The organism is Candidatus Zixiibacteriota bacterium (assembly GCA_019038695.1).
Classification (GTDB): Bacteria; Zixibacteria; MSB-5A5; order GN15; family FEB-12; genus B120-G9.
Genome location: JAHOYZ010000007.1, coordinates 1 through 115,343, shown reverse-complemented (window position 1 = coordinate 115,343; position 115,343 = coordinate 1). Strand labels below are relative to the sequence as shown.

General features: G+C 50.9%; 101 protein-coding genes and 1 tRNA gene (1 of these 102 running past the window's edge). 59 read left to right on the top strand and 43 right to left on the bottom strand.

Going from position 1 to position 115,343, the window contains the following annotated elements; all coding sequences use genetic code 11:
• Positions 1 to 600 carry the 5' portion of a hypothetical protein gene (locus KOO62_02500; GenBank protein MBU8932855.1) on the bottom strand. The gene continues 369 nt to the left of window position 1, outside the view, so only the first 600 of its 969 coding nucleotides appear in the window; the start codon lies at positions 598 to 600; its stop codon lies beyond the left edge, outside the window.
• A gap of 153 nt (positions 601 to 753) precedes the next feature.
• On the bottom strand, positions 754 to 1,692 hold the full coding sequence (locus KOO62_02495; protein ID MBU8932854.1) for a hypothetical protein: 939 nt from the start codon (positions 1,690 to 1,692) through the stop codon (positions 754 to 756).
• Between the two features lie 134 nt (positions 1,693 to 1,826).
• On the opposite strand from KOO62_02495, the gene KOO62_02490 reads away from it, so the two are divergent.
• Genes KOO62_02490 through KOO62_02440 form a run of 11 tightly spaced genes read left to right on the top strand, consistent with a single transcriptional unit; the run spans position 1,827 to position 12,325 of the window.
• Positions 1,827 to 2,492, top strand: coding sequence for an ATP-binding cassette domain-containing protein (locus tag KOO62_02490; GenBank protein MBU8932853.1), 666 nt, complete (start codon positions 1,827 to 1,829; stop codon positions 2,490 to 2,492).
• Positions 2,489 to 3,346: a permease-like cell division protein FtsX gene (locus tag KOO62_02485; protein MBU8932852.1), complete on the top strand. Its 858-nt coding sequence runs from the start codon at positions 2,489 to 2,491 to the stop codon at positions 3,344 to 3,346. The genes KOO62_02490 and KOO62_02485 overlap by 4 nt, the downstream gene beginning before the upstream one ends.
• Positions 3,347 to 3,348: 2 nt before the next feature.
• A complete protein-coding gene (locus KOO62_02480) occupies positions 3,349 to 4,521 on the top strand; it encodes a peptidoglycan DD-metalloendopeptidase family protein (GenBank protein ID MBU8932851.1) in 1,173 nt (390 codons plus the stop codon).
• A complete protein-coding gene (locus KOO62_02475; protein MBU8932850.1) occupies positions 4,511 to 5,638 on the top strand; it encodes a hypothetical protein in 1,128 nt (375 codons plus the stop codon). Before KOO62_02480 ends, KOO62_02475 begins: the two co-directional genes overlap by 11 nt.
• A 35-nt stretch (positions 5,639 to 5,673) precedes the next feature.
• Positions 5,674 to 6,597 (top strand): hypothetical protein, encoded by a 924-nt coding sequence (locus tag KOO62_02470; GenBank protein MBU8932849.1) that lies wholly within the window; start codon positions 5,674 to 5,676, stop codon positions 6,595 to 6,597.
• A 17-nt stretch (positions 6,598 to 6,614) separates the two neighbouring features.
• On the top strand, positions 6,615 to 8,531 hold the full coding sequence (gene metG, locus KOO62_02465) for a methionine--tRNA ligase (GenBank protein MBU8932848.1): 1,917 nt from the start codon (positions 6,615 to 6,617) through the stop codon (positions 8,529 to 8,531).
• Complete coding sequence (locus tag KOO62_02460; GenBank protein MBU8932847.1) at positions 8,531 to 9,307, top strand: TatD family hydrolase; 777 nt, start codon at positions 8,531 to 8,533, stop codon at positions 9,305 to 9,307. Before metG ends, KOO62_02460 begins: the two co-directional genes overlap by 1 nt.
• A gap of 3 nt (positions 9,308 to 9,310) precedes the next feature.
• Positions 9,311 to 10,114, top strand: a complete 804-nt coding sequence (gene rsmA, locus KOO62_02455) for a 16S rRNA (adenine(1518)-N(6)/adenine(1519)-N(6))-dimethyltransferase RsmA (protein ID MBU8932846.1) — start codon at positions 9,311 to 9,313, stop codon at positions 10,112 to 10,114.
• Between the two features lie 56 nt (positions 10,115 to 10,170).
• Positions 10,171 to 10,902, top strand: a complete 732-nt coding sequence (locus KOO62_02450; GenBank protein ID MBU8932845.1) for a pyridoxine 5'-phosphate synthase — start codon at positions 10,171 to 10,173, stop codon at positions 10,900 to 10,902.
• A gap of 8 nt (positions 10,903 to 10,910) precedes the next feature.
• Positions 10,911 to 11,912 carry an RluA family pseudouridine synthase gene (locus KOO62_02445; protein ID MBU8932844.1) on the top strand — a complete coding sequence of 334 codons (1,002 nt, stop codon included), beginning with the start codon at positions 10,911 to 10,913 and terminating at the stop codon, positions 11,910 to 11,912.
• Positions 11,913 to 11,941: 29 nt separating this feature from the next.
• Positions 11,942 to 12,325 (top strand): hypothetical protein, encoded by a 384-nt coding sequence (locus tag KOO62_02440; protein ID MBU8932843.1) that lies wholly within the window; start codon positions 11,942 to 11,944, stop codon positions 12,323 to 12,325.
• A 48-nt stretch (positions 12,326 to 12,373) separates the two neighbouring features.
• On the opposite strand, the gene KOO62_02435 is transcribed toward KOO62_02440, so the two are convergent.
• From KOO62_02435 to KOO62_02400, 8 genes are all read right to left on the bottom strand, one after another.
• Entirely contained in the window at positions 12,374 to 13,519 is a 1,146-nt protein-coding gene (locus KOO62_02435) for a hypothetical protein (GenBank protein ID MBU8932842.1), read from the bottom strand.
• 89 nt (positions 13,520 to 13,608) lie between these two features.
• Complete coding sequence (locus KOO62_02430) at positions 13,609 to 14,343, bottom strand: creatininase family protein (protein ID MBU8932841.1); 735 nt, start codon at positions 14,341 to 14,343, stop codon at positions 13,609 to 13,611.
• A gap of 9 nt (positions 14,344 to 14,352) precedes the next feature.
• Entirely contained in the window at positions 14,353 to 15,099 is a 747-nt protein-coding gene (locus KOO62_02425) for a DUF2064 domain-containing protein (GenBank protein MBU8932840.1), read from the bottom strand.
• 112 nt (positions 15,100 to 15,211) lie between these two features.
• Positions 15,212 to 17,110 (bottom strand): thioredoxin family protein, encoded by a 1,899-nt coding sequence (locus KOO62_02420; GenBank protein ID MBU8932839.1) that lies wholly within the window; start codon positions 17,108 to 17,110, stop codon positions 15,212 to 15,214.
• A 277-nt stretch (positions 17,111 to 17,387) separates the two neighbouring features.
• Positions 17,388 to 18,596 (bottom strand): hypothetical protein, encoded by a 1,209-nt coding sequence (locus KOO62_02415; protein ID MBU8932838.1) that lies wholly within the window; start codon positions 18,594 to 18,596, stop codon positions 17,388 to 17,390.
• Positions 18,597 to 18,601: 5 nt separating this feature from the next.
• On the bottom strand, positions 18,602 to 19,429 hold the full coding sequence (locus KOO62_02410) for a rhomboid family intramembrane serine protease (GenBank protein ID MBU8932837.1): 828 nt from the start codon (positions 19,427 to 19,429) through the stop codon (positions 18,602 to 18,604).
• A 285-nt stretch (positions 19,430 to 19,714) separates the two neighbouring features.
• Positions 19,715 to 20,041 (bottom strand): thioredoxin, encoded by a 327-nt coding sequence (trxA, locus tag KOO62_02405; GenBank protein MBU8932836.1) that lies wholly within the window; start codon positions 20,039 to 20,041, stop codon positions 19,715 to 19,717.
• 212 nt (positions 20,042 to 20,253) lie between these two features.
• Positions 20,254 to 24,459, bottom strand: a complete 4,206-nt coding sequence (locus tag KOO62_02400) for a CoA activase (protein MBU8932835.1) — start codon at positions 24,457 to 24,459, stop codon at positions 20,254 to 20,256.
• A 118-nt stretch (positions 24,460 to 24,577) separates the two neighbouring features.
• On the opposite strand from KOO62_02400, the gene dtd reads away from it, so the two are divergent.
• Genes dtd through KOO62_02360 form a run of 8 tightly spaced genes read left to right on the top strand, consistent with a single transcriptional unit; the run spans position 24,578 to position 32,788 of the window.
• Positions 24,578 to 25,018 (top strand): D-tyrosyl-tRNA(Tyr) deacylase, encoded by a 441-nt coding sequence (dtd, locus tag KOO62_02395; protein ID MBU8932834.1) that lies wholly within the window; start codon positions 24,578 to 24,580, stop codon positions 25,016 to 25,018.
• Entirely contained in the window at positions 25,011 to 25,616 is a 606-nt protein-coding gene (locus KOO62_02390) for a Maf family protein (GenBank protein MBU8932833.1), read from the top strand. Before dtd ends, KOO62_02390 begins: the two co-directional genes overlap by 8 nt.
• Before the next feature lie 21 nt (positions 25,617 to 25,637).
• Positions 25,638 to 26,720, top strand: a complete 1,083-nt coding sequence (locus KOO62_02385) for a DUF4115 domain-containing protein (GenBank protein ID MBU8932832.1) — start codon at positions 25,638 to 25,640, stop codon at positions 26,718 to 26,720.
• Positions 26,710 to 27,279, top strand: a complete 570-nt coding sequence (locus KOO62_02380; GenBank protein ID MBU8932831.1) for a hypothetical protein — start codon at positions 26,710 to 26,712, stop codon at positions 27,277 to 27,279. The genes KOO62_02385 and KOO62_02380 overlap by 11 nt, the downstream gene beginning before the upstream one ends.
• Positions 27,280 to 27,294: 15 nt before the next feature.
• Positions 27,295 to 30,999, top strand: a complete 3,705-nt coding sequence (gene smc / locus KOO62_02375) for a chromosome segregation protein SMC (protein ID MBU8932830.1) — start codon at positions 27,295 to 27,297, stop codon at positions 30,997 to 30,999.
• A 17-nt stretch (positions 31,000 to 31,016) separates the two neighbouring features.
• Entirely contained in the window at positions 31,017 to 31,937 is a 921-nt protein-coding gene (gene ftsY, locus KOO62_02370) for a signal recognition particle-docking protein FtsY (protein ID MBU8932829.1), read from the top strand.
• Positions 31,927 to 32,328, top strand: a complete 402-nt coding sequence (locus tag KOO62_02365; GenBank protein MBU8932828.1) for a secondary thiamine-phosphate synthase enzyme YjbQ — start codon at positions 31,927 to 31,929, stop codon at positions 32,326 to 32,328. The genes ftsY and KOO62_02365 overlap by 11 nt, the downstream gene beginning before the upstream one ends.
• A gap of 1 nt (position 32,329) precedes the next feature.
• On the top strand, positions 32,330 to 32,788 hold the full coding sequence (locus KOO62_02360) for a 23S rRNA (pseudouridine(1915)-N(3))-methyltransferase RlmH (GenBank protein ID MBU8932827.1): 459 nt from the start codon (positions 32,330 to 32,332) through the stop codon (positions 32,786 to 32,788).
• A gap of 111 nt (positions 32,789 to 32,899) precedes the next feature.
• On the opposite strand, the gene KOO62_02355 is transcribed toward KOO62_02360, so the two are convergent.
• The 4 genes from KOO62_02355 to KOO62_02340 all read right to left on the bottom strand — a co-directional run bounded on the left by KOO62_02355 (position 32,900) and on the right by KOO62_02340 (position 37,104).
• Complete coding sequence (locus KOO62_02355) at positions 32,900 to 33,211, bottom strand: ParB N-terminal domain-containing protein (protein MBU8932826.1); 312 nt, start codon at positions 33,209 to 33,211, stop codon at positions 32,900 to 32,902.
• Between the two features lie 140 nt (positions 33,212 to 33,351).
• The gene (tatC, locus tag KOO62_02350; protein ID MBU8932825.1) at positions 33,352 to 34,122 is read right to left on the bottom strand and encodes a twin-arginine translocase subunit TatC; all 771 of its coding nucleotides are present in this window, start codon (positions 34,120 to 34,122) and stop codon (positions 33,352 to 33,354) included.
• A gap of 130 nt (positions 34,123 to 34,252) precedes the next feature.
• Complete coding sequence (locus tag KOO62_02345) at positions 34,253 to 36,493, bottom strand: carbohydrate binding family 9 domain-containing protein (protein MBU8932824.1); 2,241 nt, start codon at positions 36,491 to 36,493, stop codon at positions 34,253 to 34,255.
• Between the two features lie 272 nt (positions 36,494 to 36,765).
• Positions 36,766 to 37,104, bottom strand: a complete 339-nt coding sequence (locus KOO62_02340) for an STAS domain-containing protein (GenBank protein ID MBU8932823.1) — start codon at positions 37,102 to 37,104, stop codon at positions 36,766 to 36,768.
• Positions 37,105 to 37,421: 317 nt separating this feature from the next.
• Between KOO62_02340 and KOO62_02335 the strand changes: the two genes are divergently transcribed.
• Positions 37,422 to 38,705, top strand: a complete 1,284-nt coding sequence (locus KOO62_02335) for a hypothetical protein (GenBank protein MBU8932822.1) — start codon at positions 37,422 to 37,424, stop codon at positions 38,703 to 38,705.
• 125 nt (positions 38,706 to 38,830) lie between these two features.
• Complete coding sequence (locus KOO62_02330) at positions 38,831 to 39,730, top strand: homocysteine S-methyltransferase family protein (GenBank protein ID MBU8932821.1); 900 nt, start codon at positions 38,831 to 38,833, stop codon at positions 39,728 to 39,730.
• Between the two features lie 45 nt (positions 39,731 to 39,775).
• Here KOO62_02330 and KOO62_02325 read toward each other — a convergent pair whose 3' ends face one another.
• The 3 genes from KOO62_02325 to KOO62_02315 all read right to left on the bottom strand — a co-directional run bounded on the left by KOO62_02325 (position 39,776) and on the right by KOO62_02315 (position 43,344).
• Positions 39,776 to 40,720 (bottom strand): HDOD domain-containing protein, encoded by a 945-nt coding sequence (locus tag KOO62_02325; protein ID MBU8932820.1) that lies wholly within the window; start codon positions 40,718 to 40,720, stop codon positions 39,776 to 39,778.
• Positions 40,721 to 41,019: 299 nt separating this feature from the next.
• The gene (locus KOO62_02320) at positions 41,020 to 42,435 is read right to left on the bottom strand and encodes a tyrosine phenol-lyase (GenBank protein ID MBU8932819.1); all 1,416 of its coding nucleotides are present in this window, start codon (positions 42,433 to 42,435) and stop codon (positions 41,020 to 41,022) included.
• A gap of 318 nt (positions 42,436 to 42,753) precedes the next feature.
• Complete coding sequence (locus KOO62_02315; protein MBU8932818.1) at positions 42,754 to 43,344, bottom strand: hypothetical protein; 591 nt, start codon at positions 43,342 to 43,344, stop codon at positions 42,754 to 42,756.
• 163 nt (positions 43,345 to 43,507) lie between these two features.
• On the opposite strand from KOO62_02315, the gene KOO62_02310 reads away from it, so the two are divergent.
• From KOO62_02310 to KOO62_02300, 3 genes are read left to right on the top strand one after another with little or no spacing between them, the layout of a single operon-like run.
• Positions 43,508 to 44,488 carry an ornithine cyclodeaminase family protein gene (locus KOO62_02310; protein ID MBU8932817.1) on the top strand — a complete coding sequence of 327 codons (981 nt, stop codon included), beginning with the start codon at positions 43,508 to 43,510 and terminating at the stop codon, positions 44,486 to 44,488.
• Between the two features lie 60 nt (positions 44,489 to 44,548).
• Positions 44,549 to 45,991 (top strand): TldD/PmbA family protein, encoded by a 1,443-nt coding sequence (locus tag KOO62_02305; GenBank protein ID MBU8932816.1) that lies wholly within the window; start codon positions 44,549 to 44,551, stop codon positions 45,989 to 45,991.
• Positions 45,988 to 47,340, top strand: a complete 1,353-nt coding sequence (locus tag KOO62_02300) for a TldD/PmbA family protein (GenBank protein ID MBU8932815.1) — start codon at positions 45,988 to 45,990, stop codon at positions 47,338 to 47,340. Before KOO62_02305 ends, KOO62_02300 begins: the two co-directional genes overlap by 4 nt.
• Before the next feature lie 148 nt (positions 47,341 to 47,488).
• On the opposite strand, the gene KOO62_02295 is transcribed toward KOO62_02300, so the two are convergent.
• The 11 genes from KOO62_02295 to KOO62_02245 form a co-directional block, all read right to left on the bottom strand.
• Entirely contained in the window at positions 47,489 to 48,730 is a 1,242-nt protein-coding gene (locus KOO62_02295) for a mechanosensitive ion channel family protein (GenBank protein MBU8932814.1), read from the bottom strand.
• Positions 48,731 to 48,972: 242 nt separating this feature from the next.
• Entirely contained in the window at positions 48,973 to 49,464 is a 492-nt protein-coding gene (locus KOO62_02290) for a GNAT family N-acetyltransferase (protein ID MBU8932813.1), read from the bottom strand.
• A gap of 4 nt (positions 49,465 to 49,468) precedes the next feature.
• Complete coding sequence (locus KOO62_02285; protein MBU8932812.1) at positions 49,469 to 50,329, bottom strand: class I SAM-dependent methyltransferase; 861 nt, start codon at positions 50,327 to 50,329, stop codon at positions 49,469 to 49,471.
• Positions 50,295 to 50,804, bottom strand: a complete 510-nt coding sequence (locus tag KOO62_02280; GenBank protein ID MBU8932811.1) for a hypothetical protein — start codon at positions 50,802 to 50,804, stop codon at positions 50,295 to 50,297. Before KOO62_02280 ends, KOO62_02285 begins: the two co-directional genes overlap by 35 nt.
• A gap of 6 nt (positions 50,805 to 50,810) precedes the next feature.
• Positions 50,811 to 52,058: a transcription termination factor Rho gene (gene rho, locus KOO62_02275; protein MBU8932810.1), complete on the bottom strand. Its 1,248-nt coding sequence runs from the start codon at positions 52,056 to 52,058 to the stop codon at positions 50,811 to 50,813.
• 50 nt (positions 52,059 to 52,108) lie between these two features.
• The gene (gene rsfS / locus KOO62_02270; protein ID MBU8932809.1) at positions 52,109 to 52,465 is read right to left on the bottom strand and encodes a ribosome silencing factor; all 357 of its coding nucleotides are present in this window, start codon (positions 52,463 to 52,465) and stop codon (positions 52,109 to 52,111) included.
• 8 nt (positions 52,466 to 52,473) lie between these two features.
• On the bottom strand, positions 52,474 to 52,935 hold the full coding sequence (locus KOO62_02265) for a hypothetical protein (GenBank protein ID MBU8932808.1): 462 nt from the start codon (positions 52,933 to 52,935) through the stop codon (positions 52,474 to 52,476).
• A 141-nt stretch (positions 52,936 to 53,076) separates the two neighbouring features.
• A complete protein-coding gene (locus KOO62_02260; GenBank protein ID MBU8932807.1) occupies positions 53,077 to 53,511 on the bottom strand; it encodes a hypothetical protein in 435 nt (144 codons plus the stop codon).
• A gap of 156 nt (positions 53,512 to 53,667) precedes the next feature.
• Positions 53,668 to 54,408, bottom strand: a complete 741-nt coding sequence (locus tag KOO62_02255) for an NTP transferase domain-containing protein (protein MBU8932806.1) — start codon at positions 54,406 to 54,408, stop codon at positions 53,668 to 53,670.
• Positions 54,409 to 54,452: 44 nt separating this feature from the next.
• Positions 54,453 to 54,806, bottom strand: coding sequence for an aspartate 1-decarboxylase (locus tag KOO62_02250; protein ID MBU8932805.1), 354 nt, complete (start codon positions 54,804 to 54,806; stop codon positions 54,453 to 54,455).
• 185 nt (positions 54,807 to 54,991) lie between these two features.
• Positions 54,992 to 55,468, bottom strand: coding sequence for an NUDIX domain-containing protein (locus KOO62_02245; GenBank protein MBU8932804.1), 477 nt, complete (start codon positions 55,466 to 55,468; stop codon positions 54,992 to 54,994).
• Between the two features lie 365 nt (positions 55,469 to 55,833).
• On the opposite strand from KOO62_02245, the gene KOO62_02240 reads away from it, so the two are divergent.
• The 9 genes from KOO62_02240 to KOO62_02200 all read left to right on the top strand — a co-directional run bounded on the left by KOO62_02240 (position 55,834) and on the right by KOO62_02200 (position 69,497).
• Positions 55,834 to 56,595: a hypothetical protein gene (locus tag KOO62_02240; protein MBU8932803.1), complete on the top strand. Its 762-nt coding sequence runs from the start codon at positions 55,834 to 55,836 to the stop codon at positions 56,593 to 56,595.
• A gap of 608 nt (positions 56,596 to 57,203) precedes the next feature.
• On the top strand, positions 57,204 to 60,614 hold the full coding sequence (locus KOO62_02235) for a KAP family NTPase (protein ID MBU8932802.1): 3,411 nt from the start codon (positions 57,204 to 57,206) through the stop codon (positions 60,612 to 60,614).
• Positions 60,615 to 61,012: 398 nt separating this feature from the next.
• Positions 61,013 to 63,154 (top strand): RNA-binding transcriptional accessory protein, encoded by a 2,142-nt coding sequence (locus tag KOO62_02230; protein ID MBU8932801.1) that lies wholly within the window; start codon positions 61,013 to 61,015, stop codon positions 63,152 to 63,154.
• A 137-nt stretch (positions 63,155 to 63,291) separates the two neighbouring features.
• Positions 63,292 to 64,818, top strand: a complete 1,527-nt coding sequence (locus tag KOO62_02225; protein ID MBU8932800.1) for a peptidoglycan DD-metalloendopeptidase family protein — start codon at positions 63,292 to 63,294, stop codon at positions 64,816 to 64,818.
• 50 nt (positions 64,819 to 64,868) lie between these two features.
• Positions 64,869 to 65,975, top strand: a complete 1,107-nt coding sequence (locus tag KOO62_02220; GenBank protein ID MBU8932799.1) for a DUF3524 domain-containing protein — start codon at positions 64,869 to 64,871, stop codon at positions 65,973 to 65,975.
• A gap of 78 nt (positions 65,976 to 66,053) precedes the next feature.
• On the top strand, positions 66,054 to 66,734 hold the full coding sequence (locus KOO62_02215; protein ID MBU8932798.1) for a class I SAM-dependent methyltransferase: 681 nt from the start codon (positions 66,054 to 66,056) through the stop codon (positions 66,732 to 66,734).
• A gap of 25 nt (positions 66,735 to 66,759) precedes the next feature.
• Positions 66,760 to 67,788, top strand: a complete 1,029-nt coding sequence (locus tag KOO62_02210) for a GNAT family N-acetyltransferase (protein MBU8932797.1) — start codon at positions 66,760 to 66,762, stop codon at positions 67,786 to 67,788.
• 41 nt (positions 67,789 to 67,829) lie between these two features.
• Positions 67,830 to 68,816 carry a phosphotransferase gene (locus KOO62_02205; protein MBU8932796.1) on the top strand — a complete coding sequence of 329 codons (987 nt, stop codon included), beginning with the start codon at positions 67,830 to 67,832 and terminating at the stop codon, positions 68,814 to 68,816.
• A gap of 78 nt (positions 68,817 to 68,894) precedes the next feature.
• A complete protein-coding gene (locus KOO62_02200; GenBank protein ID MBU8932795.1) occupies positions 68,895 to 69,497 on the top strand; it encodes a methyltransferase domain-containing protein in 603 nt (200 codons plus the stop codon).
• A 74-nt stretch (positions 69,498 to 69,571) separates the two neighbouring features.
• Here the strand turns inward: KOO62_02200 and KOO62_02195 are convergent, their stop codons facing one another.
• The 7 genes from KOO62_02195 to KOO62_02165 all read right to left on the bottom strand — a co-directional run bounded on the left by KOO62_02195 (position 69,572) and on the right by KOO62_02165 (position 81,566).
• Entirely contained in the window at positions 69,572 to 70,060 is a 489-nt protein-coding gene (locus KOO62_02195; GenBank protein MBU8932794.1) for a chemotaxis protein CheW, read from the bottom strand.
• Between the two features lie 99 nt (positions 70,061 to 70,159).
• Entirely contained in the window at positions 70,160 to 73,087 is a 2,928-nt protein-coding gene (locus tag KOO62_02190; protein ID MBU8932793.1) for a HAMP domain-containing protein, read from the bottom strand.
• Positions 73,088 to 73,118: 31 nt separating this feature from the next.
• Entirely contained in the window at positions 73,119 to 74,567 is a 1,449-nt protein-coding gene (locus KOO62_02185) for a porin (GenBank protein MBU8932792.1), read from the bottom strand.
• A gap of 222 nt (positions 74,568 to 74,789) precedes the next feature.
• Complete coding sequence (locus KOO62_02180) at positions 74,790 to 76,547, bottom strand: PAS domain S-box protein (GenBank protein MBU8932791.1); 1,758 nt, start codon at positions 76,545 to 76,547, stop codon at positions 74,790 to 74,792.
• A 294-nt stretch (positions 76,548 to 76,841) separates the two neighbouring features.
• Positions 76,842 to 78,950 carry a methyl-accepting chemotaxis protein gene (locus KOO62_02175; protein MBU8932790.1) on the bottom strand — a complete coding sequence of 703 codons (2,109 nt, stop codon included), beginning with the start codon at positions 78,948 to 78,950 and terminating at the stop codon, positions 76,842 to 76,844.
• A gap of 120 nt (positions 78,951 to 79,070) precedes the next feature.
• Entirely contained in the window at positions 79,071 to 80,345 is a 1,275-nt protein-coding gene (locus KOO62_02170) for a substrate-binding protein (protein MBU8932789.1), read from the bottom strand.
• 48 nt (positions 80,346 to 80,393) lie between these two features.
• Positions 80,394 to 81,566: a hypothetical protein gene (locus tag KOO62_02165; protein ID MBU8932788.1), complete on the bottom strand. Its 1,173-nt coding sequence runs from the start codon at positions 81,564 to 81,566 to the stop codon at positions 80,394 to 80,396.
• 354 nt (positions 81,567 to 81,920) lie between these two features.
• Here KOO62_02165 and pth point away from each other — a divergent pair, with 354 nt between their 5' ends.
• The 10 genes from pth to KOO62_02115 all read left to right on the top strand — a co-directional run bounded on the left by pth (position 81,921) and on the right by KOO62_02115 (position 88,887).
• A complete protein-coding gene (gene pth, locus KOO62_02160) occupies positions 81,921 to 82,505 on the top strand; it encodes an aminoacyl-tRNA hydrolase (GenBank protein MBU8932787.1) in 585 nt (194 codons plus the stop codon).
• 63 nt (positions 82,506 to 82,568) lie between these two features.
• Complete coding sequence (gene rpsF / locus KOO62_02155) at positions 82,569 to 83,390, top strand: 30S ribosomal protein S6 (GenBank protein ID MBU8932786.1); 822 nt, start codon at positions 82,569 to 82,571, stop codon at positions 83,388 to 83,390.
• A gap of 116 nt (positions 83,391 to 83,506) precedes the next feature.
• Positions 83,507 to 83,725: a 30S ribosomal protein S18 gene (gene rpsR / locus KOO62_02150; protein ID MBU8932785.1), complete on the top strand. Its 219-nt coding sequence runs from the start codon at positions 83,507 to 83,509 to the stop codon at positions 83,723 to 83,725.
• On the top strand, positions 83,709 to 84,734 hold the full coding sequence (locus tag KOO62_02145; GenBank protein MBU8932784.1) for a YybS family protein: 1,026 nt from the start codon (positions 83,709 to 83,711) through the stop codon (positions 84,732 to 84,734). Before rpsR ends, KOO62_02145 begins: the two co-directional genes overlap by 17 nt.
• Positions 84,735 to 84,769: 35 nt before the next feature.
• The gene (rplI, locus tag KOO62_02140; GenBank protein MBU8932783.1) at positions 84,770 to 85,216 is read left to right on the top strand and encodes a 50S ribosomal protein L9; all 447 of its coding nucleotides are present in this window, start codon (positions 84,770 to 84,772) and stop codon (positions 85,214 to 85,216) included.
• 1 nt (position 85,217) lies between these two features.
• A complete protein-coding gene (locus tag KOO62_02135; protein MBU8932782.1) occupies positions 85,218 to 85,712 on the top strand; it encodes a bifunctional nuclease family protein in 495 nt (164 codons plus the stop codon).
• 32 nt (positions 85,713 to 85,744) lie between these two features.
• The gene (locus KOO62_02130) at positions 85,745 to 87,544 is read left to right on the top strand and encodes a penicillin-binding protein activator (protein MBU8932781.1); all 1,800 of its coding nucleotides are present in this window, start codon (positions 85,745 to 85,747) and stop codon (positions 87,542 to 87,544) included.
• Between the two features lie 153 nt (positions 87,545 to 87,697).
• Positions 87,698 to 87,904, top strand: a complete 207-nt coding sequence (locus KOO62_02125) for a hypothetical protein (protein MBU8932780.1) — start codon at positions 87,698 to 87,700, stop codon at positions 87,902 to 87,904.
• Between the two features lie 9 nt (positions 87,905 to 87,913).
• Positions 87,914 to 88,420, top strand: a complete 507-nt coding sequence (locus KOO62_02120) for a hypothetical protein (protein ID MBU8932779.1) — start codon at positions 87,914 to 87,916, stop codon at positions 88,418 to 88,420.
• Positions 88,417 to 88,887 carry a hypothetical protein gene (locus tag KOO62_02115; GenBank protein ID MBU8932778.1) on the top strand — a complete coding sequence of 157 codons (471 nt, stop codon included), beginning with the start codon at positions 88,417 to 88,419 and terminating at the stop codon, positions 88,885 to 88,887. The genes KOO62_02120 and KOO62_02115 overlap by 4 nt, the downstream gene beginning before the upstream one ends.
• A gap of 272 nt (positions 88,888 to 89,159) precedes the next feature.
• Here the strand turns inward: KOO62_02115 and KOO62_02110 are convergent, their stop codons facing one another.
• Entirely contained in the window at positions 89,160 to 90,083 is a 924-nt protein-coding gene (locus KOO62_02110; protein MBU8932777.1) for an NHL repeat-containing protein, read from the bottom strand.
• Between the two features lie 196 nt (positions 90,084 to 90,279).
• Complete coding sequence (locus KOO62_02105) at positions 90,280 to 93,168, bottom strand: hypothetical protein (GenBank protein ID MBU8932776.1); 2,889 nt, start codon at positions 93,166 to 93,168, stop codon at positions 90,280 to 90,282.
• A gap of 221 nt (positions 93,169 to 93,389) precedes the next feature.
• Here KOO62_02105 and KOO62_02100 point away from each other — a divergent pair, with 221 nt between their 5' ends.
• From KOO62_02100 to KOO62_02075, 6 genes are all read left to right on the top strand, one after another.
• The gene (locus tag KOO62_02100; protein ID MBU8932775.1) at positions 93,390 to 94,385 is read left to right on the top strand and encodes a 50S ribosome-binding GTPase; all 996 of its coding nucleotides are present in this window, start codon (positions 93,390 to 93,392) and stop codon (positions 94,383 to 94,385) included.
• 72 nt (positions 94,386 to 94,457) lie between these two features.
• Entirely contained in the window at positions 94,458 to 95,222 is a 765-nt protein-coding gene (gene surE, locus KOO62_02095) for a 5'/3'-nucleotidase SurE (GenBank protein MBU8932774.1), read from the top strand.
• An 86-nt stretch (positions 95,223 to 95,308) separates the two neighbouring features.
• Positions 95,309 to 95,382 (top strand) — tRNA-Pro (locus tag KOO62_02090).
• Positions 95,383 to 95,457: 75 nt separating this feature from the next.
• Positions 95,458 to 95,931 carry a TIGR00725 family protein gene (locus KOO62_02085; protein MBU8932773.1) on the top strand — a complete coding sequence of 158 codons (474 nt, stop codon included), beginning with the start codon at positions 95,458 to 95,460 and terminating at the stop codon, positions 95,929 to 95,931.
• Complete coding sequence (locus KOO62_02080; protein MBU8932772.1) at positions 95,928 to 96,206, top strand: acylphosphatase; 279 nt, start codon at positions 95,928 to 95,930, stop codon at positions 96,204 to 96,206. The genes KOO62_02085 and KOO62_02080 overlap by 4 nt, the downstream gene beginning before the upstream one ends.
• Positions 96,207 to 96,222: 16 nt before the next feature.
• On the top strand, positions 96,223 to 96,747 hold the full coding sequence (locus KOO62_02075) for an adenine phosphoribosyltransferase (protein ID MBU8932771.1): 525 nt from the start codon (positions 96,223 to 96,225) through the stop codon (positions 96,745 to 96,747).
• 71 nt (positions 96,748 to 96,818) lie between these two features.
• Here the strand turns inward: KOO62_02075 and KOO62_02070 are convergent, their stop codons facing one another.
• The 3 genes from KOO62_02070 to KOO62_02060 are packed head-to-tail and all read right to left on the bottom strand — an operon-like array spanning position 96,819 to position 101,024.
• Positions 96,819 to 98,135, bottom strand: a complete 1,317-nt coding sequence (locus tag KOO62_02070) for a sigma-54 dependent transcriptional regulator (GenBank protein ID MBU8932770.1) — start codon at positions 98,133 to 98,135, stop codon at positions 96,819 to 96,821.
• Complete coding sequence (locus KOO62_02065) at positions 98,110 to 99,768, bottom strand: HAMP domain-containing protein (protein MBU8932769.1); 1,659 nt, start codon at positions 99,766 to 99,768, stop codon at positions 98,110 to 98,112. The genes KOO62_02070 and KOO62_02065 overlap by 26 nt, the downstream gene beginning before the upstream one ends.
• Entirely contained in the window at positions 99,765 to 101,024 is a 1,260-nt protein-coding gene (locus KOO62_02060) for a hypothetical protein (GenBank protein MBU8932768.1), read from the bottom strand. Before KOO62_02060 ends, KOO62_02065 begins: the two co-directional genes overlap by 4 nt.
• Positions 101,025 to 101,303: 279 nt before the next feature.
• Between KOO62_02060 and KOO62_02055 the strand changes: the two genes are divergently transcribed.
• Together KOO62_02055 and trmB are read left to right on the top strand one after the other, a co-directional pair.
• Complete coding sequence (locus KOO62_02055) at positions 101,304 to 102,374, top strand: hypothetical protein (GenBank protein MBU8932767.1); 1,071 nt, start codon at positions 101,304 to 101,306, stop codon at positions 102,372 to 102,374.
• 260 nt (positions 102,375 to 102,634) lie between these two features.
• Positions 102,635 to 103,267: a tRNA (guanosine(46)-N7)-methyltransferase TrmB gene (gene trmB / locus KOO62_02050; GenBank protein ID MBU8932766.1), complete on the top strand. Its 633-nt coding sequence runs from the start codon at positions 102,635 to 102,637 to the stop codon at positions 103,265 to 103,267.
• 24 nt (positions 103,268 to 103,291) lie between these two features.
• Here the strand turns inward: trmB and KOO62_02045 are convergent, their stop codons facing one another.
• Entirely contained in the window at positions 103,292 to 105,082 is a 1,791-nt protein-coding gene (locus KOO62_02045) for an ABC transporter ATP-binding protein/permease (protein ID MBU8932765.1), read from the bottom strand.
• Complete coding sequence (locus tag KOO62_02040; protein ID MBU8932764.1) at positions 105,072 to 106,895, bottom strand: ABC transporter ATP-binding protein/permease; 1,824 nt, start codon at positions 106,893 to 106,895, stop codon at positions 105,072 to 105,074. Before KOO62_02040 ends, KOO62_02045 begins: the two co-directional genes overlap by 11 nt.
• 502 nt (positions 106,896 to 107,397) lie before the next feature.
• Here KOO62_02040 and KOO62_02035 point away from each other — a divergent pair.
• The 6 genes from KOO62_02035 to lpxA all read left to right on the top strand — a co-directional run bounded on the left by KOO62_02035 (position 107,398) and on the right by lpxA (position 113,307).
• Positions 107,398 to 107,862, top strand: a complete 465-nt coding sequence (locus tag KOO62_02035; protein ID MBU8932763.1) for a hypothetical protein — start codon at positions 107,398 to 107,400, stop codon at positions 107,860 to 107,862.
• A 256-nt stretch (positions 107,863 to 108,118) separates the two neighbouring features.
• On the top strand, positions 108,119 to 109,687 hold the full coding sequence (locus tag KOO62_02030; protein ID MBU8932762.1) for a transglutaminase-like domain-containing protein: 1,569 nt from the start codon (positions 108,119 to 108,121) through the stop codon (positions 109,685 to 109,687).
• A 67-nt stretch (positions 109,688 to 109,754) separates the two neighbouring features.
• Positions 109,755 to 109,898: a hypothetical protein gene (locus KOO62_02025; GenBank protein MBU8932761.1), complete on the top strand. Its 144-nt coding sequence runs from the start codon at positions 109,755 to 109,757 to the stop codon at positions 109,896 to 109,898.
• A gap of 105 nt (positions 109,899 to 110,003) precedes the next feature.
• Positions 110,004 to 110,918 carry a hypothetical protein gene (locus KOO62_02020; protein MBU8932760.1) on the top strand — a complete coding sequence of 305 codons (915 nt, stop codon included), beginning with the start codon at positions 110,004 to 110,006 and terminating at the stop codon, positions 110,916 to 110,918.
• Between the two features lie 227 nt (positions 110,919 to 111,145).
• Entirely contained in the window at positions 111,146 to 112,537 is a 1,392-nt protein-coding gene (locus KOO62_02015) for a bifunctional UDP-3-O-[3-hydroxymyristoyl] N-acetylglucosamine deacetylase/3-hydroxyacyl-ACP dehydratase (protein ID MBU8932759.1), read from the top strand.
• Positions 112,534 to 113,307 (top strand): acyl-ACP--UDP-N-acetylglucosamine O-acyltransferase, encoded by a 774-nt coding sequence (gene lpxA, locus KOO62_02010; GenBank protein MBU8932758.1) that lies wholly within the window; start codon positions 112,534 to 112,536, stop codon positions 113,305 to 113,307. Before KOO62_02015 ends, lpxA begins: the two co-directional genes overlap by 4 nt.
• A gap of 16 nt (positions 113,308 to 113,323) precedes the next feature.
• Here the strand turns inward: lpxA and KOO62_02005 are convergent, their stop codons facing one another.
• Positions 113,324 to 113,905 (bottom strand): hypothetical protein, encoded by a 582-nt coding sequence (locus tag KOO62_02005; GenBank protein ID MBU8932757.1) that lies wholly within the window; start codon positions 113,903 to 113,905, stop codon positions 113,324 to 113,326.
• A 191-nt stretch (positions 113,906 to 114,096) separates the two neighbouring features.
• Here KOO62_02005 and KOO62_02000 point away from each other — a divergent pair, with 191 nt between their 5' ends.
• Both KOO62_02000 and KOO62_01995 read left to right on the top strand, forming a co-directional pair.
• Positions 114,097 to 115,146 (top strand): hydroxymethylglutaryl-CoA synthase, encoded by a 1,050-nt coding sequence (locus tag KOO62_02000; protein MBU8932756.1) that lies wholly within the window; start codon positions 114,097 to 114,099, stop codon positions 115,144 to 115,146.
• Between the two features lie 12 nt (positions 115,147 to 115,158).
• A partial coding sequence (locus KOO62_01995; protein MBU8932755.1) for a thiolase domain-containing protein occupies positions 115,159 to 115,343 on the top strand: 185 nt, incomplete at its 3' end.

The following is a 115,343-nucleotide window of genomic DNA, read 5'->3' as shown; positions in this document are numbered from 1 at the left end:
GAGGATGTGATCATTACGGATGTCGCCATGGCAGGTGTCGTGCTGGTGTAGAAGAGCGATAGCCTCAAGGCAATCCGTGAGTTTGTGCAGGATGGAAGGAAGGTCTTCGTGGAAATATTGTTCGTGGGAATTATCAAGCTCATAGACATGGTTGAAAAGGCTTTTTCCACGAATGAAATCGATGACACGCACATTGTTGCCGCTGCTGTCAAAGAGCGTATAGCCTTGCATGAAGCGCATGTCGCCGTTTACCAGTTGTAGGACATCAGCCTCTTTCTGGGGACTTCGATAGCAATGAATTTTGAAAACGCCAATATGGACATTGAATTCTTCGTAGAATACAGTCTTGAGGATCTTGTGCTCGTTGGTTTTCATATCAATTGCTCCAAAGACCCAATATTTGGGCTGATGTTCAATACCAAAACGAGTTTCGTATCGGTTGCCCTTGATTAGAAGATCAATTCCCTCAATGCGTACGATGTCGCCGCGCTGGATGCGCATGCAGTCGGAGGTGTCGGTAACAAGCGAGATCTTCCCGGTTTCCCATCCGGTAAGTTCCGTGATGCGTTGGGCCAGCCTGCTTTGTTCGTTTGTGTCCACTATCGTGCTATCTCTCACTCAATGCGGCCGCGACCAGTTTCGGGCTGATCTGATTTGCTTATCCAACGTAAGGTTTCAGGCTCGGCGCAGGCAAGATTGTTTTATTACGCAGTCGTTGGCTCGGGAGGGAGTGGGAAAAACAAACTGCCGGTGCTATTTGAGCTTCTTATATGTAATGGTTCCGTCGGAACCTACAGCGTATACCCGGTTGTCAATACGACACATGTCCAATATGTGGAATGATATGGGAAGAAGCTCTTGTTTCCAGGTTTGCCCAGAATCGGTGGTATACATCATCATTGAATTCGGTCCCCCGATATAGCCGGACTGTTCATCGATCAACTCGGCAGTCACAAAGGTCGAGCTTTCGGTCTGAGTTACCATAGTCCAGGTCTTGCCGCTGTCATTTGAGATCGCGCACATTCCCCCGGGACCAGCCATCAGCCCGGTTTTACCGTACAGGGACAGAGCCCGTGCCTGCTTTTTGTCGAAGGTACTGGTTCTGGTCCAGGTTCGCCCCTGATTATTGGACCGTAGCAACTGATTGAAACTCGGGAAATATACGGCTCCATCAGCTCGTACGCATATCTCACTGTATCCAATTCCCATTGGCTCCAGCTTCTTCCAGGTAAGACCGCCATCGGTACTGCGGAAAGCAACTCCGGTTATTGGCATTTTTGCTGATCGATCAGCACCAATAGCCAGGGCAATTTGGGGTGCAAGCCACTCGATATCGAAAAAAATATGGGCGGTATCTCCGCTTGATACGTCCTGCCAGTTCGACCCGCCATCAGTAGTCAGATAAAGACTGCCGCGGCTGCCACACACCAGACCAGTGGTGCCGTTCAAAAATGAAATATCTTCCAGTTTCACTGTCGGATCAATACTTCCCTTGTGCCAGGTTTGCCCGGCATCCGCTGTTCTTGCCCAGCTACCATCGGCACTAACCACAAAGCCGGTGTCACGGTGTACAAAGGTCACGCCGGTCAGGGTCGCATCCAACTGAAAAGGAATTATCTGCCAGTCCTGAGCTGTTGCTGTGGTGGCGAACAACAAGACGATCGCTAATGCGAGTAAACTTAGTCTCTTCATATTTGTTTTAGATTGTCAAGCCGGTTGGGGCTTTGTAACATCTCTCTTAGTATAAGTTATTGCTACACTGAGTGAATTATACGTCAGCAGTGACGAAAGATCAACTGCGAACGTTACTAAGTGAGTTGTGACCAATGGTTGATGAGATAATAGTTGAGTTACAGAATGTCTATCATGGCTCCAAACGGGGTGAGCCTGTTTTTCAAAATCTGGACCTGACTCTCCGCGCTGGACAAACGGCGGTGGTGACTGGTGGTGCCGGGTCAGGAAAGACCTGTTTGGCGGCTCTCCTGGTGGGGACTGAGTTTGCTGACGAAGGTTTGGTCGAAGTGTTCGGTGAGGTTCTGCGTCCTCGACGCAACCTGGCAGTCAATCGGATACGGCGTCTTATTGGCGGGGTAGGAGGTATATTCGAGCTGGTTCCATCCATGACGGTGGCTGAGAACATTGTTTTCCCACTGGTAATTACGGGCATTGGTAGGAAGGAGAGGCAATCAAAGCTCCTAAAAATGCTGACCGAGTTTTCTTTGCTGAAAAAAGCGGCTGACTATCCCAATACTCTAACTCGAGTAGAACGCACTCTTGTACAGTTTGCCCGCGCCTCAATTGCCAATCAGCCGCTCCTGATAGTCGATGAGCCTGCGGCTGGCCTCGACCAATCCACAGCCGAGCGTGTCTTCGAGTTTCTATCACGGGCCTCTCTGGCGGGTCGGTCGCTGTTGATCCTTTGTTCGGAAGCTCCAGTTCATGACCTGCCCCAGAGCGATCTGTACCATATCGGCAATGGAGCCCTGACATGAGCCGAATAAACTACATTTTGCGTGAACTCGGTCGCAGTCTTTATCGTTTTCCTTTCACTGCTCTTGGTGCTTTGCTTTCGCTTTCTCTCCTGTATTTGCTGTTTGATATGTACTGGATCGCAGCAGGGACCACCGAACGTTTGTACACCCAGCTTCTTGCCGAGTTACGAATGGAGGCATTTGTGGTCGAGAATGTGCTTGAACCTGATATCCCGCAACTACAGGATGGCATCGCGAATACTGATGGCGTGATCGGGATCGAATATGTCTCCAAGGATAGGGCACGAGAGATTTTGCAGGAGATGCTCGGTACTGATCTGCTGATTGGTTATGATTCTGCTAATCCATTGCCCCGATCTTTCGTTTTGGAATTCGAATCCAATGCCCTCAACTCGGCAGACATGGCCTTGGTATGTGCATCGCTATCTGCTCGACCCGAAATAACCGATGTTTCGTATAGTAATCAGTGGCTCGAAAACACAGAACAGACGAGAATGATTATCCGGCAGGTTGGGCTGGCCCTTGGTGTACTGATTCTGCTGACCGCTATTATTAGTTCGGTCAACAATATTCGTCTGATGACACGTGCCCGGGCGGTTGGTTTTCAACAAATGCGTCTTCTGGGAGCCGGCAAGATGTTCCTGGCTTTTCCGTTTCTTATCAAGGGAATGCTGATAAGCGGTTTTTCTGCTGTGGCTGGTTGGCTGGCTATCAGTTATGGCAGTCGGCAGATAAGTCTGACTCAAATTGAAATTGTCTATCCAACCTTCGAAGAGATAGTGATATTTTGTGCGTCTGCAGCCGTGCTTGGAATGATCAGTGGGTACATGGGGATTCGGAGGTTGCTTAAATAGTTATGCCGCGCAGTTTCCTGCCATTCTTGCTAATTGGGCTGGGACTTGTGACAGTCGCAACGAGGGCCGATGATCGTGACAAGATGATTGATCAGAAGTCTGAGTTGGAGACGATTCAGGCTGAAGTCAACAGGAGTCAGAAGCGATTGGATTCGCTCAAGGGTGAAGAGGTCGCGGCTCAGCGGCAAGTATCGGACCTTGATCAACGCATTACTACCAACCAGAAGGTTATCCGGCGTTTGAACAATCAGATAGCGACCGTACGCAAGAACGTCGGTGGAGCGGAGGATGAACTAGCCCAGAACCAGGACCGGCTTGACCAGACACGCCGTCGTTATCTTGGAGACGTTCGTCATTTCTATCTCCGGTGTGTACAGGAGACCCGCAGTGGCCTCTGGAAGAAGCCTATGGCAGAGGTCAAGGATATGCGCGAGAGTGTATACCTTGCCGCATTGGCTGGCTTTAAGACTAACATCATTGATCAGGCGGCATCTTCGGTTTCACATACTGCTGACCGTCTTGACCAATTGACTGGTGAACAACGTCGCGTTTCCTCGTTGAAAAAGGACAAAGAAGTAGCCACAGCTTTGGAAAAAAGCAGAAAGTCCAAAGAAGAAAAATCGCTCGATGCATTACGTCGGCAGAAGATGGCAGAAGGGGACAGGATGCTGACATTACAACAGGCAGCGGAAGAGATAGAGCGAGTAATTGCCAGATTGGAAGACGAACGACGGCGAAAGCAACGGGTGAGCAATCAACCTCATCCGGGGCCGTCTGTTTTTGCCACCCTCAAGGGGCAGTTGGGACGTCCATTTCGAGGCAAGATAGTAGTTCCGTTTGGTTCGGCCCGGGATCCCATTACCAACCTTGAATCGTTTTCTCCCGGCATTACCATTAAGGGCCGCCCATCGGGGCCGGTGGTGGCTGTGACAGGTGGGAACGTAGCCTATGTCGGCAGTTTGCGAGGTTATGGTAATTTCATTATCATTAATCATGATGACCAGTATTACACCACTTATGGCGGTCTCGGGAAAACGGCTGTGAAGCAGGGAGAATACGTTCCCACCGAAGCCGTTTTGGCGGTTTCTGGTGATGATGGACAGGTCAAGTTTGAGATAAGATTCGGACGTGAGCCACTCGACCCGGTGAAATGGATCAGGATTGATGCCTATTGATATTACGCAACTCCAGCCGCAGGCATGGACTATTCTCGCCAGATCATTTCAATCCGAACGTCTGGCTGGTACATACCTGTTGTCGGGTCCGGACGGTTGTGGTCGCTGGGCGTTGGCTATGTCGCTGGCTTCGCTGATAAATTGCGAGAATATCATTGATGATAAGGCCTCCAGCTTGCCTCGAAGTTGTGGAGAATGCCGCAACTGTCGCGCCATCCGGGGATATAATTTTGAAGGTCAGCATTTTGCTGTACCTCTTCCACCGCACAAGAAAGCAGATGAAGCTATTGATCTGACCAATCAATTTCTGGTGGTCAAACAGGCTGATCCGTTCGCAATGCCATCATCGTCGGCAAATATTACCATACCCATTGATGTTGCCCGACGTATCAAGCGTTCTCTGGCTATGCGAGCGCCGGAAGGTATTCATCGTTTCATAGTTTTCCACCAGATGGAACGAATGCTCGCATCATCGGCTGACGCCCTTTTGAAGTTGATCGAGGAACCACCAGCGGACACGGTGATTATTCTTACTACTGAGAATCCCGAACGACTGCTGCCGACCATTCAGTCGCGTTCGCAGAATATCAGGCTGCGTCGAACCCCAACCGATGTTCTTGCGAAGTATTTGCAGGAAAATTGTTCGATCCAGAGAAGTAAGGCAGATCTGTTGGCTCGAGTATCACAGGGCAATGTGGGGCAGGCGATGGCGATGGTGGAATCTGATGCTGAGGATGGGCATCTCCAACGAGGAGTTGGAATGCAGCTTTTTCGTTCGCTGGTAGAGGACTCCTCTTCCGAAATCATCGCCCGGGTGACGAATGCAATCGGACCACGCAATAGGTCTGAGGCGCTGGAGTTACTTCGTCTGTGGCAATCCTTTATCTGTGACTGTGCCGGATTAGCTGTTGCTCCGGATCAGGCGGAACTGACAAACATCGATTTCGACAGTGAACTTAGACGTCTGGCTCACATGTTTACCACTCCCGATCTGGGAGCTCGACTCGCTGCTCAGATCAAGATAACCCTTGCCGACCTGCGGCGTAATGTGCATATTCACGGCTCATTGGCCGCTTTGGTCTTGCGATTAAAGGCCGAAATGACCCTTATGCCTTAGGTGCAGTACACTATGTTTGCCGTCCGGAGTTCGTTATGGCTGAGTTATATCTGGTAGAGTTCAAGGGCCACCGCACTGAGTTTTTCTTCAATTCCTACTACCATGATCTCAGTACCGCCGATTTTGTTATCGTTGAAGTTGAACGTGGTGAGGATCTGGGACGTGTAAAGCGGAAAATCAGTACCGACATTGATCTTTCCAAGGCAAACCGACCCCGATCTATTCTCCGTCGCGCTTCGGATGAGGATACCGCCAGAGGGAACACTTTGGCTAAACAGGAGCAGGCATATAAGGCCGAGGTGATCGAAATCATAACACGTCACGGTTTGCCTATGAAAGTAATAGACGTGGAGTGTCAATTCGACGGCAACAAAATGACCATTAATTTTACAGCCGATCATCGCGTTGATTTCCGAGGTCTTGTCAAGGATCTGGCCTCCCGTTATCGCACCCGGATTGAATTGCGCCAGATCGGTGTAAGGGATGAGGCGCGTCGTGTTGGCGGCTACGGAATGTGTGGACGGCTCCAGTGCTGCAGTTCTTTCATTCGCAACTTCGAGCCTATTTCAACTCAGCACGCACGCGAGCAAGACCTGCCTCTCAACCCGGCCAAGATTTCGGGCAACTGCGGGCGACTGTTGTGCTGTCTTCGCTATGAAGCTGAGTTCTATACGGATGTGAAGCGCAAATTCCCTTCTCCCGGCACTTGTGTTCGAACCAAGGGGGGGAGCGGTATTATCGAACGCATTGATGTATTCAAGGAAGAGGCTGTAATTCGCGATCAAGACAGAATGCTCTTCCGCTGCGGTTGCGCTGACATACTTCCGCAGTCCAGTGAAGGACGCGAGAAGAAACCAGGCCAGCATCCGCCAAAATCCAGGTCACAGGTTGACGCTCCTGCTGGTAACAAGAAATCGAATGCGCCGAACGACAAGGCAAGCGACAAGAATAACCAGTAATCCAACGGAGGCACGCTTTGAGCAAGCCTTTCTATATTACCACGCCAATATATTATATCAATGGCCGCCCCCACATTGGACAAGCCTATACCACCGTGGCGGCCGATGTCATAACCCGTTTCCATCGGTTGAGTGGACGGGAAACATTCTTTCTTACCGGTACTGACGAACACGGGACAAAGATCGCGGAAGCGGCCGCAAAAGAAGGTATTCCCGAGATAGAGTTTTGCGATCGCATTGTCGAGATGTTCAAGGAAACGTGGAAGAACCTCCTTATTGAGACAGACGATTTTATTCGAACCACCTCCCCGCGACACGAGCAGGCTGTCAACAAGATTCTCAAGGTGATGAAAGAGGCCAGGACTGACGACGGGCAGGAGGCTATCTATGAAGGATTCTATGAAGGTCTGTACTGCAATGGGTGCGAGGCGTTTGTTACCGAAAAGGAACTGGTCGATGGAGTTTGTCCCCATCACAACCAGCCGCCGGAGAAGGTTCGGGAGAAGAACTATTTCTTCCGTCTGACCGCCTACCTGCCCAAAATCAAGGAGAAGATCGAATCAGGCGAACTGAAGATTAAGCCGGAGTCCCGTCGACGTGAAGTGCTTGGATTGATCAATCAGAATCTACCCGATTTTTCACTTTCGAGGGAATCGGTCAAGTGGGGCATTCCGCTCTCGTTTGATGAATCGCAGGTCGCTTATGTCTGGGTCGATGCCCTCAGCAACTACATTTCGGCGATTGGCTACGGTGACGATCCGGCTATGTTTGACAGGTGGTGGAACAGCAGTGAGGTCGTTCACCTCATGGCCAAGGACATTCTCAAGTTCCATTGTCTGTACTGGCCGGCGATGCTGATGGCGGCCGGGATCAAGTTGCCGGATACTCTGTTTCTGCATGGTTTCTTCACCGTCGATGGCAAGAAGATGTCCAAGACTCTGGGCAACATGATTGACCCCAACGATATGGTGGCCGAGTTCGGTCCCGATGCTACCCGCTATCTTCTGTTGACGCAATATCCATTTGGCGCCGATGGTGATATCCAGGCCAGTCATTTTATCACTCAGCATAACGCTGACCTGGCCAACGATCTGGGTAATCTTGTTTCGCGCGTGGTCAAGATGGTAGCAGTCAATTTCGATTCGGCGCTTCCGGGGCCTTACAGGGAAATCGAGGGCTTGCAGGAATTGATGAACAAGGCGGACACGCTGCCGGGCAAAGCGTACCAACATATACTTCATTATGAACTTGGTCAGGCAATTACCGCGGCAATGGATCTGGTACGAGCCACCAACAAGTTCTTCAATGATCGCGCTCCCTGGATCCTAGCCAAAGAAGGAAAGAAAGAAGAACTCGGCGGAGTTCTCTATGCCTGTTGTGAGGTCATTCGTATTGTATCGATTATCTTGTTCCCGGTAATGCCGGGTAAGATGCGGGAGATTCGATCGGTCTTCGGGCTGGATGATTCTACCCTGACTCTCGAAAGTGCGCGCAAGTTCTTTGAGTTGGAGCCAGGTACGGCGATCAAACTCGGCGATCCTGTTTTCCCGCGGCTCAAGCCCAAGAAAGCTGATGAATCTACCCCGACCGATAACACTCCAGCGACCGAGGGCTTGCTGGACATTGCGGATGTTACGCGGGTGCAGATGAGAGTGGCAAAAGTCATCAAAGCGGAGGTAGTTCCCGACGCAGACAAACTACTCAAGCTGCAGATTGATCTGGGAAACGAAAAACGTCAGATCGTCGCCGGGGTGGCTCAGCATTACACGCCTGAGAAGATTACCGGTATGAGTATTATTGTCATTGTTAATCTAAAACCGGCAACCATCCGGGGGGTCGAGTCCAACGGCATGCTGTTGGCGGCCAAGAAGGGCAAGAAGCTGTGCCTGGTGATATCGGACGGTGATCTTCCACCTGGGGCTAAGATTAGCTGATGATCGACTCGCACTGCCATCTCGACTTTGATGCTTTTGACGGTCGGCGCGAGCAGGTCATCACTGATGCGCACCGGGCTGGCGTTCATACGATTATTAACATCGGCGTTGACGGACCTTCGTCGGAACGATCCATTGAGCTTGCCGAAGAGCATGAGGGGATCTATGCAACGGTCGGATTTCATCCGCACGATGCGACCAAACTTGATGCTGACAACATCGCCCGTTTGCATGAGTGGACCAACCACAAGAAGGTGGTTGCTATCGGCGAGATTGGCCTTGATTTCTACCACGATCACTCACCGCGACCGATTCAGAAGAAAGCTTTCCACAGCCAGTTGGAACTGGCGGCGGAATTGAAGATGCCGGTTGTTATTCACACCCGTGATGCTTTTACAGAGACAATGGAAATCGTTCGCGACATTGCCCGTGATATCCCCGGTGGGGTGTTTCATTGCTTCCCTGGCAGTGTAGACGAGGCTTTGGAGGTTTTCTCTATTGGCTTTGTGATTGGTATTGGCGGCGCCGTTACACGCCAGAACTCGCCCATGGGGGAGACTGCGGCCGGGATTCCACTTGATAAGATTATCCTGGAGACCGACGCCCCTTATCAGAAACCCGCTCGCTATAAAGAACGCCATAACTGTCCGGCTACGATCAGAACCGTGTGCGAAAAACTGGCCGAGTTGCATGGAACCGATATGACCGAAGTTGAGAAGATCACCGACCGAACCTGTCAGAAGCTATTCCGACTGGTCGATGTTTTCGGGACGTAGGGCATGCCCGGATACCATGCGAAAAAACGTCTGGGGCAGAACTTCCTGAAATCGCGGGAGATAATCGAGCGCATTGTCGAATTGGTAGCCCCGACACAGGGTGACAGCATTATCGAAATCGGGCCGGGGCGGGGATCACTGACGCTTCCCTTGGCGGAATCAGGGGCAAGTATTACAGCTGTAGAATTTGACCGGGACGTAATCGGCTATCTTGAGAAGTTACTGCGGAAGTGGCCGAATGCGAAAATTGTAAACCAGGATTTCCTGTCCTTTGATCCCGGTGAGGCGGGTGAAGGACCCCACAAGCTGATTGGAAATCTTCCGTACAATATCACTTCTCCGGCGCTTGCCTGGGTAACTGAGAATCGAAAATCAGTCCATCGGGCTGTCTTTATGGTGCAAAAAGAGGTCGGTCAACGTGTGGCCGCTTCCCCTGGCAACAAGAACTGGTCGCCATTGTCGATTTTCACTCAGCTATCTTTTGATGTACATCTCTGTTTTGATGTTGCACCGGAGCATTTTCAGCCGCCACCTAAAGTGACTTCCTGCGTGATAGAGTTGACACCCATCAAGAAACCTGTTGCGGTTGTTCATGAGCAACTCTTCGAGCGTGTTGTGCGGACAGGGTTTCGTCAACGTCGTAAGCTACTTAGTAACAACCTGGCTCCGGACCTTCTACCCGATACGGGGTCAGTTCGGAAGTTACTTGCACAAGCTGGTTTGGCTGAGGATGTCCGTGCGGAAGAAGTCTCAATAGCGGGTTTTTTGAAATTGACCGAGTGTTTAGCGGTTATTAGTATGCCGTAAGCTACAGTCTGGCGTATAATAATAAGTCAGACCAATAAAGCAAATGGGAGGAATACGTGCCGCTCTTATCTGTAAATGTTGATATGGTTGCTGCCACCCGTGAAATCCGGCGTCTATCGGAACCTGATCCAGCCCAGGCCGCTGTGCTGGCCGAGTTGGGAGGGGCCGATGGATTGGCCCTTCAACTTCGTCGTGACCGAAAGTATGTGCGGGACCGCGATCTGTATTTGCTCAAAGGCGTGACCAAAACCAGGTTGACAATCGAAATGCCCCCGGTTGATGACATTATTACTATGGCACTTGAGGTCAAGCCATGGATGGTCACTCTGGTGGCTGATCATGCCGACAGTACCAATCCTGTCTCGACCATTGGTTTTACGGTAGCGCCGGTGGACTTTGGCGATATCACTGCCCGCTTCAACGCCGTAGGAGTGAATGTTGGCTTCTTCGTCGAGCCGGACACCGATCAGATCAAGGCGGCTTCCAAGGCGGATGCAACGGCGGTTCTAATAAGTTGTGCCGGGTATACCGGAGCGAGGACACTTGTTGAAGCCCAGGCAGAGCTTGACCGTCTGGACAAGGCTGTTCAATGTGCGGCCAAGGCGGGTTTGGAAGTACACTGTGGTCGGGGCGTCACTTACAAGAATGTTACTCCGCTCGTGGAACTGGGCTATGTCGATGAATTTGTAGTCGGCCACGCGATCTGCTGCCGGGCGCTGCTGGTTGGCTTCGAACGGGCAGTACGCGAGATGATCGAACTGCTCCGGCTGCCGTCGGGGACCCACTAATAGCGACTATGCCCGACAAGCCTGACAACAGTGTGGCCGTGACTATTGAGGTGGCGGAGGAAGAGCTACCCCAGAGACTCGACCGTTTTCTGGCCTCGCATCCTGATCTTGACCTTACTCGCAGTCGGGTGCAGAGACTTATTGCCGAGGGGTTGGTAGAAGTCAATGGACAGCCGGCTTTAAAAAAATATTCGGTCCGACCGGGGGATGAGTTATCGCTGACAATTCCTCCCTTGCCTCCTCGTGAGGCAGTGGCGGAAGAAATCCCACTCGACGTTATCTTCGAGGACGACCATCTCATTGTCGTTAACAAACCGTCCGGGTTGGTAACCCATCCGGGTGTTGGCAACCGCACCGGCACCCTGGTCAACGCCTTGATGTTTCGTTATGGTTCTTTAGCCACCGGTTCGACGGCGGATCGCCCCGGCGTTGTTCATCGTCTCGACAAGAACACATCAGGCTTGCTGATTGTAGCCCGGACGGATGAGGTCTTACTAAAGCTTCAACGGCAACTTCAGGAGCGCGAAATCAAACGTCAATACCTGGCATTGGTATGTGGTCATGTGAAGGATGACAGCGGCACGATTGATGCGCCTATTGGTCGATCATTGAGAGATCGAAAGAAGATGGCCGTTACCGATATCAACAGTCGAGAGGCTGTTACCGAGTATCGGCTAATAAATCGGTTCACTTCCTATGACCTGATCGAGGCCTCTCTGCAGACTGGTCGGACGCACCAGATACGAGTGCATTTCGCGTATCTTGGCCACCCGGTGCTTGGTGATCCGGATTATGGTGGCCGGGAGAAATGGGTGCGGGGGATGTTTGCCCCCGAACGTCCTCTCGCGCGAAATATATTGGATACCCTCCCCCGGCAGGCGTTGCATGCCTACCAGCTTTCTTTTGAGCACCCCATGACCGGTGTGAAGGTGGCGCTCAGGTCCGATTTGCCGGATGATTTTCAGAATGTTCTTGATATTTTGCGCACAGAGCAACAGGAACCGGATTGAACAAATGACTTACGAAGGAGAGATACATCATGGCTAACGGGATCTTTGTAACTGCTATCAATTGTATGGACGGCCGCACTCAATTGCCGGTGAATGAGTGGCTAAGGACCCAATTCAAGGCTGATTACGTTGACACTATCACCGAGCCGGGACCGGACAAAATTCTGAGCGAGCCGGCAAATCCACTGGCGGATTCGATCAAGAATCGCGTGCTGATCTCAGTTGAGAAACACGGATCGAAAGTGATTGCAATTGTGGCTCATGGTGGTTGCGCCGGGAATCCGGTCACAAAAGAAGAACACCTGGAGATGGTCAAAAAGGCGGTGGCAACGGTGGCCGGGTGGGTAGAGGGCGTGACCGTCCTTGGATTGTGGCTTGATGATTCGGATTGGGTGGTTAAGAAGATCTGTTAGGCAAGGTCTTGTTGACGACTCGCGTATGATGAATCGGGAGAGTTAGGTTCAGGATTTCGATCCGTCGCCGGAGTCGGACTGGTCAGTTTCCGGTTCGTTGATATGTTCCTCGACGAAGAACAACGGTTTTTCATCAACGATCCGGTATTCATCCTTCACAAAGCGAATAACGGCGAAAGCCCGGGCTTGTCCGGTGGCTATGATGGCCAGGAAGTAGCCCACGACTGAGGTGAAGATCATAAACAGGATCAGAGTCATAAGATAACCTGCGCCGGAGTCACCGCTACCCCGGGTCCACTGCGCAACCGAAAACGACCAATCCACCCCAGGGAAGACCCCAAGGGTCTCTCTGACAAAATCAGAGTTGACTGGTAAATGCGAAAGCCCGGCACGAACCAGATCGGTGGCTCTGTCTCCAGCTGTAAGCGAGGCACACCATGTGAAGAGTTGGACCGCTCGATAACAGAAATAGGCATAGACGAAACTGGCCAGCTTGGCGACAACAAGACCGTAGGCTGTGTACAAAAGCCAGCGCACCGGCTGACGAATTATTGTAGAGAACGTCATCAGGATGGCGCTGAAGGCCTCTTTCGTTCGTTCTGAAGCTGCTACTGCCGGCAGCAATACAACCGAGCTCACCCAGACGAACATGATGAAAACGGTAAACAATGCGACGATGAAGCCCGGCACCAGGAATGTCAGGGCAAATATCCACTCACCGACATACGGGATTCTCGTAGCCAACCCCAAGAGCAAAACCAACCCGACGATGATTGTGAGAAAGACCGCAATTGATATTTCCGATACGAACAACTGACCGAGCCGCTGAAAACTGAAACGGATCGCACCGGTGGCGGAGAAAAAGCGATTGCCACGAATCTGCTCGATTTCGATAGCTGCCACGCCGAACAATCCCAGCATGGTCGACATTAGCCCCAGGACAATGCCAACGCCATATAGCAGACCGGCTGCGAAAGAGCCAAACTTGAACCAGGCGAGTGGAAGAAAGCCATACAATCCCCAATACGAACTCAGCGACTCGCCGTCAACAGCCAACGCCGCATACACAAACAAATCGTATACCAACAATCCGACACACAGGAAGAATGTCATCACCAGAATACGTTTGGCCGACAGTGCTCGCGCCGGGATGGCGAGGATATCACGGTAGTCATGGTGGAGGGATGATTCCATGCCTCAAGGTCGTAAGCCGCGACCAGTTATGTCAAGTCAATACTGTCGGTAGGGGAGAGGTGGCTATTGCCTGCCGATTGCGGAGGAAACTACAATCCGAACTTGCGCCACCGAGCTATGACTGATTCTACAAACTCACCGACCTGGGCTACTACTTGCTCTCGATACTGTCGGGCTCGGTCAACATCGAACTCGGGGTATCCTTCATTTTCCTTGTAGAGCAAAATTGTCCCTGGTACCGGATAGACATCGGCACCGGGTACAAAGGTATACGCCATCTCGGGATCGTAAGCCTGTTCATCAACGAGGTCCGGATCGACCGCCATCACCATCGCGGTCTCATCGGTTCCGCCGTGGCCACCGACATGACCGAAAAATTCTTCAGTCATTTTGCCGCACAATGCCCACCAATGAATCACGCCGATATTGGCGCGGTGCTTTTTGTGAAAATCATGGGCCACAGTTTTCAGGGAAGAGTTGTTCCCTCCATGACCGTTCATGATAATGATATTCTTAAACCCGGTCTCGGTCAGAGAAGTGAGGACATCAAACAGGTAGGCTTCGAAATTCTCGGGCTTAATGGTCAACCCGCCGCTGTAACGATAGAGCGACTTGGTGATGCCATAGTTAATGGTGGGAGCAATCAGCGCTTCGACACGTTCGGCAATACCGTCGGCGATATTCTCAGGAATGAAATTGTCGGTTCCCACACACGATGACCCATGTGCTTCAACCGTACCCACCGGGAGAATCGCGGTATCAATCTTGTCTGGAACGAGCTCCTTGATCTCCGGCCAGTTCAGGCGTTGTAATTGTCGTTCCATAATGATCGATCAGCCCAGCTTGGCCAGAATGCGTTCCATAACAACTTCTGTTTCTCGGGCGGAAGTATCATCACCTTCGAATCGATACTGGTTGATGTCACGGACCATCAGTTCCAGCTCATCCGGGCTTTCGACACAGTACCAGATTTCAAGTTCAGACCAGGCCAGACCTTTAGTGCTGAAGGTTTCGGACACACTCGAATAGATAGTTGGTGATTTCCAGTCAAACTCAGCCAGGTCGATCTTGGTTCCCTTGGACATGCCGATTACATAATAACGTCCTTCGGGAGTAGGGCCGAAAACGGCGTCTCCCTTGGATAGCATCTTAATGGCCATTTTCAGCTTTGGGGCGTGAACGGTGGGCGTACGGCTTCCAATCACCAGTACTTGTTCGTAGCCAGCCTTGAAGCAGTTCGAAAAGACGCTTTTAAGACGAACGCCCCAACTATCTTTTTTCAGCTTAAATGACTGGAACCTCTTCTTGAACGCTGTGGCTTCTTTCCCTGACAGTTTCTTTGAAATATAGGCGGTGACTATTTCGACCAGACGCCGTCGATCCGGCTGATCAATGTAGTACAGTTGGACATCGCATCCGGGGGTCTCCAGGGCATGCCCAATTGTGTCAGTAATGAAAGCCTGGTGCAAAAAGCGAAGCTCATCTCCCTGGATGGCTCCGAGATCCATCGAGGATCCGTCTTCACTTGGTTCCTGGATACAAATGGCAATAACGGTCTTGTTCTTTTTTGCTGTCGTCATAGTAGTATTCTTCTTTGTTTTCCTCATCAAACTGATGGGAATATACGATCACCTGTGGGGTCAGTCAAGAGACCGAATCGGCAAATACGAAAGAAACACGATAATTTGATGCTTACTTGATTTGGCGCAACTCAGCAATCATGTCATCGGGATCAACAACACCCTGCAAAACCCGTTTGACGTTACCATCGGAACCGATTAGCAGCGTCGTAGGCAGCGAATAATGCTTCATATTAAATCGTTCCATGAAATTCAAAGTCGTGGGTGTCCCGGCTTTTTCCAATTGAACTTTAATTGCCACAAACCGTTGTAGCGCGGTTGCCACGTCAGGATTACCGAATGTCTTCTTATCAAGAACACGACAGTTCGCACACCATGTTGCCCACGTGTCAACCAGCACCGGTCGTCCCTCGGTAGCCGCCTTCGCAAGTCCCCGGTCGAGATCAGTTTCCCAGTGAATAAGCTCTGTATTGGCTCCCCTCTCCGATTGGCTGGTTGACGGCAACCATTCATCAGCCGGAGGCCAAATCAACCCCTGAGATATAATCGTTCCCCCCAGTAAATAGAAACCTACCAGCAGAGCGAGAAGGCCAAGCAATTTCTTGAGTCGCACGAAGAACGATGCCTCGGAAGTCAGTCGGTCAAGACCACCGCCGAAGACACCATAACTAACCAGTAACAAACCGGTCAGGAGGGCTGCAACTGTGGGGGAGATTATGGTACGAAGGAAGTACAATGCCATCAGAAGGAGGATGAATCCGAAAAACTTCTTGACCGATTCCATCCATGCGCCCGATCCCGGCAGGTTATTGATAGCGGACGAGAAAGTCGCAACAAGGACATACAGCGTTCCTAAGCCGAGGGCAAAAACAAATAGAACAAGGAATCCAATAACTGGCGATCCGCTTAAGGCGACATAGAGAAGAATCCCAGCCACAAACGGACCGACGCACGGTGATACAACCAGTGCCGCTACAATACCCAGCAAGATTGAACTGCCGATCCCGGTTTCCTTTGTCTTTGTCCCCATCATCTGGCGAAGTGCTGATGGCACTTGCAGTTCAAACAGTCCAAACATTGAGAGAGCGAAAACAATAAAGATGATTGCGATGCCGATCACCACTGGTGTACTGGCCAGCCAGGCTCCAAATACGCCGCCGACCAGAGATACAACCAGTCCCATGATCCCGTATACGAATGCCATTGATCCCACATAGACCAGAGACAACATAAACCCGCGCCAGACACTTCTACTCTGCCCTGCGAATACGCTGACGGTAATTGGGATCATCGGGTATGTACACGGCGAGAACGAAAGTAGCAGTCCAGTGAGAAATGCCAGACCGAGGGCGATGACGTATCCCCAGGCTCCATAATCATCAATAAGACGCTGTATCTGGTTTTCCTCTACCGGGCCAGAAGTAGTTGCACCATCAGTCTCGGGAACATCTACCGCAGTTGCAAAGATATCTTCATGAGTCGGTCTACCTTCCTCACCGATAACGATATGCAGTGTGGCCTCTACCGTCTGTGGGGCGAGACACTGCTTGTCGTTGCATGGTTGGTAAGCAAAACGGATCGGCAGGTCGTACTCTCCGTCAGCAAGATCTGGTGCCAGTGTAACAGAAAACGGAATGATGACCTTGTTGCTATACGTTGACATTATTGACCCGGCCAAATCAAACTCATGACCGGCAGGATAGACTATGCTGTGAGGGGTCAGGTTCGGGAGGCTGTCGATCTCCAGCTTGGCGGGAATCAGCCAGTCTTCATGCGGTGTGGCCGAATTGATATGCCACTTGGGCAGAATGATAGCCGTTGCGGCGGCTGAATAAGTCTTTCCGGGCAAAGCGGAGGAGATAGAGAAAACTGCCTCGAGGACGACAAACTCCTCGTCAAAATCGTTCCCAACAGAACCACCGGCAGAAAAATCCATCTGCGCGGTAGACTGTGTTATGGTAAAGCAAACGATAAGAAGTAATGCTATTGCGACAGGTCGCAATTTACGCATAAACCCGAGTATACTCATGAAAATCAGTGTCCTAAATCGAAAGTTGATGTTACGAGCAAATCAATCAAGAGAGATTCCATTCAATGAGGGAACAATGATGATTACTTCCTGGCAAGAGAAAAGTGTCTATCTATTTAGTAATCACAGTGTGCGGGGGCAATGCGTGAAGCGAAACTGGCAATGGAAGCGCGGCCCGAAAGGCTTTGGGAGTTTCTCTGGTTGGCGGCTCAAACACTATGACCTTATCCTATGTGTCGAATGGTTCGGCGTAATCCGATTATTTCATTGAAGTTGATTTGATCCGGTTCAGGATTTCGTCCTTTATCAGATTGGTCAATTTTTCACTATCAATTTTGTCAATGATGATCTGTGCTATTCTTTCCCCGATGTCTTTCGCCATTCTTCGGGTGAATAGCTCTACCTGTGATGGTGTCAGTTGCTCAAACGTCTCTTCCCAGGCAGTTTCGACTGAAGAATCTTCTTGCTCGACTGAAGTCGTACTCGATGATGGGGATTCTGATTCGTCTGAATGGAATTTCTCAACTTCACGTCTGAATTCACTAATAAATTTGTTTACGCCATCGGGTTGCGCTGCATTGTTGGGTACACCGCTTTCTACTGGCGTAATTGGGTCCATCGTTTCCGAAGGATCTTCGAAGGTCAACTTGTGGTCATCCCCCGATGGAATGCTTGTCACCGAAAGTGAAGAAGATGGCTCAGGGGTATCGTTTTGCATTTCACTGATGAACCACTCGTAGTCGTGATCGGCGTGCGGACTATTCGGAGTTGATTTCATGTCCCCCACGCTATACTGATCCTGATTCTCGAGGATGTCTAACTTTCCTGTAGAGGAAGACTTGGGAGCACGAGATGTTTTGGTCTTCGGACGGTGGATATCTGTCTGATCCTCGGTGATTATGATTGACTCAATGCGCCCGCTCTGATCGGACTTGTCCGGATCACCCGTTTCCTCAGAGTGCTCCCCGATAGGCACGCCCTTGGTCTGGCTTAAAATTTCCGATTCCATAACATCAATCTGGTCCAGTCCCAAAGCTGCGTCAAGCAATTCGTCATCCAATTCAGACTGAGCCAGGGGGTCAACATTTCCAGCTGGTGAATCCGTTTCAGGGGAAGTCTGACCGGAGAAAACTCTCGCTTTCTCGGCGAGGTCTTTGGAATCGACTGGGCGACGGATTATGATTTCATCTGGATACGGCAGGTCAGAATTGGTACTGTCGGCGAACAGCATGAGAGGAATAGTGCGGGTTTTGTTGCTGGACTGTAAACACTGGTGAAGACTCCGATTTCCATGGCCTGGCATCTCTGCTCCGGCAATAATCAAGTCAGGGCGACTTACCTCCAGAACTTCAAGCGCTTTCTCTCCCGTACTGACTGATATGACTTCAAACCCGTTTTGCCTTAATACCATTTCAGCAACACCACGGGTGGCATCCGATTGTTCCGCCAACAGTATTTTTTTATGCATAAGTGTTACCTGTCCTCTGCCGAATTTTCTTCGGAAAGATGCAACGATGCTTCTTCCAACAGTTTTCTCTCAGCAGCACTGATATTTTCGATTCCCACCTCATTGATCTTATCCAGCACATCATCAACACGTTTCATGATATTCTCAGCCTTCTGGCGGTTTTTCTGCTGTTTCGATTCCTGCCGCCGACGCCGAAAATTGCGAAAAAAGCCAGAGATCAATCTCGGACGCCAGTCAGTTTTAAGGTAGACGAATGCGAAAACTGCTCCCCCGAGGTGGGCCATATGTGCGATATTGCCTCCCCCGGCAAGAAAACCCAATAACATGATGGCCGGAATAGCCCATTTTACCTTGACTGGAAAAAGGAAGTAGATGTAGAGTTTTCGTTCAGGAAACATCAGCCAGTATGCTATGAGCACGCCATAGATAGCTGCCGAAGCCCCGACTACGGGAACCATCTGGGATGAACTAACGATCAATGTTAATACCGCACCGGCCAGTCCGGCCAGCAAGTAGAATCGGCCAAACGTACGGCTTCTCCAGGTCAACTCTATCTCAGTTCCAAACATCCAGAGCACAAACATGTTGAAGAAGAGGTGCCAGAAGCCACCATGCAAAAACATGTAGGTGAAGGGCTGATAAATCTTATTGGGAAAATCACCAAAGAACTCAGCCGGGATTAGACCCAGCACTCTGGTCACTTGGGGATACACTGCCTGAAGCAGAAACATCGCCACATTGGCGACCAGCATCGCCTTGATAAATGGGGAGATCATCCCCGGACCGATGCGAAAACCGCCCAAACCTGACTTTTTGCCTTCGAAAGGATTCATTGTAATACTATATCGACAACAATGTAAAAACGATTAGCTGGCATACGGATAGCTAACCCCGAAGGACGGCCTATTTGTCCGATCCGTTCTCCGAGCAAGACCCGCATTTATCATCCTCCACCGGAAGATCAGGGTTGCCGTGATTTCACCCGAAGCCTGCTTTGCCCAGCACTTTGGTAACCAGCATCAGTGCGGCTCCACCAAGGATTACCGCCATTATCAGGTCTATCCAGGTCATTTCATACTTCTTCCTACCGGTACCTACAAAATTGAGCCACCAGCCATCTAGCCGATGGCTTTCTCCAGTTTGGAGACCAACTGTGCTTTCGGAATGGCGCCGATGACACGGTCGATTTCCTCACCGTTCTTGAAGAAAAGCAGGGCCGGAATCGACATGATTCCATATTTGGCCGCAGTAGCATTATTGGAATCAACATCAACCTTGACGACTTTTAGGGTATCCGTGTATTCATCGGCCACCTCGTCCAGGAGCGGAGCGATCATCTTACAAGGTCCACACCACGTAGCCCAAAAATCGACAACGACCAGCTTATCAGCTTTTAGAACTTCCTGCTCAAACAAATCGTCAGTAACCGTCATAGCCTTACTCATTCTTGCTATCCTCCAAATACAATAACACTTCTTTTCTGCCAGTTCTAACACCCGACAAAGCACAATGTTCCACCTTGGTCAAGGTGACAATGTGGGGCATCCTCAGCCGGACCTATCGATCCGTCAGGATGGATGCATTATACCGCCTTTGCTGATGGTATCAAAGCATGAAATTACCGACGGTGGAGAGGAACAAAACTCCAGGAGGAATCCTATTTGATCGCGTACTTGCTGGCTGGTTGATCAGAACGTGTTCTGGAAAATGCCCGGACCTGGTCGGCAAAAGCCTCAAGTCTGGTTTCTTCTCCTGAATCCCGTAGCCCTTCATAGCTGATGTTCAGCCAGGGTACCCGGCCCATGTCTTCGGATACCTGACGCGACAACGAACTGACGACCGTCCCCGGCATACAGTTAAACGGCATAGCGTTGACGATCCCCGAGGCTCCCGACTGAACCATTTCGATAGCTTTCCCGACCGACAGGATTGCCTCCCCCTTGACATCCAGAGGGAGATACCTGGAGGCCAGACGCAAGACGCTCCCGACCGGGGCATCTTCGGTCAGATCAAAATGTCGCCCGAAGGCGGCCATCATCCGGTGTTCCATGTACTGTTGCGACAGGATCTGAATGTTGCTTTTGAGTACCCCTTTCAGGTCCCGGTTGATTACTGAGTCGCGACGAAAAGTGTACGAGGTATACAGAGGCCATTCGGTGAAAGTTGCGAGCCGGATCATTAGCCCCAGCTTCTCAAGTTTCTCAATTAGGTGGTTGTTAGAGAATCGATTATTGCGTAGGAAAATCTCTCCAACGACACCAACCAGAGGGTGACACTCGTCTGACAGCTCTATCATGGCGAATTCACCAGCGACCTCTGAAGCCAGATCAGCCAGCGATTCGTCGTTCTTTATGGCGAGTCCCAGCCTTTGAATGGAGCTGTAATATAACTGTTCGGCAGTGCCGGTCTGTATCTCCCTCGGACGAACCTGATGAAGCATTTTGGTCAGACAATCCAGGAATACGAACCCACGCCAGGTTATCTTGCGGAACTCAGTTCCATCCAGACCGAAACCGGCATAACCGTCATTTGAGTTGGGGGAGAAGATTGGAATATCCGAATAGCCGAGATCATCAAGCACAATTCTGTGGAACTGACGATACAACCCGAACCGACAGGGGCCATCTGCCCCCGGCATAAAAAAGACCGAACGCTTATGATCAAAATTATCGGATCGGATTTTCTTGATCATATCCCCGGTAGTGATTACGCACGGGAAGCACTCCTTGCCGGTCGTAAATTTCTTACCGTAATCCAGAGTCAGATCATCCGGCTCATCCAGTACTTCTGCGGTCAGCCCGAAGCGTTGGAAACCTGCCGCCAGGACGTAGGCATGGTCACACATATTGGGGATATAGATTGTCTTCTCAAACGGTTTGAAATCGTCATGACGGATACTGAAACTCGTTACCGGCAGACGGAACTTATAGAAACGCAGTGAGTCAATGAAGGCTTCACAGCGGGTCACCAGCCCGGCATCGGCGGAGTGCTCGTCGAGTTCCAGTTGCACATAAGGTTTGCCAGCCATCTGCTTGCGGAAGAAATGGGTAATAAACGAGTCAGGTCCACATCCAAAGGATGTAATCAGAACGGCAAACAGTTGGGGGTGTTTCCTGATATAATCAGCGGCGCTCAACAGTCGACGTCCATAGCGCCAGTACATGAACGGATAGTCGATCTCGGCCTCTTCCAGGGGAAGAAAGTCGAGAGGGATTGCTTTGAAACCGAGGTTCCGTATCTTCTCAGGAATCTCCAGCGACAATCGCTTGTCCGAACCGTTGTACGGTCGGCTTGTTACGACCAGCGCCTTTTCGTCAGGCTTCAGATCGCCAAGAATTTGCTGTCCCACATCGCGCATTCTCTTGCGGAACGAACCGTACGCTCGGGAACCGGCATCCACGGCTTGTCTGAACTCACGATCGGAAAGCCTGAAGTCTGTCGCCAGATTCTTCAGTTTGCGATAAAGACCGTCAGGGTTGGCACTGAGTGAAATTGCTGAATTAATTAGCTTGATACCGGTTGCGTCGAAATCAAACTGTGTTCGTACTGCAGAACCGATGCTCTGAACGTAGGGGCAAATGAAAGAACCTCGCTCATCTGTTTCAGTTTCATTGGCCACCCTTATCAAGGACGGCAGGAAGATGAAATCGACCTTTTTTCTGATCAATCGGGCAACATGGCCATAGACGAGCTTGATAGGAAAGCAAGTCTCGGCTGAGAAAAGTTCCAGGGCATCCTCTACAACGCGCGAACTGGACCTTCCAGAGTTGACGACCTGAAATCCGAGAGACTCAAAGAAGGCACGCCAGAAGGGATAATAGTCATAAAACTGCAAGACAATCGGCAGTCCCACCCGACCACGCTTTTTCCGGGGCTTTGTGCCGCGTTCGTATTTCGCAAACAGTAGTTTTTGGCGCAAGCCGGCATAGTTGGGCGGTAGCTCCCGGTCATTTTTCTTTTGTACGTCGTATTTTTCACACCGGGAGCCGTAGTAAAGAGGTTTCTCTCCGCCGACCGTCACAGTATGAATCTCGCACTGGTTAGAGCAATCTTCACAGGTAAAGGAATCAACTTCATACTTGTGTCGGTATAGATCGAAGCCCTTGAAGTTGGTGGCGAAGTTCGGTTCGGTATCTTTCTCCATGGCCAGAATCGCGGCCCCGATGGCACCGGTTACGTCGTGATGAGGCGGAACGGTGATTTTCTTTCGGGTCAGTTTTTCGAAGGCGGCCACGACTGCTTTATTCCATGCCACACCCCCCTGAAAGAAGATATGATCGCCGATGCGACGATCTCCGACAACCTTGGTCAGGTAGTTGGAAGCGATTGAGTATGCCAGTCCGGCCAGTATGTCATCTTTACTGGCGCCACTGCGCTGGTGGGCAACCAGGTCTGACTCCATGAAAACGGTGCAGCGTTCACCGCATCCTACCGGGCAACCAGCCTTCAGGGCACGTTCGCCAAACTCCTTTTCGATGTTGATACTGAGCTTCTCTGCCTGTTCCTGAAGAAACGAGCCGGTACCTGCCGCACATGCTTTATTCATCTCAAAATCGACAACGGCACGATCTTCGATGGCAACGTACTTGGAATCCTGACCGCCTATCTCGAAGATGGTATCCACGGTTGGATCAATGCTGACTGCTGCAGTTGCCTGAGCAGTGATTTCATTGCGGACGATATCAGCGCCGACGAAGTCTCCTGTTAAATAGCGACCGGAACCAGTAGTTCCTACCGCACGGACATTTACGCGCGCTCCGATTTCACCGCCGATTTCCTTCAGGCCGCGTCGCACAGCGTCGATAGGTCTTCCCTCGGTCATTAGGTAGCGCCGAGCGATCACGCGATGATCACGGTCGATCAAAACCAGATTGGTTGAAAGTGAGCCGACGTCCAGACCGAGAAAAACATCAAGGCCATCAGCTACTAAGGGGCGTTGGGCCTGGGTTATACCATAGTGCTTGTTGTCGGGGAAGTCGAAAGAAAGTCTCGCTCGTCCTGACGGTGTTACCGTACGATGATTGAGATAACGCTCCAGATCGTCAGTATCGAGGCTGCACTTAGCTCTTTCGTCGTCAGCAGCCAGGAGGGCCGCTCCAGCTGCACCAATAACGTTGAAATGTTCAGGAATGATAAGTTCACCCGGTGGCAGGCCCAGAACTTCGGTGAAAGCTCGTATCATCCCGGGGTTGGCTGCCACGCCGCCCTCGAAGGCAATCGGTTCGCTAAGAGTTTTGCCCCGTGCAATCGAGCTTTTGAAATTTCTGGCGACCGCAAAGCAAAGCCCCGCAACAATGTCGAAGTCCGGGGTGGCAACCTGTTGTAGATGGATCATGTCTGACTTGGCGAACACTGAACAGCGACCGGCGATACGGGGTGGGTTTTTGGATTTCAGCGCCAGCTGTCCAAACTCATCTTCAATGGAGATGCAAAGCCGTCCTGCCTGCTGGTCCAGAAATGAGCCTGTCCCGGCAGCACACTGGGCGTTCATAGCGAAGTCTTCAACCGTCCCTGTACGTCCATCGAGAAGAAGTAGTTTGGAATCCTCACCACCCATCTCAATCACGGTTCTCACCTGTGGAGCGAGTGACTGGTTCCCTCGGGCTAAACTGGCTATCTCACCATAGAAAGTGCCGCCCAACAAGGACTGAGCGGTCTTGCCACCAATGCCAGTCAGTCCCAGATTTATAGAAGATCCCGCCAGGTCACCAAAATCGTCGCGCAGAAGTCGACACAGCACTTCAAATGGCCTTCCGTGAAAACGACGGTAGACTTCATGGACAATCTGATTGTGGTCTGTCAGGACGAGCTTAACAGAAACCGAACCGATGTCAATGCCGAGTGATAAGTGTGTTTTACCCACGGCGACAATAACTATCGACAACCAAAGGTCCGCAAGCTAATTGTTGTACGCCAGAGGAATGTTTGATGTTGTTTTGGTGCGGCCAGACGGTATATTCAAGGGCTTGGAAGGAGGAAATGTGAGAGTCGTTCTTCAGCGTGCCAGTGATGTGGAAGTGTGGATCGATGGGGCTGTGTTTTCGTCCACCGGAAAGGGATTATTGTTGCTGTATGGAACCGCCACAGGAGATACCGAGGATGCCTGCCAATTCCTGGCTGACAAGATCGTCAAGATGCGGATTTTCGAGGATGACAACGGCAAGATGAACCGATCGGTACTTGATGTTGACGGAGAAATCATGATTGTATCCCAGTTCACACTTTGTGCCGACACCAGCAAGGGGCGACGTCCCTCTTTCAACTCTGCTATGGCACCTCGGGTGGCAGAATCGCTCTACCTTCAATTTGTGGACATGGTGAAGAAATCGGGCTTGACGGTGAAGACCGGTTCCTTTGGTGCTCAAATGGATATTAAGTTGACTAACAATGGTCCTGTGACTTTTGTGCTTGAAAATGGCTGATAGCGAATTCAAACTTCTTTTTGGAAGACGGTCCCTTGTGCTTGGCTCCGGTTCGCCGCGTCGAGTGGCTTTACTAACCGATATGGGGATTAGCTTCACTCAGATTATCCCTAACGTTGAGGAGAAGCTACGACCTCGGGAAGAACCGTTTAGCTATGCGCAGCGACTTGCCAAGACCAAGGCACGTTGGGTTATCCAACGGGCGGATCCTCAACAAATTGTGCTTGGCTGTGACACTATCGTTGTTCTCGACGGCCTCATCCTGGGCAAGCCATCCAACGAACGCGAGGCTTATGAGACCCTGACCACTCTGAGCGGACGTCAGCATGTGGTCTGTACTGCAGCTGCTCTGGCAGATGGTGTTGGTCTGATGACTTCCGGTTACGAAACAACTAAGGTCTATTTCAACGATGTTAGCCGCGAACAGATTGAGGAGTACATCGCCTCAGGCGAACCGATGGACAAGGCTGGAGCCTACGGTATTCAAGGGATGGGGGCTTTTTTGGTTGACAGAATCGAGGGTAACTTGGATAATGTTATCGGCTTACCAAGAGATCTGTTGAACAAGCTGGCAGAGAGAGTCAACCGGATATCGTAGTGGCGCATTGAGCGTTTATTTATGAGCATTGTGGAAGAAAAACTTGGAGCGCTGCTGAAGCTGGAGCGCGAACGTAAAGGTGTCAAGCTTGACGAATTGGCCGAGAGTCTCAGAATCCCGGTAGCTAATCTCGAGTGTATCGAACGTGGGGATGTTAGCAAATTGCCGTCGGAGATATACTTCGGACTGTTTGCTAAGAGTTATGCCGAGGCTGTCGGAGTGGACTACGCGGCGACAGTACTGGCGATTGAGGATGACCTCAAGGATACTCCCGAACCTCCCAAATCCACGAAGAAACCAGTTCGTCCGGCCAGGGACGAGCCGGTCTCGGACGATGAGAATGTTACAACGATAGCCGAGAGCCGTTTTGGGATAGATCGGGATATGTGGCGCAAGCTGATGTGGGCTGGTGCCGCAACTGTATTGGTCGTCGGTGGTTTCTTGGTCGGGCGTCAGTTGCTTCGTGACATGCAACGAACGACCGATATATCCGCCAGCGCGACACAGGAAGTTAGTGAGACAACCTCACCAGCGCCGGTCGGGAGCCGTGAGGAATCATATGCGAATTATGATTGGAATGTGCCTGCCTACGAGGAACCGGACGAACTTAAGCTGAAACTGACCGCCCGCGGTAGTTGCTGGGCGGCTGTGTTTGCTGATGGGGATACTGCCATCTATCGCAATCTCGTAGCGGGGAGAGTATACGAAGTGACGGCCAAGTACCGGCTTACGTTATCGGTAGCGGTGCCACGCATAGTGGATATTGATCTGAACGGGGTTCGGATTAACCCCGTCTCGCCTTCCACCGGGCGCATAAAAATGGTCAGAATTACTCAGGTGAATGTCGATTCTTTCCTCAATCCGCCTTCCCTCGAACCGGCTGCAGAGGAAACACCGACCAACCCCAAGCCGGAGATAATTACTCCAGTCAACGTATTGCCGGAGACTGGAGATGAGATTGACACCCTTCGCGGTTTGCTAAACTTGTTGATGGGGACTGGAAACGAAGCTAATACCACTAGCTCTCCTGAGAGTTTACCTTCGGAGATCAATAACGAAGTTGACTCGGCCAGTTTACCGGTGGGGGCTAACGATGGGCGTTAGAGACATGGTGGCCAAGGCCAAGATGAATCGTCTCAAGAAAAGAATGGAGATGGTTCAGTTTGATTTCCCGTCTGCGTTACAGAAACCCAAACGCATCCTGGTCTGTCTACCCGGTGAATTACGGGAACTGACGCTCGTCAAACAGTTCCTGCCGAGAATAGCAGAGCTGTTTCATCCTTCATCAATCACGTTACTGGCTATGCCCGGGCCGACTATAGCCGACATTTTCCCCCGGAAGGGGTTTTCTATTATGACTCCCACAGTTGACCAGGTGGCGTGGTCGGGAGTCGCCAGGAAAAGCTATTTACAGACGCTTGAAAAAGAGAAATTTGATCTCCTGCTAGACATGAATTTGAGTCGATCCTGGTTTACTTCAAGCGTTCTGCTCAGTTTTCCCAAGGCGATCAGAATTGGCCGCGGGAACCATTTGGGTGAGCCATTCTACAACCTCGAAATAAAGACGAAGTACCTTCGTGACGAACGCAACATCTACCGCTCTTTGCTGGATATTCTCCGGTTACTCAAAGAGGGACCTTCGGTTGCCGAAAAGCACCGCTAATCCTTTGGAGGAACATTGTACCTAAAACGATTGGACATACTGGGCTTCAAGTCCTTTGCAAATAAGACTGCTATCCTGTTCTCACGCGGAATCACCGCTGTTGTTGGACCAAACGGATGCGGCAAGACCAACATTCTTGACGCTTTGCGCTGGGTGCTTGGAGAACAACGGACTTCACTGCTGCGCGGAAGCAAGATGGAAGAGATCATATTCAACGGCACAGGCGAAATCAAACCGCTGGGCATGGCTGAAGTTACTCTGACACTAGTAAACAACCGCGGCATTCTTCCCACCGAATATAGTGAAGTCCAGGTGACCCGGAGATTATTTCGGAGTGGCGAATCGGAGTATCTTCTCAACAAAGTTCCGTGCCGTCTCAAAGACATAACAGAACTCTTCTATGACACCGGGGTCGGTGCACGATCATACTCTGTAATTCAGCAAGACATGATTGATGCTGTGATTTCTGACAAAGCCGAAGAAAGGCGCTACCTGTTCGAGGAAGCAGCCGGCATTACCAAGTACAAACAACGCAAACGAGCGGCGCTGCGGAAGATGGAAGCGACCCAGATCGATTTCCTGCGGCTCAAGGACATATATTCAGAAGTCCAGACCCAGGTCCGATCGCTCAAACGTCAGTACCGGAAGGCCGAGCGGTATCAAACTGTGGCCGATGAGATCAAGCAGTGGGAACTGTATCTTGGATCCAGTCGTCTGACTGGCATACGCAGTGAGAAGCGTGAACTCAGTGCTCGTCTGGAAACTATAACTGACGCTGTGATCGGGATCGAGACATCGATTGAGAAGATATCGGTAAAACTCGAAGCTGAGCGTCTGGATAGGTCCGAGATGGATCAGAAACTCGCCGGTGTCGGGAGCGACGCATTTGAGATTACTGAGCAGGCGCATGGCTATGAAAACAAGATTTCGATTCTGACTGAAAAACGCTCCAATGCTCGCACCCTTAGTGAACGCAACGAATCTGACATTTATGGTATGGGGGAGCGTGCTCGCATTCTCGGCGAGCAGACTCTCGAAGCTGAGGACCTTCTTGAGACCCAGCGACTCGACTTGTCTTCTCTTGAGACTAGGCTGATGGAATCTCAGCGCGTACAAGCCGAGGCAGATCAGCAATTGCTCCGGGCGCGAACCGCAAAGGAGTCTGAAAACGGGCGACTACTCGAACTGGAAGGGAAACTCTCCTCGGAGAAAGCGGAAGACGACAATCTCCGTCAACAGGAATCGGAATTGACCGAATTGGTAGCGGACCGGGATAGCCGACTTGGCATTCTTCGCGGCGAAAACGACACCCTGAAAACCCGTCTGGAGCAGAAACAAACCGACTGCGATACGGTCAGGGCAGAGAAGATTTCCGCAGAAGAGAGGATGTCGGACCTGACTGGTCGCCTGAACGATCTGGTCGAGCAGAACGAGGAGACAGCAGTCGAAGTGTCCAATCTGACTGCCTCCATTGAAGCTTGTCAGGCTCGCAAAAGTCTTCTGGAAGACATGATTCTGCAGTATGAAGGGTATGAATCCGGCGTCGTTGCGACTATGGAGGTCCGCGACCGATGGCCGAATGTTGTCGGTACGGTGGCGGAGAAGTTTGTGCCAGTCGAGGGTATGGAGGTGGCAACAGAAGCCGCCCTGGGTGAGATCGCCGGGTTCGTTATCTGCAACGATAGGGAAACGGCCGAAGAAATCATTACCTATCTTAAGGCTGAAAGAAAAGGGAAGGTCGGACTGTTGGTGCCGACCAGTGGCATGCTCAATCCAGTAGCCCGTCGTCCCGAGATTGATCTGCCTGAATTCGTTGGTTGGCTTGACAGCCATATCACTGCTGATGAGCATTTGTGCGCCCTGATGCAGGCCGTTCTCTCCCGAACTGCAGTATTTCAGGCGGGTTCTGACCCGGCTCAGCTGTTGGAACGTCTTCCTTATGGTTTCTCGGCAGTGTCAACTGACGGTGTGCTGTACAGCAGGAACGCTATCTGTGGCGGTTCGGCCGATAAATTCCCGTTGTTCCGCCGTGAGGAGAAGGTGGCTGAGCAGGAAGCTACCCTTACCGAACTAACCGCCAGAAGGCAGGCTGCCCAGGAGCGGAGGAATCGCATCACGGCCGAAATAGCTTCGGTACGCGCCGAGTCCGGACAATTGGCGGAGACACGGAAATCACTCGAAGACCAGCTTCAATCGGTTGAACATGAGGTCGGCGACCTGGAGTATCAGCGCCGTACCGCCCAGGCCGAAATGGACCGCTTGTCGCGTGAGCACCAGACCGCTATCGACAAACTTGAATACATTCGCCATCGCCAACTTGATCTGGAATTGGATTTCACCAAACTGTCCGACCAGAAGAAAAATCTAGTCTCCGACATGTCTCTGGGCGGTGAACGCCTGGCTGAATTTGAGAAGGCGGCTGTGACCGCTCTGGAGCAGGTGTCACACTTGCAGGTGAAGATGGTCGAAGCGCGTAGTCGGATTGAACAGACGGAAAGCAAGCTGACCCATATCCGTCAACTGCGAGAGGAAATCGGACGGACCGTTGACATCAAGAAAGATGAGATCCGTCAGGCTCGCTCAGATATTGATTCCTCAACCGACAGTATGGCGGTCCTCGAGAAGCAACTCAAGGAAGCTTTCGAGGAGCGTTCTCGGATTGAGTCCCTCCAAACCGAGTTACAGGGAGTTCGAGCCAGTATGGCAGAGCAACTTACTGTTAGTGAGGGAGAGCTTAAGAAACATCGACTCGATCGCGAAACACTCAACGACGAAAAACACCAGATTGAAATGCGGCTGACCACGTTTGAATCAGAATTGGGCGCCCTAATCGACAGGATTAACCAGGACTATGAACTCGATCTGGCCGAGGTGGAGGTTGCTTGTCCCGACGACTCTCTGGGTGAAGCTGAAGCAAGAGAGTATCTCGTCGCAAAGAAAGAAAAACTCAGACAGTATGGTGTGGTCAATCTTCTTGCGCTGGAGGAATACAAGAGTGCTGCAGAAAGGGAGAGATTTCTAGGGGAACAGATAGCTGATCTCGAAAGTGCGCGTGAGGACCTCAAGAAGACTATCTCCAAAATCAACCAGACCGCCCGTCAGTTATTCAATGAGACCTTCGAGAAAGTCCAGACCAACTTCAGGAAGTTGTTTGTGGAGTTGTTCAGTGGAGGCGAAGCCAGTATTAAGCTGGTTGATCCTGATGATCCTCTGGAGTCCGATATCGACATTATCGCCAGGCCGCGCGGAAAGAAACTGCTGTCGATCACTATGATGTCAGGTGGCGAGAGAGCCCTAACAGCTATTTCGCTTCTGTTTTCTCTGTATCTGGTCAAACCATCCCCGTTCTGCGTTCTTGATGAAATAGATGCCCCTCTTGATGATGCCAACTGCCGGCGTTTCTTGAGGATTCTGGATAAATTCTCGGAGCAGACTCAGTTCGTGACCATTACTCACAACAAGATTACCATGGAAGTTGCCAACAACCTTTATGGTGTCACTATGGAACAACCAGGAGTTTCGCAATTGGTAGCAGTGCGGTTTTCCGAAGAGGAAGGTGGCAGTGAAGAGAATGTAGAAATCGTTCACAGTCTGGAAAACGGCAATGGCAAGACCATTACTATCGACCAAATCAGAGATTACCACGACGACCTACCCCCTGCAATAAGGGAACGTCTTGAAGCACCAGTCTCCTCGGTCGATCCGGAAGACGTCAAGTAGATCTACGGAGACAGAATATGTTTGGTGCTTTTGATAAACTGAAGAAATCTCTCAGCAAAACCAAGGACCGTCTGATAGGACAGATTTCTCAGGTGGTCCGGCGACGTAAAATTGATGATGATCTGCTCGACGAGATCGAGGAGATTCTTATCGAGGCTGATGTCGGCGTGGCCGCGTCCATGCGTCTGATCGAGAGTATTAAGGAACGTGCCAAAGAACGCAAGCTTACCGATGGCGAGGATGTAATCACTCTGCTGAAAGAGGAAATCACTGCCATCCTGACCCGCAATAATGAGCATCTGTTCAACGAAGCTGATCCAAAACCGGTGGTGTGGCTGATCGTCGGCGTTAACGGCGTTGGCAAAACAACGACCATTGGGAAACTAGCCACTCAATTCTCGCGTGATGGCAAGAATGTGCTCATCGCCGCCTGTGACACCTTCCGAGCTGCTGCGATTGACCAGATTGCAATCTGGGCAGAACGAAGCAAAGTTGGAATAATCCGGTCTCAGGAAGGGGCTGACCCTGCTTCGGTCGCTTTCGATGCTTCCAAAGCGGCTCTGGCCCGATCGGCTGATTTGCTTTTGGTGGATACTGCCGGACGGCTGCACACCAAGGCCAATCTCATGGAGGAACTCAAGAAGATCCGGCGAGTCATCCTCAAAGCAATTCCCAATGCGAAGGTCTACAGCAAACTCATTATCGACGGCTCTACCGGGCAAAACGCTATCAGCCAGGTCAAGGTTTTCACTGAGGCGGTTGGGTGTGATGGAATAGTCGTTACAAAACTCGATGGTACCGCTAAAGGCGGGGTCATGATTGCGGTTTCGGAAGAACTCGGAGTTCCGGTGGACTTTATCGGGCTGGGTGAAGGGATCGATGACTTGCAACGGTTCGACCCGGCGCAGTTTGCGGAGGCTTTGTGTAATGAAAGCTGAGTTTACTGTCCCCACTTCGGCTCGTGAGCAGATGATCGACGTTACCAATCTGTTGCGTCAAACAATCGAAGAGAGCGGCATAAACGACGGTATTGCATTTTGCCATGTGCCTCACACAACGGCCGCCATTACCATCAATGAGAATGCCGACCCGGATGTCCCTCGTGACATTCTTTCCAAACTGGGTAGAGAGATACCACAGAGCGACGGGTACCGTCATGCTGAAGGGAACTCAGACGCCCATATCAAATCTTCCCTGTTCGGCTGTTCACAGCAGGTGCTGATCGAGAATGGTCAACCAGTGCTGGGGCGGTGGCAGTCTTTGTTTTTCTGTGAGTTTGACGGTCCACGACAACGACGACTGATAATCAAGGTCGGGAAGATTGCTTAAAATCAGGATTATCGCTGTCGGCAAGGACAAAGATCGCTGGGTGAGTGACGGTTGCGCCCACTATGAGAAACTTTTGTCCCGATTTGCACGTCTCGAATGGCAGATAGTTCAACCAGCCAAACATTCCTCAATGTCATCCAAAGAAATCATGAAGGATGAAGGCGAACGCCTCTTGGCGCGTCTGGGCAAGGGATCAGTGATTGCTCTGGGTGATACTGGCGACCGACATGATAGCAAGTCGTTTGCGAAGGTGTTGGAGAAACTTCAGATAAGCTCAGGTGGTTCGGTCAATTTGGTGATAGGTGGTGCTTATGGTTTGGATGAATCGGTGTTGAGTCGAGCGGATATGATCCTGTCACTCTCACCGATGACTTTTTCACACCAACTTGTCCGGCTGGTCCTTCTGGAGCAACTCTATCGCGGGTTCTCGATCCTCCACGGCACTGACTACCATAAGTAGGTCAAACAGCCTGCCGCTTGACATCAGGTAGCTTCTCAGCCAGCCATAAAAAAAGCGACGACCAATGGCCGCCGCTATATTGATATAAGAATTGTCTACTGTGTTCGAAGTCTATTTGGCTTGCGGGAACATAAGGTCCTTGATGGGAACCATCTGGCAAATTGGTTTCTTGTCTTTCTCAACATAGGCATCAATGTACCTGCGACCCGTCTCGAGCGCGGCCAGTGCCCGGCGATATCCGTACCGGATCACATAGTACGTCCCCTGCGTCGTCACCTGGATAGGTGCGATCGGAACACGAGATTTGGATGTGTTGACCAGTTCATAGTACTTTTCACCGTGGGCATGGGGGGGAATATTGCGAAAACTGATCCGTTGCCGGTCAGCGAACAGCAAATCCAGAGGAACTCTTGTCACTTTCATAGTGTTTCTCCCTTGAGTATCAATTCAAACCAACTCCATGTTCTATCCCGCGTGTCTCTTCAGACTCTTCGGACTAAGTATTGCCTCTGGGAGTCCTGATGTCAAGTGTTGCAGTGTGACAAACGACACCATGATCCGGGTTAGTCGGTGGATGTTTCAGTGACTTCTTCGGTTTTCTCTCTTCGTCCGGTTAATCGTACGACTATGATTGACACCTCATACAGAATATACAAAGGGACAGCCAGGAGAAACTGCGTGAAGACGTCCGGGGGAGTTATTATCGCTCCTGCAATCAGAATACCCACAATTGCAAATCGTCGTCCCTTGCAGAGTAGCGCGGAAGTGATAAATCCCATTTTCCCCAGGAAATAGGCGAGGACAGGCAATTGGAACCCGAAGCCGAAAGCGACCAACAGCAATCCGACAAAACTGATGTAGCTGCCGATTGTGATCGTGTTGACTACCAGACCTTCTGAAAACCCAATGAGGAAATCGAAAGCCAGCGGCAGTACAATCAGGTAGCAGAAAACCGCCCCGGCGGCAAATAGAACCGTGGAGATAAACACCAACGGTAGGATTGCGGTTTTCTCTCGTCGGTAAAGGCCGGGTGCCACAAATGCCCACATCTGGAAAAAGATGACCGGCAGAGATACCAGAATGCCGGTAATGATTGACACTTTCAGGTAGGCATAGAAGGCGCCCGTGACCGCAATGTTGTAAAGCTCGATATCATCGCCGAACGGGATCTTGATCAGTTTGATAAGTTGATCCGAAAAATAGAAAGCAATGGCCGACATGACAACGACTGTAATAACGGCTTTCAGTAATCGACGGCGCAGTTCCTCCAGGTGTTGCAGAAAGCCCATGCCGCTACCAGTTGATCGCTCGGACTTGTGTTCTTCATCAACCATATCCAGAGGAATGTCGGCTTAAGTAGCCCGAATGTCAACGCGAATGTTTTTCTGGTCACATGATCCTTGAGCGCGAAGAATGGAGAATAACCCGAGTCGTATCAATGTACGGCCCGGGTTTAACTAAGTCTTACGTTCGGAACAGATACTGCAGTTTCATGAAGAATAGTCGGTCCCGGGCATGGGCATTTTCCATCGATCCCATCTCCCAATCATACCCGTGACTTGATCCAATATAAAAAACCGTGAACGGATTGATCTTGTACGTGAACAGTGGCTCGAAACTCAAGCCCTCAGAAAAATCGTTGTACTCCACAATTAGCCGCACAAACATCTCCCGAGTGAACTGGTAGTTCATAGTGCTGCGCAGGATATACCCTTCCTCGATTCTCTCCTTTGTGTCGCGATCGAGAATCTTGTAGTAGGTGTAACTGGGGCGAATTGTGAACTGTTGCATCGGTTTAATAGTACACCACGTTTCGGCCAGAGTCTCCCGCCCCATGACCGGCAACGGATCAACATTGCGAGCTATCGAGTTGCCGTAGCTGACAAATCCGCCAAAACGGAATGCCTCGAAAGCGTTGTTATTGAGTTGGATCGCGCCCTTGCGAATATCGTCAAACCAAACTCCATGTAGACGTTCCCGACTAAGAACAAAATTCATATAAACCGAAGTCTGCCCCGTGAAGTCGATATTAAGAATGGGCCGTACCCACTCGTCTTTGCGCTGTCCATCGAAATCCCAGACTCGTCCAAGGTCAATTGCGGGAGAGATTCTGGTCACCACGCTTCCATTCGGTCTGAGGTAAATGCCGTACCACATGTCCAGTGAGCGTGTTCCATTTCGCAGCATGAAGCCATTGTTGGCCCGGAAGGTAGGACTGGTTTCCATGTAGTCCATGTGAAAGCCGAACGTGCGACCAACGCGCTGGAGACTCGTGAATATCGAGTGGCCGTCAAACTCCTCACCGTCTAAAGCAACCGTGTGGTTGGTACCGTCAAAGGTCGTGTCCGGCAGATAGTCTTCAGATAAGGTAGGTAGGTTCGGCTCTTCTGTACGGCTGCCAATCAGTTGTGTCTCAAAGCGGATCTTCTCGTAGAATCTAATGCCCGCATCGGCGCTTATAACTGTATTGTGTCCTCCACCGTCTATCTGACGATTGGTTATCAAGGCACCTACAAACGAGTCGTCGAAAATGGAATGGCGTATCCTGGCGATGTTGGAGGTGCTCTTGCCTAAAGGTGCAAAGGCCGAACGTTCCTCCATCGGAACCAGATAGGGCGTGTTTTTATCGCGAGCTGCCATGTAGAAGAAGCTCGTACGGTCCATGCGGCCGGTAAGTTTGAAAGTTACATCCGGATCGTTGATGGATCGCGTATACAGGACATTGCGATAGGTGCCGTACAGGTCACTGCCTTCCTGGAAAAACGGTCGTCGTTCGGGGTAGTAAAGGCCAAAGGTCGTATTGACATCAATCTGGGCCGCATCCGATTCGATCTGTGAGAAGTCAGGATTAAGAGCACCCTCGACCATAACTCCGGTGCCGAGTTGATAACGAATGTTCAGGGCCGCTTCGGCGTCGGGGTTGTCATGGACAAAATCGGATCGGAAGTTGTCCGGGTCACTTATGTAGCTTGATTGGGATGCTACCATGGAGGGTAATACATCAAGCTTGCTGCCCGGTTTGACATTCTTGATGCCGTTGAGATAACCAAACTGGCAGAAGAAACAGGGTTCACCAATAGTTAAGGGTGCCCAGGAGTATTTGTAAGTATTATCTCGTGGATGACTGCGCCAGAACGTCGCCCGCCAAGACTGCTCATCCTTGCCCGGGAATCGTAGCGAGCTGAACGGGATAGCCATCTCTGCCTGCCAGCCGTCTTCGGTCATTCGAGCATCCGATTCAAAGACCAGATCAAACCGCGAATCCTCGCCGCCATTGGCTACCCAACGAAGGTCGCCCTGGACACCGAGAGCATTGACATAGAATTCATATGCCCAGGCGGCGTTTCCGTAGGTGTCGAGGATGATTCCGATGAAATCGTCGGCGAACATTCCATCGCGATCTGAAAGCGTGGCACGGACCTTTGATGGATCGTCCTGGCAAACAAAGGCAAGGTACAGATTTGATTGATCGTACCCAATCATGACTTTGGTTTGCACCGAAGGTTTTACATTATCATCCGGAAGAAACTGGGTAAAGTCGGTCACGAACGCAGCTTCCTTCCAGCCGGAATCACTGAGGTCTCCATCAATATCGATCCTGCCCGTCAAGGCTGGCACTTCAAGAATTGGCGGGGTTGAGGCCAGGGCGGTTACGGCGGTGGTAAGGATCAGTGTGTTCAAAAGAATCGATATAATTGATCGCATTGATGTTCCTTTCTCGATCGGACTGAGTTCCAATATCTACTTGTTGTGGAGTATACGACGATAATTAAGACGGAGTTTCATCGCAGTGAGTGGGAATTAGATGGGGCTGGGGTTTTCTTGTAAAAGAAGGAGCTTATCAGGTTTTCCGGGAAGAGCCGACTAGGTGGCCGGCTCAAATTTGTTTGGGCCGGGATATGTTCTACTCACCCTATACATGGAATAAAAAAAGCCCCGCAGGACGGGGCTCTTATGAGTCATAGCTGGAAAATAAATTATGCAGAGAACGACTTGAGAGCGTCCTCACGACTATCAAAGTGTTCGAACACTGTGATCAACCGCGTGATAGTCAGGATTGACTCAATTTTGGTGATGTTGGCCAACACCAGACGACCGCCGGAATTCTTGACTGTCGTCAGAGCTGATATCAGCATCCCCAGACCGACAGAGTTCATCCAATCGACCTTGGCCAGATCAACCACGAAATTTTTATTATTGGCGGTAATGTACTCGTGAATCTTACCATGGAACATAGTGGTTTCATCACCACCCATGATCTTGCCCGAAACTTCAAGCACGACCACATTTCCTTCGAGGGAATCATTAAACTTCATAGTGAATATCCTCTATGTGATAACTTCTTACTTCCTCTGTAACTCGGTCATAACAACCTTCAGCCAAGCGCTCCCGATCTAAATACGTTCCAAACCCTCCGGGAACCTCCGCTTAACCATAGTTAACATATTCCCCGACGATACGAAAATCAAGTGTTTTTGCGTCACTCCACAATAGTCGATAAACTGGTAGAGCTGATCCTGTGGTCATAATGATTTCACAGTAGTGACCGATAATACGGAATATATAGTACTTTTTTAACACGGGACGTGCGAGGGTGTTTAGTCACGCCGGTTCGCATTATGAGGGAGCAGCGATGATTCGTAGCAAATTATCTCGTTTAACTGGCTTGATGATATACGGCGGTACACTTCTGCTGTCGATACTATCGTTTTTTACAACGTTCTATGGGATGCAAATACTGCTCGGTTGGAATCTTGCTCTGATTGGGTCGCTTGGTTTGCAGGCTGCCATGTTAGGGATTGCCTGGAGTTTGCTTCGTACCCGGGAACGCCGGGGAACATATATTGCAGCTTTTGTGGCTGCGGCTACTTTCTCAGTATTCTTCTCCTATGCTAATTTCGACGACAGTCTCAACGGTGCCACCCGTATGACTGATGCAAGGGCTGAGTTTGCTGCAACCGCTCGCCCCGTTTTGACAGAGTACGCTCAGATCGCCAAAAAGGCCGCACATGAGGGTCAGTATCAGACAGACCGTATAGAGAAGTTGATCGAACTGGAGAATACGAAGGGGTGGGCTACTGATGTTGATGAAGGCACCGAAGATCGATTTCTGCAGTCGGTTATTGACGGCGCCCGTCGCACGATTGCTTCCTGGGAGAAATATAAAGGGACGACTTACAAACAGGGAGCGGGCCAGGGGATAATTGTCAACTATCTCGAAAGCCGCATGGCGCAGGCGGTCGAGAGGCGAGAAAGGATAGTTCAGTATATAGCTCTCAATGACTCAATTGCTCTTGCTCTAAGTAGCAATGCGGTCGTTAAGGATCAATTTGATCAGGTAAACAGAGCTTATGTTTCTTTTCCACTCTCGCATGTGACAGCAGTAATGACGGAGATGCCCACTCTGCCCACGCCGCCTGACCCAGCTGAATTTGTGGAAGTTCCAAACAACGGACAGGAGGCGTTCCGTCAGGTTGTGAATGACCTCCTCTATCTGGACCCACTGGCAGCTTTTTCTTTAGCTCTGGCGATTGTAATTGATCTCATCATCATACTAATGGCCTTCGCAGGAAGCCGTCTTGCTGACGGGGACAACTACATTTTCGAACGTCTCCGAATGCATACTGCTAAGAGTTTTATGAAGATGAAACTCGACGACAATTTTGAATTGTCCAGAACCCTGTCCGGTGATCTCCAGCGTTACCGGCAGGCGGCTGACTATCGTCTGGAGCAGTCACGAATCATTCAAGGCTATATTAAAGACAAGCGCAAAATCAAACTTAGACGGGGGCCGGAAGTGGCGGCGGCGATCGGAAATTTCGTTAAGCGGGGGATCAAGTTGGTGCCCTGGCCAAGGCGGAAGGTTTCCGATTTGGAGCCTGAGCAGGCCAACGATGATCAGATGACTCGTTCCTGAAATTCCAGACACACACATTCTTTGTTCTGTACGGTCGAGTCTCAGCGTGGCAACCTCCTTGACAATCGGTCCTGCGTCAGTGTTTTTAATGTAGAAAGTGTCAAAGCTAAGCGAAGGCCGGAGTTGTGGAAGCGTTACTGGACCGACTGAAGAGGGGAGAAGTCCTCGTTGCTGATGGTGCCCTCGGTACCGAGTTGATTAGGCGCGGATTGGTACTTGGAGAGTGTCCGGAGCAAACGAATCTCCATTCGCCTGGTATTCTTGAAGAAATCGCCAGGGCATACCTTGCCGCTGGGGCCGATATCGTTCAGACAAATACTTTTGGAGCCTCGCCGCTCAGACTGGCTCATTATGGACTCGATGATTGCACGGAGGAAATCAATACTACCGCTGTGAGTGCTACTCGTAAGGCTATTGATAACAACGCTTACCTTGCGGTTTCCTGTGGTCCTTGCGGGCTCCAGCTTTCTGAGTCAGGCGAAGCAAATCCCAATACTGTACTTAATGGATTCGAGAGGCAGCTCCGTTGTTGTGTGGCGGAGGGAGTGGATGTGATATGCATTGAAACCATGACCGATCTCGTCGAGGCTTCTCTGGCGGTGAGAGCGGCCAAGACTGTTGCGCCGACAATTCCGGTGGCTGCCATGATGACCTTTGAGCCGACCCCTGATGGGTTCCTTACGATCATGGGTGTGAGTATCGAGCAGGCGGCAGTTGGTTTGACTGAGGCAGGGGCTGATGTGATCGGGTCCAACTGTGGTGATGGTATAGACAACATGATTCGTATTGCGAGTGAGTTCCGGGAGTATACTTCGTTGCCAATCATTATCCAGTCCAACGCCGGTTTACCTCAGATACAAGGGGATCAGGCTATCTATCCTGACACACCGGAATTTATGGCTGAACGATGTTCTCAATTGCTGGCGGGCGGTGTGAGTATTATTGGTGGTTGCTGTGGCACTACGCCGGATCATATTGCAGCAATGTGCAGGGTTGTTGATGAGTACAATGTTTCGAAAAGATGATCTTCATCCAAATGCGAAAACAGCCCAAAGCCGCACAACCTGTCGTTAGCTTAGCAGAGCGAAAATTTCGGCATTTTCCATCATTCGGTCGATCTCTTCGGTGATAATACCAATGTGACTTTCATCCATACCAAGATCGTTCCAGGCATCGCAATCATATGGTTCAGCAAGTCCCTCGAAATTGTCGCAATTGCCGTGCAGGTTGCAGATGCAATCGGCGACGTGAATAACTCGGGCATGCAGAGCAGCTTTGCCTTGAGCCTGATCGTACTCATGATGATACTGCGCAACTTCGGTCAGAAGATCGGGGAAATTCCAGCGTTGCAGTACCATAAAACTGATGTCGGTATGCGAGAAACCAAGTACCGCCCGCTCGCAGTCGCAAAAAGGATCATTCCTTTCGGAATGGAGACGTCTGACCTCGCTGAAAGCATCCGGGGTCTGTTGAGCCAACACAATCAATCCGATATCGTGAAGCATCCCGGCAATATAGAGAACTTCGGTCGAGAGTTGTTTCTGAATATCTTTCGGGCAGTGCCGATGTAGCACTTTCGAAGCCAAAGCAACGGCCAGAGAATGCTTCCAAAGCATTTTCAGGTTCAGATGAGGATCCGAAACTGCAAACATGGGTGCCAGGGCCACCATCAGGCAAATACCCCGAACCTCCCGTATACCAATGCGTTGAACTGCTTCGCCTATGGTTGCAACTTTGATCGTTGAACGACTGTAGATGGTCGAATTGGCCAGTCTGAGCACACGAGTCACAAGGCCAATATCCTGCGCCATAAGTTCCGCAATACGAGCCGGATTGGGATCTTCCCGATTAAGCTCTTCTTCAATCAGGTGAACATACGCCGGTAGAGTCGGAACGATCTCAACGTCAATAATCGCTCCAATATCAGCCTCAGTAGAGGTCATTTCATCGACCCCGAAATCATTGACATCGATTACTTTAGCGTAAGTATTCTCGGTAGTTGCACTTGTTGTCATTTCTCCCTTCCCAATCTCGTCACAGATGCCCTGGCCTTCCTGTAGACGTGGCGATCCGAATCGAATCCGTGTCGATCTCAATGTCAAGAAGACCGCTTTTTTGGGCAACTGGCGTTAGACCCTATTGACAGTATAATCGGCCATACGTATGTGGTTCATTAGGATCGTGTTGATAGGAGGTGAACTCAGTGTTTGGAAACCGATAATCTGCACCCGAACTGCACACGAGTCTTGATTATTCTACAGATTGGCGATGAAGAAGACGGGCAGAGCCGGAGTGGCTCTGCCCGTTAAGTTCGTCAGGACTGGGGAGCCTTCTCGGTAACACGTTTACCCGTCAGAGCCAGAGGTTCAAACCGGGCCTGGAAAAACCGCAACTGGACAGGTTCAAAAACAAACTTCAATCCCTGGATCTGATCACGCCTTATGTATAACTCAATGATCCCTTCAGCGGTGAAATCAAGGTGATTCTGGGTATAGACGCGTCGCGGGATGGTTAGCCGTACCAATTCCAGCTTTGGTTTCCTGTTCTGGCCGGTTTCGGGATCACGTCCGGAGGAGACATTCCCACGTTCCATGGCTCGAACGCCGGTCTCAACGTAAATCGCTGCCGCCAGAGCCTGAGCGGGGAATTGCTCCTGATCGACGTGGGGCAGGAATTCGCGGGCATTCAGGAAGATAGCATGGCCGCCATGAGGTACAACATGCGGGACACCTGCGGCTGCTAGCAGTTCGCCAAGGTAGTTGGTTTGTTCCACACGATATCTGATGTAGTCGTCGGTTTCTACTGACTCACGGATTCCCTGAGCCAGGGCAGCCATATCGCGCCCGGCCATACCGCCATAGGTGTGGAGTCCTTCATAGACGACAACCTGAGCTTTGGCCTGGATGAAGAAATCCTCATCGTTCATAGCCAGGAAGCCGCCAATATTCACCAGGCAATCCTTCTTGGACGAACAGGTGCAACCGTCGGTCAGAGAACAAATCTCTTTGACGATTTCCTTGACGGACTTATTGGCGTAGCCTTCCTCACGCTTTTGAATGAAATACGCGTTTTCTATGGTACGCGTGTTGTCCAGCATTATCTTGATGTTGTGCTTATCGCAGAAGGCACGCAGTTCGCGAGCGTTGGCCATTGAGACAGGCTGCCCGCCAGCCATGTTGACGCAGGTCTCGTAGCTGACATACGGAATCTTGTCCGCGCCCACTTCGTCAACAAGACGCTGCATCTTGGCAATGTCGATGTTGCCTTTGAACGGGAATTCACTGGAGGGATCATGGGCTTCATCCACGATAACATCAACAAATTTGCCACCTGCTAACTCCTGATGTAGACGGGTAGTGGTGAAGAACATGTTGCCTGGAACATAGTCTCCGTCTTTAATCAGCAGCTGGGACATGATGTGTTCAGCGGCACGGCCCTGGTGAGTCGGAACAATGTGTTTGTAGCCGAATACATCTTGAATAGTTTTCTCTAGGTCATAGAAGTTCTTGCTACCGGCATACGCTTCATCACCCAGTTGCATCGCCGCCCAATGGGCGTCGCTCATGGCACATGTGCCACTATCGGTCAACAGATCGATGAAGACGTCCTCGCTTTTCAGCAGGAATGTGTTGTAGCCCGCTTCTTCAATCGCCTTCTGACGATCCTTTCGGGTGGTCATCTTGATCGGTTCGATCGTTTTGATTTTGAATGGTTCCGGTATGTATTTCACGGTTCCTCCAAGTTAACACAGAAGTAACTCGTGACGTGCCTGCTTGAAGGACTTTCACTTCAAGTGTGCTATGCACACCAATCGTCAAAGATTTCTAGAAGATAAATCATCCTGAGTAGTAAGTCCAATGAATTAATCGCCTTCAGATCCAACCGTTAACACCTTTAAAACCGTACTTGAAACATGTGGTTGCGCCCCGTGGGACGGTGGATTGTGATTGTCACTTCTGCGTTTACGAAGTATCCATAAGCTAACATGAACTCGGCAACTTGGAACTGGTCAGCCTACAGTGTAATTGTTCAGCCAGTCGGACTACGATTAGAACCGGACTACTATCTCACAGACATCATCCCCCTGTAAGACAGACTTGGAAATATCAATCTCCACCGGGTGTTCGAGAATCCCTTCCATTATTTGCTTGTACCATCCGGCACCGCAGTAGCAGTGGGTCAAGGACATCTTCACGGTAGCGGCACGCGCCCATTCACAATGACAGTATGTCCGACAGCGCTCCTCCGGCGACGACGCTTTGGCGTGTGCTTCGGCGTCGAACGGCATCTTGGTGAAGAATATCTTGTTATCCTCGCGGCGGGGTCGAACATAGAAAGGGTTTTTGTACATCACGTCCAGAAGTTTGTCGATATCACCGGATTTGCGATACAACTCTCGCAGGGGTGCTATCTTGTCCTCCTCAAAGCAAGCACAAGAGCATCGGGACAGGACATCAATCCGGGTCTTCTTGTCGGGTATCAGAGCGTCCAGCTTATCGAGCGTTTGTCTGGTCCAGTCTGCTTTGTCTTCGGACTTAGCGTTATCATCCCAGTCGGTTATGATTTCATCACGAACACGTTCTCCGACGACTTTCTTGAGAGCTTTCGATAGTCTGTCCGGCCACAAGGATTGGGTCATAGTGAGTTTTCCTTTCCTATTGTCTGTGTCATGATAGCCTCACACGAGCAAAAGATCAATACTGCATTCATCATAAGTGATGTTCGTGACTGGGGAATATCCTTGCCGAAGGGCAGTTTCACCAATATAATGGTGAATCGAAATCGAAACCCAGGAGGAAATCATGCCCTTGCTCCTTAACAAAGATGATGTAGCCAAGGTGCTCAATATGGCTGACTGCATGGATGTAGTCGAGAAGGCATTTGCCGAACTTGCCAACGGCACTGCGGTTCTACCGCTTCGCATTCCGATTACTCCCCCCGATGGCCTGGCGCTGTACATGCCGGCCTACCTCAAAGAGCTGGGTGCTCTGGCGTGCAAAGTTGTGACCGTGTACAAAAACAACCCGACGCAACACGATCTGCCGACCGTTATCGGCAAAGTTCTGGTGCAGGATCCTGTGACCGGTGATGTGGTTTGTATTATGGATGGCGGTTATCTCACTGCTGTGCGTACTGGAGCCGCCAGCGGGGTAGCCACGCGTTATCTGGCTCGTAAGACCGACGGTCAGGTGGCGGGGATATTTGGCGCCGGCGTGCAGGCCAAAATGCAACTGTGGGCTGTGGCAGAAGCAAGAAAGCTCTCGCGAGCTTTGGTCTTCGATCTCGCTGATGATGCGGTCGGCCGGTTCATAGATGAGATGGGTTCCAAGCTCGGAGTGGAAATTGTCAAAGCCGATTCGGCCGATGCGATTCTCGAACAGGCAGATATTATCTGTACCGCTACTTCATCGCCCACGCCGATTTTTGACGGCAGCAAGGTTCGTGCTGGAGTGCATATCAACGGCATCGGAAGTCATACGCCCGGTGCTCGCGAACTTGACACGGCCATAGTGAAGAAATCAACTTTCATCGCCGACTCGGTCGAGGCCTGTCTCAAGGAGGCGGGCGACATTATGATTCCCATTGCCGACGGTGAGTTGACCGCTGGTCATATTAAGGCCGAGCTGGGTGAAGTTGTAACCGGTAAGAAACCGGCTCGATCAAATGACGACGAGATCACACTGTTCAAATCCAACGGTTTGGCTATTCAGGATGTAGCGACAGCCAAACTGGTATATGATAAGGCGCTCGCGGCCGGCATAGGGACGAACGTGGATTTCTAAGTGGTTGATATTGTGTCAGGATACTAGAGACAACAAACATATGATGAAGCAGGAGCTTCCATGAAAGAAAAGCTGAAGGAGACGATTGCACTGTTGCGAAGTAAGGGAGTCGATTATGCCGACTGTCGCTTGGTGCGATGCGAAAAAGAATCACTCAAAGCCTCGGATGGGAATATCGATTCGATGTCGCGCAATCTCGATGTCGGAGTCGGTATCCGGGTGCTTTCCAAAGGGGCATGGGGATTTGCCGCCACTGCTTCGTTGACATCGGCGAATCTGAAGAAGACCGCTAACAAGGCTCTTCAGATTGCCCGCGCCTCAGCTATGACCGTTCACGAGCCGGTCAAACTGGCCGAGCAGGAGCCGTTTGTCGATCACTACCAAACACCGTACAAGAAGGACCCGTTTGAGGTGCCGACTGATGACAAAGCTAACCTTCTGGTAAGGGCATGTGAAGAACTCAAGAAGTCAAAGAAGATCAAGACAGCAGAGGCTTCAATGACTTTCTACAAGACTTCTAAGTTGTACGTGTCCACCGATGGAGCTGTGATTGAACAGGACTTGCTCGAATCGGGCGGAGGCTTCAACGCGGTCGCTTTCGACGGCAAGGAAGCCCAGAAACGATCTTACCCGAATTCGTTCGGAGGAGACTTCGGTACTGGTGGCTACGAGATAATCGAAAAGATGAAACTTCTCGACAACACTGACCGTGTTCGTGAAGAGGCTATCGCGCTGCTCAAAGCGGCTCCATGTCCTGACACCGAGACGACAATTATCATTAGCGGTCCGATGATGGCGCTACAAGTTCATGAATCATGCGGCCACCCGATCGAGCTTGATCGTGTGCTTGGAACCGAGATTTCGCTGGCTGGTGGATCGTTCATGACGGTGGACAAGTTCAACAAGCTGCAATACGGCTCAAAAATTGTCAACATCACTGCTGACGCTACCACTCGTGGAGGGTTGGGGACGTTTGGCTATGATGACGAGGGTGTGAAGGCGCAACGGACACCGATTATCAAGAAGGGTCGTTTTGTTGGCTATCTCACCAGTCGTGAAACTGCTCCTGTGGTAAATCAACGCTCAAATGGAACCATGCGGGCCGATGGCTGGAATCGTCTGCCCATTATTCGTATGACCAATATCAATCTTGAGCCGGGGAAGTGGGAGCTTGAAGACCTCATCGCCGACACGAAGAAAGGTATCTTCTTCGATCTCAACAAGAGTTGGTCTATCGATGACCGCCGACTCAATTTTCAGTTTGGTGTTGAAGCTGCCTGGGAGATCAAGAACGGCAAGCTGGGTCGGATGTTCAAGAACGCCACCTACACCGGTATCACCCCGGAGTTCTGGAACTCATGTGATGCCGTTTGCAACCGTAAACATTGGCATGTGTGGGGTGTCCCGAACTGTGGCAAAGGGGAGCCGATGCAAACGGCCCATGTTGCCCACGGGACAGCACCAGCGCGGTTCCGTAATGTGAAAGTCGGGGTGACAAAATGATCGGCAAAGGGAAACTATTCAAACGGCTGGAAAACGTCCTGGCTCGTTCGGGAGCCGACCAGACTGAAATTGTCTACATTGGTCATGAATCTGGCCTGACACGATATGCCAACTCGTACATTCATCAGAATGTGTTTGAGAACAATAGTACTATCTTTTTCCGGACAGTGCTTGGTAAGCGAGTGGGGGTTGCTTCGACCAACTCACTGGTTACAGCCGATCTGAGAAAGACAATGGCCGACTCGATTGAGATAGCTCGCCAACAACCGGAAAATTCGCATTTCCCCGGTCTGCCCGGTCCGGCTAAGTACAAGAGTGTGGATACTTTCGATGATTTGACCGCCAGGTTCACGCCAAGAGATCGAGCTATGGCAGTCAAGAAGATCATCGCCGAGGCAAAGCGTAAACGGTTTACTATGGCTGGTGCCTGCGCCAGCGAAAGCGGGGAGATTGCAATTATAAACTCCCTCGGCGTGCGTGCTTACCAGCCGCTGAGCGCGGCGTCGGTCAATATGATCGCGATGTCCGATACATCATCGGGGTATGCTTCGGCAACCTCGCGTCATGTAGCCGAACTGGATTTTGTGGGGTTGGCCAAAAGAGCGGTCGATAAGTGTGACCTGTCACAGAATCCGATCCAGGTCGAGCCGGGGGATTGGGAAGTCATTCTCGAGCCGGCGGCTGTGGCGGAGATGCTGGAATGGCTCAACTATGTGAGCTTTGGTTCTAAACCATTCGAGCAGAAGATGTCGTTCCTCTCGGGCAAGATCGGTCGCAAGCTGACTTCGGAGATGGTCTCTATCTATGATCATGGACTCGACACGAAATCTATTGCTTTCCCGTTTGATTTCGAAGGTATGCCGAAGAAAAAGGTCATGATCCTCGATAAAGGCGTTGCCAAAGGAGTGGTCCATGACCGAGCTTCGGCGCTGAAGGCCAAGACCAAATCTACAGGTCATGCGATCACGCCAGATGAAAACGACGAAGGCGCGTTTGGTTTCAATCTCTTTATGGCACCCGGCAAGGCGAAGGCCAACAAGATGGTCTCCCAGGTCAAGAAGGGGATTCTTGTCACGCGTTTCCATTATCTCAATGGTCTGATTGATCCGCGCAATTCAGTGTTGACCGGCATGACCCGCGACGGGACATTCTTGGTCGAGGATGGCGAGATTAAGAGCGGAATCAAGAACCTGCGTTTCACCGATTCATTCCTTAGAGCGTTCAAGACGACGAAGGCAATTTCTCGCGAACGGGAGCGGATTGCATCATGGTGGAGTGCGGTCGGATGCACGACAGTCCCAACGGTGCATCTGGGATCGTTCCGTTTCAGCGGTAAGACCGAGCACTAGGCCACACTCTGCGTTGGTGTTTTAGGCATCACAATGATTGACTGTCGGGTTTCGGACCGGAGACGGCCCGGAACCCGACCTACTTTGCGAGCTGTCACCCTGAACTGGCCGTCACCCTGAGCGGAGTCGAAGGGTGGGCTGTTCCTCCCTACTCTGCCACCACGCCCATCTTCTGTATATCACTTCCCGCAGGGTATTGATAGACACGCAGGTCAAACTCCGGAATTACTGCCAATATATGATCGAAAATATCCCCCTGGATTGCTTCATAGTTGGCCCAGACCTGATCATTGCTGAAAACATAAATTTCAATCGGCAAACCATGTTCTCCCGGCGGAAGCTGGCGGACAAGGAAAGTCATATCGTTATGAATTTTAGGATGATTGCGCAGGTAGGCGACAACATAGGCTCGGAAGGTTCCGATGTTGGTCATGTTGCGACCGTTGACAAGGACTGACGTATCGACACCTTGTTGTTCGTTGTCTTTCGTAACTTCGTCTCGCCGCGACTTAATGTAGTCGGTGATCAGCTCAAACTTTTCGAGTCGGTCAAGCATCTCCGGCGTACAGAACTTCACGCTGGTCATATCCAGACTGATCGAACGTTTTATACGCCGTCCGCCGGACTCACTCATCCCGCGCCAGTTCTTAAACGATTCGGAGATCAGCGCATAAGCGGGGATGGTCGAGATCGTTTTATCCCAGTTCTGAATCTTCACGGTGTTTAGGGTAATGTCGATCACATCGCCATCGGTGCCATGTTTCGGCATCTCGATCCAGTCGCCGATGCGGACCATATCGTTGCCGGAAAGCTGAATGCTGGCCACCAAACCGAGGATGGAATCTTTGAAGATCAACAGCAGTATGGCAGTCATGGCACCCATGCCGCTGAGGATGGGCCACACCTGGATATTCATCATCATGGCCAGCACGACTATACTTACACCAACCGTAGCGAAGATTTTAACGATTTGAATGTATCCCTTAATGGGGCGGTTTTTCGACATCTCAAAGGTCCGATAGATGTCTATTACAGCACTGAGAAAGGCGTTGAATGCGAGCAGTCCGGTGAGGATCATGTAGACGTTAGCGGCCCGCTGCAAAATATCCTGTACGGGCGGGAAAAGATAAGCAGAGAAATAGATGACAACCGCCGGGGCTAGATGAGATAGGCGGGTAAAGACTTTACGTTCGAGAAGAACGTCGTCCCAATTGGTGCGTGTCTTCCTGATAACGCGACCAACCGCGACCAGGACGATCTTCTTGGCGATGTAATTAGATACCCAGGCCAGGATGATAACTCCCAGGGCTACTCCGACCCAGCTCAGGTAGCCAGCCCATTGTGGAGTCAGGCCTGTATCGGTCAACCAGTTTGCGAGTTGCTCCTTCATATTTCTATCCCTTCCTAATGATAGGTCGAAACTGTCTTCAGTCTCGACAGGCATTGCCTGTTCTAGTCAGGTTGCAAACGACCTGACCTACACTTGAAAGGAATGGGACCGTGCACCTGTGAAACAACAAGTTTTCGCAGGAATGACACCGGGGGGCGTTATCGCGCGGCTGGCCTTTCGACTTCGTTCACAGGCATCAGTTGGTTGGGTGATATAGGTGCCCCATCCGAATGAGAAGTCTGTTACAGCTTCATTGTCATGACGATTGTTTCGCGCTTGTAGGGAAGAGGCCCGGCCAGGCGTTCGTCGGTATGTTTGAACCCGGCGCTCTCATAGAGTTTATTGGCGGCAAGGAGCTGCTTGCTGGTGGTGAGAATCAGGCGTTCGGTTCCAAGATGACGTGCCCTGTCAATTGCAGCATCCAATAGTCGACGCCCGACTCCAAGTCCGCGAGAGGGTTTAGAAACACCCATCTTAGCCAACTCGTACATCGTGGGACTGTGTTTGAGCAGGGCGCAGGTTCCGAGAACTTCACCCGCTACAACAGCGAAAAGGATATATCCTCCCAGGTCGAGTACGTTTTTCTGGGGATCTTCCAGAACGATTCGGTCGTACGGTTCGATCGAGAAGTATTCCTCGAGCCATTCGTAGTTGATGTCACGGAACATGTTGGCATACTTCCGATGGAAGTCGACGATCTCAATCTCTGAATCTGCGAGTGGTTTTTCCGACATATCATTAACCGGATGTTTTTGAGCCTGCCGGCTCGCAGGCGATTTTCCGTAGTACAAGCATCATCCGCCAGGAATCCTTGTCGCTGTCAAACGGTTTGTTAACGTCGAGGTCGCCATAGGTAGCTGCCAGCTCGAATCGTCCTGACAGCTCAATCAATGCGCGTATCAAACCGAATGGTATAGCGCGCCACTTCTCTCTGAACTCAAAGCGTTCCGTCTTCAGACCATGAGTCACGGCGTACTTGACTGTGCCGGTTTTGATCTCGGTTATGAGGTCCATCACTGCATCGGTACCCCAGTCGGTCTCAACCTTGATTCCATCGCCCTCTAGTTCCCATTTATCCTGTACGCCCTTTTCGCTGGGGAAGATGTCTCGCGGATGAGTCATTTCGATGATATAGAGGCCGTGCGGTTTGAGATTATCGGCGACGCATCGCAGATGCGTGACTATGTCCTCATTGGTCAACAGCAGGTGAATGGTAGCTATCATGCAGACGGCAAGATCGACTTGTTGGGGAAGCTCAAAGGAACGCATATCGTCTTCGATAATACGACACGGTAAGTTGTCTTTCGTGCATAGATCGGTGGCGTAAGAAACCATCTCTGGCGAGAGGTCGATACCATAGGTTTTGATCCCCCGACTGGCAAACTCACGGACATATTGAGCCGGACCACACCCAAGCTCCACCACGGACGTTATTTCTTTCATCCCGGCTTGTGCCGACGCCTCGGTCAGAAAATCGACGGCCAGTGAGAAGTCACGGAACCTGAAGGCTATGTCGTAGATCTGAGGTCTGGAATAAGGAGAATTAGTCACACCTCTGAATCCTTCAAATAGAGAACCGCCATCCGCAATAAAACTCATCACCGGCTTCTGCATCGGGCGGGCAACAAATACACTCCGTCTTGATGCGCGGATCGATAGTCGAGGCGAAACCGGCATATTCGACTAGTCCTACCGATTTGCACGGAAACAGCGGCATCTGTTTGCGCTTTCGGGCCGATTGCACCCGACAGTCAATCATGACAAACTCAAACGAATTGTCCGTCTCGTTACGGATGTCCTGAACATTAAGAAAAGCATACAGCCGAAATCCCAACGCCTTCTTCAGACCATCCAATCCACTGTGCTCGGGAATACTGTGCCGGGTCATGATTCGCCTGGCCTCGATGACAGTGAATTTTGCCCAAGCCTCAGTGTCCAACTCTATGGCTTTTTCAATCCCATACTGTTTTTCAACAGCCTGAAACCAGAGGCCGTCATGGGCCAGCCAGTTTTTGGCAAAATCAACCAGCATGTCCCGGGCCATGTCCCCGGAAAGTTGAGGACGGTCGTTCATAGTATCTTAGTCCTTCATAGAGGCCAGGAAGCGTTTGTTGTTCTTTGTCTTTTTGAGTCGATCCAGAAGGAACTCCATGGCCTCGATGGGATTCATCTCGGCCAGGAACTTACGCAGAATCCATATCTTGGTGAGGATATCCTGTTCCTGTAGTAGTTCTTCTTTACGAGTCGATGAACGGTTGATGTCCATGGCGGGGAAAATCCTTCGGTCGGAGAGACGTCGGTCAAGAACCAACTCCATGTTGCCAGTGCCCTTAAACTCTTCAAAAATAACCTCGTCCATGCGGGAGCCGGTCTCAATGAGAGCGGTGGCTACGATAGAGAGGGAGCCTCCCTCTTCGATATTTCTGGCCGCACCAAAGAATCTCTTGGGTTTGTGCAGGGCGTTGGAATCAACACCACCAGAAAGGATTTTTCCCGAGTGCGGGACGACGGCGTTGTGGGCGCGAGCCAGGCGAGTAACGGAATCGAGCAAAATAACCACATCATGACCATATTCGGTCAACCGCTTGGCTTTTTCCAGCACCATGTGCGCTACCTGGACATGGCGTTCGGCGGGTTCGTCGAAGGTTGAAGAAACTACTTCACCTCTGACTGATCGTTTCATATCAGTCACTTCTTCAGGGCGCTCATCAATCAGTAGCACGATCAGCTTAACCTCGGGATGGTTGGTCGTAATGGCCTGAGCTATTTTCTGAAGGATGATTGTCTTACCGGCCTTAGGTGGAGATGTTATGAGTGCACGTTGACCCTTGCCTATGGGACACATGAGGTCGATGATTCGAGTCGTGACTTCATCCGGTCCCATTTCCAGTAAAAAAGGTTCTTCTGGATAGAGCGGAGTAAGATTGTCAAACAACGTTTTCTGTTTAGCCAATTCCGGGTTCTCGAAGTTGACTACTTCGATCTTGAGCAGGGCAAAATAACGTTCGTTGTCTTTTGGCGGTCTCACCTGACCGGAGACGATGTCGCCGGTGCGTAAATCAAACCGTTTGATCTGCGACGGCGACACATAGATGTCGTCGGGTCCGGGGAGATAGTTATGAGATGGTGAACGAAGGAAGCCATAGCCTTCGTCGAGCGTTTCAAGGACTCCCTCGGCCAGGATTATGCTGTCGATGGCGGAAGTCGACTCCATGATTTTGTAGATCAATTCCGACTTGCGAAGACCGGAGACGCCGGGGATGTCGAGTTCTTCGGCGATCTTGAGAAGGTCGGCGATCGTTTTTGCTTTAAGCTCTTTCAATTCCATTTTCGGTTCCATTCAAATCTATTAACATTGTTTTCATATCGGTAGAGTTTCTATTCTTCCGTCAAAGCTTCAATTGGCGCATCTCCCCAAAGTTTCTCCAGGGCATAGAATTGCCTGGTTGGTTCTCGGAAGACATGCACCACGACGTCTATGTAGTCCAGCAGAATCCAGTTTCCCTCGTTCATCCCTTCAATGTGGTAGGGTCTGATGCCCTCTTCGCGAAGACCATCATTAATGGCTTCGGCAATTGCTTTGACCTGAGTGTCGACCGCACCTGAGACGATGACGAAGTAGTCGCAAACCGATGAGAGATTCTGCAAGTTGAGGATTTTTACATCAAATCCCTTCTTGTCGTATGCGATTTGGGCAATGCGGTGGGCAAGTTCGGCAGATTGCTGCTGTTTCAAATCTGTTCTCAGTCCTCCTCCGGTTTCTGTGCCAGTGACAGAAGAGTGTCAAAATCGAGTCCGGCGACCAGGGTAGCCGAAGCCTGTGTCTGGTTATATTCTAATGTTTTTTGTGCCACTTCATCAGGATCAAGTCCCAGCCGTTTGGCCAGAGCCTGAGCTACCTTCATATCCTCGCCATGTGCAATTATGAACGAGTGAGGCAAATCGCGTCCCTCAAAATCGGCTGTTTCCACAATTATTAAATCGAAATCACTCCCCAGATAAGGGCGGATCTCACTGGCGACCATCTTGGCATCTCCGCCGCCAGCATCAAGGATTCGCAGCCGAACCACATAGTCAGGAGTGTCAACCGTAAGGGATACTCCGCTCACAACTTTGGTTGTCATCAGTGATATGTAAGCTACTACAGCCACTAAAGCTAGCCCCATAGTCGCCAAAGCGATTTTTCTGATGTGGAACTTTCTCATGTTGAGGCCAATTGTAGCAGAATCCTTTGAAGGTTGGAGTGGGTCTCGGTCGCGAGGATGGCTCGAAGGGGCGCGGCGGCGATGTGAGTGCCTTGCCTCCCCGGCGGCAACGGGCATCCTGAGCCCGCGAGGGAAAGGTTATTAATATGTTAGTGGATGGTACCCTCCGTAGCGGGTTTGCATTTCTATTGACAGTCTAAATTTATCGGACGGATGATAATCAAGCTGAAAACCTGGTAACAACGTCGCACTATTTTTGGCGTCGCCCCGAATTGCGCCAATATTGTGCATAACACCAAGATTTAAAAAAAGCGAAAGTTTGGGAGAAAATTCATAGAACATCGTGGTATTGAGCAATCCGACCGAACCACTCCGTGCACCGGAGAAATAGGACAGCGAATAACTGTGCGATAAGTTCAATCTCGATAGATCAATCAATGATGCTGCGCGAGCAACTGGAGCCACACCCAGACTGTTGGCACGAGTAGTATTATCCAATGTAACCTGATCAACAGATTGTGCTGAAGCTGAGGCTGCAAGAGCCAGAGTAATTATTGCTGTCAGTAAGATTTTCATATGGGCACTCAAACTACATCCTTCCCCACTAATGTATTCTACCCGGACAAGCGGGTCAATAACAAAATGTTCCCCCTATTGAACTTATCGAAGCAATTATCGGGGGCCTTCACTCTTGTTACGTCGGAATAAGCAAATTTGACTAATAAATGATTCCTATTTCGATAGGAATTTTCGCTCCAGTTCCCCCAGTTGCTCGATCGAGTTGACACCTCGTACTTCATCAGCGTTTTTACAAGCAATCACTGCTACCCGTAAGCCATTGTTACGCATAATCTTCACCGTGTCGGTCAGGTAGTATTCCCCTTGGGCGTTGGAGCAACCAACATCCTTCAAAGCGACGAACAGTGCCCGGTTGTCAAAACAGAATGTTCCGCTATTTATCTCATTTATTGTCAGTACTTCCGGCGAAGCATCCTTGTGTTCGATAATTTCCAGCAAGGTGTCTGAATCTCCCTCGCGAACGATCCGCCCATAGCCGGTAGCGTCTTCGAGTACAGCTGAAAGACAAGTGGCGGAAGCACCAACGTGGCTGTGCAATTCAAACAGTTGATTTATTGATTGACTGGAGAGAAATGGCACATCACCGGCTGCGACAAGAGTCGTTCCATCAAAATCGGCCATAAGATCAGATGTCATTTGGACAGCATGGCCAGTCCCCAACTGTTCACGTTGCCAGACAAAGTCAACCTGATAATCGGTAAGCGCCTGCTTGATCAATTCTCCCTTGTGACCGATCACGATCACAATTCGGTCGAAGTCCATCGAAGTCAGGGTGTCCATAAGGATGGTAATCATCGGACGACCGTCGATTTTGTGCAGAACTTTGGGCAGGTCAGATTTCATTCGCTTGCCCTGTCCGGCAGCAAGGATTATAGCCGCTTTTTTGTCAGGCATTTGATCCTACCAGCTTGCGTGAATCTAAGTCGGAGAGAAGTGTTTTATGACAGAGCTTGTCTATTTTTATCATCAACATGAACGATAGCCGGTTTGAAATCAGCCGCCTCCGCACGATCCATGTGACCGTAGGCGATGATGATAACCAGGTCACCGACTGATCCCTTACGAGCGGCGGCGCCGTTTAAAGTGATTGTTCCACTGCCTGCCTTGCCCTCAATGACATACGTCTCGAACCGTTCACCATTGGAGATGTTGGCCACCTGGACTTTCTCATACGGGATAAGATCAGCGGCGCGGATCAAATCGGAGTCGATTGTTATTGAACCAACATAATCGAGATTGGCCTCGGTTACAGTGGCTCTATGAATCTTTGATTTACAAACAGTTATAAGCATTCATCACCAGTCACAATTAAATTCCGTATCAACACCAAAATATACGCCTCGATGCCGGATCGTCAAGCAGTTTGAAGGGCGACTTTCCTTGACTTCTGTCGGCAATCCTCGCTGTCATCTTCAACGTCCGGCTTTCCAATTGGTTCCACGCCTTCGACAGTCAATCGACATCGTGGGTAACAGCCTCAAGCGTGAATCTCAACCCAGTTACGGGCTGGAAAAATCGCCAGTTCTTCGGAAATATCATCAATGGCACGGACCACGTTCTTCCAACTGACCAGGTGTTTAGCCTTATTAGGAAGAAGCCACCTATGTTCGACATTCTCTTCGGACAAGACAACTTCGGCGCCTTCATCCACTATTGCCACGATTTGAGGCAGGATCCATATCTTGTCATTCTCCGGCTCATAGAATTGAATAACATACTCGGTCGCCCACATGCTTAGGGGAGCAAGTCTGGTTTCTTCCACCAACTCACGTTTGACGCATTGAGCGATCGTTTCATTTCCCCTCCTGCCACCAGTAACAAATCCCCAGAATCCTCCATAAGATTCACCCGGACCCCGCTTGAGGAGCAAAAACTTCCATCCGTCAGGGTCTTTCTTGATGACCGCAACGCTCACACCCGGTGATTCGATTCCGATGTTTCTTCGCTCTTTCAAACCAGTTTCTTTCGCACTTTGAGTTGCCGAGTCTAACAAATTCTGGCCTAATCTATGTATATAAAGGAGAATATCAAGGGCAAAATGGGTTCGGAAGCGACAGCCTCATCCAGGCTCTCCCCAGAGATTGATTGACATCGACACCGACAAGGAGCGAATTCGGATTTACTGTGCGTGACAAGTGCTTTGCTGCAGCAGATTGTCCATTCTGGACCCTGATCGACATATCTTCCGGTAGTAGGAGATGACATCTAAGATGTTGCGTACAAACAATATAGGTTGCGGGTGTTAATTCTCCGGCGGTCGGCGTAGGTTTTGCAGTGGAGGGGGCAGACATAGTATCAGACAATCGAAAGGAGCCACCGGTGCAAAAGATTCTCGCCATAATCGGAGTTCTTGTTATAGTAGCCATGTTGATGTCAGGGTGTGACAAAGAGAGGATAGTGACATCGACTGAAGTCATTCATGATATTGAATATGTCCAACTGCCCCCGGACACAGTTATCCAATATGATACGGTATCGATCTCTGATCCGGTCACTATCTATGAAGTAGACACCGTGATTCTGTATGACACCACTTCTCAGAATGTGACCGATACCGTTTATCAGGTGAATACGGTTTATGATACTGTAGTCCAGATGACTTATGTCTACGATACCATTGTGCAGGTGGATCATATCTACGACACAATCGTCCAATATGAATATGTCCATACCGTAGACACCGTAGAGGTCACAGACACGGTAACAAACACCCAATGTTCACCCAACGAGACCTTTGCAACTACGGCGATGGAGTATCACTGCAATCCGCTAGTGTTGGAGATGATAAACCAGGAGTTCGGTTATACCGATGGCTGGGTGTTGTACTTGACCGAATGGCAGGTGGGTATCTCTCAGCCAGGCACAGGGACTTATGATATCCATGGCTATATTGACTATTGGACACCGGACTGGTCAGCCTACTATCCGATTGAATACAGCTGGCGCCTATCGTATGTGAGCGGTGATCCCGCGATTCCGACCAACTGGCAAATGTCGGAGCCGCCGACCGCAGTTGCTCCTATGGAGCCGGGCGTGAGCCTGCGCGGAACTGTGGTAGAGGCTGTACCAGCTTTGAAATAAAACGACCTACATCGCTTGAGATATATGGCAATGCCTGTACTTGGCAATGCCAAAAGTACCGCTCAAAATTGGGCGGTACTTTTTTTGTGTATGGTCGTAGTGGGTGCCGCAACAACAATGTCATTCCCCCATCCTGTCACCCTGGTTCATGGTGGCCCATTTGACCTTTGTCACCCTGGTGAAAACCGGGGTCCAGTCATCTCTTCCCAAAATGGCTTTGTTTGGTAATATGCACTTTGCGTTTTTGGCGTAACTCCTTATTGTTAGGCGCGTACGGCGAAATTGCTTATAGTTTCAAGCGGTGAAATTGTAGTGAATCTGAAACACTTTTCGTATTGCTTTTGGATGATAATTGCAGTTCGTCTGTTATGTGCTTGTCTCATAAACAAGGGTCAGGGGGAAGAAACTGGGGTGGAGTTGTGGGGAAAGTGGGGTCAGACAAGCCTGCCACTCGCTACGCGGCTGTTACAAGAAAGTGATTGTCAATTCTTTGCCAGACACGCATATTGCTTCTAATGATTCAAGTTGAGTACAGAATTCCCGTGGATACTGGCGATTCGGTTTTGCGCTCTACTCGAGGGAATTCATAACGAGAACAAGGGGGGGAATTGACTTCTGACAACAGCCCTAGAGTAGTGATTCTAAGCGACAGAGTCGCCGATGAGGATGAACTTGGATCGCATCAATCAATAGCTGATTCCATCGCCGACCTCATTTCCTCCGACCAAGATGGTCGGTCTATCGCGCTCACAGGTTCATGGGGTAGTGGTAAATCATCAGTTGTCGAAATGCTGAAACAGAAATTGGGAGGCGATACTCGCCTTTTTCTTTACAACGCCTGGGCACATGAACGCGATCCGCTCCACCGGTCGTTCCTGGAGAGACTCGGGGATTTTCTTTCTGAGACGAATTGGATATCATGTCGCAATTGGATCAAAAAGAGAGCAATGTTAGCGAAAAAGAGGGAAACCACGAGGACAACCCACAACCGCAAGCCAACTGTTGCGGGTGTGTTCTTCGGTTTGTCAGTGTTCCTTTCACCCATTGGCCTTGTATTACTAAATCAATTGAAATGGGACGGGACGGATAGCCTCTGCCATCAAATGGGCTCTTTCTTGTCAATCCTGCCAATACTAGTCGGTCTTGTGTGCTTAGGGCTAAGTTATTGCACCAAAGACGAGGATAAGCAGAAACGTCTGAGAAGCGTACTGTCTACCGATTCAAGTGACACAACAACAAATGATACCTACAGAACACCAGAACCCACCGCGATTGAGTTTCGGAGATATTACGGAGAATTGTTGGCGGAATGCCTACATATTCCTGAGAGACGACTCGTAATCGTCGTAGACAACCTTGATCGACTTGATGCCCCCAATGCACTGGCGGTTTGGTCCACCATGAAAACATTCCTGGAGAACTCTTCAATTGACTCTGAGACTTGGTCGGGTCGCGTATGGTTGATAGTACCGTTTGCTCCGACTGCCGCTGAGCGACTATGGAACGGAGACACTTCTAAGGGCAAAGAGAACGGAGACGCTGCCGAACGTAGCGGGAGAGGTGGTTTGGCTGTATCCTTTATTGAAAAGACTTTCCAAGTTTCCTTTCACGTCCCCGCGCCAGTTTTGTCAAACTGGGAAGAGTACTTCATGACCATGCTGCGCCAGGCGCTTCCAGATGAGAAGGACGATGAACGGCTGCACTTAGTGGGACGAGTGTTTAGCCACAAAAAGGTAAAAGGCGTGGAAGCACCCACTCCTAGGGAAATCAAGGTCTTCATCAACCGTGTTGGAGCGCTCTACCGCCAATGGCATTCTGATATCAAGCTTCCAGTTCTAGCGTTGTATGCTGCGATTGAGAATGACAAAGGACTTGTTGAGAAACTTAGAACTGAGAACGAATCGATTGCCGGGCAAGTTCTGCCGCCTTATCTGGGCGACGATTATCTTAGGTTGTTGGCGGCGGTGCACTACAATGTCCAGCCGGATGAAGCAGACCACGTATTGTTGGGACCCAAGCTCGTAAATATCATTGAGAGCAACCAGGCCGAGGAGTTTTCGAAAATGCGAGCTCTAACAGGTTTCGAAGGCGTGCTTGAGAGAAGTGTTGAAGAGAGAGTCGCCTACTGGATTACGGAAGATCGCTCGACCATTGCTTGGCTGGCATGTCAGCTTGACGACGGTGGCGAGATGGGCAGAAGTGCGAGGAACACATGGGATATCCTGTGCCGGACGGCGAAGAAGGTAGGAGCCTGGCAGTACATAGACGAACACATAGGCATGGGACTGGTGCAACTCCTAAAGCACTGGAAGGAGGACAGCGATTTTGCCGCGAAGGTGCTTGATGCAATCTCTATGACCGAACCTGAACCGGCTGAAGATGACCAAACAGGCGGCAGTGTGGCTGCCGAACCGTGGTTGAAGAGCTGTGCCTTGGTACAGGAATGGGTGCTTGACCGGTTTGGTAGTGACATTGTCTCTCAACACTTCCGGTGTCCGGGTGATGCGAAGATGTACCTCGCTATTGTGTCTCACGCTATCGACGGAGGTTTTTCTCCCTCGCTGATAGGGAACCTTAGGCCAAAGGTCCCCGCAAGCGATATCGTTGAAGAGATAACCAAGGTTGTTGCCGATGGAAAGTACTCAGCGACTATGCGGAAGGTTGTTGAGAATCTCGCGGCCATGAAGATTGGCTGTCCGTGGGAAAGTTTGACTAAGGCCGCATTTACCCGGACTCAGGCACCGAACGAGTTAGAACCAGAGGAATTGGCGGCCTTACTCGGAACACTGAAAGATCTGGAATCTTTTACGCAGCAAGCCCCCGCAGGGCTGACTGCACTTGCAACCAAGGCACACATCTTCCACCATATTCATACGATGCACGGGAAGCAGCACTCGCCCTCCATGGCCTTATGCCTTTACTTGATTTTGAAGTACAACGCCAATGCTTTGGTCGCAACAGCGCGGGGCAATTCTGCTAACGGAGTTCATGTATTCAACGACATGAAGGTTAAACCGTCTATCTGTGGTTACGCATTGGACGATTTGATCACTGTTTTAATTGGGGCTGGTGAAACCAGTTTACTCATCGGTTCGTTAGCTGAGGACAAATCCGTTGAGCCTTTGAGACTGGAGCTTGTGAGACGACTTGCCCAACGCGAGGATATATTGGATCTCGTACCAGTACAGGATTTTGTAAGTCAAGAGATAGACTTCTATAATGCGCTAAGGAGTGAGGACGCCACCTATCAGACAATTGTTAACGGGTACATAAGAGATGCCTCATTGATCGATTCTCTTGTGGAGGAGTCGTTTGTTCCGGGGCTAGCGAGCCTTTACTGCGCTGTGTTGCTATCCCCAGACGCAACTAACGAAAAGTACTCGGCTTGGTTAGTGAGCAAACTCAGACAAGTGTCTGAAAACCGGTGGGTTTCGGAATTGGATGCTGTATATTGCAGTCTCTATGATCTTCTTGCCTCTCTGCGCACCAAGGATGTTGAGATCGGACTTGAAGTGCAATTTCGCAACGCTCTGCGCACGTACATTGATAAGCTAAATGCAGGCTCACCTCCAAATGCCGACTTGGGCGGGGTCTGGACAGATATGCTTGGCAGCTTGGATGAAGACTACCGAAAGACCTTTATCTCGGAGACTATCGACAACATGATTGATGCAAGTACTTCTTACGCAAAGACGATCCAGCTTTTCGGGGCTGCATTGTTGGATTGCGAGAGACTTAATATTGCCAAGGACAACATAATTCAGAAGGGCTTCACAAATTTCATCAAATATGAGCGCATTGACGAATTGCACTGGTTTTCCAATGTTATAAAAGAATGCCCCGACGTCCTAAAGAAAGCCCGAAGAGAAAATAGGAAGACCTTCAAGGGCGAGGTCGCCAATCTGCTTGCCAAGGGAGAGCTCGAAGAGGAAATCCTAGCTGTGCTATCAGAGATTGGTGAGACAATTGGTGTTAAGCCAGCCAACGACAAGAAGGAAGACACAAGCGAATCGGAGTAGTGGTCAGCTTTCGGCTCCGCTCACAGGCACTGCCCGATTGGGTGACTCCATCGTACTGGACCCCCGCCTTCGCGAGGGTGACAAATAAAGTAATACCTCCCGGCCCAAGTTTGAGCATGGCACCCGCCGATGTGCTCTTTGATCCCACAGCAAGCTGTTGGCCACCAATAAGACTGGACCCCTGTTTTCACAGGGGTGACAGAGAGGTGAGACTGGATCCCCGCCTTCGCGGCGATATCATCGCGCGGCGATATCATCGCGTGGCGATATCATCGCGTGGCGACATCGTCGCGTAAGGGTGACAAAGTGCGAACGTGACAAATTGAGAGTTTTCTGTTCCCCTCACAGCGGTATTCGGTTATCTTTCCAACAACCGAGTACCCGTCAGCGAGGAATTGATGAGCAGTTTACACGTCACAAGTATAGCCAAAGAATTATCCCTTGGGGCACCACAGGTCGAAGCAGCTTTGAAGCTGCTGGATGACGATGCCACGGTGCCATTCATCGCCCGCTATCGTAAAGAAGCGACGGGAAGTCTCGACGAAGTAGCCATCACCACGATCCGTGATCGTATCACCCAATTGCGCGAACTCGACAAGAGAAAAGAAGCGATTCTCAAATCGCTCGACGAGCGTGATCTTCTTACCGATGAACTCAAAACAAAAATCGAAACCGCAAAAAATATGGCCACGCTCGAAGATATCTATCTTCCATTTCGTCCCAAGCGTCGCACCCGCGCCACAATCGCCCGGGAACGTGGTCTGGAACCGCTGGCCGAATTGATTTTCACGCAGGACGCTATTGATCCTGTGGCCGAAGCAGGTGCGTTTATCAACGAGGAGAAAGATGTTGCCACAATCGAGGATGCTCTGGCGGGAGCGCGTGATATTGTGGCCGAGTGGGTCAACGAAGATGCCGACGCGCGCGCTCGATTGAGAGCGCTTTTCCAAGATGAGGGGACAATTCGTACAACCGTAATGATGGGCAAGGAAGCGGTGGGAGCAAAGTTTTCGGATTACTTCGATTGGGAGGAGAGAGTCGCGACTGCTCCTTCCCACAGGGTGCTGGCCATGCGTCGCGGAGAGAATGAAAAAATATTGTCGCTGAAGATCGGGCCACCGGTGGAAACAGCCGTAGGAATTCTCACGGGCATATTTGTCATCGCCGACAACGCCGCCTCCGAGCAAGTCCAGCTGGCCGTTGAAGACAGCTATAAAAGATTGCTCGCTCCGGCGATGGAAACAGAAATCCGTATGGAGATGAAGAAACAGGCTGACGAAGAAGCGATCCGTGTTTTCGCCGACAACATCCGTGAACTGTTGATGGCGGCTCCGCTGGGACAGAAACGGATTCTTGCCATTGATCCCGGGTTTCGTACCGGATGCAAAGTTGTCTGCCTTGATGCCCAGGGGAAACTCCTGACTAACACGACTATCTTTCCGCATAAGTCAGAGAAGGAACGCAACGATGCCGGGCAGGATATCAAAGCGCTGGTTGAGAAATTCAAAACGCAGATAATCGCTATTGGCAACGGTACCGCCGGGCGCGAGACGGAAGCATTTGTTCGCGAATTAGGCCTGCACGATCATATCGTCATTGAGATGGTGAACGAGTCGGGTGCTTCGGTGTACTCCGCATCGGATGTGGCGCGTGAGGAGTTCCCCGAGCACGACATCACTGTTCGAGGTGCAGTTTCAATCGGGCGACGCCTCATGGACCCTATGGCTGAACTCGTTAAGATTGATCCCAAGTCGATAGGCGTCGGACAGTATCAGCATGATGTGGATCAACCATCGCTGAAAAATCGCCTTGATGACGTCGTGGGAAGTTGTGTCAATGCTGTCGGAGTAGAGGTCAATACGGCAAGCAAGCAATTACTAACTTACGTCTCCGGTCTGGGTCCCCAACTGGCCGGGAACATCGTGGCCTATCGTGACGAGCATGGCCCTTTCAAAGCGCGTAAGGTGCTCAAGAAAGTCAGCCGTCTGGGTCCCAAAGCTTTTGAACAGGCAGCCGGGTTTCTTCGTATTCGCGATGCTGTGGACGCTCTCGATAGCAGTGCTGTTCATCCCGAAAGCTATCCGGTAGTATACTCTATGGCGTCCGATCTTGGCTGCACAGTGGCGGATCTCGTGGCTGACGAATCGCTACGAGGGAAGATCAAACTTCATGACTATGAGAGTGACACGGTTGGGATGCCGACGCTGCTTGATATCCGTGATGAATTGTCCAAACCAGGAAGGGATCCGAGAGGAGATTACGAGGCTTTTGATTTTGATCCTTCGGTCAAAAGCCCGAGTGATCTCGAACCGGATATGATTTTACCGGGGGTTGTTACCAACGTGACTGCTTTCGGGGCCTTTGTTGATATAGGAGTGCACCAGGACGGTCTGGTTCATATCAGTGAGATGGCTGATCGGTTTGTGAAAGACCCATCGGAAGTTGCCAAGGTCGGCCAGAAGGTGAAAGTGACTGTTCTGAATGTTGACCACGAGCGCGGACGGATTGCGTTGTCGATGCGAAGTGGGGCGGGGGAGTAATGGTCGCGCAGTCTTGACAATGTCCTGCGTTTGTGTTATCATAATATTGTAAGCCTACTAACTGCCAGACGTGTTCTTGCCTCGGCTCTCGTCCAGAGGTAACAATGAAGATGTTGTCGCCACACGAAAGGTCTGCTATGAAACACCTTGCACGGTCGATTCTTGTTCTGAGTCTAGTGTTCTTTTGTGCTGCTAACGTCGTTGCACTCGATTGGCCGGTATTCCCCGACAGCACTGTTCACCGCCTCGGGAATAACTATGGTCAGTTCCAGTGTTATGGAGGGTCGAGTTGCTCCCCATATATGCATTCGGGTATTGATATCATGGTGCCGCCCGGGACGCCGGTGTATGCGATCAAGTCGGGCTGGGTTAAGGCTATAATCACCACCTCGGCGGAGTTGCACTGGCGAGTTGTTGTCGGAGATTCGGCCGGGACTGATACGTGCCTGGCTTACATGTATGCCCACCTCACCCAATACAGTATTACTGTCACCGGTTTGGAAGTTGGGGATTGGGTCGAAGAAGGTACCAAGCTGGGCGAGATCGTTTCGTTTCCGTATGACTTTCATCACCTTCATTTTTCGCTGATCCGTTTTTGGGGGGAACAATGGAGATGGGAAACTGATTGGTATTACTGGGAGTTCGCCGGCAACCTTTTGGATGAACTTGACGGTCTCTATGATCCCGATCCACCGGTTTTCGACGATGTTTGGCCGGATCAATTACTGGCCTTCAGTGACAATCTGTCGAAGACCTATTTTTCCGGAGACGACTCGATCAGCGGCGATGTCGATATTATCTGCCGAGCCTACGACTACATCAATGACTATGACCATAAGCTCATTCCATATCAACTGGAATATGCTATCGAGGGTGATTCATCTATTACATGGACAAATTCATTTTGTTTCACTGGCTCGCTCGGTCGCTACTCGGAGATTAATGATGATGTGTATGTTATCTTTCGCAACGATGATGTGTGCGAAACGTATGGCGATTACGACCTTCGCCAATACTATTTTATTATGACCAACACTGATGGCGACTCGACGATTGAGCTTGAGGACGTTCCTGAGTGTTGGTCGACAGCATCATTCCACAACGGCGACTATATGGTGCGCGTGCGAGCTCATGATAGAGCCGGTAATTCGACCGAAGATTCAATGATCGTAACTGTAAGCAACTACTTCTCCCTCTCAGGCACTGTGACCATGTCAGTTGGGGATGACGATCTGTCCAGTACACTAATCACTGTCTTGTCTGACGGCCAATCCACAACCACCGATGAATTTGGCGACTATACCATTGATTCTGTCGGGGGCGGTAGCCAAATGATCGAAATCAGCCGTTGGGGATGGGAGACGGTTGACACAGTTGTAATGATGGCACAGAATAATCAGGTCGATGTTGTGCTGAACCCGGGATACTGCTGTCTAAATCGTGGCAATCTCGATAACATCATTGGTTCCGGAGGACCTGTGGATATCGCTGATCTCACTTTTCTTGTGTCCTACCTGTTCCTGGGTGGAGACGCTCCGTGGTGTACGGAAGAAGGAAATGTTGATGGCATAACAGGTGAGGGAGGTCCAATAGATATTGCTGACCTGACCTATCTGGTTTCGTACTTGTTCACTGGTGGTCCTGCCCCGCCGGCGTGCCCATAATAATGTCCATGCACTTGCACCAGGGTGCATAACATTGTACACTAACGTTAATGCGAATCCTGGCTCTTGAACCATTCTATGATGGAAGCCATCGAGCCTTCCTCGATGGCTGGCAATCGCGTAGTCGCCACGAGTGGACTGTTCTAGGTCTGCCCGGGTACAAATGGAAATGGCGCATGCGTCATGCCGCGATCACTTTCGCCGAAGATGTCAACCAGCGGTTGTCCAATGGTGAGCAATGGGATGTTCTGTTTTGTTCCGACATGCTCAACCTGGCTGAGTTCCTTGGGCTCGTCGATCCGTGCCTGAAGAAGCTGCCAAGGGTCACCTATTTCCACGAGAACCAATTGACCTATCCCGCACGGCATCAGCAGGAGCGCGATTTGCAATTTGCGCTGACCAATTTCACCACCGCTTTGGCAGCGACTGAAGTTTGGTTCAACTCGAAGTTTCATCAGGACTCGTTCCTGACCGGAATACGTGACTTCCTGCGCCGTATGCCGGATTACCAACCGGTTAATCTGATTGACACCATTGAGGCCAAGTCATCGGTCCATTGTCCGGGCGTTGACTCTTTCGATCCCTGTGGACCCAGAAAACCCGGACCTCTGCGTATTCTCTGGGCGGCTCGCTGGGAATACGACAAAAGTCCGGAGAGTTTTTTTAGGGCTATTGAATTACTCGACAAACGAGATGCTAACTTTAGGCTGAGTGTGATCGGTCCACAATTCCAGCAGGTACCACCTGTGTTTGAGGAGGCCAGGGATCTTTTCAGCGACGTTATTGATCGTTGGGGCTACCAGCAAGACCGTGCAGATTACGAAGCGGCCTTGATGGAATCGGATGTTTTCGTCTCGACCGCCGAGCATGAGTTCTTTGGCATTAGTGCTGTAGAGGCAATCGCCGCCGGAGCCTATCCGTTGTTGCCAAATCGTCTGGCATATCCAGAACTTATTGATTGCGATGACCCTGACGAATTTTTCTACGACGGATCACCATCTGCCCTTGCGGAGTGCTTGACTACCCTGGCGCAACGAGCCGCGTCGGATAATGACATCTGGCAAAGCCAGCCCGATCGAGCCCGCCGGAGCGTAGGCAGATTTCAATGGGATGAAGTAACGACAGGGTTAGATGATGCTATTGAGAAAGTGAAATGACACAACCTGATTGAGTTTATTCCACTCCTGCCACTTGTTTGTTACGACGTGCCTTATTATCTTCTTCCCAACTGAACAATGACAGACTACTACAAAACCAAACTAGCGGCCGACCGACTGCGCGGCGTGTACGAAGTTGCCCCGCCTCGGGTACGCCAGTACCTCGAAGCTGAAATCGTTCACGTTATGTCGCGGCTACACTCCTCGGACACGGTGCTGGAGTTGGGATGCGGCTATGGACGTGTTCTGAAGCGGCTGGCAAAGAAAGTTGGTAATGTTGTCGGCATAGACAATTCTCTGGCTAGCCTTCTGGCGGCAGATGACTCGATCAACAATTCCGACAATATCGAACTCGTGTGCATGGATGCAGTAGCTCTGGGTTTTGCCGATGACTCCTTCGACTGTATTATCTGCATCCAAAATGGCATTTCTGCCTTCCATGTGAATCCGTATGAATTGCTCAAAGAAACGGTACGTGTGACTAAACCGGGAGGGCGTTTACTCTTCTCCAGTTACGCTTCAGATTTCTGGGATGATCGTCTGGAATGGTTCCGAATTCAATCGGAAGCTGGCCAGTTGGGTGAGATAGATTGGGATGCTACCGGAAACGGCGTGATCATTTGCAAAGACGGATTCCACGCGACAACATATAATCGGGATGATTTCAGGAGATTGATGGTCGGCTTTGACGAATCGTACACACTTGACGTTGTCGATGGATCAAGTCTTTTCTGCGAGATCAGACTGACGGAAAGATGAAGATACAAAATCGGAAGGATACACCGTGTTCACCGTAATGCATATCAACCATCCGGATTTCACTGACCAGTATTGGCGAAGCTACTACGACATGTTTGTTGAACTACGTAACAGGTATGGAGCAATGTTCTCCTCCGTGACTTGGGAAGAACTTCGTGACCGTCAACTGTCGTTCATAAAGAAGGAGGACTGCTGTAGTTCGATGGTTCTTCTGGACGGAGATGACGTTGTTGGTTGGATGCAATTCATCATCAGCCATCGTGGCACCACCAATGAGAACGCTCATATTTTTACTGAACTGGTAGATGCGGATGTTCCTCCGGCAATAGTGACGACAATGGCCAATGAACTCGCTCGTCTGATGGACAAGTACGGCTGTAGCAAAACACACACTATGGCCGAGCTGGAACATATGTGTGACGTGTTTCGGCAATTTGGAGCGGAGCAACTCTGCAAACTCGACACTTTTAAGCTACATCGTGATAACGTCAATCGCTCGGTTATCGAAGACTGGCTTGACACTATCCCACAGCAGAATGCCGACTTGAAACTGGAATTCTTCGATGAACCCCCGGATAGATACATCGAAAATCTGGCTCAATTACTGACAGACACATTACGTGAAATGCCGGAAGAACACGATACCGGGACGCCGTTTCATGTAAGCACGGATGATATCAGACGGCAGACCCAATGGCGCAAAGAGAATAACTCGGCAGCCCCAAAGGTCCTGTTGGTTGACAATGACAACAAGCTGGTAGGAATATCCAATGTCTTTCTGAGTCTCACCAATCCGCGCGAGGTCTACCAGGCTATGACCGGTGTACGTAGTGACTATCGGCGGCGGGGACTGGCAAAATGGCTCAAGGCGGCGATGTTTACTGAAATGGAAAGACGCTATCCCAAATTTGAGAAACTAACCACAAACATGCGTGCCGTAAACGAACCCATCCGCAGAATAAACGCACAAATGGGTTACAAACTCGTCCATGAAGGGTTCGAGTTTACCCTACGACGTGAGCATTTGGAACAGTATCTATCGAAATCCGTATGATAGCCAGATCACTTGGCGATCATTAGGAGGAAATCTACTTTATGGACCAGAGAAGCCAGACCATATTTACGGAGCATAAGGATTTCGTTCTGTCCGAGGTTGCGAGTCGATACGGTATTAAGGAAAGCCAGCTCACTCGTCTGGGTTCATTCGAGAGCTTTGTCTACGAGTTCGAACAACAGAGCAGGCAGTATATTCTCAAAATAACCCATAGCATTCATCGCTCGGCGGATGCAATCAGGGGAGAGCTTGATTGGACCAATTTTCTAGCGGATCACGGCGTGTCTGTCGGGAGAGCCATTTCGTCGATCAACGGCGAGATGGTTGAGATTGTCGGTGTTGATGATTCCCATTTTCTCGTCTACGCTTTCGAAAAGGTAGATGGTCATTGTCCGGGCAAAGATGACTGGAGTGATCAGCTGTTTCAAAACTGGGGGGAGACTCTCGGGAAGATGCACGCCGCGACGAAGAACTACAATCCTCCAAGCTCTGCTCTCAAACGACACGAGTGGCACGAGGATGAGTATCGCGATCCAGACAAATATCTGCCGGCCGATCAGCCGTTAGTGATACAACGATGCCATGAAGTTGAACAACGTCTGCATGCTCTACCCGCCGATGTTGATTCTTATGGGCTGATCCACAGTGATCTACATCATGGGAATTTCTTTGTGACAGAAAGTGGCATCACCGTCTTCGATTTTGACGACTGTCACTATGATTGGTTTTCCAACGACATTGCCATTACGTTGTTCTATATGCTGCGGGACGAATCGATCGGGGAGAATGTCCCCTTTGCACGTCGATTCCTCGAAGGGATAATGACCGGATACGAGTGGGAGAACCACCTGGACCTGAAATGGATGAAGTGCATTCCCGATTTCCTGAAGCTGCGCGAAATTGAGCTGTACATCATCATTCACGCTGAGGATGCCCACAATCTCAACGGTTGGTGTCATAGGTTCATGGAGAACCGTAGAGAGCGTATTGAGGATGATGTGCCGGTTATTGATATGGAATTCTCATAGATTGGTTCGAGGCGTCCACTTCTGTGGGCTGTACCTGAGAATGTGGGAAGGGCATGTTGACGGATGCTGAGGAGACCGATGAACGACGATCATCATTCATGGCCGGATGAAAACCGGATACACTGCCTTGAAGATCAGGAAGTAATCGTCAGGGATTTTGCATGTGACGGCCTCGTCCTCGACATTGGTGGCGGGGGAGAAGGCGTGATTGGCCGGCTGAAGGGTCGTGAAGTAATAGCAATAGACAACCGAAGGAAAGAGCTTGAAGAAGCTCCGGACGGTCCGATCAAGGTTGTCGCTGATGCTGCCAGTCTACCGTTTCTTGACAACACCTTTCCGACCACAACAGCATTCTTCACCTTTATGTTCATGGATGAGAAAACTCACCCACAGGTTATGGCCGAAGTATTCAGAACCCTCCGAGAGGGTGGACAGTTCCTTCTCTGGGATATCCATTCACCGATTCGAGAAGGCAGTAATAAAGACATCTTTGCCTTCAAGATATTGATCCGCCTTCCCCATGAGACCATCACCCCTGCCTATGGCGGCCGGCGGCCGAACAAAGTACATGACCTTAATTACTATCGGCGTCTGGTCTCGGCGGCAGGTCTTCGGTTCGTTCGAGCGGAAGAGACCGGATTAACATTCTTCATTCAGTTTGAAAAACCTTACACAGGATAGGACTGCTCTTCCGAACACAAAAAAAACGGGTCGGGAGTAATCCCGACCCGCATTCGTCTTGTCTTGTCTGCCGTCTAAGCTAGTAATTCTTCCACTTCACCAATCTCTTCTCTCGCCTCACCGGCGATACGACCGATGTTCAGGAAGATAAGAAGGCTCTCTTCCAGTTTGGCAACTCCATTGATATAGTCAGAGTTCACTGAGCTGATGACGGGAGGAGCTGGCTCGATAGTCGAGCGTGGAATCCGAAGAACTTCATCGACCGCATCCACAATCATGCCGGTGACACTATTATTGATATCAACAACAATGATTCGGGTGTTCTTGGTCCATTCCTCGACACTCATCTCGAACTTCTTACGCAGATCAATGACCGGAATCACTTTACCGCGGAGATTGATTATTCCCTCGCAATAGTGCGGTGCCTGAGGAACCTTCGTGATCGGGACCATCCGGTTGATCTCCTGGACCTTGATAATGTCCACGCCAAACTCTTCCTGACCAAGCTTGAATGAAACCAATTGGATTAGCTCATCGAAGGACTTGTCTGTCTCTTTGCCCATTGTGAGAATCCTCAATATTAGTGTGACGTGGACCGGGATCAGTCCCGGTCCACGTCTTATTTCATGTCTTCGTTAATCAGACGAACACAGCAAGTTAGCTTACGCTTCCTGTTTGACCTTGAACCGAGCGACCATTTGCTGCATGCCTTCCGCCTGACGGTTTAGCTCTTCCGCTGCCGTCGCTGACTGTTCGGCTCCGGTGGCCGACTCTCTGGCGATTGAAGCTACGTTCTCAATGTTCTTGGAAATCTGCTCAGCTGCTGAAGACTGTTCCTCAGAGGCTGTCGCCATCTGCTGGATCTGGTCCATGACGCTCTGCGACATATTGACAATTTCAGTCAGACTGTTACCGGCCTTGTCAGCCAGTACCCGACCTTGATCGACTTCCTGAACACCGGTTTCCATCGAACCAACGGCTTCTTCGGTCCCCTGCTGGATACCTTTAATCATGCCGGTAATCTCACCGGTCGCCTTGCCCGTGCGCTCGGCCAGTTTTCTGACCTCATCAGCTACGACGGCAAAGCCGCGTCCCTGTTCGCCGGCGCGAGCCGCTTCGATGGCAGCATTGAGAGCCAGGAGGTTGGTCTGGTCGGCGATGTCATCAATGACACCAATAATCTCGCCAATTTGATCAGCCGATGCAGCCAGTTTGGCGATAGACTCAGCTGATTCGCGAACGACATCAGCGATTCGCTGCATGCCCTGGATTGTCTCGTTGACAATCTGGCCACCATTGGTGGCGTTTTGGGAGGCGGCGTTTGCGCCTTCGGTGGCGTCACCAGCATTCCTGGCGGACTCTACGATGGTGGCTGTCATCTCTTCAACCGCCGTCGAGACCTGGGTCACCTGGTCGGTCTGATCCTTGGCACCACGCGACATCTGTTCTGACGCGGAGGCAACTTCTGTGGCGGCCGAGACGAGTTGAGTCGAGTTGTCACCCATCTGGCGTACCATACCGGTCAGGTTGGTGGTCATGGTCTTGAAGCTGTGACCGAGAACATCCTGCTCGGACTTAGGATCAATATCTATTGTAAGATCGTTCTCGGCGATTTTCTCTGCTGCACCAGCAAGCTCTTTCATATAATCAATCAAAGAGGTGAAAGATTTTCCTAACACACCAATTTCATCGTTGGTCGTAACGTTGACGGTATGATTGATATCACCGGTCGAGATACCCTGAGCGATCTCAGCCATATTTGAAATAGGCTTCGAAATCGAGCGGGCAAAGAACCAACCTACAACTACGATCAGAGCGATCATGATGACCGCGATGGTAATCGTAGAAGTCTGCATTGAACTGGCGGCAGCAAACGCTTCCGATTCATCGATCTCAGCAATGATAGCCCAGCGGGTGCCGAAGACATCAAGCGGCGCATAAGATGACAGCACCGGGTTACCATTGTAATCAATGATTATCTTCGAATCAGTATTGCCGGACAGAGCATCACGCGACGCATCAGTATCAACACCGTTGCGATCCACGGTACCTGCAAACGAGGCGGATACACTGTGACCGGTCTGATCAAGATATGAGTCGGAACGCATCAGCTTGTCTGAACCAATGAGATATGTCTCACCGGTCTCACCCAGACCCGCTCGTTCCTGCATGATCGAATTAACAGCATCAAGCGGCAACTGCAGGGCGACGATCATCTCGACCTTGCCATTATATGTACATGGCTGGGCCACAAAAGCACAGGGGTCACCGTTACTTGGAGCGTAAGGAGCAAAGTCGGCGAAGCCGAAGCCCTTCGTGCTACTGACGTTGCGAACCAGGGCGCCGAGGTTTGAGCTTGAGTACTGGCCACTAAGGAAGTTGGTCTGATAATCAGCTTCCTTCGCTACCGTGTAGAAACAGTAACCATCCGGGTTGATCAGGAACAAGTCGTAATAGCCGTACATCTCCTGATATTTCTGGAAGAAATATGTCCCGTTCTCATCCTTGGGACAGAACGCTTCAGCAGCATCAATTTCAGCGATACAACCCCAGGTGACGTCCCCAATCTCCACCGGAGAATAGACTGACAGTACCGGGTTGTCGTTGTAATCCTGGATTACTTCCATGCCGGAGTTGCCGGTTGAAGACTCGCGGCCCGCTTTGGTGTCAACGCCGTTTTGGGCGACACTACCATTGAGGGAGGCACTAATTGAGTGGTTGGTTGGATCAAGATATGAATTGGAACGCATTTTCAGGTCAGAACCGACGAGATAACACTCGCCCGATTCACCCATACCGGAACGCTCCTGCATGATGTTGTTGATGGCCTCGGTGGAAATCTGAAGAGCCACAGCGCCGACTGCTTCACGGCCATCGAAGACCGGGCAGGCCACAAACATGGCCGGGACGTTGTTTGATGGAGCATACTGCGCCATGTCGGCCAGAGCCGGTGCACCCGAAGTGAGACACTTCTCCCAGGCACTCGTCAGACTGGTCCCTTCTCTGCTCAACACGGTGCCAAAGTCTGGCTCCTGAGTAACTGAGAAGAAGACATCGCCCTGATTGGGGTCGACCAGGAAGACATCATAATAACCGTACTCTTCCATGTAGTTTTCAAAAGTCGGTTTGTAAGTCTCGTAGGTGAGACTGAACTTCGCGTCCTGTAACAACCCCAGACCGGATAACCCTTTTGTCTTGGCTGCATTATTGGCTTTGCCAAGGTCTTTGCAGGCCTGAATTGTGTACGGATTGTTAGCCAGCACCTGAGCATCTCCCAGGCGTTCGCCAAAGAAAGTCTCGATCTGGTTCTTCTTGATAGCCTGAACGGCCATCAGTTTGTTGAACGCCTCCAGGCGCAGGGTACCGACTGTCTCCGTCAGCACGCCCATGTCACCTTCGCGCTCGCCGAAGAACTTCTCAATCTGGCCCTTCTTGACATCGCGGAGCGATGACAGCTGGTTGAAGGCTGCACCTTCAAGGGCGTCAGTTGAGGTGTTGAGAGTGGAGATTCCCACCAATCCCAATGGAATCAAACCGATCAGCAGGAAGATTGCGATCAGTTTGGTGTTGATCTTAAGATTCTTAAACATGTTTTTCTACTCCTTGTGTGTTTTCCTACTCTTAGAAACCGTACGTAAATTCCAAAGCGGATGAGAACTGGTTATCCTTGGGAGTGCCATCACTGGCGGTAAAGGTGTCCTCATCTGAGAAATCATACCGCAGTTCGATGAGTCCGCAAAGACCATCAACAATACTCATGGACGGAGATATACAAATGGCTTTCCACGATTGTTCCGTACCGGTACGGAGTCCATCGGCATCGTTAAACAGATCAAACCGCGTCGTCAATCCGAAACGATCTCCAAAAGTCCAGTTGTTCATCAGCAGGAATCCTGACCAGTTGCCGCTCTTGTTGCCTACCAGAGCTTTAGTCTCCGTTCCATAGTTGAACTCTCCACCAATGGTCCAGAAAGCTGCTGGATTGTAGGTCAGGTCAAAATCTATGACCGTCCGACGGCTTGAGTTGTTCTGATCCTGCTCGGGACCGGTGATCGCTGACAGACCAAAATTGAGATTCCCAGCCGGTGTGAATCCCACCCGAGTACCAAAAGTCTTGTCCTTGTTGTTGTCCGTGTTGACATCCCAGCCATTGACCAGATAGAAAGTCCAGTCAACCATCGCCGCAAACTCAGTCGCAACCATAAGGCCGGTGAGGTTTCCGGGGATACCATTGTCAAACACAAGAGCATGCGAATACTGGTACATATCGGGTGCGTCCAGAAGCTCAAAACCGATTGGGGCATTAAACTTACCAAACGTAAACGACCAGGTCTGGCCTGAGCCGACATTCCACTGCAGGTAACCCTGCTCCAGATCCATACCAAAGCCACCCATGCCGTCCGAAACATACTCGATGTCGGCATTCGCTGAAGCCTGGTCGGATAGTTTCTGCACCAGGTCGACCTCGACTTGATCCAAACCGAACGAACCTTCACCGGCGTTGTGATCATTATAATTGCTGGCATCCACAAATCCATTAAACGAAAGACCAGACCAGGGTTCAGTGAATGGCGACGTCGAGGTAGGCGTCTCATTGGGAGTGGGGAGACCACCATCAAGAGATGCCCACTGAGCGGTTTTCTTATCAACCATCTCTTTGAGAGCAAGGTTCTCGGCTTTCAGGGAAGCAATTTCAATGGCTATGGTTTGCCACTGTTCATCACTTACACCTTCGGATGAATTCCGGGCATAGGCGACAGAGAGTTTCTCAAACCCTGATTGCAAAACCGCGAGTTTCCGTTCCCATTCTGTCTGCCAGGACTTGTCGACCGTTCCCGGCTGACCGGATTCGAGATTGTTCATGTCGGCCCGCAACTTGGCAATTGCCTCGGTACGAGCAGTAGCTTCCTGATCAAGCTTGGCCTGAAGGTCAGCTTCGACCTGATTGACTGCTTTGAGAATCTGACCAAGATCCTGCGCCGCCACGCTACCGCAGACGACAAAGACCAGCAACAGCACAACGCTGAACACTGCTCCGAACCTATGGCCGGTTTTCTTGTTTACGAACATTCGCCCTCCCCTTTTCATCCGAAATTGATGATACGGTTCTGTGTCTTCCCTTTTGGTTCAGGTATCGTCCCAGCGTCGAGATTGTTAATTACCAATAAATAGTGATATAATACCTATGCCTAATAGGTAATCGTCAAAACGAATTCGGAACTGGATGCAAGATAAATTCCGGTATGACAGATTGTTGTCGAGACTGAAGACAGTGTCGACCAAGGTGTATGGCTATTGCAGGGTTTTCAGGTAGTTCTCAAGATTGGTTCGATCGCCATTGATCGCAAATTTCTTCCGGATACTATAGCGCTGATTGTTGACAGTATGGACGGATACGTTCAGAATCGAAGCAATCTGTTTGGATGAGAATCCTTGCTTAACCATATTACAGATTTCGAGTTCACGCGGGGAGAGATCGGTGTGGGCCTGCTCTAGTTTTCCGATCATTGGCTCCATGAGGTTACTCAGGGCATTCTCCAGAAGGCTAATTAAATGACCATCATTGTCGCCGAACTTCTCTTTGATGTTCTGAAGCAGGGGCAGGATGATGTGGTTGATATTGGATTGAAGTTGTGCTCCTGATAATTGCTTCTGTGTTTCTATCTGGTTCAGAACTTCGTTGAGGGCGATGTTTTTGTTTTCAAGCTTGATGCGTTCCACCTTGAGGGCATCGTGTGCTTCTTGAAGTTTCTGCTGAGCCTGCCTGCGCTCGGTGATGTCATGCCAGCTTGAGAGACTGCGAATAAGGTTCCCGTCCGAATCACGAACTGGCGACACATTCAGAATTACGTCCAGAACCCCCCCGTCCTTTCGCCGCAACTGGAGTTCTTCATCACGAATCACTCCTGTTTCCACAAATGTGGGGAAGACATTCGCTTTACAGTGCTTCGCGCTTTCAGGGGTATAGCATTCAAATACCGGTCGTCCTATGATTTCTTCTCTGGTATAGCCCAGTGTGTTCAGGAGCGATTCGTTAGCTTCGACGATAGCCGCCGTCTTGGCATCGACCGAAAGCAACATGGTAGGTGAGGAATTGAAAAGACGTTTGTAGTCCTCCTCACTCTTCGTCAATGCCCCTTTGGCTAACTTGTACTCGGTGATGTCCCGGGCTATGCTGCTGATCTCGGTTAACTTGCCGTCTTCATCATAGGAGAAGTTACAGGTCCAGATCATATCCCGCACGTCGCCGGTCCGGCTCACCTGCCTGTTCTCAATGGTTGCTGTCCGTAGTTTTTCCTGGAGCCAATCCCCAAAGGTCTTCTTGGTTCGTTCCCGATCGTCGGGATGGACAAAGTCAATGGCTGAAAGGCCAATGCACTCCTTCGGTTCAAGCCCAAGGACCTTGCGTGAGGAGCCGTTGACGAAGGTGAATACGCCCCGCTCATCGACCTTTGTTACGAGGTTATCTGTGCCTTCAATGAGATCTCGGTAGTTGTGCTCGCTTGTCCGCCGCGCTTGCTCAGCTTCCCTTTGTCTGGTGATATTCTTGAAACTCTCAATGATCCCGATCAGCGTTCCGTTTTCGTCTCTGAGGGCCGTGGCCGTGACTATGCAGGTCAGCTTGGAGCCGTCTGGTAGTTCCTTTTGCACCTCATGCTCGACCGAGTCCTCACCGCCGGTGATTCGTTTCAGGGGACAGTTGTCTGTACTGCACCCTGTGCCGGGAAAGCAGTCATAGCAATGCTGACCGACGATCTCCTCTTCCGATGCTCCGATCATCCGGCAGAAGGCATCGTTGACATGCACCGTGCGGTACTGGGTATCAACGACTCTCATTCCATTGGCGGTCGAATTGAAGATTCGCTCCCACTGGGCGGAGTTGAACCGGTTTGCCTGAAGATAATCGGTCTGATCAGGTGCGAACTCATTGGCTCGAAGCAAAGTCACTGACTGAGATTCCGGTTTTGCAGTGACAAATGTACAGGCACCGGCGTTGGTTTCTTGAGACTGGCGGTCTTGTTCGGCCGACTTCAGACTTCTTGATTTCACAAAATCTCTCCAGTGTACTATGTTTAGCAGTGACTAATGCCTTAGTAAATTATCGGTATTCCTGCGCAATTTCTGAACAGTGAGTGGTGTAGCTGAACGCACGCAGCTACGGAAAGAATAGTCACAACCATCCACAAAAAGCGGGTCGGGAATAATCCCGACCCACGTGATTGGTCATTGTACAAAGTCTGTAATTGTGTCATTCCCGTGTAAACGGGAATCCAGTCTTCGAATCCAGAACTGGATGCCGGATCAAGTCCGGCATGACAAACCTACAACATCCATACCACTCGTTTACGCTTCTTGTTCAACCTTGAACCGAGCGACCATTTGCTGCATGCCTTCCGCCTGACGGTTTAGCTCTTCCGCTGCCGTCGCTGACTGTTCGGCTCCGGTGGCCGACTCTCTGGCGATTGAGGCTACGTTCTCAATGTTCTTGGAAATCTGCTCAGCAGCTGAAGATTGCTCTTCAGAGGCGGTGGCCATCTGCTGGATTTGGTTCATCACTTCTTGTGACATGTTGACGATCTCAGTCAGGCTGTTACCGGCCTTATCGGCTAGCTCTCGACCCTTGTCAACTTCCTGAACACCTGTTTCCATCGAGTTGACGGCTTCCTCGGTTCCCTGTTGAATCCCTTTGATCATACCGGTAATCTCGCCGGTTGCCTTGCCCGTGCGCTCGGCCAACTTCCGTACCTCGTCAGCTACTACTGCGAAACCGCGTCCCTGTTCACCGGCTCGAGCGGCCTCGATAGCGGCATTAAGAGCCAGGAGGTTGGTCTGGTCGGCGATGTCGTCAATCACGCTGATGATCTCACCTATCTGATCGGCGGACGTGGCCAGTTTGGCGATAGACTCGGCTGATTCGCGAACGACATCAGCGATGCGCTGCATCCCCTGGATCGTCTCGTTGACAATCTGACCGCCACTGGTGGCATTGTCTGAGGCCGCTCTAGCACCCTCGTTGGCGTCGCCGGCATTTTTGGCAGACTCTACGATAGTGGCAGTCATTTCTTCAACCGCCGTCGAGACCTGGATAACTTGATCGGTTTGGTCTTTAGCTCCACGCAATGTCTGTTGTGATGACGATGCTATTTCATTGGCGGCTGAGACAAACTGATTGGCATTGTCATTTAGTTGCCTAATCACTTGACTCAGGTTGAGTACCATCGACCGGAAGGAGTTGCCGAGTTTGTCCTGCTCGGATCGGGGTTCAACCTCGACCGTCAAGTCATTGGTTGCGATCCTCTCAGCGACCTTGGACATATCTTCAAGGTATTTCGAAAGATCGGTAAAGACCATCCCCAGGACGCCAATTTCATCATTTCCGCTAATATCAATTTTCTGACTCGTATCGCCGGCCGCCATCACTCGTGCCAATTCGGCAGCTCGGGATACTCTGGTCGAAATACGGCGACTAATGAAGTACGTCGCCACTGACATCAACAGTAAACCGGCAAAGCCCATCGCCAGCACGATCATTAACTGGCTGTTCAGTCGGGACATCACTTCTTCTTCCGGTATGATTGTCAACATGATCGGCGCGGACGATGCCGACTGTCCATCTTCATCACTTGACGGTGGCGTTAGAGTGTTCTTTCCGACCAACATCACGCCTTCTGAGAGTTCGGTAATCGCCACGTGGTCAAGAGCTGTCTCACGGGACCACTCCGCCAAACTCTTATAAGAGTCAGGTTCCAAATCTGTCGCCTGTCCGATGGATGAAACGAAGCCCTGTGTCCGGTCCGAATACACTATGGCGGTCCTGGCACCAGGGAACCCTTGAGTGCGAAATTCATCACTGCATTTACCAACCGAGTTCTCAATCAGTGACCAATTTGTCAGGGCGATGATGCCGCCGTTGCGTGTGCCGGATGACTGGAATGAAGGACGGTAAAAGGCATAGGTGAAGCATCTATCTGCTCCCAACTGGGACAGCGTCGTACTCTCCAGAAAGGTGAGTTGCCGTTCGCCAGATCCCTTGAATTCCTGGAGTTCTGGCAGACGACTTCCTTTCATCGCTTGCATATTGCCGTTTAGCTTGCTCGACGAAGCGATCTCTACTATGCTTCCGGACTCATTCACTAATGCGATAAGTGCGAACTCGGGAGCATGGGATAACCATTTCTCAAACTCTACCCCTAATTCAGTCGTCGTATTGAACTCCAAAGCGATGCCGAACACATCGTCACGGGTCCATTCGTTGAAAATATCAGCGCAGCCTGTAAAACTGCGGTCTATTTCGTCTGCATATTGTCTGCCGGTAACTTCGATCAATCTTTGGCTGTTAGTGTGGAATTCTTCCTTTGCAAAGCTGTAGAAATACACTACGACGGCCGCCAGCACCAGCAGACTAATTCCCCCCAAAGATAGTATCTGATTGCGTATGTTCCACTTCAGCATCGCTGTCGCTCCTTCTCCTTACCGTGCCCCGTGGCTTATCAAGTTCTATCATTAGTCCGGGAACGTGTACGGGCAGATGGTTGACCCATCTGCCCGCACATCTGCATTCATTCGTATGTCCTACTCCGAAGCCATAGACACTATTGGTTCCAGGGTGGTAGGCACATTGTTCTCCGCTCTCACCGCTTTCCACTCTTTTTTCGTTATAGCAGCATCATTCCCGCTGATGCTGCTCATGATTTCAAAGTAGTCCAGCTGGTACTTGTCCTTGAGGACTTCCGCTTGGGGTTTGCACTTCACGGCAAAAACAGTCTGCACCGACTGATGGTCGAAGTCGCGCCAGGTTTGCTGATCCTTCAGGAAAGTATAGCTGTGGCCTTCAAGAGCCTGAATCACTTTCGGCGACTCGAACCCCTGAGCGCGTTCAACAGCATTCTTGTACTCGTATACAATGGTATAGGCCGAAGCACCAGAGGTGCTGGGATACCGATTGTACGTGGATGCGAAGCTCTCCACAAACTGCTTGCCGCGGGCATAATTGTACTTGTAAGGCACCTGCCAACACCACGGCAAAGCCCCAACTACGCCTTCCATGACCTTCGGACCACCGCCCTCAGCCATGCCGAGCGTTAAGTTCGGGACCACGATCTGACACTGGCTCTTCAAGCCCATAGTTGTGGCCTGGCGTACGGCGTTAACCATATCGGAGCCAAAGAGAACCAATACCAGAACGTCCGGCTTGACCATCTTAACCAGCGATAGCTGCTTGCTGAAGTCTTTGGTTCCCAGCGGCGTCAACACACCCTTGTGAACGTTATTATCCTGAGTATTGCTGAACTTCCTGGTGGCAGCCTCGGTCGTCCAACCCCAGGTATAGTCGGCTGTAATGTACATATACTTCTTACCGCCGAAGTTGGTATTCAGATAATTACCCAGGGCAGAAGCACCCATCCAGGCGTCATAGCATTCCCGGAACGTGTGCCGATGACCTCTGGTCCCGGTCGTAGCAGTGGAGTAGGTCAGGGTGCCAAAGAAGGGGATACCCTTCTCCTGGCAGATGTCACCGACGACACAAGCCACGCCACTGGAAGAACCACCAAAGAGCATCTTGCAGTTTTCCTGGTCGATCAACTCTGTGGCATTTTGCTTGGAGATGTCGGGCTTGGACTGAGAATCCCGCCATACCAGTTCAACCTGGTTTCCGAGAATACCTCCCGCAGCATTAATTTCATTGACAGCCAATTCGGCTGCCCGGAACTGGTCCAGACCCTGGACACTGTATGGCCCCGTCTTCGGATAGTTGAGGCCTAGTTTGACAATGTCTCCGCCAAGAACAGGTGCGGCGATCAGAGCCAGAGCTGCCAATACGAATAGAGAGTATGTGAAACGTCTCATTTCTTGTTTTCCTTTCCCATATTCATAGCCATTGTTGTGTGACAACGGCTAGAAGTTCATGATGAATGACGTCTCGACACGAAGCGCCTTTGCGCTTTCAGAGTCTTTGTACTCAGTTTCCCACTGAGTTAGTTCGACACCGAAGGTAACAGCCGGTACGATCGAGTACTTGATGTTTCCAAAAATTGCCTGGTTGCGTGAGCGATTGCCGGTGCTGAGGTCAGCATCATCCGGATCATCAAAACTAAAACCGGTTGTGAATTTTACTTTCTTACTGGGCTTAACCCAGGCGGAGACCCAACCACCATTGCTGGCCAAGCCGTCGATGCGGTTCGTGTTGAGAATGCTACCGAAGTAGCTTCCGAGGTTGGAACCGCTCCAGACCTCACCGGAGAATCCGGCGCCGGACGGGAAAGAAAGCATAAAGTGGCCGCAGGCCACCCAGGATTCATATTTTTCGGAGTTGCCCAGAGTGGACTCCGATTTCAACTGACCGTACAGGCCGGAAAAACCGCCGCGGATAGACCCGCCAGAAGTGAGCTTATGCGTAACATCGAGTCGCCCCTGGAATGAAGGGATGGCTGCATCCGTACCGTCATCCGTACCGTCCGCCGTCTCGCCGAGAGCCAGAGAGAAGGTAGGGGTCAGGTCGTTGCCGATAGTGCGAAACAGTCCGGCCGCCAGATTGGCGTTGGTCTGTTCAGTCTTGGCGACCGTGTAGAACATACTGACCTGAGGACGGCGGTACTGAATGTTGCCCGCACCCCAGAGTACCGGGTAATTGAGGGTTGACGGATTCAGTGGTGAGATGAGATCCCAGGACTGTCCGGCCAACAGTTTGAAGTTACCCGACTGGACGGTGAAGTAGGCGTGACGAAGCAAGAGCAGAGCCTTGTTCTCGGTGCCGCCTGCACCATACATGTCAAACTCCAGCTTACCGCCCACAGTCACTTGCTCGAAGTTCTTTCCACTAGCTTTGAAACCGAGACGTGTAGACTTGTGGGTCATGTTGAACTGGGCGTCATCATCATTGATAACCGACTCCTTCACCCACATGGCAAAGTTACCGTGGCTGGTTGGATTCTGGTCATACGACGCGTCAAGCTTGACGTAGCCGTACCAGTCAATGTCAAAGGTCGGCTTGTCGCCGGCCATTGCACTGGCTGCGAAGACCAGGAGCATTCCGATAAGAGCTCCATACAATCCGCGCTTGATTAACATAGTACCTCCTTAAAGTGTAGATAATGCTATCAACTTTATTGTTAGTATCTGTTCCGTTATTTAGGTTCTGGAATATCTACTCCTATTTATGTGATATTTCGACCGGCAGACCAAAATCATTAGCATTCTGGGTGAGAATAGAATAGGGGGGAGTGTGATTGAGGTCTCCGAATCGGGTTATTGCGCTGCGCAACATAGGTTTGCATGGGATTTTGTCATTTCAGGCACGCTCGGAAGGAGTAATGGGCAGGAATCTTGCATGCATCTTCGCAAGGCGGCCATATTGCTCGTGCTCTCCTTGACTTTTCAGGTCTATTCCGTATTATCCTGCCCTATGTTATGTAAGGTTAGCCAATGATTTCACTGTTTCTCGGTTTGGGTAATGTCGGCCCCCAATATGAGGGCACACGCCATAATGTCGGATTCGAGGTGCTCAACCGGGTTGTCAATAAGCTTTCCCGCGACGAGCAATCGACACCTCTTCTGCAGACAGATTTTTTTAGCTGGATGCAGGTCAGACTTGATGATCGACAGCTTGTATTTGCCTGGCCGCGGACTCTTATGAATCGATCCGGATTGGCGGTCGCAATATTGTTGGATCAGTTGGGCTTATCGCCCGAGGAAATGCTTGTAATCGTTGATGATTTCAACCTCTCAATTGGTCGAATTCGCCTGCGGTCTTCCGGTGGTGATGGCGGACATAATGGGCTGGAGTCGATAATTGAGGAAACAGGGAGCAGAAATTTCCCCCGACTACGTTTGGGAATTGGTCCGGCGCCCGATACTGTTAGTACTATTGACTTTGTGCTGGGGAAGTTTCAGCCCGAAGAGATTCCAGTCCTTCAGGAAATGCTTGACTTTGCGGCCAAAGCAGTGCTTTATGTAAAAAATAATCGCTTCGAAGAAGCGATGAATAAGTTTAATACCAACCCTGCTTAGCCGGTATATGTTTCCGGCCGAGCCGTTTGAGTTAACGTTCAACGTCCGAAGGGAGGACACTGCATGCGCGTCTATGAGACTACTTTCGTAGTCAATCCGCAAACTGATGATGTAGCTATCGACAAACAGGTGGGAGCCATTTCTGAGATTATCTCCGCCAGTGGTGGAAAGATTCTCCACGAGAACCGGATAGGTACTCGTCGTCTGGCCTACCCCATCAAGAAACTAACCCAGGGCTACTATGCTACCTTCGTTTATGAAGGTACCCCTCAGATACTACCAAAACTGGATCGCCATTTTTCCCTGGGCGAAGAGTATCTTCGACATTTGACTATTCTTTTCGAAGGCGACCTCAAAAAACTGCTCGGCGAGGACGAAGAAACCGCGACCGAGTCGGCTGAAGCCAAACCTGAGCGGCCTGCCGGACCTGCGCAGCGCCGGGCAGAAACTCCCGAAGTCGCCACGGCGAAGACCCCCGTAATCGAGACGCCCGTAACGAAGCCAGAGGAAGCTGCTCCGACACCGGTCGAAGAAGTACCTCCGGCACCTGTCGAGGAAGCGACTCCGGCACCGGTCGAAGAAGTGGCTCCTGCACCTGTCGAGGAAACGCCTCCTGTCGTGGAAGCTCCTCCAGTTGAAGAAGCGACTCCGACACCAGTCGAGGAAACGCCTCCTGTCGTGGAAGCTCCTCCAGTTGAAGAAGCGACTCCGACACCAGTCGAGGAAACGCCTCCTGTCGTGGAAGCTCCTCCAGTTGAAGAAGCGACTCCGACACCGGAAGCGGCTACCACCGAGGAAGCTACTCCTGTCGATAAGCCAACGGAAAAGACCGCCGGTGACTCGTCTCTGGACGAGGAATACCCGGAGCAGGAAGATGAGTTGTAGGGAGTTTGGTGAAATGATTGGTCATCGATTCCGGCAGGGGATGCTATGCGTCGTGTCGGATTAGTTGAACTTTGCAACGGAAATCCCAGGCCTGAGAAGGATGGTGTGAAATAATTATGAGAAGACGGAAGTTTTGTTATTTTTGCGAGAACAAGATAGAGCGTCCTGACTACAAGGACGAGCGCTTATTGCGACGGTTTGTGAACGAACGCGGGAAGATTATCCCCCGTCGTATTTCTGGTAACTGTGCGCGACATCAGCGAAAACTCACGATGGTAATTAAGCGAGCCAGGATGATGGCTATCATGGCTTTTGAAAGTGAGTCTTTCCGCTAGCAGCACAGGCGGTAAGCATCTTCGTGGTGCCGGCGCTCTGCCCGTAGTGGCGGCGATGCTGCTCTACTCGGTGACTCTTTATGGAGGTTCGGCCGAGGGAACCAGCTTGCTGGTTGCTGTGGTGGCGGCTCCGGTTATATACGTTCTTGCTATGTATCTCATTTATGGGATTGCGCGTCTGACATATCAACGTCAGACCCTGTGGCTCTGGGGTGGTGCCATGGGTGCCGTAGGTTTGAGCATGGTGCTAACCGATGGAACCCAACTGCCGGTGATTCTGGCTGGTTGGGGCGTGATATTATCGGCTGGCGTTGTCTCCGGTCAACTGACTATCCGCGGTGTCCGACCACGAATGGTGGTCACTTCAACGCTGATTGTCATGTCGGTTTTTGCTATAGCGCAGTTCTATATGCTGTGGCAGGAAGTGCTCGGCACTTCGCAGGAGACCATTGCGACGCTTGTCGAGGAAGCTCGGCGGCAGTTGAGTGTCATAGGCGAAAGCCCGGAACGTATCCGCGAAGGTTTGGAGTCTTTTGAGTTGATGATGAGTATAGCTATGAGACTGGTTCCGGCCGAGATGCTTCTCGGTACAGCAGCCCAATTCACGGTTGGTTACTTATTGTTTCTGCGGTGGATTGAAAAAAATCGTTTGGCTCCGCCTCAGATCGAGCCTTTTAGGTTCTGGAAGATACCGTTTCTGTTGATGCCTGCGGTGTTGCTGTTTGCGGTGCTTCGATTACTGGGCGGAGACGGGCTGAGTATTGTGGCCGACAATGGTTTGGCAGTGTTGGCTGTGTTATATTCGGTAGCTGGTCTGGCTCTGGTGGAATACTATCTGAGGAAGATGCAGTTATCGACATTTATGCGAGTGCTGTTTTATGTCATGTTGTTTCTTTTGCCATTGGTGAGCCTGACCGGTTCGCTGGTGTTGGGAGTAGCCATAGCTCTGGGGGGGTTCGTCGACAGCTTTGCTGATTGGCGCAAGATTCGCCTGCGGGAGCTGATGTAACAAAGTTATTGCCAACGATTTCGAAAGGATATAGTATGAAAGTGATTTTGCGAGATGATGTTGAGGGTGTCGGCGGTGCCGGTGAAACTGTTGAGGTCAAGAGCGGCTATGGTCGCAATTACCTCATTCCGCGTAATTTGGCTATTGTAGCCACCCGAGCTAACCTCAAGGCTATTGGCGAGATTCGGAAATTGAAAGAGACCCGCGACAAGAAATCGCGACGTCAGGCCGAAATCGTCAGGGATCGCATTGAGAAGTTGGAGCTGTCCCACGAGGTGCTGGTGGGCGAAGAGGACAAGCTCTTTGGCTCGGTTACCAATGCCGATATTGCTGAGCTTCTGGCAGCCGAAGGTGTTACGATTGACAAGAGAGCTATTCAGTTGGAAGCTCCGATCAAGGTTCTGGGAGTATACACCATTCCCGCCAGAATTGAGAAAGATGTGATGGCTAATATTAAATTGTGGGTGGTCAAGAAGTCGTAAGATGGAATTTCTGAAGGTTGCAGTAGACGGTCTGGCAATGGACATGACGACCAATTCGCCGGTAGTGATTTTGTCGCCCGAGGGTATCAACAAAGTGCTGCCAATCTGGATTGGTCATGCCGAAGCCTGGGGAATCGCCATGGAGTTGTCCGGGGTCAAACCCAGGCGACCGATGACCTATGATCTTCTGGCGAATATAATCTCCACAATTGAGGCCAGAGTGGATCGGGTAGAGATTACTTCCCTTCAGGAACAGACGTTTTATGCCAGGCTGCACCTGGTGTGCGGAGATCGCAAGTATGAAATTGATGCGCGGCCTTCGGATTCGATAGCGATCGCCCTCAAATTGGGTGCCTCAATTTTTGTAAATGAAGAGTTGTTTCACATCGAGCCGGATGGCTCTGCGGAGGTACCTCCGATGCCGACCGATCCGGAGTCGTTGCGGGAGCGACTCAAAAAAATCAATCCTGAGGATTTTGGCAAGTATACGCTCTAATGCTGCCTCTAAAGTCTCGGTACTCAAACACGTTGCGGCTCGCTAGCCTGCGACGAGTGACTCTCTGGCTGGTGGCGATACTGTTGCTGGCCATGGCTGCTTCTTACGCCGTTACGGATCAGATTGATCCGCCGGAAGCAACCAGTGAGTTTGCTAAAGGCAAGCGCCTTCTTCGCGAGGGTGACTGGTGGGGTGCAGCCTCTACATTCGAACGATTAGCCGGGCAGTATCCACAGTCCACAGATCTCGATCAATTTGTTTTTCACCGGGCCAAAGCCAAGTACTATTTGGGCGAATTGAGCGATGCTATCGCCGGTTTCAGTCATTTCCTGACAAAATTCCCAAATTCACCAGAACAGCCTCACGCTCGTTTTTTCCTGGCTAATGCATTCTATCGCAAAGGGGATATCGACCGTGCTCTTGATCAATACATGGCCGCTTATGGAACGAGCCGTGATAGCCAGCTTGATCAACTGTTGATTCGGTCGGTGACCGCACTTTTTCAGAATGCAGGGGCTATCTCGATTGACGAGCAGGAATTTGATGAGCTATCAAGCGACAAGAAATGCCGTCTGGTGAAGCCATTGTTGCCTATCCTCATGTCTCACGATCAGATTGCTACCGCCAAGACTTTTGCCAGTCATTGCGATGAGACGTTGGACCTGACCCAGTATCGCACTGAAGTCCGGAATCGCAACAAGGCACTTGAGGTTGCTATGCTTCTTCCGCTCTCAGGAGACCTTCAATCCTACGGGGAAGATATATATAATGGAGCCGTCATTGCCGCCGAAATAATGCGTGATCAATCGGACAGCGAGATTCGGATAGTGCCATACGATACCAAGGGGAATCCAATCGACGCGGCTCGTATCATTGGTGAGTTCACTCACTCAGCGATTGATGCCGTCATAGGACCGCTCACTAGTGAGGCGGCGGCGGTTGCTTCGGCGAGGTTGGGGAGGAGTGATATCCCGCTTCTGATCCCGGCGGCTACTCAGGCCGGGCTGACCCTGCTGTCGGAATCATCTTTTCAATTGTCGCCTAATATCGAGCTTGAGGGGATTCGCATGGCAGAATACGCGGTCTCGGTATTGGAGGCCGATTCTACCGCTTTGATTACATCCACATCCGCGGAACATCTGCACTCCAGTCGCGCCTTTGTACGGCGATTTGAAGAACTCGGTGGCACTATAGTAGCTGTTGAGTATTATCGTTCCCGCGATAAGGATTTCGGCCCTTACATTCGGGATATCAAGGCTATCCTCCTCGGTGCCACACCCGACTCAGCTTTCTATGTCAATGCCCGGGGCGACACGATTGATGTCGATGGCCTTCCGGCGTATATTGATTGTCTTTACCTTCCCGGTGGACAGAAGCAGATTCGACTGTTACTACCTCAGATACATTTCTACAACCTCACCGGTGCCTATCTCGGTTCCGATCAATGGGGGGAAGAATCCATCTATCGTTTGGGGGATGACATCACCAAGCAGGCAGTGTTTCCATCCCCTTTTCTCACCGGAGGTCAGACAGAAGGGTATCTTGAGTTTGCGGCTGCCTACGATGCGCGCTACGGCGAACAACCACGACGGCTGGCGAACCTCGGATACGATGCCCTGACTTTGATTGGCCGTGCTCATAACTCAGGGGCGGAAAATCCGTTGACTGTTTCGGAGTATTTGAAAACGGTAAGGAATTACGACGGTGCATCGGGAAAAGTCAGTTTTGGCTCCAATCGTGAGAATGTCGAAATGCCGCTCTATCGCATTGTAGGTGGCGAAGCGATTCCGATGGTTTCAGACCGTGGGCAGGTCTCGGACACGACCGATTGACCTCCAAAACGTCGCAGATACTGGTTGTATCGTTGCGATTCTGCCTCATCAATATATTTCTTAGACTTACAGTGAGACTTGATCGGGAGCTTAAGTTTTGTATATTCCACTAAAGGACTTTTATCAGATCGTAAGTGATGGGAGTATGTGGTTATGGGAGAGAACAAAGTAGCCCTCAAGATGGTGGTCGATGGCAAAGAGCGAGACATCAGTTTCGAGGAACTCGCACTATCGAATAACCTCGCCCAGGAATCTCTGGTGAGACTCTTAATCGAGAAGGGCTTGTTTAAGCCGGAAGAGTTGATGGAGATGCTGGAGAAGGTAAAGAAGGAGCGCTACCGACATATCGATGACAAGTAGTGCACGACTATGAACGACGATCTTGAGACAAATGGGCAGGATTGTCACGAAGCGAAGGTTCATGACGATGGGCCTGTGCTCCAGTGGCGTTGTCATCCAATGAAGCGGCGACCGTGGGTGTCGGTGGCTGTAACCGTGTTTGTGGCACTGGTGGTTGTCCTGGTGTATTACGGTACCGAACGCTCGCAGGCGTTTGCTACGCTGGCGATGGTGGTGATGTTTGCCTCGTTGGCGAAGTTCTATTTTCCGACTTCATACAAATTGACTGACGACAAAATTTATGTCAAGACAACTACTCAGACGCTCATTAAGGAATGGTCGATTTATCGTTCCTGCCACCCGGACAAAAACGGCATTCTCCTGTCGCCATTTACCAGACCCACCCGGCTGGAGAATTTCCGGGGTTTGTACTTGATGTTTTCCGAGAACCGCGACGATGTTGTTTCGTTTGTGAAGGCACGCGTTAGTTCGACGGCGAAACATCCCGTCAGCTCTGATAAGGAACCAAAAGTATGAGTTTCTTTCGTGGTTCGACTCAGTTTCCGGATTCGGGAAAGCCTGTTCTGGCTGAAGATGAACGGGCCGTCATGGAGAAGGTGGCCAAACAGGTGGTGGATCGACGTATGGCGGTACCGGCGATTATTTTCCTGGAGTCGGTCAAACCGCTAAACTTCATTGCCTCTCAGACGCTCGTTTTCTTTGAGCCGATCATTCAAACAGTATTCAGTTTCAAGGATTATGAGGCCTTTCGCACCGGGCTGGAGAAGCGCGAGTCGGTGGAGATTCTCATTCAGCACATTGAAGAACTTGATGCCGTTAGCTACGAACGTGAGAAACGCATCAAGAAGTTTATGAAGACCGAGCGGAAAAAATGGAAATGGTATCAGCGCTGGCTCGGTCTGTTCACGCCCAAAGTAGAAATCCCCGACGAGATTCTCAATCCCCCCGAGGAAGAGGATACGGCCTCGACTGAATCTTCGTAATTTGGTGGCCCATCATTAATGGCTTGTTGATAAAGTCACATAGTCAGTCATTGCGAGCGATCCGCCTAGGCGGAGAGCGTGGCAATCTCGTGCGTTAAATATCACAATAAGTTGAGATCGCCACGTCCGCTCAGGGCGGACTCGCGATGACAAGTTCCGAGGTTTGTCAAAAAAACCTTCCTGATGGGATACTCCGTGTAGAGTATGCCTGGCTATTCCCGCCATAAATGGTTGGCCGTTCGGTCTTCACTGTCAGGGGGGAGCTTCTCTCATCAGTAGCAATCACGTCGAGAGTACCAGAGAATGGCGTGTTTTCCCATATCCGAGACCCAGGGTTCTGTGATATCGTACGGCTTCAAAGAACCTCGGAGCGAATACACCTCTCGGCTGCTACGCCAGAAGTTCACAATAAATAGCCGTCGGTCAGTTTCACTCACTATCCAGATGTTGCCTTTCGCAGATGTACCCAATCCTAACGGACAGGGGATGGCGTCGTGAGATGCTATGAAATCTCCCTCTTGATCGAACACCTGAATGCGGTTGTTGCCATAGTCAGATACAACAAGACGCGCCAAACCTGAGGCTCCATCGTACTCAGCAATGTCGATCGGACTCTCAAACTCACCCGGTCGAGTTCCTTGCCCCCCCCAGAGTCTCTGAAAGTTACCGTTTTCGTCGAACACCTGTATACGGTGGTTGCCCGAATCAACTACATAGATGTTCCCGTCTCTGTCAGCGTCAATCCCGGTAGGTGTGTTGAATTGGCCCGTGTCGGATCCGGATTCTCCCCACGCAAGTATGAAATTGCCATCAACATCAAATTTCTGCACCCGATGATTCCTTGAGTCAGTGACGAACAAGAAACTATCCCCAGAGTCTGATTGAGCCGATGTAATTGAAACCGGTCCCCTGAATTGACCCGGCCCATCACCGGCCTCACCGAAGCAGTAGACATGGATGTCGTCGATCGGAAACATCTGCACTCTATCGTTCCCGTAGTCTGCGACAAGAAGTACAGATCTCAGAGATCCCAGCGACGCTCGAAACTGCACGCCCATGGGGGAGTCAAACTGACCCGGTTCTGTACCGTGCCCTTCGAATGGTTCCCAGTATTCTGCCGTCGGCGAGGTATCACTATCACAGCATGATGACAACTGGACGCAAATCGCTGTAGCCAAAATCACAAGTATACGCATATCTGCTCCCTCTTTCCCGAGTTCATCTACAACAGACAATATGATGATTTGCACTCGTATATGCAAACGATCCGGATTTGCATGACTTGTCAAAGTGCAGTCCAAGTAGATCGAAACTGTCTGCAGTTTCGACAATCCCCCCCTACATGGTCAGAGACAGTTAGTATAGAGCGGTTCTCATGAAGCTCATGAATTGCTATTCACATACCGGCACAGGTCCGCCGGTGAACAGATAAGCGACCAGGTAGGTTAGGTCACTGATATTAATCGCACCTCCACCTGGTCCCACCAGTCCGTCAATGTTCGCTGCAGCCAGGATAGCAGGAGGAGGACCTCCACTGAATAAGTAGGCCACAAAGTAAGTCAGGTCAGCTATGTTGGGTCCTGCTCCATCATCGTCAACGTCGGCACAGATGTAGCTTTCGCAGTACAAAGAGACTACGCGGACATTGTCGATATTCCAACCGCAATAGCGCAGGCCGCCATCGGTGGGACCCATCGTCCAGCGCAAATAGACCTCGGAATCGTTGTCGGCGTACTGAGAGATGTCGTACTCAATTTCATTCCATTGCAGATCAACAATAACAGCGGGATTCTGCCAGAGAGTGGTCCAGTTTGATCCGTCGGTACTTATGGACACACTGGCTTGGTCATAATCGGGTTGTTCCACACCTAACCACCGACAGAATCGGAGGCGAGTATTGTACATTTCCGAGCAGTCGATAGCGGGTGAAGTGACGTGCTGTTCGGGAAGGCTATTCTCGTAGTCACCGGCGAGATTGTATCCCATCACGGTAGGGCTAAGACAGCCTTCAGTTGGATCGGGGACGGGGTATTGCAATTCTGCTCCGCCTACTCCCAGGGGTACACCTCGCTCCCATAGTCCGCCCGAGATTGTCCAGCCGTTGTTGGTTTCGAAATCATCCTGGAAAACAGTGATCTCTTCTGTAACGGAGATAGCCGTCAGCGGTTCGGTCGGGTTGGGTGCGTAGCGTGGTCCAGTCTGTGATTCCTCGAAACTTACATAGTACTCCGCCTGTCGTCCGCATTCAGTTGGAGGTAAGACAGCTTGATACTGCTCACTCTTCACCGCAACCAACGGAATCACCACCGAATCTGTGCCGTCGAGGCAATAGTGAAGAAGACCGCTCCCCGGCACTGGTTCGCCCTCTCCTATGCCGGTCACGGTCACATCGAAAGGCGTCGAATCTGTAGGCGACGCGACCTGAGGAGTCCCGTTGGGAAACATGATTGCCAGGCTGCGCACAGCTTTGATTCGGACGGCGGGATCGGCAAAGAGATTGGTTTCGTAGTATGTCCAACGCATGGCGACGTCATTAATGCGAGCGGCCAGATCAAATCGAGCATCAAGCATAGCCATGCCCAATTCCGGGTATCCTTCGTCGGCGCTGTATATGGCGTCCCAGAACTCGCGATTAATAACATGTACCGGATGCTGGGTTGAGCGAGACCCGATTCCGGAACGAGAGTTAGCGATACACCCAAATCCTCCGGTCGCAAGTTTCACAGTGACATACTCTGCCCAGCAGTCATTGTGGTCGAACATGCCCGCCGTGCATCCTTCGGCATACAAGAAGCAATACTCGGTATTGGTGAGTTGGTTCTTTATCATGGTCGTATCGGTTCGCATGGCGTAGCCAATGAAACTGTGTCCCAGATGGTCAACAATATGTACGCCAGAGTTGATACGATTTATGATCTCGCTGGGTGGCCAGTAATTGTAGGGATAAGAAGTAAGATCGTAAAGTTTGTCGATCTCGTATTTTTCAGGTGGAAAACCGCAGGTGGTGAAACCATGTGCATTCGAACCGCCCACCATTTCCTCCATGGCGTAACCACCATATTCACCCAGGCCGCCAAAACCTAACTGTTCTCCGACCAGTACGACTTTTGACAAGTATGCTGCTTCGCTCTCAAGATAGGCGAGTGACTTTGTCACCATGTTGTTGGCTTCTTCAGTGGTCTCTGCAGATATGCGGCCAACGCCGACTTCAGGCAGCAGATCGATATCGCCGCCCCCCTCGCCGTCAGTAGGCTCTCCCCAGTAGCTGTCGCCATCATAGTTGTAGGTTCCGTCCAGATTGCCAAAATAGATGTCACCCGGCATATCATATTCAGTAAGGCTGCTGGAGCTAAGTTGTAATTGAATGAACAGGTCGAGGGCAGGTATGAGGTTGTCATCGCCACCGATGAGGACCATTTTGATGCCGTTGGACAAATACTCATTACGAATATAATCACGAACGCTATGCGGATCGTTGGCCCCGATCTGATCCAGAGTGTGGATTTCGGTCAAAGTGCCGTGGGCGTCGTGATAATCCTTCAATGGCAAATAGGCATCGGCGAGGAATGTGGGCGCTATTATCAGGAGGTCGTAAGCACTGGCTGCACGCAGACCTGCTGGAGGGTAGCTGTCGAGTTTGGAAAAGTTATCTACGCGAACAGAAACGGCCCGGGCGTCGTTAGCTAAACCGCGGACAGTCGCAGTGGGAGTCGATTCCTCGGTTCTTACTATGAGTTTCATCTCTTCGTAATAGTAGAGATCGCCACTGGCTGGTGTATATTGCACTGGAATAAGATCAATAAAGACGACTTGATACCCTCGGAAAGACTGGGTGGATCTGACCTGGTACATTGTCGTCGGAAGGGGTTCACTGTGGGTGTATGCCATTTCATCAATGGTCAGAGGAGGAAGTTGGTCCGGAGGAGTAGACAGCTCAAAGGGGTACTCAATAGGCAGAAGGCGTAGGCCGGTTCCGACCAGGAGTTTCTGGCCGGCTGTGATCTCTACCTCCGAGAGCGTGTGACCATATGGCAGCAATATCCTGGCCCTTTTCGTAGGCAACGCCGGTTGGCCTGCCAGTCCGGACACGGGACATCCATCCATCTCCAGCGCATCAAACATCTCGCCGTCGATCTTGACAGTTTCAACTTGTGGAGGTGAGAATGTGTATGTTTGTACAATAGAAGTGGATGATTCATTCTCAGTCGCTGCCATTGCGGTGACTAAATCAAACGTAACTAATAAGGCGACTACCCATAAAGACCAGCGTGCATTAGTCATGACTTCTCCATAATCTGGTGCTAACTGAACATTAGCCATTCTGTCTGTGCTGAAAGTAGGTCGTGATCGCTGAGGTAACCGGTGTAACAGTCAGGATAGATTTCCCAGCACTTGAAAATTTGTCCTAATATCTAATATATAGTTGAAAACCCATCTTGTCAAAACCGAATTGGTGACTGACGAGACTTGTCAATGCGACGGATATTTCTTAAGTTGTCTCCATGCCGGCGAATCTGCCTCCTCAGTACTACGAGCTCGAACGCGAGTTCCGAGCCGAGACCGACTCCCGCGAAAAGCTGCGCCTCGCTCAGGAACTCCTGCGTACCATGCCCAAGCACAAAGGGACCACCCATCTTCAGGCCGACATGAAGACCAAGATCGCCAACCTAAAGCGCGATATTGAAAGTGGTGGGAGTAGTCACGGTGCGCGGCAGACAGTTGCCCGTGACTATATCGAAAAAGAAGGAGCGGGTCAGGCTATCCTGATCGGACCGCCCAACAGTGGCAAATCTTCGCTGGTCGATTCATTGACCGGAGCCAAGCCGCTGGTGGCCGACTACCCCTACTCCACTCGCGAACCGTTGCCTGGCATGATGACCTTTGAGACAGTCCAGTTCCAGTTGATCGACACGCCGCCGATCTCACCTGAGACGTTCGAGAACTATCTGGCGGGATTGATACGCAATGCCGACTTGGTTGTGCTCGTGTGTGATCTCGAAGCGAACACCATGCTTGATGACCTGAAGTTTATCGTTTCCCTGCTCAAAGAAAAGCGCATTGTTTTCTGTCCCGAGATTCCAGAAGAATCTGATGATGCGCGTTTGTGTTGCAAGAAGACGATCCTATGTGCCCACAAGAGTTATGAGGATGAAAGCGGTGCGAAACGAGAAAGACTGGCTTGCCAGTTCCCCGGACTCCCGATGGTTTCCACGTCGATAATTGATGACGACAGTCTCGATACCTTCCGCAGGACGATTTTTAAAGCTTTCAATATCATGAGAATCTACACCAAGCCGGTTGGCAAGGATGCTGATTTCAAGGATCCGGTGATTCTCCCCGAAGGTGGAACGGTTGAAGATGCCGCCAGAGGGCTTCACAAAGACTTTGCCGCAAAACTCAAGTTTGCCAAAGTCTGGGGTGAGGGGAAGTTTGATGGCCAAAAGGTCCAGTCGGACTTTCAGTTAGCTGATACTGACATTGTGGAGTTTCATATTTGAGCCTGGCCGACATGCAGAGCTTGCCAACCTGATGCCCAGGCTGTACCATACGCACCATGAAGAAGGAAACCAATGGCTAAGCGGCGCCGTCGTATTCTCATTACCAATGATGACGGATATTATAGTGACGGTATCACAGCGCTATTTAAGGCGCTTGACAAGGTGGCTGATGTTTTTATGGTGGCCCCCGACCGGGAGCAGTCGGCTAGTTCGCACTCTCTCACCCTGAACCGCCCCCTGCGCGTTCATCGACTCGACCGGCAGCGCTACACGACTGATGGAACTCCGACTGATTGTGTTATGCTTGCGCTTCATTTGCTCTTCAAGAAAAAGCAACCCGATATGATTATCTCCGGGATCAATCACGGTGCCAACATGGGGGATGATGTCACCTATTCCGGGACAGTGGCGGCTGCTATCGAGGGTTCCATTATTGGTGTGCCGTCGATCGCAGTGTCGGTAGTTGGCTGGGAACCCGGATTACCGATGAACCGAGCGGCCGCGTTCGTTGTGAAATTGATCGATTTACATGATCGCATGGAATTGGACCCGGCAGTGTTTCTTAATGTTAATCTGCCCGGTGACAACGGACGGCCATATCGTAAATTCGAGTTTACGCGCCAGGGAATACGACACTACAAAGATGTCATTATCAAGAAGACCGATCCACGTGGCAAACCGTATTATTGGATAGGTGGGCATCCCAAGTGGGAAAACACGCGTGGATCGGACTATGAGGCGGTCAAACGAGGGGTGGTCTCTATTACTCCTCTGCGACTCAACTTCACTGACAGTGAATCGCTGGAGTGTCTGCGCCAGGCCAGATTGCGTATGTGAGAGTAGCTCTCGGAACCTGAGAAGCAATCCCAAAATACAGTTGACTTCTGCGACTATTAGCAGTTTCTTGGGCCGTCGAGATTTATCGGGGCGTGGCGCAGTATGGTAGCGCACTTGGTTCGGGACTAAGGAGTCGCTGGTTCAAATCCAGTCGCCCCGATTTTCTTTGACACTCAGGGGTGGGGTAGTCAGCAATTGAATTCTCGAACCACTTTGTCTTTGAGAGGTAATCCCTGTGGATGTAAACAGGAAACCAGTTGTCGCCGTAGTTGGCGCAGGAAAATGTTCCAAGAAACTCAGAGATATTGCCGCTGTTATTGGCAAGTATGTCGCTGAACAGGGCGGTGTTATTGTCTGTGGAGGTATGGGTGGCGTTATGGAAGGAGCTGCCCGCGGTGCCAAAGAGGCCGGGGGTGTGACTATCGGGATACTCCCCACTCAGGATAAGAATGACGCCAACGAGTTCATCGACTATGTTATCCCCACTGGTTTTGGTGAGGCTCGTAATATCATGGTTATCCGGAGTGCCGATGGCGTCGTGGCGTTGCCCGGCAAGTATGGCACTCTCTCGGAGATGGCCTTCGCTCTTCAGATGAAAAAACCTCTGGTGTCGGTATCTGCCTGGAAACTCGGTGATGAAATCCGCCATGTCGAGACTCCGGAGGAAGCCGCCAAATTGGTCATGGAGTTGATCGAGGAAGCCCAATGAGTTCGGTCGGGGCTGAGTTGCGGATCGAGGGATTCGTACAGGGCGTTGGCTATCGGTATTTTTGCCTCGTTCATGCTCGTAATCTTGATCTTACCGGCTGGGTGAAAAATAACCCCGACGGGTCGGTGTTGGCGTTGGTTGAAGGAGACCGCAGTAGGGTTGAGTCGCTTATTGTTGAATTGAAAATTGGCCCGAGTAGTGCAGTGGTAAAAGATATCTCAATCAAGTGGCTCGATCTTACGGGCCAGTACTCCGATTTCAAAGTTAAATCCTGATACTGATAGGCAAGCCATGTCTCAAATCAAGAAATACATTCGATCCATCCCTGATTTCCCCAAGCCGGGAATATGTTTCTATGACATCACTACTCTGCTTCAGAATGCCGAGGGTTTCAAACTCGCGCTTGATGAGATGGAAAAGTACGTGAGGTCGTGCAAACCCGATTCATTGGTAGCCATAGAATCTCGAGGGTTCATTTTCGGTGCGGCGCTTGCTGATAGGATGAATTTTGGCGTTGTTACCGCACGCAAACCAGGGAAACTGCCCTCTAAGACAGTCAGTGCTGAGTATGCCCTCGAATATGGTACCGACAGCCTCGAACTCCACGCCGATGCCCTTCAAAAAGGGGAGCGGGTAGTGGTGGTTGATGACCTGATTGCTACTGGCGGAACATTACAGGCGGCTTGCTCACTGGTCGAGAAATTGGGCGGCGAAGTTGTTGGTGTCTCGGCCGTCATTGATCTCAGTTTCTTGCCCTGGCGGGAGAAAATGTCCGCCTATGATGTCAACTGTCTGATCTCCTTCGATTCCGAATAATAGCTGTGGCATAGCCTCTCCCATGAAGGCTTGCACGTAATTGTTGCCTGCAACCTGATAACTTATAACTTCTATTTGTATTTCTTGATCTTCTTATACAGGTGCGAGCGTTCCAAGCCGAGTTGGCGGGCGGATTCAGTCATGTTGCCATTGTTGCGTTGCAGAATGTTCTCGATGTAGCTCTGTTCAAATTCAGTAACGGCTTCTTTGAGCGGTCTCACAGTATTTTCCTGCACAGGAGGCATGAGAGGCTTTAGGTCGGATGGTCCGATCTTTTGGCAGTCGCAGTATATATTGACCCGCTCCATCAGGTTCTTCAGTTCACGAACATTACCGGGGTAGTCATAAGCGGTCAGGGTATTGATTGCCGCCGTCGAAAGAGTTCTGGTAATTGAGCCGGTTTCATGGGCGAAGCGCTTGAGAAAATGAGAGGCCAACAGAGGAATATCATCTCTGCGTTCCCGCAGGGGAGGGAGCTGAAACTGAACTACGTTGAGACGATATAGAAGGTCTTGCCGGAAAGTCTGATCGGTGACCATATCTTCCAGATTGCGATTGGAGGCGGCAATGATGTTGGCGTCGACGGTGACGCTCTTGTCGCTACCAACGGGTGTGATCTGACTTGATTCGATGGCGCGAAGTATTTTGGCTTGAGCATCAAGGGACATCTCACTGATTTCATCGAGGAAGATTGATCCGCCTGAGGCCTCGACAAAACGCCCCTTTCGGGCTGTACTTGCCCCGGTAAAAGCCCCTTTGACATGACCGAACAGTTCCGACTCAACCAATTCGGATGGCAGTGCGGCACAGTTTACCTCCACAAAGGGACCATCGGCCCGGTTGCCGGCGCGGTGGATCATGTGGGCCACCAATTCCTTGCCGGTACCGTTTTCGCCCAGAATCAGAAACCGACTTGTTTTGCCTGCGGCGCGAGTGATGTCCTTCTTCATCTGAACTACAGGCGGCGATTGACCAATGAACTCACCGTAAACCAGAGAGGCTAGCCGTCCGGTCTCGGCCCTGAGACGACTGGTTCGGGTAGCGTTGTCAATTGTTACCAGGACGCGGTCGAGCGAAATCGGTTTTTCAATGAAATCATACGCTCCTGCTCGAATCGCCCCCACTGCCATATCAACATCGGCGTGACCTGAGATCATTACGACCATGTGACGACGATTCTTCTTGAGAAATTGTTTCAGCAACTCCAATCCGTTGCCGTCACCAAGCATGATGTCCAGCAGGATCAAATCATAGTCGGTGTCCAGGTGCTTGCTTCCCTCAGCGAATGAGCAGGCGGTCGTTATTTCATGACCGCGGCGTTGAAGGGCTGATTTCAAAGAATTGCGAATATTCTTTTCGTCATCAATGATCAGTATCTTTGCCATCATCTTGCGGAAGTAAGATTGTTACTTCCGCTCCTTCTTTTTTAAGGTTACCAATTTCCAACGTGCCGCCGTGGTCGTGAACTATACGCTCGCAGATAACCAACCCCAGGCCGCTGCCGTCTTTCTTGGTGGACAGATAGGGCTGAATGCCGGCCTGGATGATCTCATTCGCAAAGCCGGGTCCTGTGTCGGTGATAATTACTTTGAGGGTCTCGCCGCTATCTACAATGGTTACAACCACCCCAGATTGGGATCCTGCTTCCAAACCGTTCTTGACGAGGTTTATCAATACCTGCCCGATAGCTTCCGGGTCTAGATGTACAACATCACCAGTAACGTCACAGGCAATCCGCAGTCGGCCATCGGCCGTTTCAGCTCGATACAATGAGGTGAGGTCGGCAATAAGTCGTTTGAGCGATGTGTCTATGGGTGTGGCCGGTTTCATGCGAGCAAAAGAAACAAACTGGTCCAGTAGCGTGGTCAGGCGGGCGACTTCGGTTTTTATTGTGCCAGTGGTTTCATCCAGAATCCGGGGGAAGTCCTCAAGGTTTTCATTGTACGATCGTCGCAGGTCATCCGTACTGATCGCGATTGGGGTGAGCGGATTCTTGATTTCGTGGGCGATCTTGCGTCCCATGATTTGCCAGGCGGCAATCTTCTCGGCCGTGGATAATTCTCTGCGGATATTACGGAGCCTGATTGTCATATCGGTGAAGGCATCAGCCAGTTGGGAAAATTCGCCCTCCTCGTAGGCCATGACAGCCGTATCAAAATCGCCGTCAGCGATGCGGGCGGTAGCATTGGTCAGGTTGGTTATTTCTCGCCGGGCGCGACCGGTGATGTACCACCCCAGGACCAGAGCCACACCGACGGACAATAGCGCCACCAGACCCACCAGCAACAAGAGCGTACCGAAGATAGGTGGAGGATCTTGCGATTGGAAGTCGGCCACTACCTCGAATTCGTCGTCGAGTGGGCCACTCAATCGAGCCCGGAATTGGCCATTAAGGGCGTAGAGTTGTCCAGACTCCATTCTGTTCCGCAACTCCCGGGCGGAGTCGTTGAAGACGCAGCGGATATCAGCCTCAAGTATCTCGGACATCAGGCTCGTGTATTGTTCATCCACGTATTGGCCCGTATATAGTAGTAGGCCATCTCCAAGGTGGTCCACCAAAGTCCAGGCAGCATGGACACCTTCGGCATCGTATTCAACGGTCGCGATCACCGGAAGGAACATCGATCTTTGCAGCGGATGGATATCCTCTTTGATGAGATTGCCAATCAGTCCGGGTCGGTGATGACTGGCCAGCACCCGGTAGTTTATGTCCAACACTTCCATGAAATCCAGCCCGGCAGGTTTGTGTCCCAGATCGATCTGATCGGCTCGGCCGGATCTCACTAGCGCTTTGGTCCGCATGAGAAATGGCGCGTCCCTTAGGGAGAGAACTCTTTGCACTAAGTTGGACTGGAGGATGACTTGAATGCGTTCGAACTGTAACAGGTTTTCCTGGATCCGTCGATGATCGGCCTGCTCTATTTGTTTGGAGGTCTGGAAATAGATGGCAGCCAGAATTGCCAGCGACGGCAATACCGCCACCAACAGCAGATAAACGCGGATGCGGCTGGTGAATGTCATGGCGCGCAACTTTCACGCGGAAGGATGATCTTTATCAAATCTTCAATGCAGATGACCCCACTGTTGTCAGATCGCCAGCCGGTGATACTCTCCGTCGTGGCGGCATACACGGTTGGTCGATAGAGGGGCAGAATACCAATGTCGTCGCGAAGACTAAGCTCTGCTAGATTGCAGTAGTAGTCGGCAACAGTGCTGTCGCTGGTGCGCCGAGCGCTCCTTAAGTAGTCTCCGATTATCTGAAGAGTCTCCGAGACGTCGTTTTCGGGCGGAGTCTCTTTAGAGAGCAGGCATTGCAAGTACTCAAGGCTGGCTGTAGCATTACCCTCCATAAGCGGCACCGGGATCAGTCGGATGTCGGCTTCAGTTAAGTCGGACTCTACCGTGATCCGGATTCTCTCTCGCGAAAGTATGTCGGCATAGTAGTGAAGAGCAGCGTCGAAAACCGGATGAGTTGCCCCCAAACTGAGAGTTCTCGGCTTGGGGCGGAGTTGCCTCAATAACAAACGTCCCAGTTCGGGATCGTACGGATACGGACGCAGGCAAGCCTGCTCAAGCCGGGTTCGCCCGTACCACGTCAAACAATTATATGGTAGAGGTGCCTGTCCCTCAAAGATGAGTGACATCCGGGTCGGGTCAAACCGGTAATACAATGAGGTAGTGATCAGCGCCCGGTCTTTCTGCAACCGGGACAGGTTTGGAACCAGAGCCACGTAGAATGGTGCCATTGTCCCGGCTATTGTCCGGCAGGCGATGGCGGGACGCATCTCTCGAAAGCCGATAATAACATCCAAACGACCGGCCTCGAAATCGAGTAACATTTCAAACTCAGAATCATATTCCCGAAAAGACAGCTCGTTATAAATTGCTCGCGTCGGATTGAAACCACCAGTCAAGATGTCAATGGGACCGCAGTAGCCAACCACTATGGCAGAAAGACTGTCGATCGGGGCCGGATTGAGAATGATTGTGATGGAATCCAGGTCAAGCGAATCGGTGTAGCCAGAGGTCGGATAGCTGTAGGATATTCCTAACGCTGAGGTCTCGATGCATCCCTCATAGACCGGTTCACTCTCTCGCATGATCACAAATCGGCAATGGCGTAGAACGCGATCCTCTACTCCCCGGTCGAAATAGAGTCGGTCATGGCGACACTGGATTGCGTGCGCCCTAAGTTCCTCGCTGGCTGTTGCTCCCGGCAAACCTATTACCAGGCCAACCGTCGCAAGAATGATTATTGTCGCGATTCTCTTTCGCATAGGCGTTCCCTCACCCTGTATACACCGTGACTCCATTCAGGGCTGATCCTGCTCTTTCTTTCGACCGCTATTGTGTCATTCTTGACACAGCTAACCTATTGTAAGATAAAGGATGATTTCAATCGGGGCAAGCATTGTGTCAAAATAGCCACACTAAGGCACGTATAGTCATGTCATGCAAACTTATATATCAATGCAATACAATGCCTTAGCCGTGTTGGCACACGACTTGATATAATCTCAAGGGAAGACACTAACCTCTCTTGAAAGGAGAACAACATGTGGTACAGGAATCTGATTATTGGATTGGCAGCATTGCTGCTTACTTTTGGAGTTGGCTGTTCCGGAGATTCAGTGGCTGAACCGGAAGCCTCGGTTATGGACCAGGTCATCGACAGTCTTGCTTCTGCTCTGGCTGAAAATCTCGCTGAAGTTGGCCCTCCGTTAGCAGCAGCCGAAGAGGCGGAGCCACTGGTTCCATCGACTTTGGATGGAGTTGATGACGGTCCTGAGTTTGACGCTGTTGCTGATGTTATCGTTGTTGACTCGACTGTTTATTCTGCCCTGAAGGATGGAGTACTGATTTACAATCTGTCAACACGGAAGTATCAGAAGATTGCATCTGATGGACCGATCAATGCTCTGGCCAGTTTTGCCGGTGAGGTCTACGCCGGTGGGGATGGTCTCTACAAGATAATTGGTTCCACCCTTGAGCCGGTTGACATGGAACTGACGGGTGTCATTACGGAACTGTGTGCCAGCGGTTACAGGTTGGTAATCGGTACCGAATGCGCCCTGTATGCGCGATCTATCTTTGGTCATGAACTGCTCATGGATGATATTGAAGTCACGGCGCTGGCGTCGGAGATGAGCGACCTCTGGGTTGGTACGAATGGGCAGGGATTGTACCGATGGGATGGCAGAGAATTCCGACGGAGGTTTCTTCGTCGCGACACTACTATCTTCGACTATGTCAGTACGCTTGATTTCAACCACGACCATCTCTATGTAGGCAGCGCTGACGGTATGTACATCTACGATGGGGGGAAGTGGCGCACCCTCACGGTTGATGATGGATTGCCGTCCAACGATGTTCGAGTGATAGATGCGTCAGCATGGGTAGTATACATCGGTACGGCCGACGGAGTCGTTTCATATTTCAATGGCAAGTTCACGCCGGTTAAGAAGCTGGACCGGGTTACACCAGTTTGTCTGGCGGTCAAAGGCCGCAGTATTCTGGTCGGTTCCGAAGGCGACGGTCTGCTGTGCAAGACTGGGCCGATAGTAGCAGAACTACTGGGGAAATCGTCGGATCAGCCGCTGGATCCTCTGGCTCTGATCGGTCAATAACTTAGACACCTCCTCCGGTGTTATCCTGAACAGGCGTTTCGAGAAAGACTCGGAACGCCTGTTCTATTCTGTTGCCAATGCCTGCGATTCGTTCCTATTATAGTGTCGGCGTCTATTTAGTCCGCAGTAGGGCGGAACCCCTTGGTGGTTCCGCCGCATTCGGCAGGAGCACAAAGGGCTCCTGCCCTACAACTACTGAACTATTTAGGTAAGCGAGATTGTGCCAGGAGTATTGGAATTTGACAGCCGGAGAGTGAGCCATGAAAACATTTCCCTTCCAATATGAGGCCGGCAAGCCGATCCTGATTTATCCTGAAGGATCAGAAACGAAGGGGGGAGATGTACTTGAAATCGGACCCGGTCGCGGTGATCTGCTGCTGGACCTGGCCGAGGCGATGCCTGCCGCTCGGCTGGTGGCCATCGAAATCGGAAAGAGAAGATATTATCGGCTGATTCCCCGGATCGAAAAACGGGGTCTGAGTAACATCCAATTAATTGGTGGTGACGCCCGCATCGTTCTAACCAACCATTTCAGCCAGGGGGCGTTTGATAAAATTTATGTTCTTTTCCCTGATCCCTGGCCCAAGAAACGTCACGCTTACAGACGACTTCTCAATACTGAGTTTATCGAATTGCTCACCCGTTTTCTCACCGTCGATGGTGATCTGTTTATGGCCACCGATGTCGACTGGTATGCCGAGTGGGCGGCGAACAATGCTGAGAGTCTGCCACAACTGGAGAATATGGGGAACCCGTATGTGGATGCTTCGGAGTTGTTCAGCTACACCCCTACTTATTTTGAGCAGAAATGGCGGGCTGATGGAAGATCGATTTACTATATGCGGTTTCGACGTTTGGAGCACGCAGGTCCGTCATCGACGGACCCGCGCTAACTCCGTTTTCCACACCTTCAAACCCTAACCAACCTCCTCTGCCAATTGATAGCGTTTGTAAATACGGGCATAGAGACCTTCCCGTGCGATCAACGCCGCATGGGTTCCTTCTTCCGCTAACCGTCCTTCATCAAGCACGAAGATTTTGTCCGCGCGCTCCAGCGTATCTGGTCGGTGCGTTATCAGGATGGCTGTTATCTCCGGCATAACCTCATTGAGACGATCCCACAATGCGGCCTCCGTGTCCGAGTCGAGCGCCGATGTGCAGTCATCCAGAATCAGCAATTGTGGTTTGCCAACCAGCGCCCGAGCCAGTCCCAACCGTTGTTTCTGACCACCGGAGATTGCCACTCCGCGGGTACCGATAGGTGTCTCCAATCCTTCCGTAAAGTCCTTCAGGTCCTGGCCTAACTGCGACACCTCAATGGCCCAGTCGATCAGGGCAGGAGATATTCCATCCCGACCGATGAGGATATTGTTCCGAATGGTGTCGTTGAATAACACCGGTTCCTGGGGTACAAACCCGACATTGCGGCGCAGGTCCTCCAGGGTGAACTGGCGCAGGTCACGACCATCCAGATCAATCATTCCCCCGGTCGGATCGACCAGTCGCGGAATCATGTTCACCAGCCAGCTCTTGCCGGAGCCGATTTTTCCCACGATGGCGACCGTCTGACCGGCTTCAATCTCTATCGAAACGTCTGAGAGTATTCGGTGCTCAGATCCTTCAAATGCAAACGAGACGTTTTGCAGGTTGAGACCTCCTGCCAGACGATCCCCGTTGCTCGTGCCATTATCGGCTACCATAGGCGGGACATTCTCCAGTTCCAACAAACGGTTGATCGACACCGCCGATTGCCGTGATTTGACCAGGAACTGCCCGATGTCAAACATGGGGAAGACCAGCCAGGTCACATAGTAGATAAATGTAGCCAGATCGCCGATCGACAAATCCGAATACAAAACCTTGTAGCCACCAGCTACCAGTACAATCACAACGCCAAACTGCCAGATGTAGTTATACAGCGAATCAACGACGGTAGTAACCTTGACGGCGCCGATCTCGGCCTTCCGTCTATCTCTGGCTGCCTCGTTGAATTTCTTCATCTGGGCTGTTTCGCGAACATAAGCTTTGACTACTCGCACACCGGAGAAGCAGGCTTCCATCGTGTCGTTGAAATTGGATATCTTCTTCTGCAACCAATCGTAGCGCTTGTCCAGGAGCGACGAAGTGATAAAGAAAATCACGATCAACAACGGCAACGGACCTGTTGTCCACAGGGTCAGGATCGGGTCGATTGAAATCATCATAACAATAATGAACGTCACTGCCAGACAGGCCTCATACAGCCTGAATATCCCTGAACATGCGAACCACGATAGTTTCTCAGCCACGTCGTCGGTCATCCTGGTGATAAGATCACCGGTCCGGAAGCGATTGAAAAAATCCGGTCCTTTAGTGACAATCTGGTTAAAAGCATCCTGACGAAACAACCACTCGAGTTTCAGGTTCATCCACGCGCGCCATGACTGGAAGTAGGCATACATTATGTGGGAGAACAGACCGAGGATTATGAAAGCGCAGCCAAACGACTCGGTCGGACCCAGATCATACTTTAAACCTAAGTCAGCCAGACCGATCGCCAGCCAGTGCTCGGGTAACTCACCGGTTTTCAGGACATCAACAGTAAACCCGATCAGGCGTGGAATGGTCACCTGCAGTGCCACCTGTATAGGAGTCAGTAGCAGCAGGATCGCAATCACGCCAGGGTAGTCCCGATAGTATTTCCAAAACCATTTTATCTTAGCCAGCATCTGATGCGACTCCATTTCTATTCTTGAACTGCAGGTGGAACAGCTTCGAGTAGTAGCCGTCCTGCAGCAACAATTCTATATGTGTCCCCTGTTCGATGATTTTCCCGTACCGGATAACCAAAATCCGGTCAACATCGAGAATCGTCGACAGGCGATGAGCAATAATCAGTGACGTACGATTAGCCATGAGCTTGGTGAGCGAGGCCTGAATCGTTCGTTCCGTTTCGGGATCGACTGAGCTTGTAGCCTCATCCAGAATAAGCAAATCCGGATCGACCGCCAGGGCACGAGCGAAAGAGAGCAGTTGTCGCTCGCCACGACTGAAATTGCTGCCTTTCTCCGAAACCGTCGATTGGTAGCCATCCGGCAGTTTCCGGATGACCGGATCGGCGGCGACTGTCAGACAGGCGGTCACAATCTGTTCATGACTGACCGTTTCCGATTCGAGACCGATATTGGACGCCACGTTACCCGGGAACAGGATTATGTCCTGCAAGACCAGGCCGAAACGTCGCCGCAGATCAGCTTTCGTGATGTTGCGGATATCTATACCGTCTACGGTGATCCGTCCCTTCTGGGGATCGTACAATCGCAGTAGCAACGATATGACTGTCGACTTACCTCCACCGGTGACACCGGCCAGAGCGATTCTCTGACCGACCGGAATCTCAAAGCTGACGTCACGCAAAACCCAGTTGTCATCATCACTGTAAGAAAACCAGACATTCTCAAACCTGATGCCTTCTTTCAGGCTTTCCCACCTGACCGGCTGAACCGGGTCAACGACCTTGGGCTCAATCGCCAGTATGGCAAAGATCCGTCGCGCTCCGGCCAAACCCTTCTGGAAAGTTCCGAGCTGGTCGGCAGTCCGTGCGATGGGATCAAACTCTTTCCAGATGAGAATGATAAACATCACTATGGTTCCGGCTGAAACATCCCACACTGCTCCCATCAGAAGCACTATTCCAATCTTCACCCACTCAAAATAGAACAGCAGGTTGAAGAAAACACAGACCGCAATATTGACCCAGGCGTCTTCGCTGAACTTGCGTTCATTGACCCGAAAGACACGCTCGCTTGCCCAGTCGCCGCGATGGAATATCTGAACAATAGACATACCTTGCAGATACTCAGTCAAGGTGGCGGTAACTTCGGCCATCCGCTTGCGAACCTCCAGGAAACGATGGGTGGTCAGCCGGTGGAATATCCAGGTCAACACCGCCAGCAGCGGCAGGAATACTATCAGGGTGAGAGCCAGTTTCCAGTGGACGTAGAGCATGATGGAGTAGATGCCAATCATCATAATTACATCCCCCACGATCAGCACAACGGTGTTGGTGAACAACATTCGCAGCGATTCGGTGTCGGATTCCACTCGCGCCATCAGTCGGCCAACCGGGTGCTTATCGAAAAACGGAACGTCCAGCGAAAGAATGTGATCGAACAACTTCTGCTTCAGTTGCAGCATGATGTTCTGACCAATCACTTCCAGCTTTACCCGTTGTACATACTGAAGCACAATCGTTGCGATCTGCAACAGCACGACGATCAGACCGATACCGAGTAGCGTCATGAAGGCTGCCTCAAGGTCGGATCCTGTGACCTGGTCGTTGAGGGGTCCATCAATTGCTCCCTGGAGTAGCCACGGCCACGCCAGAGACATAACAGTCACCACAATGAGGAGCCCAAGACAGTAGGCCAGTCGCTTCCGTTGCTCGCGGAGGAAAGGCATCAGGCGCCCGAGAGCGCGTCCGAGCGTTATCTCCTGCTCTTCACGCGTATTTTTTTCATCTTCATAGAACTCTGCAATCATCTTGTTTGCCTCTCAGTGTTTGTCCGACACCATTGTGCCGCAAAGTGACAAGGCCCATCCTTCGAGTCACAAAAAAACCCGCCAGACCTTGTTAAGTCACGGCGGGTAGAAAACTTACCTTGTGAAATACGTCTACCTTATTGGACGCACTCCTCCCGCCGCATAATGGCTTAATAGCACACCGAAACTATTGATCATGAACCTAATCATTAAAACCAATCTCCTTAGCAGCGCGAGTTTCTCATATCAATATCCAGACGAATTCTTTTCCTAATTGTTTCAGCAAATATATAATTTCATCGGCAGGTGTCAAATACTTTTTAGGGAATTATTGTTTTAAGTAATGTCAAGGCAGGGTGGCCCACCATTAAATGGTGGAAAGTGGCTGGATGGCCCATAGCTTGCTAAGGGATTTGTGAACTTGTATACTGGATGCGATGATCTGGGAAAAACCAACAAGGGGATCGAATGTATATGGGTAACACATTGTGAGGTAGAGTCAATGTTAACCAAACGCAAGTTGATGATATTGAAAATAGCAATTCCTGTCGTTTCTATTCTGACGATTGTTGCTGCATTCTACTCACTAGCCACCGTTGGGAACCGCCTCGGATTACTGGTTGCGTTACCACTGGGTGCTACCCTTTTTGCCCTGATCAAACGTCTCGAAGCCCTCAATGCTGATCCTGAGGATGGCAAACATCTGGAACCGAAAGGTGACCACCTTGCCAGAAGGAGTTTCCTGAGAAGGGCAGCGATGGATACCGGATTGTGGACCGGCGTGAGGTTCATCCTTTGCAGTTGGATAATGATCCTCATCTTTGCTGTTGCCATGACTGGCCGTTTCTCAGTGTTGATCGGAATCAAAATTGGTATGATAATTCCTGTACTCTGTGTAGCATGGGAAATATGGGTACGGTTGAGCAAGCGCCGCAGAAAGAGGCTGGATGAAGATGCGGGACATTGACTCGGTGCCCCTCATAAAGCCGGAGGCGTCAGGTGGGATGACCTTGTCGAAACTGAAGACAGATTTTGACTTACTCAACTACCACCCACGGAATCATGCCCAAACAAGTTTGAGCATGGCACCCGGCGAGGAACTGAAGACAGTATCGACCTACACACCTTCCTTCGCGCCGGAATCCCAACCTACAACTAACTGTACAACTCCCCGCGCAGTTTGTATGTTCAGAAACGAACACACACCGTCCGGAGGAAACTGTATGCGACATTTTCTTTGTGTCTGTTTGATCGCTCTTGTCATAATCGCTCTGTCACCGATGGATGCGGCGGCTGAGAATACCATCCCGAAAAATGTTGCGGCTGTGCTTGAGGTCGCTGGTGACAACGCACCCGAATTGCAAAAGGTGTTGGATCATTATACCAAGTCCGGCGACACCCTCAAGTATCAGGCGGCCTGTTTTCTGATCGGTAACATGGAGGGGCATAAGTATGTGATCTTCAAGTTTGTCGATACCGCCGGTGAAACGGTGGAGATTGACCCCCTGGCTTATCCGGACTACGATTCATTGATGGCTGATATTTACCGGATAGAAGATACGCGCGGGGAGATTGATTACGAGAAGGACACGGTGATTGAGGACGTGAAGGCGATCACGGCCGACTATCTGATTGAGAATATCGATCTGGCTTTCGAAGCCTGGCGCACCAAGCCGTGGGCAACCGGATTGCCGTTTGAAACTTTCTGTGAAGGTGTTTTGCCGTACAGGGGTTCCAGCGAGCCGCTTGAATCATGGCGGCGAGAGTTCATGACCAAGTATGCCAATATCGCCGATCAAATGACCGATCCATCCGATGCCGCCAAAGCTGCGACGATTATCAACAAAGATATCAGAACCTGGTTTGGATTCGACGAACGGTTTTATCTTCATCCGACCGATCAGGGCCTGCGCGAGATGCTATCCAATGGACTAGGGCGTTGCGAGGATATGACCAATCTGGCCATCTACGCTATGCGAGCCAACGGTCTGGCAGTTACCTCGGACTATACGCCGCATTGGGCCAACTCCGATGGTAACCATGCATGGAATGCTCTCATTATGCCGGACGGTTCGGTTTTGCCTTTGATGGGTGCTGAAGCCGATCCGGGTGAGTACAGCCTTTCGGCCAAAGTGGGCAAGGCGTACCGTAAGGCTTTCGGACAGCAACCGGGCAATCTCGCGTTTGTTAAGGACAGTGCGCAGAAAGTTCCTCGTTGGCTAGGGGGGAAGAGCTATAAGGATGTCACTAGCTCTTACACCACTGTTTCTGATGTCGTTATCAAATTCTCTGAACCAGTGCCGGACTCGGTGCCGTTTGCCTATTTGTGTGTTTTCAATTCCGGCGACTGGCGAGCGATTCATTGGGGCAAAGTCGAAGATCAGATGGCGTTGTTTACCGATATGGGCACCGGCGTGGCGTACTTGCCGATGTTTTATCTCAATGAAGAACTCGTCCCAGCTGGGTCGCCGTTTGTATTAGAAGATGACGGGTCGATGGGGATGTTAATTGGCCATCCCGATGAGCAAGTTGCGTTGGCACTAGTGTCGGAAACTCGTCGCACAATTGAGAAATCAACTACCGGAGTCGTGATATCGGCGCTCGAACCGGGCAAGAGCTACGAGCTGTTCTATTGGGAGGACGGATGGCAAACGGTCGGTGAAGGAATAGCCGGGGAAGGTCCGTTGGAATTCGCTGCTCCGGCCGGAGTGTTATATCGGTTAGTGTCATCGGATTCGAGAGACGAAGAGCGCATATTTACATGGGACGGTGGGCAACAGATATGGTGGTAGGCAGTGCCGTATTATGACGACCACTTGTCAAGACTGACCGAACAATATAAACTGAGGACGCGTGAGAATGAAATCGATTTGTCTACTGTTAGGAATCCTGTTTATGGCTGTGCCCATTGTGGCACAGGAGTCCGCTACATTTGACGAAGCGAAGCAACAGTCATTAAATCAAGACAAGCCGCTCCTGCTTGAGTTTTTCCGAGACGAATGAGAATACTGCGAACTAGCCGCTCGTGAAGCGGAATCGGAAGAAGCAGTCAAAGCAGCTCTGGCGCGCGTTGTTCATCTGGCATTAAATGCGCGTGAAGGCGAGGGAGTGCAACTGGCGAAGACATACAATGTCGGCAGCTACTACCCGTTGTTCGTCCTGACCAACGCCAACGGAGATGTGATTTTTCGTTGGACCGGCTACACCGGAGCCAAGCGATTCATTGCCTCGATCAATCAAGCCTTGACCGATCTTACAACTGTTAAGCAACGTAAAGATCGATTTCACGCTAATCCTAATACTCGGGATGGTCTTTCTCTTGCCAGTTATTCCAAGGGTATCGGGGAATTTCTGAACGCCATCCAATACTACCAACAAATCGAAAAACTGTCCGGCCGTGACTACTCTATGCAGATATTCGAGAGCAGCGCCAACGCTGTCTGGGGTGATTTGTTGCCTTTTGACTCGGCAATATCAAGAGCTAATGTCATCCTTAATGCTAAGGTAAGAAACAATCGGAATATCGAAAAAGTTGCGCGGCTCATGGGTAACATAGCTCGCAAGCTCAACAAGACCGACCGGATTGAGAAGTACATTCGAGCGGGTCTCAAAGTGACCACAGGTTCAAAAGAGGTCAAGACGATTAATGCCCACAGTAGCTTTCTGGCTGACAGCGCTCTGTATCTGGCTGCTGATACGACATCGGCGATTCGACTTGGCAAGTTGAGTCTGGGCGAAGGATGGTCGACCAAACCGGGCAAGTATTATTCATTTGGACTGTGGTGTTTCCAGCGACGCATCAATCTGGTCGAAGCGGAGAGTTTTGTGCGTCGAGCGCTTGCTCTGACTGAGCCGGGTTTTTTCAGGGCCAAGCACCATGACCTGTTGGCCGAGCTGGCTTTTACTCTGGGCCGTCCGGGAGAAGCTCTGGCTCAGGCTGAACTTGCTTTACTGGAACAACCGGTCAGTGAGTTCTACGAGAAGCAGGTGAAGCGTTTCCGTGAGGCGGTGGGGAAAAGGTAGGGGAAGTAGGACACCAACGCATTTTCATTTGTCGCGGGGTTCTTACCAGGTGTTATTACCGTTCTATTCTTTACAGCATGTGAGCCTATCCATAATAGCCCCCTCGGGGCAAAAAACCACTTGAAAGCACTGTCCCTTGTCCCTATAGTTGCATCAGGATTGCCAGTTGATTATTCAGTGCGGCCGACGCTGTTGATGCGGTTGGGTCGCTTAACTCAGTAGAGGCTATGTACCAAAAACAACGCACTATCAAGACTGAAATCTCAATGGCGGGAGTGGGACTGCACACCGGCAACACCTGTACGATGACTTTCAAGCCGGCGGCGCCCGACACCGGTATCCGTTTTGTACGAGTTGATCTTCCCGATCAACCATCAGTGATCGCCGATATCGATCACGTCGTAGATATTTCCCGTGGCACGACACTTGAGGACGGGAAAGCTAGGGTTCATACGGTCGAGCACGTACTGGCGGCGTTTGCCGGTCTCCAGCTCGACAACATGATAGTCGAATTGGACAACAACGAACCACCCATTTGCGATGGTTCAGCCATGCCGTATGTGGAGAAGCTGCTCGAAGCAGGAATTGAAAGACAACAGGCTGACAAAGTCTACCTTGAGATCGATACCCCTATGGCCTACCACGAACCGGAACGCGGTGTGGACCTGGTCGTGGCGCCCTCGGATGACATGCGTATCACTTTTATGATCGATTACAAGAATCCCGCCCTGGGGACGCAATATACAACTCTCGTTGATCTTGAGAAGGAGTTCGTTGATGACTTCGCTCCGGCGAGAACGTTTTGTTTCCTTTCCGAAGTAGAGGCGCTGAAAGACGCCGGGTTGATCAAGGGTGGTGGACTCGATAGCGCGGTAGTCATCTATGACTCCGATCTTGGCCAGGTCGAGGTCGATCGAATTCGCCGGGTACTGGATTTAAAGGATGAAGCCTTTGTTGGTGAGACAGGCATCATCAACGATGTTCCCCTTCGTTTCCCCAATGAGCCGGTCCGTCATAAGGCACTGGACCTGTTGGGAGATCTATTTCTGATCGGGGTTCCATTTAAGGGGCATGTGCTGGCGGCACGTTCAGGGCACAAGGCCAACGTGGCGCTGGCTCGAAAGATGCAGGAGCTATACAAGAAGAAGAAAATTGCAGGCAAATATAGTCGGGCAGGCACTGGCATTCTGTTCGATATTGATGCCATTCAGAAAATCATGCCTCACCGCTACCCATTCCTGTTGATCGACCGAATCCTCGATCTGGTTCCAGGCGAGAGAGTAACGGCGTTAAAGAACGTGACCATCAATGAACCGTTCTTCCAGGGGCATTTCCCAGGCCATCCGATTATGCCCGGCGTACTTGTTCTCGAGGCGATGGCTCAGGCCGGAGGCGTACTTATGCTCAATGCTATTGCCGAACCGGAGAAGCATGTGGTCTACTTCATGGGAATCGACAATGCTCGTTTTCGCAAGCCGGTCAGGCCGGGGGATCAGTTGCGGTTTGAGCTGACCATGAACTCGTTCCGGCGCAAGATCTGCAAAATGTCGGGCGAGGCTTTTGTCGATGACGACAAAGTGGCGGAGGCAGACTTTATGGCAATGGTGGTTGAACGATGAGCAATATACATCCGACAGCAATAGTGTCCGCGAAAGCTGAACTGGCCGAGACCGTGACAGTGGGACCGTACTCGATTGTCGAAGACAACGTTCAGATTGGGGAGGGGACAAAGATTGCATCCTCAGCCTTGATCGCAAGCGGTGCCCGGATTGGTGAGAATGTCACGATTGCACACGGTGCTGTTGTCTCTACTGTTCCTCAGGATTTGAAATTTGGCGGCGAGGAGACAACGGCAATCATTGGCGACGGGACTACTATCCGCGAATATGCTACTGTCAATCGCGGCACAACGGACAAACGGCGTTCTCAGATTGGCAAGAACTGCCTTATTATGGCCTACGCGCATGTGGCCCACGATTGTACACTGGGCGATAACGTCATCATGGGCAATGCTTGTACGCTGGCGGGACACATTGAAATTGGCGATTACGCAATTCTGTCGGGGGTGTTGCCGGTACATCAGTTCGTCAAGATTGGGGCGCACGCGATGATCGGTGGTGGTTTTCGCGTACCACAGGATGTTTGTCCTTATGCGATGGCGGCGGGATATCCGCTAAAAATTGCCGGGCTTAACATTGTTGGGTTGAAGCGTCGTGGTTTCAAACTCGACACGGTCAAGGCTCTTCGTGAGGTTTTCAAGTTGCTTTTCTTCAGTGAACTGAATACGACTCAGGCAGTGGATCGCATCAAGGAAGAACTTGAGATCATCCCTGAAATCCAGGTGATTCTTGATTTCATCAATGATTCCAAACGCGGATTGGTGAAGTAGGGGAGGAGGGTTTTGTCTATTTCTCCGCAACTTCTTTCCGCTTCAGCACCTTGAAGTAATTCAGGCACGTCTCGAAAACTCGCTCGGCGCCCACCCGATTTGTCCGGTCGGAAATGTTTAGTTCCAGTATGATCGCCTCAGTGCCACCATCGTAATATGAAACCAGGACTGTCGGGATGAACCGCTGAGGATCATTGAAGTAGAACGTTGGGACAATATCACCTCTGAAGTTCATCATCGAATCTACCGGCCAGATCAGAAGATGCTCTCCATAATGTGCTCTTAGTCGAGCCGTGTCCTCAGTCATTACTGTCTCGAATGTAACGCTGTTCTCAGTTGAAGCGAGATTGTAGATGGTTGCGCCGATCAATATGTCGGCCGAATCGAAGCTCTGTTTGTCCGGCACGAAAGCAAACGAATAACCAGCCGCTTGGGCAGTCTCCACCTCCATACCGAAGCCTCGTGGAGGAGAGAGAATATAGTTCGTATCCCTGCCCTCATAGAAGGCTGTGTTGGAGTCCAAGGTTGACTCCGAAGGCACCAGTTCGGTCAGGTTGCCCGAAAGCCCGGCGAGCAGGAACAAGAGGAAAACTACCATATCTCCACTATCGGATAAGGTGCTAGTCCCCTTTAAGCTGCACGGCTGGAGCGAGGAGGGAAAAAACCCCCTTCGGGGGCTGAATCGCTTGTCTTTGGTCACCGGACATTGTATTTTCCACAGACATTATGTGGAAATAGGCAAAGACACTTAGATACTGTAACAAGACACTTATTGTGTGAGGTTTAGCTATGGCAGGTATTGTTGGATATGGCGCTCACATTCCTCGACACCGCATCACTGTAGAAGAGATTGCCAAGGTGTGGGGAGCGGATGCGCCCAGTTACAAAAGAGGTCTGATGTTGCGTGAGAAATCGGTGCCACCACCCGATTTGGATACGATCACGCTTTCTGTAGAGGCTTCGCGACGTGCTCTGGTGCGAGCGCAGAATGTTGATCCGAAGGATATAGGCGCGATTTACATCGGCTCCGAATCACATCCCTATGCAGTTAAACCTTCGGGTACTACCGTTGCCGAAGCGCTTGGTGCGGGTCCCGATATCCACTGCGCCGATTTCGAGTTCGCCTGTAAGGCTGGCTCCGAGGCGATGTATGTGGCCATGAGTCATATTGATGCCGGACAGATGAAATACGCCCTGGCTATCGGTGGCGATACATCTCAGGGCGCCCCCTCGGATGCTCTTGAGTTTTCAGCGGCCGCTGGAGCCGCAGCGTTTATTATGGGTGACGATAATCTGGTGGCTGATTGTCTTCATACGCATTCATACACGACTGACATGCCCGATTTCTGGCGGCGCGAGCACGAGTTCTACCCGCAACACGCCGGTCGGTTTACGGGTGAGGAAGCCTATTTTGCCCACACCAAAGGAGCCACTAACGCGATTCTAAAGAAATCCGGTATGAAGCCTCAGGATTTCAAGTATGCCATATTCCACCAACCCAACGGCAAGTTCCCTCAGCGGGTCGCCTTTGAGCTGGGTTTCACCCAGGAACAGATTGATCCAGGCTGGCTTGCACCGCGCTTGGGCAACACTTATTCCGGGGCGTCCCCGATTGGTCTGACCTCGACCCTGGATGTAGCAGCTCCGGGCGATCTGATCCTGATGTGTTCCTACGGTTCCGGAGCCGGTTCGGACTCGTTTGTCTGGAAAGTGACTGACCGGATCAAGGAAGTTCAGGACTTGACGGTGAAGACTGCCAAGCTGCTCGATGAAAATAAAATGTATGTTGAATACGGGACCTATGCCAAGTTCCGCCGCAAAATCAGGAAGAATGCTTAGGAGGTGACAACTATGAGAACAGTTTGTGTTGTCGGGGTTGGCATGAGCACCTGGGGCGAAGTATGGCGCAAGTCTCTTCGTCAGCTCTTTGTCGACGCCGCACTTGAAGCAATAGACAAATCCGGGGTTGACCACCTCGATTCACTTTACATCGGCTGTATGTCCAGTGGGCTATTTGTCCACCAGGAACATCTCGG

Coding starts and splice junctions, on each gene's coding strand:
- KOO62_02115 (MBU8932778.1), top strand. CDS start 88,417: ATGAGTTTCTTTCGTGGTTCGACTCAGTTTCCGGATTCGGGAAAGCCT.
- KOO62_02325 (MBU8932820.1), bottom strand. CDS start 40,720: ATGACAACAAGTGCAACTACCGAGAATACTTACGCTAAAGTAATCGAT.
- KOO62_02430 (MBU8932841.1), bottom strand. CDS start 14,343: ATGGAACGACAATTACAACGCCTGAACTGGCCGGAGATCAAGGAGCTC.
- KOO62_02230 (MBU8932801.1), top strand. CDS start 61,013: ATGAGCAGTTTACACGTCACAAGTATAGCCAAAGAATTATCCCTTGGG.
- KOO62_02460 (MBU8932847.1), top strand. CDS start 8,531: ATGATCGACTCGCACTGCCATCTCGACTTTGATGCTTTTGACGGTCGG.
- KOO62_02260 (MBU8932807.1), bottom strand. CDS start 53,511: ATGAAAATCTTACTGACAGCAATAATTACTCTGGCTCTTGCAGCCTCA.
- KOO62_02100 (MBU8932775.1), top strand. CDS start 93,390: ATGCCGGCGAATCTGCCTCCTCAGTACTACGAGCTCGAACGCGAGTTC.
- KOO62_02220 (MBU8932799.1), top strand. CDS start 64,869: ATGCGAATCCTGGCTCTTGAACCATTCTATGATGGAAGCCATCGAGCC.
- KOO62_02385 (MBU8932832.1), top strand. CDS start 25,638: ATGAGCATTGTGGAAGAAAAACTTGGAGCGCTGCTGAAGCTGGAGCGC.
- KOO62_02065 (MBU8932769.1), bottom strand. CDS start 99,768: ATGACATTCACCAGCCGCATCCGCGTTTATCTGCTGTTGGTGGCGGTA.
- KOO62_02225 (MBU8932800.1), top strand. CDS start 63,292: ATGAAACACCTTGCACGGTCGATTCTTGTTCTGAGTCTAGTGTTCTTT.
- KOO62_02185 (MBU8932792.1), bottom strand. CDS start 74,567: ATGTTCGTAAACAAGAAAACCGGCCATAGGTTCGGAGCAGTGTTCAGC.
- KOO62_02345 (MBU8932824.1), bottom strand. CDS start 36,493: ATGCGATCAATTATATCGATTCTTTTGAACACACTGATCCTTACCACC.
- KOO62_02175 (MBU8932790.1), bottom strand. CDS start 78,950: ATGCTGAAGTGGAACATACGCAATCAGATACTATCTTTGGGGGGAATT.
- KOO62_02060 (MBU8932768.1), bottom strand. CDS start 101,024: ATGCGAAAGAGAATCGCGACAATAATCATTCTTGCGACGGTTGGCCTG.
- surE (MBU8932774.1), top strand. CDS start 94,458: ATGGCTAAGCGGCGCCGTCGTATTCTCATTACCAATGATGACGGATAT.
- pth (MBU8932787.1), top strand. CDS start 81,921: ATGATTTCACTGTTTCTCGGTTTGGGTAATGTCGGCCCCCAATATGAG.
- KOO62_02170 (MBU8932789.1), bottom strand. CDS start 80,345: ATGAGACGTTTCACATACTCTCTATTCGTATTGGCAGCTCTGGCTCTG.
- ftsY (MBU8932829.1), top strand. CDS start 31,017: ATGTTTGGTGCTTTTGATAAACTGAAGAAATCTCTCAGCAAAACCAAG.
- KOO62_02305 (MBU8932816.1), top strand. CDS start 44,549: ATGAAAGAAAAGCTGAAGGAGACGATTGCACTGTTGCGAAGTAAGGGA.
- KOO62_02290 (MBU8932813.1), bottom strand. CDS start 49,464: ATGTCGGAAAAACCACTCGCAGATTCAGAGATTGAGATCGTCGACTTC.
- KOO62_02355 (MBU8932826.1), bottom strand. CDS start 33,211: ATGAAAGTGACAAGAGTTCCTCTGGATTTGCTGTTCGCTGACCGGCAA.
- KOO62_02420 (MBU8932839.1), bottom strand. CDS start 17,110: ATGCGTAAATTGCGACCTGTCGCAATAGCATTACTTCTTATCGTTTGC.
- rpsR (MBU8932785.1), top strand. CDS start 83,507: ATGAGAAGACGGAAGTTTTGTTATTTTTGCGAGAACAAGATAGAGCGT.
- KOO62_02165 (MBU8932788.1), bottom strand. CDS start 81,566: ATGTTAATCAAGCGCGGATTGTATGGAGCTCTTATCGGAATGCTCCTG.
- KOO62_02485 (MBU8932852.1), top strand. CDS start 2,489: ATGAGCCGAATAAACTACATTTTGCGTGAACTCGGTCGCAGTCTTTAT.
- KOO62_02310 (MBU8932817.1), top strand. CDS start 43,508: ATGCCCTTGCTCCTTAACAAAGATGATGTAGCCAAGGTGCTCAATATG.
- KOO62_02280 (MBU8932811.1), bottom strand. CDS start 50,804: ATGAACGACCGTCCTCAACTTTCCGGGGACATGGCCCGGGACATGCTG.
- rho (MBU8932810.1), bottom strand. CDS start 52,058: ATGGAATTGAAAGAGCTTAAAGCAAAAACGATCGCCGACCTTCTCAAG.
- KOO62_02055 (MBU8932767.1), top strand. CDS start 101,304: ATGTGGTACAGGAATCTGATTATTGGATTGGCAGCATTGCTGCTTACT.
- KOO62_02080 (MBU8932772.1), top strand. CDS start 95,928: ATGAGTTCGGTCGGGGCTGAGTTGCGGATCGAGGGATTCGTACAGGGC.
- KOO62_02410 (MBU8932837.1), bottom strand. CDS start 19,429: ATGAATCCTTTCGAAGGCAAAAAGTCAGGTTTGGGCGGTTTTCGCATC.
- KOO62_02035 (MBU8932763.1), top strand. CDS start 107,398: ATGTTAACCAAACGCAAGTTGATGATATTGAAAATAGCAATTCCTGTC.
- KOO62_02335 (MBU8932822.1), top strand. CDS start 37,422: ATGATTCGTAGCAAATTATCTCGTTTAACTGGCTTGATGATATACGGC.
- KOO62_02015 (MBU8932759.1), top strand. CDS start 111,146: ATGTACCAAAAACAACGCACTATCAAGACTGAAATCTCAATGGCGGGA.
- KOO62_02255 (MBU8932806.1), bottom strand. CDS start 54,408: ATGCCTGACAAAAAAGCGGCTATAATCCTTGCTGCCGGACAGGGCAAG.
- KOO62_02300 (MBU8932815.1), top strand. CDS start 45,988: ATGATCGGCAAAGGGAAACTATTCAAACGGCTGGAAAACGTCCTGGCT.
- KOO62_02070 (MBU8932770.1), bottom strand. CDS start 98,135: ATGATGGCAAAGATACTGATCATTGATGACGAAAAGAATATTCGCAAT.
- KOO62_02250 (MBU8932805.1), bottom strand. CDS start 54,806: ATGCTTATAACTGTTTGTAAATCAAAGATTCATAGAGCCACTGTAACC.
- rpsF (MBU8932786.1), top strand. CDS start 82,569: ATGCGCGTCTATGAGACTACTTTCGTAGTCAATCCGCAAACTGATGAT.
- KOO62_02205 (MBU8932796.1), top strand. CDS start 67,830: ATGGACCAGAGAAGCCAGACCATATTTACGGAGCATAAGGATTTCGTT.
- KOO62_02495 (MBU8932854.1), bottom strand. CDS start 1,692: ATGAAGAGACTAAGTTTACTCGCATTAGCGATCGTCTTGTTGTTCGCC.
- KOO62_02030 (MBU8932762.1), top strand. CDS start 108,119: ATGCGACATTTTCTTTGTGTCTGTTTGATCGCTCTTGTCATAATCGCT.
- KOO62_02365 (MBU8932828.1), top strand. CDS start 31,927: ATGAAAGCTGAGTTTACTGTCCCCACTTCGGCTCGTGAGCAGATGATC.
- KOO62_02470 (MBU8932849.1), top strand. CDS start 5,674: ATGGCTGAGTTATATCTGGTAGAGTTCAAGGGCCACCGCACTGAGTTT.
- KOO62_02120 (MBU8932779.1), top strand. CDS start 87,914: ATGAACGACGATCTTGAGACAAATGGGCAGGATTGTCACGAAGCGAAG.
- KOO62_02480 (MBU8932851.1), top strand. CDS start 3,349: ATGCCGCGCAGTTTCCTGCCATTCTTGCTAATTGGGCTGGGACTTGTG.
- trxA (MBU8932836.1), bottom strand. CDS start 20,041: ATGAGTAAGGCTATGACGGTTACTGACGATTTGTTTGAGCAGGAAGTT.
- lpxA (MBU8932758.1), top strand. CDS start 112,534: ATGAGCAATATACATCCGACAGCAATAGTGTCCGCGAAAGCTGAACTG.
- rsmA (MBU8932846.1), top strand. CDS start 9,311: ATGCCCGGATACCATGCGAAAAAACGTCTGGGGCAGAACTTCCTGAAA.
- KOO62_02135 (MBU8932782.1), top strand. CDS start 85,218: ATGGAATTTCTGAAGGTTGCAGTAGACGGTCTGGCAATGGACATGACG.
- rplI (MBU8932783.1), top strand. CDS start 84,770: ATGAAAGTGATTTTGCGAGATGATGTTGAGGGTGTCGGCGGTGCCGGT.
- KOO62_02190 (MBU8932793.1), bottom strand. CDS start 73,087: ATGTTTAAGAATCTTAAGATCAACACCAAACTGATCGCAATCTTCCTG.
- KOO62_02125 (MBU8932780.1), top strand. CDS start 87,698: ATGGGAGAGAACAAAGTAGCCCTCAAGATGGTGGTCGATGGCAAAGAG.
- KOO62_02380 (MBU8932831.1), top strand. CDS start 26,710: ATGGGCGTTAGAGACATGGTGGCCAAGGCCAAGATGAATCGTCTCAAG.
- KOO62_02215 (MBU8932798.1), top strand. CDS start 66,054: ATGACAGACTACTACAAAACCAAACTAGCGGCCGACCGACTGCGCGGC.
- KOO62_02025 (MBU8932761.1), top strand. CDS start 109,755: ATGAAATCGATTTGTCTACTGTTAGGAATCCTGTTTATGGCTGTGCCC.
- KOO62_02445 (MBU8932844.1), top strand. CDS start 10,911: ATGCCCGACAAGCCTGACAACAGTGTGGCCGTGACTATTGAGGTGGCG.
- KOO62_02440 (MBU8932843.1), top strand. CDS start 11,942: ATGGCTAACGGGATCTTTGTAACTGCTATCAATTGTATGGACGGCCGC.
- KOO62_02075 (MBU8932771.1), top strand. CDS start 96,223: ATGTCTCAAATCAAGAAATACATTCGATCCATCCCTGATTTCCCCAAG.
- KOO62_02425 (MBU8932840.1), bottom strand. CDS start 15,099: ATGACGACAGCAAAAAAGAACAAGACCGTTATTGCCATTTGTATCCAG.
- KOO62_02315 (MBU8932818.1), bottom strand. CDS start 43,344: ATGACCCAATCCTTGTGGCCGGACAGACTATCGAAAGCTCTCAAGAAA.
- KOO62_02105 (MBU8932776.1), bottom strand. CDS start 93,168: ATGACTAATGCACGCTGGTCTTTATGGGTAGTCGCCTTATTAGTTACG.
- KOO62_02435 (MBU8932842.1), bottom strand. CDS start 13,519: ATGGAATCATCCCTCCACCATGACTACCGTGATATCCTCGCCATCCCG.
- KOO62_02295 (MBU8932814.1), bottom strand. CDS start 48,730: ATGAAGGAGCAACTCGCAAACTGGTTGACCGATACAGGCCTGACTCCA.
- KOO62_02340 (MBU8932823.1), bottom strand. CDS start 37,104: ATGAAGTTTAATGATTCCCTCGAAGGAAATGTGGTCGTGCTTGAAGTT.
- KOO62_02000 (MBU8932756.1), top strand. CDS start 114,097: ATGGCAGGTATTGTTGGATATGGCGCTCACATTCCTCGACACCGCATC.
- KOO62_02045 (MBU8932765.1), bottom strand. CDS start 105,082: ATGCTGGCTAAGATAAAATGGTTTTGGAAATACTATCGGGACTACCCT.
- KOO62_02195 (MBU8932794.1), bottom strand. CDS start 70,060: ATGGGCAAAGAGACAGACAAGTCCTTCGATGAGCTAATCCAATTGGTT.
- KOO62_02415 (MBU8932838.1), bottom strand. CDS start 18,596: ATGCATAAAAAAATACTGTTGGCGGAACAATCGGATGCCACCCGTGGT.
- KOO62_02475 (MBU8932850.1), top strand. CDS start 4,511: ATGCCTATTGATATTACGCAACTCCAGCCGCAGGCATGGACTATTCTC.
- tatC (MBU8932825.1), bottom strand. CDS start 34,122: ATGGTTGATGAAGAACACAAGTCCGAGCGATCAACTGGTAGCGGCATG.
- KOO62_02285 (MBU8932812.1), bottom strand. CDS start 50,329: ATGAGTTTTATTGCGGATGGCGGTTCTCTATTTGAAGGATTCAGAGGT.
- KOO62_02200 (MBU8932795.1), top strand. CDS start 68,895: ATGAACGACGATCATCATTCATGGCCGGATGAAAACCGGATACACTGC.
- KOO62_02390 (MBU8932833.1), top strand. CDS start 25,011: ATGGCTGATAGCGAATTCAAACTTCTTTTTGGAAGACGGTCCCTTGTG.
- KOO62_02490 (MBU8932853.1), top strand. CDS start 1,827: ATGGTTGATGAGATAATAGTTGAGTTACAGAATGTCTATCATGGCTCC.
- KOO62_02040 (MBU8932764.1), bottom strand. CDS start 106,895: ATGATTGCAGAGTTCTATGAAGATGAAAAAAATACGCGTGAAGAGCAG.
- KOO62_02265 (MBU8932808.1), bottom strand. CDS start 52,935: ATGAGAAAGTTCCACATCAGAAAAATCGCTTTGGCGACTATGGGGCTA.
- KOO62_02005 (MBU8932757.1), bottom strand. CDS start 113,905: ATGGTAGTTTTCCTCTTGTTCCTGCTCGCCGGGCTTTCGGGCAACCTG.
- KOO62_02110 (MBU8932777.1), bottom strand. CDS start 90,083: ATGCGTATACTTGTGATTTTGGCTACAGCGATTTGCGTCCAGTTGTCA.
- trmB (MBU8932766.1), top strand. CDS start 102,635: ATGAAAACATTTCCCTTCCAATATGAGGCCGGCAAGCCGATCCTGATT.